An 80,829-nucleotide genomic window follows, 5' to 3' on the forward strand; every position below is an offset into this window, starting at 1 on the left:
CGGCCCGGGGGGAGGGGGAAACGGGTCGGGGGGAGGCCCGCATCGGCCCGCGACGACGGGGCGCCGAGCGACTGCATCACCAGCGGCGCCGGACCCGACGAGAACTCCACCATCCACTCCGCGGTCTCCGACCGCACCAGCTCCGTCACGTCCTCCGAGAAGCGGCGCAGCACGGTCAGACAGCGCTCCGCCGCCTCGCTCGCCGTCCCCTCCGTGGGCCCCAGGACCTCCCGTACGTTCTCCGAGGCCCAGTCGAACTGCAGCGTCTGCAAGCGGCGCTGCACGGCCTGCGCCGTGGCCACGTCCCGCATCCAGCCCGACGTCAGGCCGAAGAACCGGTCGCAGGCCAGGCACGCCGCGGCCAGCAGCAGCGCGAGGTACCCGTACGGGGCCGCGCCCGGCCCGGATCCCGTCAGCTCCAGCAGCGGAATCGAGGCTCCGGTCACCGCCCCGGCCGCCGCGCCGATCCGCAGCACCCGCGCGCCCCGGCGCTTCCACGCCCGGTCGGACAGATACCACTCCGCGGTGCGCAGTGCATCGGCCTCGACCCGCCGGTAGAGCTCGTCCAGCCGCTCGGCCGGCTCGCCCCAGTCCCCGAGGGGGAACGGTCCGCCGGTCAGATCGCCCGCCGCCATCGGTCCGCTGCCCTCCTCCCGGGAGTCCCGGGGCTCCCGGGGATCCCGGGGTGGCCCCTCGGGCTGCATCTCCGGCTGGCTCACCCGGCACTCCCTCTGCCTGCGCTGACGTGTGGTGGTGCGCGTGTGCGCAATGATGCGCATGCTCTTCCTACCTTCGAATGGCGGCCGATGGGTGACGAATCCCCGGTTTTCCGCCCGCACGGAGGTCTCCATCAGGTACGCGCACGCCCCGTCTCTCACTCGAAAGAGTTGGTCCTCACGGCGTAGGGCGCGCCGCGCGGGGAGCACGTAGGCTCGGATTGACCAAGCTGACCCAGTCTTGGACCGACGTGACGGAGTGAGTGACCTGTGATTCCCGGTGGTGGCCAGCCCAACATGCAGCAGCTGCTCCAGCAGGCCCAGAAGATGCAGCAGGACCTCGCTGCGGCCCAGGAGGCGCTCGCGCAGGCCGAGGTCGAGGGCCAGGCCGGCGGCGGCCTGGTGAAGGCGACCGTCACCGGCTCCGGTGAACTGCGCGCGCTGGTGATCGCCCCCGAGGCCGTGGACCCGGCGGACACCGAAACCCTCGCCGACCTGGTCGTCGCGGCGGTCCAGGCGGCCAACGAGAACGCCCAGGCGCTCCAGCAGGAGAAGCTCGGCCCGCTGGCCCAGGGCCTGGGCGGCGGCAGCGGCATCCCCGGCCTCCCGTTCTAGCCCTCAGTTCCGGCCCTCCATCCGAACCCCCACAGCGAAAGAAGGCAGTCCGTGTACGAAGGCGTGGTCCAGGACCTGATCGACGAACTGGGCAGGCTGCCCGGCGTCGGGCCCAAGAGCGCGCAGCGGATCGCCTTCCACATCCTGCAGGCCGAGCCCACCGACGTCCGCCGCCTCGCGCACGCGCTGCTGGAGGTCAAGGACAAGGTCCGGTTCTGCGCGGTGTGCGGGAACGTGGCGCAGGAGGAGCGGTGCAACATCTGCCGCGATCCGCGCCGCGACACCACGGTCATCTGTGTGGTGGAGGAGCCGAAGGACGTCGTCGCGATCGAGCGGACCCGTGAGTTCCGGGGCCGGTACCACGTCCTCGGCGGCGCGATCAGCCCGATCGAGGGCGTCGGCCCGGACGACCTGCGCATCCGCGAGCTGCTGGCGCGCCTCGCGGACGGGGAGGTGACCGAGCTGATCCTCGCCACCGACCCGAACCTGGAGGGTGAGGCGACCGCCACGTACCTCGCCCGCATGATCAAGCCCATGGGCCTGAAGGTCACCCGCCTGGCCAGCGGGCTCCCCGTCGGGGGAGATCTGGAGTACGCGGACGAGGTCACGCTCGGGCGGGCCTTTGAAGGAAGGCGACTTCTCGATGTCTGACGCAACGCTGCACGCCCTGGCCCAGGATCCGGACGACTTCGCCGCGTCGATCGCGGACCAGATCGGATCCTTCATCGTCGCGGTCACCGAGGTGGCCAAGGGCGAAGACCCGGACAGCGCGGTGCCCTTCCTCCTCCTGGAGGTGTCCCAGCTGCTGCTGGCGGGCGGCCGGCTGGGCGCGTACCAGGACGTCCTGCCCGACGAGCGGTACGAGCCCGACCTCGGTCCGGAGCCCGACGTGGACGACCTGCGCGAGCGGTTCGCGATCATGCTGGAGCCGGTCGACGTCTACTCCGAGGTCTTCGACCCGTACGAGCCGCGCAAGGCCCCGGTGGCCCACCGGATCTCCGACGATCTGGCCGATGTGGTCGCCGACCTGCGGCACGGGCTCATCCACCACGAGTCGGGCCGCGTCACGGAGGCGCTGTGGTGGTGGCAGTTCTCGTACTTCACCAACTGGGGCCCGACGGCCTCGGCCACCCTGCGTGCCCTCCAGTCGCTGATCGCGCACGTGCGGCTGGACCAGCCGCTGGAGGCCCTGGACGGCCTGGACACCGACGAGGACCTGGCCGAGGACGACCTCGCCGAGCAGGCCGGACGGGTGATGGCCGAGGAAATCGGTGCCCGGCTGGGCCTGCCGGGGAAATAGGGAGCGGGAACCACCACAAAACGGAACCCGAGCTCCGGTCTGTTCGTCTCATGATGCGGTACGAAGCGGTCGGATCGCGGCCGCTCGTTACACTGCACCAGCAATGAGACGGACTGAGCGAGGAGCGCACGTGGGCCTTGTCGTGCAGAAGTACGGAGGCTCCTCCGTAGCCGATGCCGAGGGCATCAAGCGCGTCGCCAAGCGGATCGTGGACGCCAAGAAGAACGGCCACCAGGTGGTCGTCGTGGTTTCCGCGATGGGCGACACGACGGACGAGCTGATCGATCTCGCCGAACAGGTATCCCCGATGCCTGCCGGGCGCGAATTCGACATGCTGCTGACCGCCGGAGAGCGTATCTCCATGGCCCTGCTGGCCATGGCGATCAAAAACCTGGGCCACGAGGCCCAGTCGTTCACCGGCAGCCAGGCAGGCGTCATCACCGACTCGGTCCACAACAAAGCGCGCATCATCGATGTCACGCCGGGCCGTATCCGCACCGCGCTGGACGAGGGCAACATCGCCATCGTCGCCGGCTTCCAGGGCGTGTCGGCGGACAGCAAGGACATCACCACCCTCGGCCGGGGCGGCTCGGACACGACCGCCGTCGCGCTCGCCGCGGCGCTGGACGCCGAGGTCTGCGAGATCTACACCGATGTCGACGGCGTCTTCACCGCGGACCCCCGCGTCGTGAAGAAGGCCCGGAAGATCGACTGGATCTCCTCCGAGGACATGCTGGAGCTCGCCGCCTCCGGTTCCAAGGTGCTGCTGCACCGCTGTGTCGAGTACGCACGCCGATACAACATCCCGATCCACGTCCGCTCGTCCTTCTCGGGACTGCCGGGCACCTGGGTCAGCAACGAGAATCCGCAAGGGGACGAGCAGGTGGAGCACGCCATCATCTCCGGAGTCGCTCACGACGTCTCCGAAGCCAAGATCACGGTCGTCGGCGTACCGGACAAGCCGGGCGAGGCCGCGGCGATCTTCCGCGCCATCGCGGACGCCGAGATCAACATCGACATGATCGTGCAGAACGTGTCCGCCGCGTCCACGGGCCTGACGGACATCTCCTTCACCCTCCCCAAGACCGAGGGCCACAAGGCCATCGACGCGCTGGAGAAGGCCAAGGGCGCCATCGGTTTCGACTCCCTGCGCTACGACGACCAGATCGGCAAGATCTCCCTGGTCGGCGCGGGCATGAAGACGAACCCGGGCGTCACCGCCTCCTTCTTCCAGGCGCTGTCCGACGCGGGCGTCAACATCGAGCTGATCTCGACCTCCGAGATCCGCATCTCGGTCGTGACCCGCCAGGACGACGTCAACGAGGCCGTCCGCGCCGTGCACACGGCCTTCGGCCTCGACTCCGACAGCGACGAGGCCGTCGTCTACGGAGGCACCGGACGATGACCGCGACCCGGTCGACCCCGGCTCCGGCGCTCGCCGTGGTCGGGGCGACCGGAGCGGTCGGCTCCGTGGTGCTCCAGATCCTGTCCCAGCGTGCGGACGTCTGGGGCGACATACGCCTGATCGCCTCCGGGCGCTCGGCCGGCCGCATGCTGGCCGTGCGCGGGCAGGAGTGCGAGGTGCTCGCCCTCACCGAGGACGCCTTCGAGGGCATCGGCCGGGGCGATGTGGTGCTGTTCCTGACCCCGGCCGAGGTCTCGGCCCGCTGGGCCCCGGTCGTCGTCACGCGCGGAGCCGTAGCCGTCGACCAGTCCGCGGCCTTCCGCGAGGACCCCGAGGTGCCGCTGGTGGTGCCCGAGGTCAACGCGCAGGCCGTACGGGCGCGCCCGCGCGGGATCGTCGCGAGCCCGGACTGCGTCACCGCCGCGATGATCGCGGCCCTGGGCGCGCTGCACGCCGAGTACGGGCTGGCCGACCTGACCGTGTCCTCGTACCAGGCCGCGAGCGCGGCCGGCCGGGCCGGCTCCGAGGCGCTGCGCCGCCAGCTGTCGCTGGTCGCCGGGACCTCCCTGGGCGAGCAGACCGGGGACGTGCGCCGCGCCGTCGGCGAGGAATCCGGTCCCTTCGCGGCCCCGCTCGCGCTGAACGTGGTGCCGTGGTCCGGCGAACTGCGGGGCGGCGGCTGGTCCTCGCACGAGCTGGCCGTACGGGCGCAGACCCGCCGGGTCCTGCACCTGGACGCGCTCCCGGTGGCGGTGACCTGCGTACAGGTGCCCGTGCTGACCGGGCATTCGCTGAGCGTACGGGCGCGGTTCGAGGCCGAGGTGGACGCCTCGCACGCCCGGGAGATCCTGGAGGCCGCGCCCGGCGTGGTCGTGGTGGACGATCCGGCGGCCGGGGAGTTCCCGACTCCGGTGGACGCCGCGGGGACGGATCCGGCGTGGGTGGGGCGGCTGCGGGCCTCGCTCGACGATCCGCGCTCCCTGGAGTTCTTCGTGTGCGCGGACAATCTCCGCAACGGGGCCGCCCTGAATGCCACTCAGATCGCGGAACTGATCGCTGGTGAATTCGCGTAATTCACTTTGTAGGATCAGTGCTGATCCCTTGATCAAGGTGATGGCCTGACTGCCGCCTGGACGGGCGGGGCAATCAGGAAGAGCGGGTGCGCATGAGGGCTATGGGGATTTTGCTGGTGAGGCGGCCTCACGCGTACAACCCTGGTGGGGGGACGCGTGTCCAACTGGCGTGGCAGAGGCACTTCTCGACTTCGCCGTCGTACCGGCGCGCAGCGCACTCGGTGCGCCGCTCCGGCCTTCCCGCGTGCCCGCGCCCGGCGGGTTCCCCGTGATCCTTCCCGTTCCGCCGGCCGCGGCCCCGCTCGCCGTGCCCTCCGCCGTACCGACCCGGGGCGGCCGCGTGCCCGCGCCCCGCGATAGCGCGGAGGCCGGGGGGAGCGGGGAGGAGGCGGCCGCCCAGTCCGCCGTCGCCGCGTCCGGGTCCGGGGCCGCGTCCGGGACCCCGTCCGCCGCTGCTGCTGCCGGGGCCGCGTCCGCGGACGCCGAGCCGGTGGTCGTCGCGGGCACCACGGTCGACCACCTCACCGAGACCTACCAGGCCCACTACCGCTCGCTGCTCGGCCTGGCCGCGCTACTCCTCGACGACACCGCCTCCTGCGAGGACGTCGTCCAGGAGGCGTTCATCCGGGTCCACTCGGCGCGCAACCGGGTTCGCGATCGGGACAAGACACTGGCGTATCTGCGCCAGACCGTCGTCAACCTCTCGCGCTCCGCGCTGCGCCGCCGCATCCTCGGCCTCAAGCTGCTCTCGAAGCCGATGCCGGACATGGCCAGTGCCGAAGAGGGCGCGTACGACCAGCTGGAACGGGACGATCTCATCAAGGCGATGCGCGGACTCCAGCGGCGTCAGCGCGAGGTGCTGGTGCTGCGGTACTTCGCGGACATGACGGAGGCCCAGGTCGCGGAGACGCTCGGCGTCTCGCTCGGCTCGGTCAAGGCGTACGGATCGCGGGGCATTGCCGCGCTGCGGGTGGCGATGGAGGCTGCGCAGTCATGATGGACGACCACACCCCGCCGGGCGGGGCGGGCGAGGAACAGGCGCTGCGGAGCCTGCTGCGCGGAGCCGTCGAGGGCCTGGAGCCGTCCGAGGGCGCGCTGGAGCGGCTGCGGCACGCCGTCCCCGTACGCAGGACCCGCAAGCGGCAGGCCCTCGTCGGGGCGGCCGCGGCCGCGCTGCTGGCCGGTACGGCCATCCCGGCGGCCCTGCACCTGCACATCACCGGCGGCGAGGGCTCCGCCGCCGACCACTCCGCCATGGCCGGCCACGGCGAGCAGCCCGGGACCACGGCCGGCGGCGGCACCTCCGATCCGCACCAGAACGGCGCGGGCGCGCAGCCCCAGCCCGGCAAGGCCGCCGGCAAGGGCGCCGAGACCGGCGGCGCCGGCGCCCGGCCCGACCCGCAGGAGGGCGGAGCCCCGGCCGGCGGCGGCACGGCCGGCCCGGACACCGCGGGAGCGACGGCGGGGGCCGGGGCCGGCACCGGCCCGCAGCCCCCGGTGGCGGCGGCGCCCGGCGTGCTCGGGTGCAGCGCCGAGCAGCTCGGGGTGCAGGGCAGCGCCAAGGCCCCCGAGGCCGACGGCAAGGTGTACGGCAGTTTCAAGGTCACCAACGTCTCGGCGCGCGGCTGCACGGTCATCGGCCCGGACACCGTGACGGCGGCCTCCGTGCCGGCCTCCGGGCCCGGGCAGTCCGCGGGGGTCACCGTGGTCGGCCACACGGCGGGGGACCCGGCGGCCGGGCTGCCCGACCCCTCGGCGGAGACGCCGCTGCTGCTGCTCCAGCCGTACACGGCGTACGAGGTCCGCTTCGCGTGGGTGCCCTCGGCGCAGTCCTGCCCGGCGGCCACGCCCGACCCGGTGACCAAGCCCCCGGTGGACGCCCCGGAGAGCGGGCAGGGCACGGCGGCCCGTGCCACGGGCCCGGAGCCGGAGAACGGCGGCAAGGTCCCGGAGCCGACCGGGGTGGAGGTGACGCACACCCCGCACACGGCGCTGCCGGGCGCGCCGACCACGCAGACGACGATCCCCGCGGCCTGCGGGGGGACGGTCTACCGGACGGGCGTCATTCCGCTGGACGCGCCGAAGCCGTAGCGGAAGCCGTGGACGCGGGCGAAGCCGAAGCCGCAGCGGGGTTCGCCGACCGGTCGGCGGTCTGCGGCAGCAGCCCCGCCTCGGCATCGCGCAGGGTCTCCACCTCGCGGCGGTAGAGCCGGAACCACATGAACAGCACGAACGCGGCGAAGACGAACCACTCGCCGGTGTAGCCGAGGTTCTGGAAGGCCTTCAGGTCCAGCCCGGTGTTGCTCGGCGCTTGCGCGGGCACCGGGGTCAGCCCGTCGGCCGGGGTCTGCACCGTCAGCCAGGCGTCGTAGAGCTCGTACGGCACGAGGTTGACCAGCGAGGCGGCACCGATCACCCCGAGCTGTCCGGCCGGCAGCCCGCCGTCGGCGTACACGCCCTTGCTGGTGGAGCTCTCCGAGGCCTGGAGCGCGCCCGTCACCTCGACCCGTCCGGTGGGTGCGGCCGGGGCCTTCGCCGTGTCGGCCGGGCCCGGCAGCCAGCCCCGGACCACCGGGACGGCCTTGCCGGAGTCGGTCTTGAGCAGGGTCAGGACGTAGAAGCCGCTCTTGCCGTCGAGCCGGCGCTCGGGCACGAGCAGCTGCTCGGCGTACTCGCCGGAGGCGGAGGCGAGGCGTCCGGAGGTCTTCTTGTCCACCGGGAGCAGCGACTCCAGCGGTGCGGCGGCCTCGGCGGCGGGCCGTCCGCCGGCCGCCTCCTTGTGGCTGTCGACGCGGTCCTCGAACCGGCCGAGCTGCCAGGTCCCCATGAACAGGCAGACGGGAACGGCGAGCGCGACGAAGACGTTGATCCCCCACCAGCGCGGGGTCAGGAGAAACCGGTGCACCCCACCACCGTACGGGGGGTGCACCGGATCACCGGGGCCGGGGCCGCCGCCGCGGCTCCGCCGGCGCCTACCGCGGCAGGTGCTTCCGTACGAACTCCAGCTCCATCCGGACCTGCTTGATCCGCTCCTCCACGACGAGCGAGCCGTGCCCGGCGTCGTACCGGTACACCTGGTGCACCGCCCCGCGCGCCGCCAGCCGCTCGACGTAGTTCTCGATCTGCCGGATCGGGCAGCGCGGGTCGTTGACGCCCGCCGCGATGTGGACGGGGGCCTTCACCGCGTCCACGTACGTGAGCGGGGAGGACGCCTCGAAGCGGTCCGGGACCTCCTCCGGCGTGCCGCCGAAGAGGGTGCGGTCCAGGGACTTCAGCGCCTCCATCTCGTCGTGGTACGCCGTGACGTAGTCGGCGACCGGTACGGCGGCCAGGCCCACGGCCCAGGCCTCTGGCTGCGTGCCGAGCCCCAGCAGGGCCAGGTAGCCGCCCCAGGAGCCGCCGGAGAGCACGAGGCGCGCCGGGTCGGCGAGGCCGGAGGCCACCGCCCACTCCCGGACGGCCGCGATGTCCTCCAGCTCGATCAGGCCGACGCGGTGCTTGAGGGCGTCGGTCCACTCGCGGCCGTACCCGGTCGAGCCCCGGTAGTTGACCCGGACCACCGCGAACCCGTGGTCCAGCCAGGCCGCCGGGGTCGCCGCGAAGGCGTCGCTGTCGTGCCAGGTCGGACCGCCGTGCACCTCGAAGATCGTGGGGAAGGGGCCGTCCCCGTGGCCCGCGGGCCGCTGCGCCAGCGCGTGGATCCGCCCGCCGGGGCCCTCCACCCACACGTCCTCCACCGGCACCGAGCCGGGCGGCCGGAACGTGGGGGTCCCCCCGGCGGTGGCCGGGGGAGGGTCCAGGACGCCCCCGCCCGCGGTGGACCGTACGGCCGAGGGCTCGGCCGCCGAGGACCACTGGTACTCCACCGTGCCGTCGGGCCGGGCCGTCGCACCGGAGACCGTGCCGGGCGGGGTCTGCACCCTGACGAGCTCCCGCGCGGCCAGGTCGTAGCGCCAGAGCTCGCTGCGCGCCGCGAAGCTGTGCGCGATCAGCAGCGCGGAGCCGTCCGGGTACCACTCGGCGCTGACGTCGCCCGGCAGCTCGATCGCGAGGTCCTGCTCGGCCCGGGTGGCGACGTCCCACACCATCGGCTCCCAGCGGCCGCGCCGCTGGTGGCCGACCAGGAGGCGGGTGTCCCCGGCGACCGGCGCGAAGCCGAGCACCTCCAGGCCCAGTTCCACCGTGCCGCCCCGGGAGTCGTCGAGCTCGGCGACGGTGGCCCCGTCGAGGGTGACCACGCGCAGCGCCGAGTGCATGGCGTCCCCGTGCTCGGTGTGCTCGATCGCGATCAGGGTCCCGTCGTGGGAGAGGTCGCCGACGCCGGCCGACTCCCGGTGCCGGTAGATCACCACGGGCTCCGCGGCGTCCGGCCGCACCACGTGGATGGTCGAGCCGTCCTCGTCGGTGGAGCGTCCGACGACCGAGGTCCCGTCGCGGCCGATGGCGAGCCCGGCGGGGTACGAGGGCTCCAGCCCGGGGGTGGCCGGCTCGTCGGGGCCGCCCCCGAAGGGCTGGCGCACCCAGGTGCCGAACTCGTCGCCGTCGGTGTCGGAGAACCACCAGATCCACTCGCCGTCGGGCGAGAGCGTCCCGTCGGTGGTCCCGTTGGGCCGGTCGGTGGCCTGCCGCTGGCTGCCGGTGGCCCGGTCCCAGGCGTAGAGCTCGTAGGTCCCGGTGGCGTTCGAGACGAAGAGCGAGCGGTCCGGAGCGTCCTCGGCCCAGTCGGGCAGCCCGACGCGCGGGGCCCGGAAGCGCTTCTCCCAGTCGGGCACGGCCGTGTTGTCAGTCATACCCCCCATGTAACCCGATTGGCGCTGCCGAATGGTCGTGGCGGACGGGAGGGGGCAGCGTGGGCGGGGTCCCACCCAGCCGTTTTCCAGTTCCAGTGAGGAGTGATCATGGCGAAGCAGCGCAAGGAACAGACTCACGAGGACCGTCGGTCGTCCGAATCCGGGATGCCGAGCAAGCCGGCGATGCTGGTCGAGGACGTGCGGGAGGCGCAGACGATGGCCATGAAGGAGGACCGGATGCGCGAGCAGCAGCGCCGCAAGGGCGGGCGCGGCTGACCCTCGATCCGGACGCGCGGTCCGTCTCCGCGAAGACGCGCTGATCCGATCCACCCGTCGTGGCCCGCGGTTTCCCCGGAAACCGCGGGCCACGGTCGTAGGGTGGCCGCATGCGGATGATCGTCCGGGGCGCCCGGCTGTTCCACTCCGAGGGTCTGTACGACGTCGAGGTCGCCGAGGACGGGCGGATCGCGCGGGTGCTCCCGTACGACGACCAGAAGGAGCCGCCGGCCACCGGCGTGCTGATCGAGGCGCACGGCGGGCTGCTCAGCGCCCCCTTCGTCGAGCCGCACATCCACCTGGACACGGCCCTGACCGCCGGGGAGCCGCGCCCGAACGCCTCCGGGACGCTGTGGGAGGGCATCGCCTGCTGGAGCGAGCGCAAGCGGACCCTGACCCGCGAGGACGTCATCGCGCGGGCCGTGCAGGTGCTGCGCTGGCAGGCGGCCCAGGGCGTGCTGCACGTGCGGACGCACTGCGACGTCACCGACCCGGCGCTCACCGCGCTGGACGCGCTGCTGGAGGTCCGCGACCGGGTCCGGGACGTCATGACCCTGCAGATCGTCGCGTTCCCGCAGGAGGGCGTCGTCTCCTTCCCGGACGGCGAGGCGCTGCTGCGCGAGGCGGTCTCCCGCGGCGCCGACGTGGTCGGGGCGATCCCGCACTTCGAGGACACCCGCGAGGACGGGGTCGCGTCGCTGGGCACCGCTTTCGCGGTGGCCGAGGAGCACGGCCTGCGCGTGGACGCCCACTGCGACGAGATCGACGACGAGCAGTCCCGGTTCGTGGAGGTGCTGGCCGCGCTCGCGCTGCGCACGGGGCTGCGGGAGCGGGCGACGGCCTCGCACACGACGGCGATGGGCTCCTACGGCGGTGCGTACAGCTTCAAACTCCAGCGGCTGCTGTCCCGCTCCGGGATCAACCTGGTCTCCAACCCCTTCGCCAACCTCAACCTCCAGGGCCGCTTCGACGGCTATCCCAAGCGGCGCGGCCTCACGCAGGTCAAGGAGATGCTGGCGGCGGGGGTCAACGTGGCCTTCGGCCACGACGACGTGATGGACCCGTGGAACGCGCTCGGCACCGCGAGCCCCCTCCAGACCGCCCTCGTCGGGCTGTACGCCGCCCAGCTCACGGGAGCGGACGAGATCCCGGTGGCGTTCGAGATGGTGACGGAGCGCGCGGCGCGGGTGCTGGGCCTGACGGACGCGGAGTACGGCATCTCGGCGGGCGCGCCCGCCTCCTTCGTGCTGCTGCCGGCCGAGACCCCCGCCGAGGCGGTCCGCCGCCAGGTCCGGCCGCGGTACGTGGTCGCGCGCGGGACCGTGCTCGCCGAGACCCCGCCGGCGCCGACCCGGCTGAACTGGCCGGGGGAACCGCCGGCGGAGGTGGACTTCCGCCGGTCGTAGGCCCGCGCCCGCTCCGGCGGTAGCCTGCGCGCATGTCGTGGGACGAGGACGGAACACCGCACCCGCTCGCGCTGCGCCGGACCGGCCGCAGCGAGCAGGAGCCGGACCGGCTGCCCGAGGTCCGGGAGCTGGAGGTGCTCGGCTGGGAGCCCGCGCCCGAGGACACGCTGTGGGTGTTCCTCCCGTACGTGTGGCCCCCGGCGGACCGGACCTGGATCCCGGACCGGTCCACCCACTGGGCGGTGGAGACCCGGCTGGACGGCCACGGGCACATCACCGACGTGGAGGCCGCCCCGCTCGCGGACCCCGATCTGCACGACCTCGACTGGGAGGCCGAGGAGGTCCTCACGGCCCTCGGGCTCCCGCGCCGGCCGCCGGGGCGCCTGTGGCTGCTGCGTCCGCCCGGCTCCCTGTCCACGCTCGGCGCGGTCCTCGACCACCTCCGGGCGCTCGCGCGGGAGCGCGGGGTGGAGGCGGCGCCCTCGGCCGCCTTCCTCGCGCTGGTCCGTGCCGAACTCGCCTCGCTGGCAGCCGAGTCCGGGACCGGTACGTAAGCAACAGGTAAGGACGGCACGGCGGTTCGCGCCCTTGCGCCGGTGAAAACGGGCGCCACCTCCGCCTCGCGAGGGGCGAGATTGCAGCCGCGACCCCGGGAAGGCAAATATTTCTTCCCCGCCGACAGCCCGCGGCACGGTCGCGTATGGCGAGAATCGGTGGTTTGTACCCGCCTCGGGCATGCCTTCCGGGCGCTCCCGTGCGCGGGAGCGCCGTCACACGGGCGCGGCCCGGTCCGCCGCGCGGGGTGGGTTTCCGCGGCTCAACTGGGCCGTACACGTATCCTGATGTGCTCTTTACGGACAGTAAGCCCCTGAATGTAAAGTCCACTTCGCGCCACCAGATTGTTCTGGACTCAACTGAAGGTTTGTCAATATGCTGGCCCGTGCCGAAGTTCAGGACTTCTGCATGGCCAGCCGATTCTTCGGGTGAGCCGGAATTGGCCCCGGGGCCGGAGATCACCTTTCCGGGGCGTGCCGCCCGTTCCGACGCCGTGGCGGCGATCCAAGGAGAACCAGAGCGCGCCGTCATCCGATGATCTCGGTCGCGGCGGGCCGAGACGGGGAAGGGCCGTGCCTCATGACGTATGACACCTCCGGGGTAATCGCCGAGCTCAAGAGCCGCAATCTGCTCCCGGACGCGTACGAGACGGTGTTCGCGAGCGGTTCCCTGATCAGGGGCTGGGGCAATCCCACCAGCGACCTCGACGTCCACGTCGTCACCCGGGACGTCTGGACCAGCACGATCGACGAGACCAACCACGTCGCGCTCGAACCCAACACGCTCCAGTACGAGGGCACGTTCGTCGACGGCCGCCGGTGGGACGTCGAGTACTGGACCGCGTCCCAGATCGAACAGGTCCTCTCGAAGGTCTCCCAGGAGCAGTTCGCCGACGGCCGGGGCACCTGGCGCACGCTGAGCTACCACGAGATCGCCCTGCTGGAGCGGCTTCCGTACGCCGCGGCCGCCGACGACGGCGCCTGGCTGGAGGGCACCCGGAAGCGGCTCGCCGCCTCGGCCCACCGCTCGGTGCTGATCGTGAACTCGCTCAAGCAGGCCGACAGCTACACGGAGGACGCGGCCGGCCAGATCGCCCGCGGCGATCTGTACAGCGCGGTCATCGCGACGAAGAACGCCTTCAACCACTCGGTGGACGCGCTCCAGGCCAGCCTGGGCCAGTTCGGCAGCCTGTGGCCGAAGTGGCGGGCCCGGCGGATGGAGATCCTCGACCCCGACGTGCTGCCGTTCGACGCGTACTGGGCCATCGAGACGATGCGCTCCTTCGATCCGGACCATCCGCGCAAGTGGGTCGAGGAGACCGTCGCCGTCTGCCAGCGGATCTCCATGGAGGTGTCGGTCTGATGCCGCTCGACGAACCGCCGCTCGGCAAGGACGTGCAGGTGGGGCCGGGTTCGGTGGCCTCGCTCCCGCTGAACGTGAAGATCCGCAACCACCGCGGCACGACGGTGGTCGGCGGGTACGAGCACTTCTTCGAGCTGACCGCGTCCGCCGCCCACATCTGGCGGCAGATCGACGGGAAGCGCACCGTGAGCGATATCGCCGCGCTGATCGCCCAGGAATACGACATCGATCAGGAATCCGTGGTGCAGGACATCGTCGAGCTCTTCACGGAACTCGCGCAGCACGATGTCGTGAACATCGACCAGGGTGATTCCCGGGGCTGAATCAGTTCGGGGGTCACCACCCCTGCGTATTTTCCCGTGGGCGAGACATTACGGGGGCCATCACATGCTGGACGATCTCCAGTTCGATGTATTCGGTCCGCTGACCGTACGGCGGAACGGAGAATTATTGGAAATTCCGCGGGCCAAGCACCGCGTCGTTCTGGCGGCCCTGCTGCTGCACGCCCCCCGCACGCTCACCGCGGAGGAGCTCATCCAGCAGCTGTGGGGCGGGGAACCCCCGCTGACCGCACGCAAGACCCTCCAGGGGTACATCGCCCGCCTGCGCAAACTGCTGGGCGCCGACGCGGTCGTCAGCCGGGCCTCCGGCTACGCGATCGCAATCGGTGCCGAGCGGCTCGACCTCGACCGGTTCAATACCTTCCTGCAGAAGGCGGAACTCACCACCGAACCCGCCGAGCGCGCCCGGCTCTTCCGGTCGGCGATGGAGCAGACCAACGGCACCCCGCTCGTCGACATCCCCTCCGAATACCTCCAACAGGGCGACGGGGCGGCCCTGCTTGAACGCTGGCTGAATGCCACGGAAAGCTGGGCCGACGCCGAAATGGCGGTGGGCCGTCACGCCGACGTGGTGCCCCGGCTCAGGGCGCTCGTATCGGAACACCCGTTCAGGGAAAGCGCGTGGGGCCGGCTCATGACGGCCCTGTACCGGGCGGGCCGCCAGGGCGAGGCCCTCGCCGCGTACCAGGAGGCCCGGCGGCTGCTGGCGGACGAGCTCGGCGTGGAACCCGGCGAGGAACTCCGCGCCGCCCACGGGCGGATACTCGCCGGTCCCACCCGGTCCGCGACGGAGCCGGCGCCCTCTCGGCCCGCCCCGGCCGGCCCCCGTCCGGAGGCCGCCGAAGCCCCTGCGCGCCGGGGCCGCCCGTACACCCTCCCGCCGCGCCTCGCCGAGTTCGCCCGCCCCGGCATCGAGACGGAGCTGATCCGGCGGCTGCGCGACGTCTCCCGGGAGGGCGCGGAGCGCACCGTCCCGCAGACGCTCAACCTGTACGGGGCCGCCGGAGTCGGCAAGACCACCATGGCGGTCCGGGTCGCCCACGCCGTCAGCCCCGCCTTCCCCGACGGCCAGCTGTACGTCGAGCTCCAGCGCGGCGACGCCTTCCGCGAGCCGGCGGACGTGCTCGGCGAGCTGCTCCGCGCGCTCGGCGTCGGCCCCGGCGCCGTGCCCGCCGACTCCGGCGAACGGGTGGCCCTGTACCGGGGGCTGCTCTCCCACCGGCGCGTGCTGATCGTGCTGGACGGGGCGCGCGACGAGGCGCAGGTACGTCCGCTGCTGCCGGCCTCGCCGACCTGCGCGGCCGTGGTGACCAGCCTGGAGATGCTGTCCACCCTGGGCGGCACCCGGCACGTGCGCCTCGGACTGCTGACCGCGGAGGAGTCCCGCGAGATCCTGGCCCGGATGCTCGGCCGCGAGCGGGTGGCGGCGGAGGAGGGGGCCGCGCAGGACCTGGTGCGGTACTGCGGCCGGCTGCCGCTGGCGATCCGGATCGTCGGGGCGCGCCTGCTGGAGCGCCCGCACTGGCGGCTGGAGACGCTCGCCCGGCGGCTGGAGTCGGAGCGCAGGAGGCTCGACGAGCTGGCGGTCGGCGACCTCGGCGTCCGCGACAGCCTGGCAGTCGGCTACGCGGCGCTGGAGGTCCCGGAGCGCAGGGCGTTCCGGCTGCTCAGCCTGCTGGAGACGGCCTCGTTCCCGGTCCGGGTGGCCGCGGCCGCGCTGGGGCTGCCGGACGACCGCACGGAGGAGACCCTGGAGCGGCTGACCGCGCAGCACCTGCTGGAGGCCGACTTCGTCAAGGGCAGCGGGGTGCGCTTCTCGTACCACCCGCTGGTCCGGCTGTACGCGCGGGAGCTCACGTTCGACGTGGACCCGATGCCGAGCCGGCACGGCGCGGTGCAGAACGCGCTGGCCGCCTGGTACGCGAGACCGGCCGGAGCGCTGGTCCCGCTGCGGGCCACTCCCTCCGCGGGCGGCCCGGCGGCCCGCACCGAAGCCGTCGCCGCCGCGGCGAGCCCGTTGCCACCGGAGCTCGGCTTCACCGCCTGAGCCCCGTGAGACCCGCAAGACCGCGAGACCCGCAATCCCGCGAGACCCGCAAGTCCCGTGAGTCCCGCAAGTCCAGTGAGACCCCCGAGCCCCATTCCCCCCCACGTCCCGTCCCCCGCCGTGCCGTCCGACGGGGAGATCCGAGGAGAACCGACCTTGATCGAACGCTATTCCACCCCGGAGCTGGCCGAGCTTTGGACCGAGGAGCACAAGTACGCCACCTGGACGCGCGTCGAGGTACTGGCGACGACCGCCCAGGCCGAACTCGGCGTCGTGGACCAGGGCAGCCTGGACGACATCCGCCGCGCCCCCGTCCCCGCCGTCGCCCGGGTCCGCGAGCTGGAACTCACCCGCGACCACGAGGTCCTCGCGTTCCTCGCGGCCTACACGGAGACGATGCCGGCCGCTTCCGCGCGCTGGGTGCACCACGGGATGACGAGCTACGACCTCGTCGACACCGCCCTCGGACACATCCTGGCGCGCTCGTGCGACCACGTGCTGAATGCCGCCCGTACGTTCGCCGAACTGCTCGTGGAGCGCGCCCTGGAGCACTGGGACACGGTGTGCATCGCCCGCACCCACGGCATCCACGCCGAGCCCACCACCTTCGGGCAGAAGCTCGCCGTGCACGCCTTCGCCCTCCACCGCAGCATCGCCCGGCTGACCGCCGCCCGGGCCGCCGTGGCCGTCGGCACCGTCTCCGGGCCGGTCGGCACGTACGCGCACATCTCCCCGTACGTCGAGCAGTGGGTCTGCGGGCAACTCGGCCTCGGCGTCGAGCCGATGCCCACCCAGGTCGTGGCCCGGGACCGGCACGCCGAGCTGCTCTCCGCGCTCGCCGTGACGGGCGCCGTCGTCGAGCAGTTCGCCCTGGAGATGCGGATGCTCCAGCGCACCGAGGTCGGGGAGGTCGACGAGCCGCGCACCAGCGCCTACCAGGGGTCGAGCGCGATGCCGCACAAGCGGAACCCGACGACCAGCGAGCGGCTGTGCGGTCTGGCCCGGATCCTGCGCTCCAATGCCGGCGCGGCCTACGAGAACGTCGCGCTGTGGCACGAGCGGGACCTCGCGCACTCCTCCGTGGAGCGGGTCATCCTGCCCGACAGCCTGACCGTGGCCCACTACCAGCTCGTCTCGGCCGCCGGACTGCTGCGCGGGCTGCGGGTGTTCCCCGAGCGCATGGCGCGCAACATCGACGCCACCCGGGGCCTGGTCTACAGCTCCGAGGTGTTCCTGGACCTCGTCGACGGGGGCCGGGACCGCGAGGAGGCCTACCGGCTGGTCCAGGCCGCGGCCACCGAGGCGTGGGAGCGCGGCACGAGCCTGGCCGAGGGCCTCGGCTCCCGCGGTGTGGACGTCACCGCCGATCACATGGACCCGCGGCGCTTCCTCGGAAACCGCGACCACCTCAAATCCCGGCTGAACGAACTGAGCAAGGAGCTGCAGCAGCATGTGGAAGTGTGAGCCCGTCGTCGGTGCCAGCCTCGACGTCGCCGAAGTCACCGCCCTGTACCGCGCGTCCACCCTCGGCGAGCGCCGTCCCGTCGAGGACGTCGAGCGGTTCACCCGGATGCTGGCCGGCGCCAACCTCGTGATCACGGCCCGCCTCGACGGGCGGCTCATCGGCATCGCGCGCTCGATCACCGACGGCTCGTACGTCACGTACCTGAGCGACATCGCCGTGGACGCCGAGTTCCAGCGCCGCGGCGTGGGCCGGGACCTGATCCGCGCCACCCGGGAGGCCGCGCCGCAGGCCAAGCTCGTGCTCCTCTCGGCCCCGGCCGCCGTCGCGTACTACCCGCACCTCGGGTTCAGCCGCCACGAGTCCGCATGGACCCTCGATGCGCTCGGCTGAACCCGGGGACCGCGGGGCGGGCCGTCCCGCCCCGATCCCGAACCGCCGTCGAATGACGTTCCGTAGGTGACGACAATGCAGCTGAAGACGCCCGGATTCGATGCCCAGGTCAAAGCGGCCGCCGAACGGGCCCGTGCCTGCGGCCTGGCCGCCGACGCGATACGGATAGCGGCCACCCTCGACGGGATGGTCCCCGAGCAGATCGGCCGAGCGGCCATGGGGCTCGGCGAGCGCGTGTACACGGAGATCGCCGAGTCCCAGGTCGCGGGCTTCGCCCCGACCGGCGGCCCCGACACCGCGGCGGACGAGGGCGGCGGGGACCTGCTGGTCCTGACCGGGACCGGGCGGCTGCGCGTCGTCCCGGCCGGCACCCGGCCGGCCGGCCCCGAGGAGGCCGAGCCGCTCGGCACCCTCAAGTGGCAGAACAGGCCGGAATCCCTGGGCCGGCTGTGGGCACTGGCCCAGGACGTCCAGCGGATCCAGTTCGAGGAGGTCCACCGCTGGCTCGCCCAGCAGGACGCCGGTTCCGTCCGGGAGCGGATCGACGCGGTGGGCCACGCGCTGCTCCACATGGCCCCCGTGCTGCTGTACGTGGGCGACCGCTTCTACAGCAACCTCGGCAAGTTCAGCAATCTGCCCGGCCGTTCGCTGGCCGCCGGGGCGGAGCGCTCCGTGCTCACCGCGCTCCGGGCAGCCCCGGCCGCCCGGTGGGCCCCCGAGGACGCCACCTTCGTGGTCTGCCTGAACGCGCTCATCAGCTCGGGCTCCCCCGTCCGGGCCGAGGAGTTCAACGGGGTACAGCTCACCCCGGACCTGCTCGCGGGCTTCCTCCGGGAACGCATCGAGACGTACGGGGCCCCGGTCCCGGACCTCGCCGGCCGGCCGACGGGCGCCGCGCTCGACGCCCTGGCCGCCGCCTGCGCCGCCGCGCGGGCGGAGCGGTTACGCGCGGGCGCCGTGTTCTACCGCGAGATCAACGGTGCCTCCCTGCACAAACGCGAGCGGATCATGGCCGAGCCGCTCGGCTGGGACGAGCTCCCGGCGCCGGTGGCGGGGCTGCTCTCCGGCGCCGCGGGCCGGCCCTTCCCCGTGGCGGCCGCGCCCGCGACGGTACGGGCGTACGCCGGGGAGGTCGTGGAACGCGTCGTACGGCTCGCCGCGCCCACCGGGTTCACCAGCGCCTACGAGGGGTTCCTCCACCGCTTCTTCGAGACGCTGGCCGGGGCACTGGACTGCGACGTCGTGATGGGCCGGGGACCCAAGAGCGTCGCCGTCCTGCACAGCGGCCACCCGGCCGAGGACCGGATCGCCCTGGCCACCCGCGATTTCTACTGCTGCGTCGCGCCCGGCGCCGCGTTCGCCGGGAAGTTCGCCGAGGACCGGGCCGCCCTCGCCCGGACCCTCTCCGCGTACAGCGCGCGGATGCGCTACAACACCTGGCACTACCTGCCGCACAGCATGTCGTGGACCGAGGAGTCCCCGGGCCGCGACGACTGGTTCTTCGCGCCGATGACGGCCGACATCACCAACTGGTCCGACCAGCACCACACCGGGCACGTCACCTTCGGCGTCCGGCACGCCCTGCGCATCCCGCTCGGCATCGTGCTGGAAGGCGCGTACCGCCCCGGCCTCTACGACCTGCGGCTGCTGCGCACCTCAGGCGCCGAGTTCGGGCAGGGCGACCTGCGGGCGGCCATGGTGGCCGGCCGGATCCAGGCGCTGCTGCACCAGGCGGCCGCCGACCGGGGCCTGGAGGTCCGCGATTTCGACAACGGCTGGTACCGGGATTTCCATGGCGCCTGACCTGCCCGCCCCACCTGCCCTGCCCGCCCCACCTGACCCGGCCGCATCGCCGTTCGCCGGCATCCGGGCTCTCCGCGCCGCCTACGGGGACGGCAGCCTGCTGCCCTCGGAGCACCTCGCCGCCACCTTCGGGCTGCTGGACCGGTGGGAGCCCCGGATCGGCGCCTTCCTCACGCTCGCCCGTGAGCGCGCCACCGCCGAGGCCGAGGCCGCGGACCGGCTGCTCCACCGGTACGGGAACGCCGTCTGGCGGGACCGGCCGCTGCTCGGCATGCCCGTCTCCGTCAAGGACCTGACCCCGACGGAGGGGATCCGGACCACCCGCGGCTCCCTCCTGAACGCCGACGCCGTGCCCGGCCGGGACGCCCCGGCCGTGGCCCGGCTGCGGGCGGCAGGCGCGATCGTCATCGGCAAGACCAACACCTCCGAGGGCGGCTGGAGCGCGGCCGGCGCCAACCGGCTCCAGGGCCCGACCCGCAATCCGTGGGACCCCGCCCGCACCCCCGGCGGCTCCAGCGCCGGTGCGGCCGCCTCGGTGGCCGTGGGCATCGGGGTCGGCGCCACCGGCACCGACGGCGCCGGGTCGATCCGCATCCCCGCCGCCTTCTGCGGGGTCGTCGGGTTCAAACCCACGCTGGGCCGGATCCCGTACGTGCCCCAGAGCCCGGACGAGCTGTCCCATCTGGGGCCGCTGACCCGGACGGTGGCCGACGCGGCCCTGCTCACCCAGGTGATGTCCGGCTACGACACCGCCGACCCGCTGTCCTTCGGGGTACCCGGCGAGCCGGCCGGGGACCTGGAGGAGGCGGCCGGGCTCCTGCCCCGCCTGCGCATCGGCTGGATCCCCTCGCTCGGCGATCCCGCCCCGCCGCCCGGCATCGCGGCCGTCGCCCGGCGGGCGGTGGAGGCGCTGGCGGACCGGGGGCACGCGGTCGAGGAGATCCCGCCGCCCTTCGAGGACCCGTACCCGGCCCTGGAGACGATCCTGGCGGGCTGGGAGGCGGCCGCCCACCCCCGGGACCTTGACGAGGTCGCGGACCGCCTCGACCCCGGCCGGCTCCGCGTCATCCGGTACGGGCGCACGCTCAGCGCCGCCCGGCTGGCCCGGGCGTACGAGGCGCGCGGCCGGCTGCGGGCCCTCAGCCAGGCCCTGATGGAGCGGTACGACCTGCTGGCCATGCCGACCGTGGCCATCGCGCCGTTCGCCGCCGACCTGCACGAGCCGCCGGACCCGGTCCGCAAGGGCGCCCTGTCCTGGCTGGCGTGGGCCCCCGAGGCCTACACCTTCAACCTGACCGGCCAGCCCGCCGTGTCCGTCCCGGCGGGGCTGTCGCCCGAGGGCCTGCCCGTCGGACTCCAACTGGTCGGCGGGCGGGGCGAAGACCTGCGGGTCCTGGCCGCCGCGTACCAGCTGGAGCAGGTGCGGCCCTGGCACCACCACTACGCGGAGCTCTCGGCCCGATCGCCGGAACCGGAAGAGGAATCGACATGACCAAGGCCACCACCGCCCGCGAGGCCGACGAGCGCCGCTACGCCCGCTTCGCCACCGGCAGCGTCGGCTTCGTCGAGCGCCACGGCCTGTGGAGCGCGGACCAGCGGGCCGCCGCGCAGGCCGTGGAGGAGACCCTGGCGGGCCTGGAGTTCGTCCGGGTCGGCTTCGGCGATCCGCACGGGCTGATGCGCTCCAAAACCCTGACGGTCGAGGCCTTCCGCACGGCGCTGCGCAACGGCATCGACATGAGCCCGGGCCCCTTCGTCTTCGACACCGGGCACGCCGTGGGCGTCGACTTCTTCGCGCCCGGCGGCGGCATCGGCGTACCCGAGCTGACCGGCGCCGGCGATTTCCTGATCGTCCCCGATCCGCTCACCTTCAAGGTGCTGCCGTACACCGAGGCGGCCACCGGCTGGGTCATCGCCGACGAATACCTGCGCGACGGCACCGCCCACCCGCTCTCCAGCCGCGCCGTGCTGCGCCGCCAGTGCGCCCGCGCCGCCGGGCGCGGCCTGAGTTTCGTCGTCGGCCTGGAGGTGGAGTGGTACGTGACCCGGCTGGCCGGCGCGGAACACGGCCCGGGGGCCGCCGCGGCGGTCGGCGGATTCGGCGTCCAGGGCGAACCGCCCGCCGTGGAACCGGTCAACAGCGGCTACCAGTTCAACCTGGACACCTTCACCGACGGCCTGATGCACCTGATCACCCCGCTCGCGCGGGCCCTGCGCGGACTCGGGCTGCCGCTGCGCACCGTCGAGCACGAATCCGGCCCGGGCCAGCTGGAGTTCACGTTCAGCCCGATGAACGGCCTCGACGCCGCCGACGCCATGCTGCTCTTCCGTACCGTCGCCAAGCAGATCTGCGCCCGCCTCGGCCACCACGCCTCCTTCATGGCGCTGCCCCGGCTGGAGCGCTTCGACCCGAGCGGCTGGCACCTGCACCAGTCGCTGTTCGACGCGGCGGCCGACCGCAACGTCTTCGTCCCGCTGCCGGGCGAGGGCGGCGCGCTGCTGTCGGACGAGGGCCTCGGCTATGTCGCCGGGCTGCTCGAACACGCCGCGGACACCGCCCTGTTCTGCATCCCGACCGTCAACGGGTACCGGCGGCTCGACGAGCAGTTCTCGCTCTCCCCGGACCGGGTCGTGTGGAGCGCCGAGAACCGGGGCGCCCTGGTCCGGATCCTCGGCGGTCCCGGCGAGGAGTCGACGCACGTGGAGAACCGCATCGGCGAGCCCTGCGCCAACCCGTACCTCTACCTCGCCGCGCAGCTCGCCGCCGGGCTGGACGGCATCGAGCGCGGGCTGCGGCCGGGCGCTCTCGCCGAGGACCCGCACGCCCCCACGGCGGCGGCGCTGCCGCGCGATCTCGCGGAGGCGGTGGCGGCGATGGAGGGCAGCGCGCTGGCCCGGGACCTGCTGGGCAAGCCGCTCCAGGACTGCCTGGCGCAGCTCAAGCGCAGCGAGGTGGCCCGGTACGGGGAGTGGCTGGCCGTCGCGGGGCCCGCCGGCCCGGGCGAGATCACCGCATGGGAGCACCGTGAGTACTTCGGCACGTACTGACGAACACGGCGACGGGGAGGGCCGGCTGACGGTCTGCGTCATCGGGTCGGGCCCGCGGGGGCTGTCCGTCCTGGAGCGGCTGGCGGCCAACGCGGACGAGCTGCTGCCGCCCGGGGTGCGGCTGCGGGTCCACCTCGTCGACCCGCGGCCGGGCAGCGGGCAGGTGTGGCGCTCCGACCAGTCGCGCCACCTGCTCATGAACACGGTCGCCTCCCAGGTGACCCTGTTCACCGATGACAGCGTGACGATGGACGGCCCGGTGCGGCCCGGCCCCAGCCTGGCCGTGTGGGCCGCCGACCCCGCCCAGCACGGCGGCGCCTCCCCGGCCGGGGACGAGGTGCCGGGGCCCGACGGCTATCCCACCCGGGCCCTGTACGGGCGCTACCTGGAGTGGGTGCTGCGCGGCGTGGTCCGGCGGAGCCCGGCGGACATCCGGACCCACCCCGCGCGGGCCGTCCGGCTCGACGCGGATCCGGCCGGTCCCGGCGCCCGCGCGCCCGGCCGCGACCGGGTGACCCTGGACGACGGCACGGTGCTGTCCGGGCTCGACGCGGTGGTCCTGGCCCAGGGGCACCTGCCGGTCTCCCCGGCCCCCGCCGAGGCCGCCCTCGCGCGCTTCGCGGCCCGCCGCGGGCTCTGCTACCTGCCCCCGGGGAACCCCGCCGAGGCCCGGCTCGACGGGATCGCGCCCGGGGAGCCGGTCCTGCTGCGCGGCCTCGGGCTCAACTTCTTCGACCACATGGCCCTGCTGACGGAGGGCCGCGGCGGGGTCTACGAAGCCAAGGACGCCGGGCTCGTCTACCACCGCTCCGGGCACGAGCCCGTGCTGTACGCGGGATCGCGCCGGGGGGTGCCGTACCAGGCGCGCGGGGAGAACCAGAAGGGCGCGCACGGCCGCCACCGCCCGCTCGTCCTCACCCCGGCGGCGGTGGCCCGGCTGCGCCGGGGGCCGCGGCGGCCCGGCTTCCGGAGCGACATCTGGCCGCTGGTCGCCCAGGAGGTCGAGACCGTCCACTACGCCGCCCTGCTGCGGGCCGGCGGCCGCCCCGAGGCCGCGGCGCACCTGCTCGAACGGAGCGCCGGCGGGCCCTGGACCGCGTACGAGCGCGACCGGCTGCTCGACGCGCTGGGCGTGCCGCCCGGGCGGCGCTGGGACTGGGACCGGGTCGCCCGGCCCTGCGCGGACCGCGTCTTCGCCGACCGCGCCGCGTTCACCGGGTGGCTGCTGGAACACCTGCGCCGGGACGTGGCCGAGGCGCACGCCGGGAACGTCGACGGCCCGTACAAGGCGGCCCTGGACGTGCTGCGCGACCTGCGCAACGAGGTGCGGCTGCTGGTCGACCACGGCGGGATATCCGGCGCCGATTACCGAGACGAACTGACCGCCCGCTACGGGCCGTTGAACGCCTACCTGTCGATCGGCCCGCCGCCGCGCCGGATCCGGGAGGCGATCGCGCTGATCGAGGCCGGTGTGCTGACCGTCCTGGGCCCGGGGGCGGAGTTCGGCGCGGACGAGGCCGCCGGCCGTTTCACCGCCCGCTCGCCCCGGGTCGGCGGGGGCGCGGTGCACGCGCGGGCGTTCATCGACGCGCGGCTGCCCGAGCCCGATGTGGTGCGCACCGAGGACCCGCTGCTGGGGTACCTGTACGCCACCGGCCAGTGCGTCCCGTACGTGATCGACGGCGAGGACGGCCCGTACCGGACCGGCGGGATCGCGGTCACCGAGCGCCCGTACCACGTCATCGACGCGGCGGGGGCGGCGCACGAGCGGCGCTTCGCGTACGGCGTGCCCACCGAGGGCGTGCACTGGGTGACCGCGGCCGGGGCCCGGCCGGGCGTCGACTCGGTGATCCTCGGCGACTCCGACGCCATGGCCCGCGCCGTCCTCGGCCTCGCCCGCGGGGCGGACCGCCGCTTCGACTCGCTGACGAGGAGCACCACCTGATGGACCGCCCCACGACACCTCCGGACACGGGTCTCCTTTCGCCGGTCCGGGCCGGTACCGCCACCGAGGCGGCCCTCACCGACACCGCCTGGGCCCAGGCGATGCTCGACGCCGAGGCCGCCCTGGCCCGGGCCCAGTCCCGGCTGGGCACCGTGCCCGCGAAGGCCGCCGAGACGATCACGGCGTGCGCCCGGGCGGGGGCGATCGACCTGCCCGCGCTGGCCGTACGGGCGCGCGGGGCCGCCAACCCGGTGGTCGCCCTGGTCGAGGAGCTGACGGCGCTGGTCGCGGCCGCGGACCCCGCGGCGGCGGAGTACGTGCACCGCGGTTCCACCAGCCAGGACGTCCTCGACACCGGCGCGATGCTGGTCACGGCCCGCGCGCTGCGCCTCGTACGCACCGAGCTCGACCGGACGGCCGAGGCGCTGGCCGGGCTGGCCGACGCGCACCGGGGGACGCCGGCGGTGGCCCGGACCCTCGGCCAGCACGCCGTCCCCACCACGTTCGGCCTCAAGGCGGCGGGCTGGCTCGTCGCCGTGGTCGACGTACGGCGCCGGGTCGGGGCCCTGCTCGACGGGGGGCTGCCGGTCCAGCTCGGCGGGGCCGCGGGCACCCTCGCGGGCTATCTGGAGTACGCGCGGCTGACGCCGGCCCGGGCGGGCGCGGCCGCCGGTACGTACGGGGACACGGACGCCGGTACGCACGCGGACACGGCCGCCGGCGCGTACGCCGGGGAGCTGATCGCCCTCTTCGCCGCCGAGACGGGACTCGCGGAGCCCGTCCTGCCCTGGCACACCCTGCGCACCCCGATCGGCGACACGGGCGCCGTCCTCGGGCACGCCGCCGCGGCGCTCGGTAAGTTCGCCACCGATGTGCAGACCCTGGCCCGCACCGAGCTCGCCGAGGTGGCCGAACCCGCCGGGGCCGGCCGCGGCGTCTCCTCCGCCATGCCGCAGAAGCGCAACCCGGTGCTCGCCGCGATGATCCGCTCCGCCGCCCTCCAGGTGCCCCCGCTGGTCCTCACGCTGACGCAGTGCGCGGCCGCCGCCGAGGACGAGCGGCCCGCCGGGGCCTGGCACGCCGAATGGCAGCCGCTGCGCGAGGCGCTGCGACTGGTGGGCGGGGCCGCCTGCACCGCGGCGGAGCTGGCCGAGGGGCTGGAGGTGCGTCCCGCGCGGATGGCGGCCGGCCTGCGGCTCACCGGCGGGGCCGTCGTCACCGAGCGGCTGGCCGCCGCGCTGGCCCCCGTACTCGGCAAGGCGGGCGCGAAGCGCCTGGTCGCCCGGGTGGCCGTGGACGCGGCGACGGCGGACCCCGCGGACTCCCTCGTCGGGCGGCTCCTCGCCGCCGCACCCGAACTGGCCGGGGAGTTCACCGCCGCGCAGCTGGAGCGGCTGCTCGACCCGGCCGAGTACACCGGCGCCGCCGGGGCGCTGATCGAGCGGGCTCTCGCCTACCACCGCGGCAGCACCGCATGACTTCCGTACGGCGATGGCCCGTGGCGGATCTTCCGAAGGGATGTGAACAGTGATCGTTGCGATGGACGGACCCGACGGCGCGGGCAAGAGCACGCAGGTCAAGCGGTTGCAGAGCTGGGCCGAGGGCCAGGGCCTGTCGTTCCGCGTCGTCGGCAAGTGGCAGGTGTTCGCGGAGTCGGAGGTACCGCAGGCCCGCTTCCTGCGCGGCACCACCCTCGACGAACTGCGGGTCTGCATCGCCGAGATGCCGAACCCGGCCCGGATGCTCTTCCTCGGCTGGCTCAACACCCTGGCCGCGGAGCGCGCCCGCGCCGCCGAGGCGGACCTCGTCGTCCTCGACGGCTACTGGGTCAAGCACGCCGCCACCGAACTGCTGGCGGGCTGCCCCCAGGAGCTCGTGGACGCGATCGTCCACGCCATGGCCCCGGTGGACAGCGTCGTCTTCTTCGACGTCACCCCCGAGGAGGCGCTGCGCCGCAAGAAGGGCGACATCACCCCGTACGAGTGCGGCCGCGACCCGGAGTGCCGGCCGGAGAGCTTCCTGTCCCACCAGGCGGCCGTCCGGGAGGTCATGCTCGACTGGGCGGCCCGGCGCGGCTGGGACGTCGTACGGGCGAACACCGCCGAGGCGGCGGCGCAGCAGCTGCGCAAACTGCTGGCGCCCAAGCTGGGGGTCGAGGTCAACCCCCGCCCCGCGGAGGCCGCTCCCCGTCCCGCAGCCGTCGACGCCCCGGCGGGCCACTGATGCCGAGCGACGGACGGAGCCTGAGACGCGGCCTGGCGGCCGCACTGTTCGTCCGCTACCTCGGGGCGGGCAGCTGGGCCCCTCTCCAAGTCCTGTTCTTCGTCCGGTCCGTGGGCCTGTCCACGGGCAACGTGGTCATGGGGCTGACGGCGGCCGGGCTCGCGGGCCTGGTCGCCGGGCCGCTCGTCGGCCGGCTCGCCGACCGGTTCGGGCCGCGCGAGGTGGGCATCGCCGGACTGGTCGCCCAGGCGGCCGCCGCCGGCGCGCTGCTGCTCGTGGAGGGCATGGCCGGGTTCCTCGTGGTGATCACCCTGATCGCCCTGGGGCGCGGCGCCTTCCCCGCGATCAGCGGCGCGCTGATCGCGTACGTCGGCGGTGAGGACCGGGTCGCCTACCGGGCACGGATCTACTCCCTCCAGAACCTCGCGATGGTCTCCGGTTCGCTGCTCGGCGGGCTGGCGCTGCAGGCCGACACCCGGACCGCGTACGTGATCGCGATCTGCGCCGACGTCGTCTCGTACCTCGTCGCCGCGGTGCTGGTGGCGCGGCTGCCGCACCTGCCGCCGATCCCCAAGGAGCCGGGCAGCGGCCGCCACTACGCGCTCGCCGACCGCCCGTTCCTCGCCGTCAGCGTGCTCGCGGGCACCCTCGTCATGTTCGACGTCTTCATGACGGTGCTGATGCCGGTGTGGATCGCCGAGTACACGAAGGCGCCGCGCTGGACGGTGTCGCTGGTCTTCGCGCTGAGCTGCGCGCTGGTGGTCCTGCTCCAGACCAAGGTGGCCAAGGGGGTCGAGACCCCGCGCGACGGTGCGCTGGCCATGCGGCGCAGCGGGCCCGTCATCGCCGTGGCCATGGCCCTCGTCTTCGCCGCCGCGCACCTCCCGATGTACGCGGCGATGGGGCTGATCCTGATCGGCACGGCGGCGCTGACCTTCGGGGAGATGCTGTTCACGGCGGGGGAGTACGCCCTGTCGTTCGGGCTGGCCCCCGAGCACGCGCAGGGCGAGTACCAGGGCGTGTTCTCCGTCGGGGTCGGCATCGGCGGTGCGGTCGCGCCGACCGTGCTGAACGCGCTGTGCCTGGGCGCGGGCCCGGTGGGGTGGGCCGTGCTCGTCACCCTCATGGTCGCGGCCGGGGCGGCGGTGCCGCCGGTGGCTGCGATCGCGGAGCGCGGGCGCGACCAGCGGGAGGGGAACCGCGAGAAGGAGCGGGAGCCCAGACCGGCCGGGTGAGCGTCGCGGCCGGCCTGGGCCGTCTTCGGGGCTACGCCCTGTCGCGGGCGCGCGCGTCCACGAGCCGCGCCACCCGCGACTCGATCCCCGGGTCGTGGGAGGCGTACTCCTGGCGCCGGGCCCGCTCCTCGGCGCGTACGCGCTCCAAGGCCGGCCCGGTCCACGGGGCGTCGAGGACGACGCCCCACAGGGGCTGGAGCCGGGCGGCCCGGGACACCTTGGCCTGAAAGGCGTCGCAGCTCAGGTCCACGCAGTGGTAGCCGTGGGCCGCCGCGTACTTCACGGCCTCGTAGTAGGTGAGGTTGAAGTAGAGCTTGGCCTCGCGGGCGATGGAGTCGTCCAGGCCGTGCGAGCGGGCGTACATGGTGTTCCCCCAGAAGAAGTACTGGGTGAAGCCCACCATCCGGTCGCCCTGGTAGGCGCCCAGGATCCGGCAGTTGTCGTCGAACAGCGAGGCCTGCTGGGCGAAGCGCTCCGACTCGCTCTCGTCGGTGACGGGGTGCCCGTAGCGGATGAGCACCTGCGCGGAGAGCGGGCCGAGCAGGTGGTGGCACTCGGAGAGGCGCTTGACCTCCGTGCGGCAGCCGGTGTCGGTGTAGCGGCGCATCTCGCGGCGGATGGAGGTGAACTGGTGCGAGGTGAAGCGCCTGCGGTAGCCCTCCAGGCCGTCGGGATCGACGGGCAGGACGGCGGTCGCGTCCATCATCACCACCTGGTCCCGGGGGCCCAGGTGCGGCAGCAGCCGCTCCACCGACTCGTCGGTGAGGTAGAGCAGGGCCGCGAGGCCGCCGTCGTCGGCGCCCAGCGCGCGGAACCGGTCCAGTACGGTCCGTACGCCCGCCGCGGCGAGCGGCTCGGCGGTGCCCGGGGCGACGATCACCTCGCTGGTGTAGCCGAGGCGGGTGCCGCCGAGGAGCAGCGGGCGCTCGGGCGTGGCCGGCTCGGCGGCGCCGGGGAACAGCACGGCGGGATCGTAGAAGTGCGGGACCTCCCCGGTGAAGCGGTGGGTGGGGAGCCCGACGGTGTACGAGCCGCCGGGGGCGGCGACCAGGTGGCGGGAGCCGGCGTCGGCCAGCTCCTCGCCGTAGAGCAGCCAGCGGTGGGTCGAGTAGAGGGCGGCGTCACCCGCGAGGGCGTTCCACCGGTCGGCTTCCGCGTCCCGTATCGAGGTGAGCTCGACGAGCTCGACGAGCTCCGGGCCCTTCGAGCCGCTGCCGCTGCCGCTGCCGCTGCCGCCGTTGCCGCTGCTGCTGCCGCCCGTGCCGTGTGCCGTGCCGCCGTTGCCCGCGCCGTCCGTCCCTGCCGTCGTCACGCTGTGCGTCCTTCCCGATCGCGATCGAGTGCGCCGGTCACGGTAGTCACCTTCACCCGCCCGCGCGGTCGAGGACACGAAAGTCGGCCATCCCGGCGTCGATCCGCAGATAGGCCAGTCGGGCGGCCGTCGCCCCGCGGCTCGCGTACGCGGCGACGGCGGCGGCGGTGAGCTCCTCGGGGTCGGCCCCCGGGTCGGTCTCCAGGTGGTCCGACACCGTCGTCTGGACGAGGTCGGAGTCGGCGTCCACCGCCATCCGCTCGGTCAGCGTGACCGTCAGGCCGTACCCGTTCGCCGCGGCCCAGGCCCGCAGTTCGCCGTCCGTGACGAGCTGTTCGTCCCCCTGGAGGAGGAGCGCGGTCAGATGGGCCGTACCGCCCGCGCCCAGGTGCCGGGGGAGCCCGGCGAGGACCCGGCGGCCCACGCCGAACCCGTCCTCGCCGCCCTCGTGGGCGGCCTCCTCGCCCGGGGTCGCGAGGGTCGGCAGGAAGGGGATGTTCGCGATGACGTGGTCGTACGGACGCGCCCCGGCCGGCAGCGGCTCGTACAGGTCGCCGACGAGGACCTCGATCCGGTCGGCCACCCCGTTGATCTCCGCGTTGAGCCGGGCCACTTCGGCGGTCTCGGGCAGCAGCTCCACCAGCGTGGCCCGGGCGCCGCCGTGTGCGGCGACCAGCCCCTGGAACCCAGGCCCGGAGCACAGGTCGAGGACCCGCTCCCCCGCCCGGAAGCCGGTGCGCCGGGCCAGCGCGATCGAGTCCCGGCCGAAGTAGTGGCGTACGGGGAAGGGGCTCGGCGGCTCCGCGAACAGCCACACCCCGGCGGAGCGGAACAGGCTGACGTCGATCAGCCGGACCTCGGCCCCGCGCTGGTGCGCGACCCCGCTCTTGACCAGGGAGGGCAGCGCCCCGGCGAGGGCGGGCGGCAGCCGGTCGGCCGCCGCGGGCTCCCCGAGCAGCAGGAACCCGGCGAGGGCGCGCAGCTCACCGTCGAGGCCGCGGGCGCCGGCGGCCCACTGGCGGCGGTCCACCGAGTCCCCGGGGAAGTCGGCGAGGAACTCGGCGAGGCCGAGTCGTTCGAGCTCGGCGACGAGCCGTGTCACCGGACGGCCCCTGCGTCGGTGCCGGCCCCTGCGCCGGTGTCCGCCCCGGCTCCGGCTCCGGCTGCGGACCCGCGCCGCTCCCGGAGACCGATCCAGGTGCGGAGCATCAGCCGCCCGCCGTCCACCGGCCGGGCCTCGTCGAACGCCGTCCGGCCGTGCACGATCGACCGGTTGTCGATGAAGATCATCTCGCCCGGTGCCAGTCGGCCGTGCGTCTGCAGATCGCGCCGCTCCAGCAGCGAGTCCAGCAGGTCCAGCGCTTTGATCTGCTCGGGCGTCAACTGCGGTACGTGCGGGTGCCGGTGCCCGATCTCGATGTAGTCCCGCAGGTAGTACATCCGCTCCCGGCCGTCCTTGAACTCCAGTACCGGCCGCTCGGTCGTGAGCGGCACCCCCGGCGTGTCGTCCCGGGTGTCGAAGTGGACCGGCAGCCGCAGCGCGGCGAGTTCCCCGGGGTGGTCCCGGAGGATCTCCAGCAGATCGCTCACGTGCACCGTGACCAGGGCCCCGCCGCTGGAGGCCTGCCGGACGCAGAACAGCGCGAAAATGTCCGGAAGCCGCCCCGGCCGGTGCGCCGCGTCGGTGTGCAGGCTGCCGCCCTGACGGCTGTCCGAGTAGCGGCCCGTCGCGCCCTCCCCGAGCCGCACCCCCCGGTCCCGTACGTCCCGCAGCAGCGCTCCCGCGCCGTCCTGCGGCAGCAGGTCCCCTGCCAGCCGGGAGACCGCGACCGTGAACCGGCGCGCCTGCTCCTCGTCCAGGTGGTCCAGGCCGCTCAGTACGAAGAAGCCGGGCCGGGCGTCGAGGTGGCGCCGTACGTGACCACCGACGGTCCGCCCGAACTCCCGGTACCAGTGCGCGCGTACGTCCTCCTCCCCGCTCTCGGCGAGGGCCGTCGCGAGCGCGCGGTCGACGGAGTGGCGGACGGTCGAGAACGGATCGTTGCTGTTCATCTCAGATCAGACTCCCAAGGCCTGGCTGCCGAGGCGTTCCGGGACCAGCCCCGAACCCCGCAGCCACACGGCTATCTCTTCCGCGCACGTTCCGACCCCCGACACCCCGCTGCCCGCGACGGCCCGCAGCACCGCCCCGGCCGCCACGGCGCGGCGCTCGCCCAGGGCCAGGACCTGCGTGACGATGTTGTCGAGGACGACCGGCCTGCGCACGTCCAGCGCGCAGTTGTACGTCACCCCCGGCTCGGGGGCCAGCTCCAGGTCGGTGATCCGGCCGGGCGCCCCGTCCGGCGCCGGCTCGATGAACAGGCGCGCCTCCAGGCAGTGCGTGTCCCGGTCGACGCGGATGCGGCCGGGGGCGGGCAGCGCGCCCTGCGCCAGCTCCATCTGGAGGGCCACCAGGTCCAGGCCGGTCTGCGCCTCGCACATCCGGTAGGCCAGCGGCAGCCGCCCGTTGACCTCCAGGAAGTAGTGACCGCGGGCTCGGGCACCTGCACCCGCACCCGCATCCGCAGCCCCGCCGGCAGCGGCACCGTCGCCCGAGCCGACGATGAACTCGACCGTCGCCACGCCCCGCAACCCCATCCCGGTGACGAGCCGGGCCGTGTCCGCCCGCATCCGCTCCACCAGCTCCGGGGCCACGCCCTGGACGGGCGAGGCCTCCAGCAGCTTCATGCTGCCGTCGACCAGCAGGCTCTCCCGCTCACCGAGCGGGTGCACGGTCCCGGCGTCGTCCACGGCGACGGTGACCCCGACCACCGCTCCGCGCTCCACGTACCGCTCGGCGTACCAGGCGTCGCCCGTGCCCGTGCCCGCGCCCGTGCCCGTGCCCGCGCCGCCACCCGCGCCGCCGGCCTCGTCGGAGGCGATCAGCGCGAGCGCCCGCTCGGCCTCCGCCCCGGTGCGCACGATGCGCACGCCGAGGCCGCCGCACCCGGTGACCGGCTTGAGGATGACCGGCAGCCCGATGTCCGCCACCAGCTTGGCGATGCGCTCGTGCCCGGTCGCGTGCGGCAGCACGGGCAGGCCCAGCCGGTCGGCGGTGGCGACCGCGTGGTCCTTGTCGCGGGCCGCCGCGAGCACCTCCGCCGTCGGCCCGATGAAGGCGATGCCCGCCGCCGCCAGCCGCTCGGGCAGCTCCGGGTCCTCCGCCAGCGCCCCGTAGCCCGGGTACACCGCGTCGGCGCCGCAGCGCCGGGCCGCCTCGACGATCCGGCCCACGTGGTCGTACGTCTGCGCGAGCCCGGTGCCTTCGAGGTACGCGCACCCGTCCGCGGCGAGCGCGTGCAGGCGCTGGGGATCCGAGGAGGCGACGACGGCGATCGGCGACCAGCCCAGCGTGCGGAAGGTGTCGACGGCCCGGGCCGCGATCGCACCGCGGTTGGCGATCAGGACTCTTCTCATGGCCTTCTCCCAGCGCTTCTCGGGGGCTCTCGGTGGCTTTCGGGGCTCGCGGGCGCTCGGTGGGCTCGCAGCGGCCCGGCCGCGGCTTCAGTGCTCGGGGTGCGGCCGGCCGAGCGCCCTGTAGTGCGTGACCAGCCGCCGCCGGTCGTCGAGTACGTGGAAGGCCAGCGCCGGGGCCAGCTCGTAGTCCACGGCAGGCCGGCCCTCGAAGGGCAGCGGGACGGTCGAGGCGACCCCGGGCGCCACGAGAAGCGGGCGCCCCGCGAACGTCGTGGCCGCGGCCACGTGCGCGTGACCGCACAGCAGGGCCACGACCTGCGGATGCCGTTCCAGCACCGCGGCGAGGCGCTCCTCGCCGAACTGCCGGACCCGGTCCACGTACGGGGTGTGCAGGTCGACCGGCGGGTGGTGGAAGCAGACGAAGACGGGCAGCTCCCCGCCCTCGGCGGTCAGTGTCTCGTCCAGCCACCCCAGGGTCAGGTCGCTGAGCAGGCCCTCGTCGCTGCCCGGCACCGTCGAATCGCACAGCAGGAAGACGGCTCCGGGCGTGCGGACGACCTGGTTCAGCTCCTCGTCCCCGGGCGCGGCGTCGAGCAGGCCCGTACGGAACGCACCCCGCCGGTCGTGGTTGCCGGGCAGCACCAGCACCGGGTAGGGCAGGTCCAACAACTTGCGGGCCTGCGCGTACTCGTCCGCCGTCGCGTGGTCGGCGATGTCCCCGGAGACCAGGACGGCGTCGACGGGTCCGGGCATGTCACGCAGGTGGTTCATGACCGTCAGCGCGCGCTGGGTGGCGCGCTCCGAGAGGTCCAGGTGCAGATCGCTGACATGGGCGATGACGGTGGTCACGGCAGGTCTTCCTTCCGGGCTTCGGTCGCCGCGGCCTGGAATCGGGCCCTGACCTCGGCGTTGGTGTGCGCCGAAGTTACCCGCGGGGGCGTGGCCCCACCCCTGTTGATGTGCAGGGCGACCAGATGCGGGCCGGGCCGCCCCTTGATCTCCCCCAGATGGGCGGTGACTTCCTCGGCCGTACGGCAGACCCTGCCCGTGCGGTATCCGGCCGCCAGCGCCAACTCGTCCCAGCGCAGGGGCGTGGCGCGGGTGCGCTGGCCGCCGGTGGAGTCGTACGCGCCGTTGTCGAGCACGAAGTGGGTCAGGTTCGGGGGCCGCCGCTCGCCGACGAGCGCGAGCCCGCCGAGGTGCATGACCGCCGCGCCGTCGCCGTCGATGACCACGACGTCCCGGTCGGGGCGGCCCAGCGCGGTGCCCAGGCCGAGGCCGATGGCGTGCCCCATGGAGCCCTGCATGTAGAAGTTGCGCGGATCGTCGACGACCCCGAACAGCTCCCGGCTGATCATGCCGGTGGTGCTGTAGACGAGCGCGTCGCCCAGGTGCCCGGCGATCACGGTCACCGCGTCGCGGCGGTCCATCCGCGCGTCCGGGACGGGTACCGGCACCGGCACCGGCACCGGCACCGGTCCCGGGACGGCGTCGACGGTCTTCGCCGGTACGAGGACGACGAAGGACCGCCTCTCGCGCCGGGCCCGCTCCGCGCGGTCGAGGAGGCCGCCCAGGCTCTCCTCGGCGGGGTCCAGGATGCCGTGCGCGACCCCGAGGGCCTCCAGTACGCCGATGGTCCCGGCGCCCATGGCCGCGTGGTGCGGCTCGTCGTCCTCGGCGTGCGGCCAGCCGCGCAGGCTGACGAACAGCAGCAGCGGGATCTCGTACGCCATGGTGAGCGAGGTCAGCGGGTCGAGGAGGTTGCCGAGCCCCGAGTTCTGGGCCAGCACCACGGCCCGGGTCCCGCCCAGCTCGGCGCCGGCGGCCATGGAGAGCGCGATGCCCTCGTTGGGCGCCGGGACATAGCTGCCGCGCTGCTCCAGCAGCGCGAACGGGCCCTTGAGGAAGGAACACGGCACCCCGCTGAAGAACCCGTACCCGCGGCGGTCCAGCTCCGCGCAGAAGAACTCGGCGCTGATCACGCGCTCCACTCCTCCCACCGGTTCACCTGGGTGAGGCCGAACAGCTCCTTCATCGGCGCGATGGTGTCCTCGACCCCGCCGGTCCCGCCCTGGAGCCGGATCTCGCCGAGCACGTCGCGCATGGCGGAGACCGAGGCGCGCAGCGCGTGGTTCGCGTAGATCACCATCGAGACGCCCGCCGCCTCGGCCTCGGCGAGGTCCCAGTGCGGATAGGTGGTCGGTACGACGACCACGGGCGTGCGGGCCTGCCAGGCCTGGAGGAACTCCAGGATCTCGATCGGCGTGGACTTCTTGGAGTGCATCAGTATGGCGTCGGCGCCGGCGTCCGCGTACAGGTGCGCGCGGCGCAGCGCCTCGGCGAGCCCGGCCCCGGCGATGAGCGCCTCGACGCGGGCGATGACGGTGAAGTCGGCGGTGGTCCGGGCCCGTACGGCGGCCTGGATCCGGCCGGCGAACTCGCCCGCGTCCTCCAGGTTCTGGCCGCCGCCGAGGAAGCTGTTCCGCTTGGGGAACACCTTGTCCTCCATGCAGATGCCGCCGATGTCGGCCGCCTCGAACTGGCGCACCGTACGGACGACGTTGATGTTGCCTCCGAAGCCGGTGTCGCAGTCCGCGAGCAGCGGCAGCCCGGTCGCCTGGTTCACGTGGGAGCAGGCTTCGAGCAGCTCGGACATGGTCAGAAGGCCCAGGTCGGGCAGGGCCCGGGAGGCGGAGATCTCGAAGCTCGACGCCCACAGGCCGTCGAACCCGGCCTCCTCGACGAGCAGGGCGGTCAGCGCGTCCCGCGAACCGACGATCCGGGCCAGCTGCCTGCGTTCCAGCAATTCGCGCAGTCGCGTCGCCTTCGACACTATTCCCCGGCCCTCTGCGCGAAACGGCCGTGGTGCGTGCCCGCCACGTCCTCCCCCGCCGACTCGAACACGCAGTGCCAGTGGAAGGAGCCGGGCGTGGCGTGCTCGGCGTCGGTGGCACTGAGCAGGCGGAACCCAGGGTGCAGGCGCAGCAGGTCGGCGGCGTCCACGTACAGGTGCGGGTGCACCTTGTCGTCGGTGGCCCCGGGCTGGCGGAAGGTGTTGGGGCTCACCTCGATGCCGCGCCCGTACTCGCCGTTGCGCTTGGAGAGCATCGTGGACTGGTAGATGCCGCCCGGGCGCAGGACGCGCCGGACCTCGTCGAGCACGCGGCCGAGGCCCGCCTCGTCGTTGTGGTAGACCACGTTGAAGGCGAGGACGTAGTCGAAGCTGGCGTCCGGGTGGGGGAGTTCGCCGAAGTCGCCGATGTCGAGGGCGACCCGCACCCCGCGCTCTTCGCTCTCCTCGCGGGCGGCGCGCACCGCCGCCTCGCTGGCGTCGGTGCCGGAGCTGGTGAACCCGGCCTCCGCGAACCAGAGGGCGTGCCGGCCCACGCCGCAGCCGAGGTCCAGTACGTCCTGCGCGCCGAGCTTCCGCAGTCGCGCGGCCTCGTCCACGACCCACGGGTGCGGCCGCGACCAGTCGCCTGTGCGCCCGCTGTCGGTGCGCCAGACCTCGTCCCAGTAGAGATGGGCTGTCATCGGATGACCTCACTCGTGATTACTTTTCAGGGGGCGTCGACGGACTCCAACAGGCCGGCTTCGAGCGATCCGTCCAGCAGCGGCCGCATCGCGTCGAGTGCGCAGCCGGTGGCGGCGAGCGCCTCCGACAGCGGCCGGCGCCCGTCGAATCCACGCAGCAGCCGCAGCCAGTCCGCGTGGGTGAGGTGGTCGATGACGAAGCGGATGCCGCCGTCGACCACGACGTACGAGGTGTTCGCGCCCTGTACGTCGTCGAGTACGAGGACGCCCTCGGCGAGGCGGAACACCGAGGTCTCCTCGATCCGTGCCTGCGGGAACAGCTCCTGGACCTCGGGGCCCTCGAAGTCCGTGACGCGCAGTTCGTACGGGGCCGGGCCGTTCGGGGCCCGGCTGCCCGGGACGTCCACGGCCATCAGGTCGAGGATGCCCAGGTTGACCACGCGCAGGAGCAGTTCGACGTGGCCGGAGCCCTGGTCCCGCTCCAGCCGGCGCAGGGCGCGGTGGATGTTCGCGCCGTCGAGGTACTGGGCGGCGCGGGGCGAGGAGAGGGCCTCCTCGACGAGCTCGTCGCCGCTTTGCGCGAGCATGCGCGTGAAGGTGCGGTGCGTGTGGCGCACGCCCTCGCCCTCGTAGAAGGCGAGCTTGGGCCGGCCGATCACCTCGGCGGGCAGGATGTCCCGTACGGCCTCGCGGATGACCTGCTTGTCCCAGAACAGCCGCTTGCGGTAGGCGCGCGGCACGGTCGCGAGCAGTTCGATGATGCGGTGGTCGAGGAAGGGGACGCGCGCCTCCACGCCGTTGCCGGAGGCGGTGCGGTCCTCGACCCAGAAGTTGTACTGCTGCATGTCCCGGAACTTCCAGGCCAGGTAGGACCCGTACGGGTCGTCCACCGCGCCGGGGGCGTACGCGCCGACGGCGTCGTCGCTGAGCAGCGGCAGGTCGGTGCCCTCCCACCAGACGGAGAGGGCGGACTGCGAGCCGAGCGCCTTGCGGCGGGCCATCGTCCGCAGGTTGCCCTCGAAGTCCTCCCAGTCGCCGCCGCCGGAGAGGGCGACGCTGTAGCCGCCGCTGAACTCGTCGGCGCCGGAGCCGAGCAGGATCGCCTTGAGCTCGGGGCGTTCGGCGCGGGCGAAGCGGTACATCTCGCTCTTGTAGAACTGCTCGGGGCCGCACAGCGGCGTCTCCATCAGCCAGAGCAGGCGCCGCCACTCGTCGGGGGAGGGGATCCGGTCGGCCCCGAAGGCGACCTGGTGGTTGGGCAGTCCGAGCAGGTCGGCGGTCTCGCGGGCGTACTGCGCGTCCTTGTTGACGATGGTGGCGCCGGTCAGGGCGGAGAAGGTGTGCAGTCCGGTGTGCGCGGCCAGGGAGGTGATGGCCGCGGAGTCCAGGCCGCCGCTGAGGAAGACGCCGATCTCGGCGTCGGCGATCAGGCACTCGCGGACGGAGGAGGCGAGCAGGTCGCCCATGCTCCGTACGAAGAACGCCTCGGGCAGCCCGCCGGCCTCGGCCGGCGCGGGCAGCTCCCAGTACCGGTGCACGCGGGTGGCTCCGCCGCGCAGGCTGATGTCGACGATCGCCCCGACCGGAACGTGGTCGATCCCCTTGAACCAGCTGACGGGCTCGTCGTCGCTCATCACCGGCGCGGAGCTGAGCCCCTGGTCGGCGAGGGCGCGCGCCCAGTCGAGCTCGCGCGGGCAGTCGGGGTGCGCGAAGAGCGCTTTGACCTCGGAGCCGAAGAGCACGGTGTCGCGGTTGCGGTGGATGAACAGCGGCTTGATGCCGAGCCGGTCGCGTGCGAGCAGCAGCCGCTGCTCGCGCAGGTCGATGACGGCGATCCCGAACATCCCCCGCACGTCGTCGAGGAAATCGATCCCCCGCTCCAAATAGAGGTGGAGAAGCACCTCGCAATCGCTCTCACTCCGAAAGCGAACCCGCCCCTCGAACCCCTTCCGCAACTCCCGGTAGTTGTAGATCTCCCCGTTCGCCGCGAGGATGACGTTCCCGTCCTCACTGATGAACGGCTGCCGCCCGCCCTCGGGGTCGATCAGCGCGAGCCGCGTGAACGACATGCACGCCGGCCCGGTGTGGTGGAACTGCATGTCATCCGGCCCGCGCGGCCGCAGCGCATGGGCCATGTCACGGAGGATCGCGTCGGCCGACCCCGCGAGGGTCCTTCCGTCCGTGTGGGCGAATCCTGCAATTCCGCACATAAGGCTTCCGATTCCCCTGTCGCTGATGTGTGGAGCGGACATGCCACGCCTCCCGAACGGGAGACGTGGCATGGGGGTCGCTACTAGCGGACAGCGGCGACGATGGTGCCCTGGTCGACCTTCTTGGCCTCGGGCTTGACGTAAACCTTCATCTGATTCACCTCCGCTCGGCGTCAGCGGTCACCTACTGCTGAACACCATCCCGCCCCCCGGTGTCCCCCCGGTGGCCCGCCAGTGGCCCCCCGGCGCCGGGCCGACCCGAGGCGAGCCGGTGGCCCGGGCAGCACGCACCGTACGCGGCGGCTGACACACAGTGCGCCCCGACCAAACGAAACAGGGCCGGTTTCCCAAAGGAAACCGGCCCTGACCTCGTACTACAGCGTCGGGGTGGCGGGATTTGAACCCACGACCTCTTCGTCCCGAACGAAGCGCGCTGCCAAGCTGCGCTACACCCCGATCGTCGCCTTGCAGCGGTTGCTGTCCTGGCGACATCGATTACTTTAGCGGACCCTCGGCCGGAGACGAAATCCGGTTTTCGCGAGGGGGCCGGCGGGGCCGCTACGCCTTCGGGGTCAGCGTCAGGAGGGTGGCTTCAGGGGGGCAGGCGAAGCGGACCGGGGTGTAGCGGTTCGTGCCGCAGCCTGCCGAGACGTGGAGGTAGGCGCGGTGCCCGTTCGCCTCGTGCGTGGAGAGCCCCTTCACCCGCTTCGTGTCCAGGTCGCAGTTGGTGACGAGCGCCCCGTAGAAGGGGATGCACAGCTGCCCGCCGTGCGTGTGCCCGGCCAGGATCAGCGGGTAGCGGTCGGCGGTGAAGGACTCCAGGACCCGCAGGTACGGGGCGTGCACGACCGCCATCGAGAAGTCGGCGTCCGCCTCCGGCCCGCCCGCGACCCGCTCGTAGCGGTCGCGCTTGATGTGCGGGTCGTCGAGCCCGGTGAAGGCGAGCTCCAGGCCGGGCAGTTTCAGGCGGCCGCGGGTGTTGGTCAGGTTGACCCAGCCCGCCGCGTCGAAGGCGTCCCGCATCTCCTCCCACGGGTTGTGCACGGCGCCGACGACCGGCTTGTTGCCGTTCAGCCCGTGCCGCCCCTGGACCTTCTCGATCAGGTAGCGCCCGGGGTTGCGCAGCCGCGGCCCGTAGTAGTCGTTCGACCCGAAGACGTACACCCCCGGGAAGGACATCAGGGGGCCCAGGGCGTCGAGCACCTCCGGAACGCCCTCCGTGTCGGAGAGGTTGTCCCCCGTGTTCACCACGAAGTCCGGCCGCAGGCCGGCCAGCGACTGCAGCCAGGCGCGCTTCTTGTGCTGCCCGCCGACCATGTGGATGTCGGAGACCTGGAGCACGCGCAGCGGGCGCATCCCGGCGGGGAGCACCGGCACGGTGATCCGGCGCAGCCGGAACGACCGCGCCTCGAAACCGGCGGCATAGGCCACACCGGCGGCCCCCACCGCCGCGATCGACGCCGTGACCTTCAGGGGTACTCCGTAACGCGCACGCATGGCCCCATCGTCGCAGACGCGGAAAACCGGCGGGCGCCACCGGCCCCGCACCTGGCAGACTCAGGTCATGACCACGCTCAAGGCCAAGCTCCAGGAAGACCTCACCACCGCCATCAGGGCGCGCGACGAGCTGCACTCGTCCACGCTGCGCCTGACCCTCGCCGCCATCACCAAGGAGGAGGTCGCGGGCAAGGAGGCGCGCGTGCTCTCCGACGACGAGGTCCTCAAGGTGATCGCCAAGGAGGCGAAGAAGCGCCGCGAGGCCGCGGAGGCCTTCGCGCAGGGCGGTCGTCCCGAGCAGTCCGCGCGCGAGACGGCGGAGGGCGAGTTCCTCGACACCTACCTGCCCAAGCAGCTCAGCGACGAGGAGCTCGGCGCGATCGTGGCGCAGGCCGTCGAGGAGGCCAAGGCCGCGGGTGCCGAGGGGCCGCGGGCCATGGGTGCCGTCATGAAGATCGTGAACCCGAAGGTGGCCGGTCTGGCGGAGGGCGGCCGCGTCGCCGCCGCCGTCAAGAAGCACCTCTCGTAGACAGGTATGGCAGAGGGCCCCGTCCGCGCGCTGCGCGGGCGGGGCCCTCTGCCATACCTTCGTGCCCTCTGGTCCTCTAGTCCTCAAGGCCGCCGATCACGCCGCCCGGGAACGGGTCGGTCGGGGTGCCGCCGCCCGTCGCGCCGCCGGTCGCCCCGCCGGTCAAGCCACCCGTCGGGCCGCCCGTGGCCCCCGCCGCCGTCTGACCGCCGGGGCGGCCGCCGGGCTTGCCGTCGCCGCCCGGCTTGCCGGGCTTCCCCGGCTTGTTCGGGTTCGGGTTCGGGGTACTGGGCCGGCCGCCGCCCGTCGGCGCGCCGCCGCTCTCCGGGATGCCGACCGTGGTGAACGTCGGCGCCTCCCGGCCCGACAGCGCGCCCGAGACCGCCTGCTTCCAGATCGGGCCGGGCAGCCCGCCGCCGTAGACCTTGTCGTAGTACTGGCCGCCGATGGTGATGTTCTCCATCGACACCTGCTTCGCGCCGCCCGAGCCGACCCACGTCGCACCGGCCATGTTCGGCGTGTACCCGACGAACCAGGCGTTGTAGCGGCTGTCGGTGGTGCCGGTCTTGCCCGCGTTCTGCCGGTCGGTCAGACCCGCCGCGGTACCCGTACCGGAGTCGATCACGCCGAGCAGCAGCGTGTTGACGGTGTCGGCGGTCTTCTCGCTCATCACGCGGTCGCACTGCGACTTCGGCACGGCCAGCGCCTTGCCGTGCGCGTCGGTGATGGACTCCAGGGCGACGGGGGTGCAGTACACGCCGCGGTTGGCGAAGGTCGCGTACGCGTTCGCCATGGTCAGCGGGGACATGCCCTCGGTGCCGAGCGCGATCGCCGGGACCTCCGGCAGCTTCGTCCCGTCGGCCGGGATCACGCCGAGCTTGGTGGTCATCTCGGTCACGGGGCAGAGCCCGTTCTCGGAGATCATCTCCACGAAGTACGTGTTGACCGACTTGGCCATCGCGTCCTGCATGCCGTACGGGCCGCGCTCGGACTCCGACTCGTTCTCGACCCGGTCGTGGGAGGTGTTGACCCACGGCTTGTCGCCGCAGGTCTCCACCGGGCTCGGGTACTCCATGTCGTGCGGGGACGGGTACGTCTTGCCCGGGGACACGCCCTTCTCCAGGGCCGCGGCCGCGACGAACGGCTTGAAGGTCGAACCGGTCGGGAAGCCGAAGTTCGATCCGCCCATCCGCTTGTCGACCGAGAAGTTGATCTGCGTCTCGTTCTTCCCGAAGCCGTACGGCTTGGACTGGCCCATGGCGAGGACCCGGCCCGTGCCCGGCTGCACCAGGGTCACGGCCGTGGCGACCTTGTCGTCCTGGTTGACGTGATCCTTGATCGACTCGTTGACGGACTCCTGCGACTGCGGGTCCAGCGTCGTCCGCACGGTCAGGCCGCCCTGGTTCCAGAGCTTGGCCCGCTCCTCGCGGGTCTTGCCGAACACCGGGTCGGTCAGGAACGTGTTGCGCACGTAGTCGCAGAAGAAGCCCGCGCCCTTGACGGCGGTGATGCAGCCGTTCTTCGGCCGCGTCACCTTCAGCGTCACCGGCTTCTTCTTCGCCTCGTCCGCCTCGGCCTGCGAGATGTCCTTCATGTCGACCATCCGCTGGAGGACGACGTTGCGGCGCTTCATCGCCTCCTGCGCGTCGTTCACCGGGTCGAACCGGCTCGGCGACTGCACCACGCCCGCCAGCAGCGCCGACTCGTCCAGGGTCAGGTCCTTGGCCGGCTTGCTGAAGTAGCGCTGGGCGGCGGATTCGATTCCGTATGCCTGCTGGCCGAAGTACGTGATGTTGAGGTAGTTCTCGAGGATCTTCTTCTTCCCGAGCTCCTCCTCGACCTGGATCGAGTACTTCAGCTCGCGGATCTTGCGGCCGAGGCTCTTCTCCTGGGCCTCTCGCACCTTGGTCTCGTCATCGCCGGCCTCTTCGACGAACACGTTCTTCACGTACTGCTGCGTCAGCGTGGAGGCGCCCTGCGCGGCCCCGCCCTCCTGCGCGTTGCGGTTGACCGCGCGCAGGATGCCCTTCGCGTCGATCGCGCCGTGCTCGTAGAAACGCGAGTCCTCGATCGCGACGATCGCCTTCTGCATGTACGGGGAGATAGCCGTGAGCGGCACCACCTGCCGGTCCCGTGAATAGACCGTGGCGATCAAGCCACCCTCGGCGTCCAGAATCGTCGTGCGCTGACTCAGCGGCGGTGTCTTGAGATTGGCCGGGATCTCGTCGAATCCCTCGACCGTTCCCTTGGCGGCGAGCCCCAGGGCGCCTGCGCCCGGGATCGCGATGCCGGCCAGCACAACTCCGGAGAGAACGGACACCCCGAGGAACTTGGCGGCCTGCTGCGGCCCCGTGAGCCCGGCGCCCGAGCGCTTCTTTCCCATGGAGGGCAGCCTACGTTCTCATTCGCCGGACACGCGCGAATGCCTTGGCCTAAGCTGTCCCCAACTGTCACAGCAGTGTGGTGCGACATCAACCCCTCGGCTTGATTTTCACCCTTCCCGAATGGGGTGGACTTATGTCCGAATCTCGCCCATCACTCTGACGGTCGCTCGTCCGTGGTCCGCCGATTCCACCCGAATTGCCGGAATGGTCGGGCATGTCGCCGGATCACTCCGTCGGGTGATCTGCCGCTTACCCATAGTCCGTTCGGACCATTCAAGATTGGGCCCGTCGGGGGTGTTGCACTGTGCTCGCCTTCCGTAACGTCCTCAACTGGCAGCGGTGAATATGCCGCTACCGCCGTGGGGGAGCCTCGATTCGGGAGAGGACGGCGCCGGGATGGGCTGGGTTACCGACTGGAGTGCGCAGGCAGCCTGCCGCACTACCGATCCGGATGAACTGTTCGTTCAAGGAGCGGCACAGAACAGGGCCAAGGCGGTGTGCACCGGATGTCCGGTGCGGACCGAGTGCCTGGCCGACGCGCTCGACAATCGTGTCGAGTTCGGAGTATGGGGCGGAATGACCGAGCGGGAGCGTCGCGCACTGCTGCGCCGGCGTCCCACCGTCACCTCGTGGCGACGGCTGCTCGAAACCGCTCGCACGGAGTACGAGCGCAGTACGGGCATCCTCACCGTGGATGTCGATGCGGACATGGCGGAGATCGACGTTCCGTACGAGACGTACGCGGCAGCGGGGTAGGCCACCGGCCCCCTCGCGCGGTCCCGCGTACGACTGCCTCCGCACCCGGAGGACCGCTCGTACGCAGGCATCCGTCGTAGGCACCTTGGTAGGCATCCGTCGTCGCCATCCGTCGTCGGCATCCGCCGTGGGCACGTGCCGTACGAACGCCTACGCTCCGGCCGGCACCCCGGCCGCGAGTCGCTCTCCGATGGCCCGTAGCCCGGCGAGGTCGTGCACATCGCCGGGCAGGGCGGCCACCTCGGCCACCGCCACCTCGGGGTGCAGCGAGGTGAAACGATCCCGTGTGCGCTGTTCTCGCGCGATCACCTGCATCCGCTCGGCGTGCAGACGCAGCAGTCCTGCGGTGATCTCGTCCACATCGGCGTCCGCCGCGTCGGCCCCCGCCACGTCGGCGTCCGCCGCTTCAGCCTCCGCGGCCGAGTCACGAAGTCCAGCATTCCCGGACTCCTGATCGACAATGCCGCCCTCTTCAAGATTCTCTGCGGCGGCCAACGCCCGCTCCGCGGACAGCTGATCGGCGCCACTGACGTGCACCCGGTTCAACACAAGCCCGGCCAGCGGCATGTTCTCCGCGGCCAGCCGCTCCACGAAGTACGCCGCCTCCCGCAGCGCGTCCGGCTCGGGCGCCGCGACCACCAGGAAGGCCGTACCCGGAGCCTGGAGCAGCCGGAACGTCGCGTCCGCGCGGGTGCGGAACCCGCCGAACATCGTGTCCATCGCCGCCACGAACGTCTGCACGTCCTTCAGCAGCGAGGCGCCCATCAGCTTGCTGAGCGTGCCGGTCATCAGGGACATGCCGACGTTGAGGAACTTCATCCCCGCCCGGCCGCCCACCTTCGCCGGAGCCATCAGCACGCGGATGAACTTCCCGTCCAGGAAGGACCCCAGCCGCTTCGGCGCGTCGAGGAAGTCCAGCGCGGACCGGCTCGGCGGGGTGTCCACGACGATCAGGTCCCAGTCGTCGCGGGCCCGCAACTGGCCCAGCTTCTCCATCGCCATGTACTCCTGCGTGCCCGCGAAGCCGGCCGACAGCGACTGGTAGAAGGGGTTGGCGAGGATGGCCTCCGCCCGCTCGGCGTCCGCGTGCCCCTCGACGATCTCGTCGAAGGTCCGCTTCATGTCGAGCATCATGGCGTGCAGTTCGCCGCCGTCCGCACCGTCGACCCCCTTGGCTCCCTGGACCCCCTTGACCCTGCGCGGGGTGTTGTCCAGCGAGTCGATCCCCATCGACTGGGCGAGCCGCCGCGCCGGGTCGATGGTCAGCACGACCACCTTCCGCCCGCGCTCCGCCGCCCGTACGCCGAGGGCCGCGGCGGTCGTGGTCTTGCCGACCCCGCCCGCGCCGCAGCAGACGATGATCCGCGTCCCGGGGTCGTCCAGCAGCCGGTCCACGGGCAGCCGCGGGGGAGCGTCCAGGCCCGCGCCGGTCTTCCTTGCCGTCATTCCCGTCGTGGCTTCGGTCATGCGTCGCCCGCCTGCTTCCGCAGCTCCGAGGCCAGCTCGTAGAGCCCGGCCAGATCCATCCCCGCGCCGAGCAGGGGGAGTTCGTACGTCGCCACGTCCAGCTCCTCCAGTACGGTGCGCTGCGCGCGCTCCAGCTCCACCCGGCTCGCGTGCTCGGCGGCCTGCGCGAGCAGCGGGTCCACCAGCCGCTCGGCGAGCCCGCCGCGCCGCGCGCCGCCCAGGCCCGCCCGGGACAGCGCCTTGGCCACGTCCGCCCGGCGCTCGCCGGCGGCGGCGCGCAGGGTGTCCTCGTCCAGGTGGTGCGGCCGCACCATGTTGACGACGACCCGCCCGACGGGCAGTCCGGCCTCCTCCAGCTCGGCGATCCCGTCGGCGGTCTCCTGGACGGGCATCTCCTCCAGCAGCGTGACCAAGTGGACGGCCGTCTCCGGGGACTTGAGCACCTTCATGACGGCCTGCGCCTGGTTGTGGATCGGCCCGAACCGGGCCAGTCCCGCCACCTCGTCGTTGACGTTCAGGAACCGGGTGATCCGCCCGGTCGGCGGCGCATCCATGATCACGTGGTCGTAGACGTAGCGCCCGGCCTTGTCCTTGCGCCGGACCGCCTCGCACGCCTTGCCGGTCAACAGGACGTCCCGCAGGCCGGGCGCGATGGTCGTCGCGAAGTCGATGGCGCCGAGCTTCTTGAGGGCGCGGCCGGCGGATCCGAGCTTGTAGAACATCTGGAGGTAGTCGAGCAGCGCCCGCTCGGCGTCGATGGCCAGGGCGAAGACCTCCCCGCCGCCCGAGGCGACGGCGATCTTCCGCTCCTCGTACGGGAGCGCCTCGGCCCCGAAGAGCTGCGCGATCCCCTGCCTGCCCTCGACCTCGACCAGCAGCGTCCGCCTGCCCTCGCGCGCGAGGGCGAGCGCGAGTGCCGCGGCGACCGTGGTCTTTCCGGTTCCGCCCTTGCCGCTGACCACCTGGAGCCTGCTCACAGCGTCTGAGCCTAACCACTCGCCCCTCGGGCTGCGCATGAGCCCTCGGTGTCACGCGTTACGCTCGCCCCCATGACCAAGAAGTTCGAATACGCGACGGTCCCGCTGCTGGTCCACGCCACCAAGCAGATCCTGGACACCTGGGGCGAGGACGGCTGGGAGCTCGTCCAGGTCGTGCCCGGGCCGAACAACCCCGAGCAGCTCGTGGCCTACCTCAAGCGGGAGAAGGCATGAGCGGCGTCGTCGAGGCGAAGCTGGCCGAGCTCGGCCTGACCCTGCCGGACGTCGTCCCGCCGCTTGCCGCTTACCAGCCGGCCGTGCGGTCGGGCGCGTACGTGTTCACCGCGGGGCAGCTCCCGATGGTCCGCGGCAGTCTGCCGACGACCGGCAAGGTCGGGGCGGAGGTCTCCGCGGAGGAGGCCAAGCAGCTGGCCGCGGTCTGCGCGCTGAACGCCCTGGCGGCGGTGAAGTCGGTGATCGGCGACCTCGACAAGATCGAGCGTGTCGTGAAGGTCGTCGGGTTCGTGGCCTCGGCCCCGGACTTCACGGGCCAGCCGGGCGTGCTGAACGGTGCGAGCGAGCTGCTGGGCGAGGTGCTCGGCGAGAAGGGCGTCCACGCCCGCAGCGCGGTCGGCGTGGCGGTCCTCCCGCTGGACGCCCCGGTCGAGGTCGAGCTCCAGGTCGAGGTTTCCGCTTCCTGACCCGCAGCACCTTCTCTTGATGCGCCGCACTCCTTTTTGACGCGCCACTCGCGCGCTTCGGCCCCGGCGGGCCTCACCGGCTTCCCCCCGGCTACTGCTGGCGGTACCTCCCAGCGGTAGCCGGGGGAGACTCCGTCCGGCGGCCCGCCGGGGCCGTTCCCGTTCCGCCGGGGCCGTTCCAGTCACCGGCGCGGACCGCTGCCGTCGCCGCCGGGGCCGTTCCCGTTCCGCCTCGCCCAGCCCCTCCGGCGTTTCGGTGACGGGGTCCGGGCGGCGCGGCCCGCCGCCCCGGGGGGCTCTCGAACATCGGGCCGGATACCCGTAGCATCCCGTCATGCCGAATGGTCAGTACGGTCAGCAGCAGCCCCCCGCCGGAGGCCAGTGGTACCCGCCGGAGTGGCCCGACCGCATCCGCGCGCTCATGGACGGCTCCCTCGTCCCGGTGGAACCCCGCCGCGCCGCCACCGTCATGCTGCTCCGCGACACCTCCGCCGGTCCCGTCGTGCACATGCTGCGCCGCAAGGCCTCCATGGCCTTCGCGGGCGGCGCGTACGCCTACCCCGGTGGCGGGGTCGACCCCCGCGACGAGGACCACCTCGTCGGCTGGGCCGGCCCGGGCCAGGACGACTGGGCCGCCCGCCTCGACACCGACCCCCGCACCGCCCAGGCGATCGTCTGCGGCGCCGTCCGCGAGACCTTCGAGGAGGCCGGCGTCCTGCTCGCCGGCGAGTCCCCCGACACCGTCGTCGGCGACACCACCGGCGAAGACTGGGAGGCCGACCGCGCGGCCCTCGTCGCCCGCGAGCTCAGCTTCGCCGAGTTCCTGGACCGCCGCGGCCTGCTGCTGCGCTCCGACCTGCTCGGCGCCTGGGCCCGCTGGATCACCCCGGAGTTCGAGCCCCGCCGCTACGACACCTGGTTCTTCGTGGCCGCCCTCCCGGAGGGCCAGCGCACCCGCAACGCCTCCACCGAGGCCGACCGGACCGTCTGGATCCGCCCCGCGGAGGCCGCGGCCGGCTACGACAAGGGCGAGCTGCTGATGATGCCGCCCACCATCTCCACGCTGCGCTCGCTGAAGCCGTACGGGAGCGCCGCCGGTGCCCTCGCCGCGGCCGCCGCCCAGGACCTGACCCCCGTACTGGCCCAGGCCACGCTGGAGAACGGCGAGCTGGTGCTCAGCTGGCCCGGCCACGACGAGTTCACCAAGCACGTCCGCCCCGGAGGCACCCCGTGACGAATGCGGCCGCTCTGCCCGGACAGCCCCGAGGAATCGTTACCTCAGGGCCCGCCACCGCCCGCGCGGTCAACATCCTGGCCCCCAACGCCTCCGCGATGACCCTGGACGGCACCAACACCTGGCTCGTCTCGGAGCCCGATTCCGCGGAAGCCGTCGTCATCGACCCCGGCCCGCTGGACGAGGCCCACCTGCGGGCCGTCGTGGCGGCCGCCGAGCAGGCCGGCAAGCGGATCGCGCTGACCCTCCTCACCCACGGCCACCCCGACCACGCCGAGGGCGCGGGCAGGTTCGCCGAGCTCACCGGTACCAAGGTCCGCGCGCTGGACCCCGCCCTGCGCCTCGGCGACGAGGGGCTCGGCGCCGGGGACGTGATCCGCACCGGCGGCCTGGAGCTGCGCGTGGTCCCCACCCCCGGCCACACCGCCGACTCGCTCTGCTTCCACCTGCCCGCCGACCGCGCCGTGCTGACCGGCGACACGATCCTCGGCCGCGGCACCACCGTCGTGGCCCACCCCGACGGGCGCCTCGGCGACTACCTGGACTCGCTGCGCCGGCTGCGCTCGCTGACGGTCGACGACGGCGTGCACACGGTGCTCCCGGGCCACGGGCCGGTCCTGGACGACGCCCAGGGCGCGGTGGAGTTCTACCTGGCCCACCGCGCGCACCGGCTCGCCCAGGTCGAGACGGCCGTGGAGGACGGGTACACGACCCCCGCGGCGGTCGTGGCCCACGTCTACGCGGACGTGGACCGCTCGCTGTGGCCGGCCGCGGAATGGTCCGTACGGGCGCAGCTGGAGTACCTTCAAGATCACGGACTGATCCCGGGGGGCCCCGAATGACCACGCTGTTCCTGCTGCTCGCGCTGATCGCCACCGCCTCGTGGATCACCTCGACGGTGACCCTGCGCATGAAGGCCCTGGAGCGGCGCTCGGAGCGGCTGGAGCGGCGTCTCGGCCTGCTCCTGGACCACTTCGGGATCGAGGAGCCGGAGCCGGCCGGGCTGGACGAGGTACGGGCGCTGGTGCGCGACGGCCGCACGGTCGAGGCCATCCGGGTCTATCGGCGGATCACCGGGGCCGGCCTGCTGGAGGCGAAGCAGGCGGTCGAGGCCCTGACTGACGTCTGAGCGCCGCACCCGGAGACGATGACCCGGAGCCGGCCACCCGGAGCCGGCCACCCGGAGACGGACACCCGGAGACGGACACCCGGAGCCGGCCGCCCGGAGACGATCGCCCGGAACCGGCCACCCGGAGTCGGCCACCCGGAGACGGGGCCAACCGCAGACGATCACCCGGAGACGCCAGAGGGGCCCCGCCCGACCAGGCAGGACCTCTCCACGCACATCCGGACCGCGGTCAGCGCGACCGCTTCGCCAGCCGCTCCACGTCCAGCAGGATCACGGCGCGGGCCTCCAGGCGGAGCCAGCCGCGGCCCGCGAAGTCCGCGAGGGCCTTGTTGACCGTCTCGCGGGAGGCGCCGACCAGCTGGGCCAGCTCTTCCTGCGTCAGGTCGTGCACGACGTGGATGCCTTCCTCGGACTGCACGCCGAAGCGGCGCGACAGGTCCAGGAGGGCGCGGGCCACGCGGCCCGGGACGTCGGAGAAGACCAGGTCGGACATCTGGTCGTTGGTCTTGCGCAGGCGCCGTGCCACCGCGCGCAGCAGCGCGGTCGCGACCTCGGGCCGGGCGTTGAGCCAGGGCTGGAGGTCGCCGTGGCCGAGGCCGAGCAGCTTGACCTCGGTCAGGGCCGTGGCGGTGGCGGTACGCGGGCCGGGGTCGAAGAGCGACAGCTCGCCGATCAGCTCGCCGGGGCCGAGGACGGCCAGCATGTTCTCGCGGCCGTCGGGGGAGGTGCGGTGGAGCTTCACCTTGCCCTCGGTCACGACATACAGCCGGTCACCGGGGTCGCCCTCGTGGAACAGGGCGTCACCGCGTGCGAGGGTCACCTCGCCCATGGAGGCGCGGAGCTCCGCGGCCTGCTCATCATCGAGCGCCGCGAAGAGCGGGGCGCGCCGCAGAACGTCGTCCACGAGTCTCTCTCCTATGTCGACCAGCTCAGGGGGACCTGGTTGCCCATTTTGCCGGACGGCTCAAACAGTGCGATCAATCACTACCAAGGATGCCGGACGTACGCGTGTGCTGTGCGGTGAGAGGCCAATCAGAGTGGTGTTACCTGAGGTCCAGGCGGGTGTCAGCGCCCGGCCTTAGGCTGGCCGGGTGTCCAACAAGCCGGTGAGAGCACAGGCCAAGGGGTCCGCAGGAGTGACGGGCGGGCCCAATTCAGCTGTGGGCGAACAAGCCCCCGAGAAGATGCCCGGGAAGCCCCGGAAGGCCCCGCCGAGCCCGCAGGGCAAAGCTTCGGCCAAGAAACCGGAATCGCATCTGGCGATGGTGCGCCGCGCCCGTCGCATCAACCGCGAGCTGGCCGAGATCTATCCGTACGCCCACCCCGAGCTCGATTTCCGGAATCCCTTCGAGCTACTGGTCGCCACGGTCCTCTCGGCGCAGACCACCGACCTGCGCGTGAACCAGACGACCCCGGCCCTGTTCGCCGCCTACCCGACCCCCGAGGACATGGCCGCGGCCGTGCCCGAGGATCTGGAGGAGATCATCCGGCCGACCGGGTTCTTCCGGGCGAAGGCGCGGTCCCTCCTCGGCCTCTCCCAGGCCCTGCGGGACAACTTCGGCGGGAACGTGCCGGGCCGGATCGAGGACCTGGTGACGCTGCCGGGAGTCGGCCGTAAGACGGCCAACGTGGTGCTCGGCAATGCGTTCGGAGTCCCGGGGATCACCGTGGACACCCACTTCGGCCGGCTGGTGCGCCGCTGGAAGTGGACCGAGCAGGAGGACCCAGAGAAGGTCGAGGCGGAGATCTGCGCGATCTTCCCGAAGAGCGAGTGGACGATGCTCTCGCACCGCGTCGTCTTCCACGGCCGCCGGATCTGTCACTCCCGCAAGCCCGCCTGCGGCGCCTGCCCGATCGCCCCGCTGTGCCCGGCGTACGGGGAGGGCGAGACGGACCCGGAGAAGGCGCGGAAGCTGCTCAAGTACGAGAAGGGCGGCCAGCCCGGCCAGCGGCTGAGCCCGCCGCCCGACTATCCGGGCCTGCCGGCGCCGCCGCTGGGCGCCGGCCGGGCGGCCTCGGCGGACGCGGCCGAGGCGACCGGCACGACCGAATCGGCCGCCTCGACCGCCTCCTGAGCACGGAACGCGGAGCGGAACGGAACGGAGCACGGCCGCCGGCCGCCGCACGGCGGCCCGCGGAGGAACCAATCCGGCCCGGGGCTGCGTTGTCCCCGTATCGGGACGGCGACGGTGTCGGCGACGGCGAGGAGCAGGGGTGCCTATGACGCGCGGAGCGCGGGACGAGAGCGGTGTGGCCCAGGCGGCCGCACCGCCGCGGCAGGGCGATCCGCAGGTCCCGTACGAGGACCGGGGCGCCGGCGCTCCGCACGTGAGCACCCAGGGCCTGCCAGGGTGGCTCGGTCCCGTCGTCGAGGCGGTGGCGACGGTCCGGCCGACCCAGCTCAGCCGGTTCCTGCCGCCCGAAGACGGCCGCGGCCGCCAGTCCGCCGTGCTGATCCTCTTCGGCGAGGGCCCCCGTGGCCCCGAGCTGCTGCTCATGGAGCGCGCCGGAACCCTGCGCTCGCACCCCGGGCAACCCTCGTTCCCCGGCGGCGCACTCGACCCGGAGGACGGCGATCCGCACACCACCGGCCCGCTGCGCGCCGCCCTGCGCGAGGCCGAGGAGGAGACCGGGCTCGACCCCTCCGGCGTCCAGCTCTTCGGCGTGCTGCCGCGCCTGTACATCCCGGTCAGCGAGTTCGTCGTGACCCCGGTGCTCGGCTGGTGGCGCGATCCCAGCCCCGTCGGCGTCGTGGACCCGGCCGAGACCGCCCGCGTCTTCACGGTTCCCGTGGCCGATCTCACGGATCCCGATCATCGGGTCATGGCCGTCCATCCGAGGGGCCATCTGGGCCCCGCTTTTACCGTCGAATCGGCTCTGGTCTGGGGTTTTACCGCCGGAGTGATCGACCGGCTCCTGCATTTCGCGGGCTGGGAGCTCCCCTGGGACCGTTCGAGGCAGGTCCCGCTCGACTGGCGCGCATGAGACGGTGACCCTCGTGAACGTGCTGGACATCCTGTTGCTGGTCGCCGCCGTGTGGTTCGCGATCGTCGGCTACCGCCAGGGGTTCGTCGTCGGCATCCTGTCGGTGATCGGCTTCCTCGGCGGTGGTCTCATCGCCGTGTCCCTGCTCCCGCTGGTCTGGGACCGGGTGACCGACAACGGCACCCAGGTCTCCACCACGGTCGTGGTGATCGCCGTCGTCGTGATCATCGTGTGCGCCTCGATCGGGCAGGCCTTCACCACCCATCTGGGCAACCGCCTGCGCCGCCACATCACGTGGTCGCCCGCGCGCGCGCTCGACGCGACGGGCGGGGCCCTGGTCAACGTCGTCGCGATGCTGCTGGTGGCGTGGCTGATCGGCTCGGCCCTCGCCGGGACGTCACTTCCCACCCTGGGCAAGGAAGTCCGCAACTCCAAGGTGCTGCTCGGCGTTTCGCGGGTGCTGCCCGCGCAAGCCAACACCTGGTTCTCGGACTTCAGCTCCACCCTCGCGCGCAGCGGCTTCCCGCAGGTCTTCAGCCCGTTCTCGAACGAGCCGATCACCGAGGTGAAGGCGCCCGACCCGGCGCTCGCCCGCAGCCCCGTCGCCGAGGTGGCCAAGCGCTCGATCGTGAAGGTCGTCGGTACCGCGCCGAGCTGCAGCAAGGTCCTGGAGGGCACCGGATTCGTCTTCGCGCCCGGCAAGGTCATGACCAACGCGCATGTCGTCGGCGGGGTCGGCGAGCCGACCGTGCAGATCGGCGGCGAGGGCAAGCTCTACGACGGCAAGGTCGTGCTCTACGACTGGGAGCGCGACATCGCCGTCCTGGACGTGCCCAAGCTGAAGGCGCCCGCGCTGGAGTTCACCGACAAGGACGCGGCGAGCGGCAGCGACGCGATCGTCGCCGGCTTCCCGGAGAACGGCGCGTACGACGTCCGCGCGGCGCGCGTCCGCGGCCGGATCAACGCCAACGGCCCGGACATCTACCACCGCGGCACCGTCCGGCGCGATGTCTACTCGCTCTACGCGACCGTCCGCCAGGGCAACTCCGGCGGCCCGCTGCTGACGCCCGACGGCAAGGTGTACGGGGTCGTCTTCGCGAAGTCGCTCGACGACCCGAACACCGGGTACGCGCTGACGGCGGACGAGGTCCGAGACGACATCCGGATCGGGAAGACCTCCGACCGGCGGGTCGACAGCCAGGGCTGCGCCCTCTGAGGTCCGTACGGATCGGCTCCGTACGCGTCCGATCCGTACGCGTCCGCTGATCCGTACGGGTCCGGCTGGGCCCGTACGGACGGGGCGCGGCCCCGGCTACGTCCGTGGATGCCGCAGGCGCGCCGAGACCCAGCGGGCCCGGCGGCGCAGGATGCGTGGAATCCCGAGTCGGGGGTCGTGGCCGTCCCGGCCCGTCCTCCCGTGCGTGCCCGGCGTCGCTGCCGGGCGGCGTTCGCGTGCGGTGTCACCGTAGTCGTGCGTCCAGCCCATACAACGAGCTGTGCCCGGGCCCCAAGGTCGGTAACCCCGTCCCGGGCGGCCAATTGGCCTATGCGCCGGGCAATTGAATGTTCGTAGGACAGTCGTACTGACGATGGGTCAGCCGGTCGGCTGACATCCCGTCGGGTCGGCGGTCCGGGTGAGCGGTCCGGGTCAGCGGTCCGGCTCGGGGTCCTTCAGCCAGTTGACCAGCTCGGTCGAGAAGGCCGCCGGATCCTCCTCGTGCGGGAAGTGCCCGAGGCCGTCGAACAGCCGCCACCGGTACGGGGCTTCGACGTACTCCCCGGAGCCGGCCGCGCTCCGGGTCCGCATCACCGGGTCGAGCGATCCGTGCAGGTGCAGCGTCGGCACGCGCACCGGCCGCTTCATCCGGCGGTTGAACTGGAGCCCGTCCGGCCGGGCCATCGACCGCATCATCCAGCGGTACGGCTCGATCGAGCAGTGCGCGGTGGACGGGATGCACATCGCTCGCCGGTACACGTCGAGGTCCTCGACCGCGGGCGGCAGCGGACCGGACCAGTCCCGGATCAGGTCGGCCACGAGCGCCCCGTCGTCGGCGACGAGCTGCCGCTCCGGGATGAACGGCCGCTGGAAGCCCCAGATGTGCGAACTCGCCCGGGTCTGGCCGAAGTCGGACAGCATCGCCGAGCGCCAGCGCCGCGGGTGCGGCATCGAGGAGACCACGAGCCGGCGCACCAGCTTGGGCCGCATCACGGCCGCGGTCCAGGCGAGGTAGCCGCCGAGGTCGTGTCCCACGAGGGCGGCGTCCGGCTCGCCGAGGGACCGTACGACCCCGGTGATGTCGAGCGCGAGGTTCGCGGGGTCGTAGCCGCGCGGGGTGCGGTCGCTGCCGCCCACCCCGCGCAGGTCCATCGCCACCGCGCGGTACCCGGCGTCGGCGAGCGCGGTCAGCTGGTGCCGCCACGTCCACCAGAACTGCGGGAAGCCGTGCAGGAGCAGCACCAGCGGCCCGTCGCCCATTTCGGCGACGTGGAACCGGGCCCCGTTGGCCGCGACGTCCCGGTGGGTCACCGCTCGCCCGCCGGGCACGTCGATCCTGACCGCCGTCGCGGCGGTGGGCGGGGTGCTGGAATCCGGTGAGGGCGCTGTCATGAGGACGAGCGTGCCACACCCACGGCCTGGTCACTCACCGGCCGCGGATGCGGCTTGACGGTCGCGACGACCGCCGCGGTCTCCTTGACCGAGGCGATGGTCTTCTCCGGCGGCTTGACCTTCTTGAACTTCGATACGGCGATCAGCGCCAGCAGGCCCGCGAGCAGCAGGAACGCCACGCCGACGATGAGGAACGACCAGGCCAGCCCGAGCCCGAGGTTGTGGATCCCGTACGCCGCGGCGAAGCTCAGCACGGGCAGGGAGAACAATGCGAACACCCCTGCGATCCCGATGGCGGTGCCGCCGATGCCCACGCGCTTGACGTCCTGGCGGATCTCCGCCTTGGCGAGGGCGATCTCGTCGTGCACCAGGGCGGACATCTCGGCGGTGGCCGAGGCGACCAGCTGGCCGAGTGTGCGCTCGGCCCCTTGCGCCCCTTGGTCCACTGCGCTCATCGCTCTCTCCCTCTGTCTTCTGCCGTCGTCTGCTGTCGACGCCCTGCGCGGCGGCTGTCCTTCGCCCGTCACGGCGTCAGTTCAGATCATGCCGGACGGTCGCGCTCGGCGCTGGACCCGGTGGCCGCTTCGAGCGCGGCGGCGGCGGCCGTCTCGGCCTTGCGGCGGTGTTCCGCGGCCTTCGCCTCGTAGATCTTCGCCATCCGCAGGTGGTACTCGGGCTTGTCCTGCTCGTAGATGTCGGGGATGCCGTCGAGGTCCTCGTCGCGCTCCTCGTCCTCGGTGAGGGCCTGGTACTTGCGGTTGCGGAGCTTGAGCATGACGCTCGCGACGACGGCGGCGATGAGGGAGCCGAACAGGACGGCGGCCTTCACCTCGTCGGTGAGGGTCTGGTCGCCGGTGAAGGCGAGTTCGCCGATGAGGAGCGAGACGGTGAAGCCGATGCCGGCGAGCGAGGCCACGGCGAGTACGTCGGGCCAGGCCAAGTCCTCGTTGAGCGAAGCGCGAGTGAAGCGGGCGGCCAGCCAGGTGCCGCCGAAGATGCCCACGGCCTTGCCGACGACCAGGCCGGATACGACGCCGAGGGTTTCGGGCCGGGTGAAGACCTGGGCGATGGCGTTGTCGGAGAGCGAGACCCCGGCGGAGAACAGCGCGAAGAGCGGGACGGCCAGGCCGGCGGAAATGGGCCGGACGAGGTGCTCGATGTGCTCGCCGGGGGAGGTGTCCTCGCCGTCCTTGCGGGAGCAGCGGAGCATCAGGCCCATGGCCACGCCGGCGATGGTGGCGTGGACGCCGCTGTTGTACATCAGGCCCCAGATGACCAGGGCGAGCGGAACGTACACGTACCAGCCGTGGACGCCCTTGCGGAGGAGGAACCAGAAGACGACCAGGCCGAGGACGGCGCCGCCGAGGGCCAGGAAGTCGATCTCGCTGGTGAAGAACACCGCGATGATCATGATGGCGAAGAGGTCGTCGACGACGGCGAGGGTCAGCAGGAAGGCGCGCAGGGCGGACGGCAGCGAGGTGCCGATGACGGCCAGGACGGCGAGGGCGAAGGCGATGTCGGTGGCGGTCGGGACCGCCCAGCCGTCCATCGAGCCGCCGCCGACCGCGTTGACCAGTACGTAGACCAGCGCGGGTACGGCCATGCCGCAGACGGCGGCGATCACCGGGAGGGCGGCCGCCTTGGGGTCGCGTAGATCGCCCGCGACGAGCTCGCGCTTGAGCTCGATGCCGGCGACGAAGAAGAAGATCGCCAGCAGCCCGTCGGCAGCCCAGTGCTGGAGCGAGAGGTCCAGGCCGAGGGAGGCGGGGCCGATGTGGAAGTCGCTGACCTCGGTGTAGCTGTCGGAGAGGGCGGGGATGTTCGCCCACAGCAGGGCGGCGATGGCGGCCACGAGCAGGAGCACGCCGCCGACGGTCTCGGCGCGCAGGGCGTCGGCCACGAAGCGCCGCTCGGGCAGGGAGAGCCTGCCGAGGAACTTGCGGCTGTGGCGGTCGGTGGGGCTGGGCGCGGCCACGGGGGGCACCTCCGGGGTGGTTGGACGGCATGGCGAAACTCGTTGCCGACCAGACTTCCCGGCGCACCCTGTGGACTTACATTCTTTACGCTTCTCATACTTTACAGGGTGGCGCGAGGACGTATCCGGCGATCTTCACTTTATGTGCGAAAGGGGCATCCGGCGCGACGCGCCGGATGCCCCTTGTCACTCGGTCGGCGCGGTTCGCGCCGAGTCCTCGCCGAGTCCTCGCTCAGTCCTCGCTGGAGGCGGATGGCAGCTTGCTCTGGATCAGATCCATGACCGAGGAGTCGGCCAGCGTCGTGACGTCGCCGACCGCGCGGTCCTCGGCGACATCGCGCAGCAGGCGCCGCATGATCTTGCCCGAGCGGGTCTTCGGCAGCTCCTGGACGGGAACGATCCGCTTCGGCTTGGCGATGGGGCCCAGCGTGGCGCCCACGTGGTTGCGCAGCTCGCCGACCAGGGTGTCGGTCTCCGAGGCGCTGCCGCGCAGGATCACGAAGGCCACGATCGCCTGGCCGGTGGTCTCGTCCTTGGCGCCGACCACGGCCGCCTCGGCGACCGACGGGTGCGAGACGAGCGCCGACTCCACCTCGGTGGTCGAGATGTTGTGTCCGGAGACCAGCATGACGTCGTCCACCCGGCCGAGCAGCCAGATGTCGCCGTCCTCGTCCTTCTTGGCACCGTCGCCCGCGAAGTACTTGCCCTCGAAGCGGGACCAGTAGGTGTCGACGAACCGCTGGTCGTCGCCCCAGATGGTGCGCAGCATCGACGGCCACGGCTCGGTGAGGACCAGGTAGCCGCCACCGCCGTTCGGTACCTCGTGGCCCTCGTCGTCCACGACCGTGGCGCCGATCCCGGGCAGCGCGCGCTGCGCCGAGCCCGGCTTGGCCTCGGTGACGCCGGGCAGCGGGGAGATCATCATGGCGCCGGTCTCGGTCTGCCACCAGGTGTCCACGATCGGGCACCGGTCGCCGCCGATGTGCTTGCGGTACCAGATCCAGGCCTCGGGGTTGATCGGCTCGCCGACCGAGCCCAGCACGCGCAGGCTCGACAGGTCGAACTTCGCGGGGATGTCGTCGCCCCACTTCATGAACGTGCGGATCGCCGTGGGCGCGGTGTACAGGATGGTGACGCCGTACTTCTGCACGACCTCCCAGAACCGGCCCTGGTGCGGGGTGTCCGGCGTGCCCTCGTACATCACCTGGGTGGCGCCGTTGGCGAGGGGCCCGTAGACGATGTACGAGTGCCCGGTCACCCAGCCGATGTCGGCGGTGCACCAGTAGACGTCGCTCTCCGGCTTGAGGTCGAAGACGGCGTGGTGGGTGTACGCGGCCTGCGTGAGGTAGCCGCCGGAGGTGTGCAGGATGCCCTTGGGCTTACCCGTGGTCCCCGAGGTGTACAGGATGAACAGCGGGTGCTCGGCGTCGAAGGCTTGCGGGGTGTGCTCGGCGGACTGGCGTCCGACGATCTCGTCCCACCAGACGTCGCGGCCCTCGGTGAACGCGGTGTCCTGGCCGGTGCGCCGTACGACGAGCACGTGCTCGACCTGCGGGCACTTGGCGACGGCCTCGTCGATGGCGGGCTTGAGAGCACTGGGCTTGCCGCGGCGGTAGCCGCCGTCGGCGGTGATGACCAGCTTGGCGTCGGCGTCCTGGATGCGGGAGGCCACGGCGTCGGCGGAGAAGCCGCCGAAGACCACCGAGTGCGCGGCGCCGACGCGGGCGCACGCGAGCATCGCGACGACGGCCTCGGGGATCATCGGCAGGTAGACCGCGACCCGGTCGCCGGCCTGGACGCCCAGCTCGGTCAGGGCGTTGGCGGCCTTGGAGACCTCGTCCTTGAGCTCGGCGTAGGTGATCGCGCGGCTGTCGCCGGGCTCGCCCTCGAAGTGGATGGCGACGCGGTCGCCGTTGCCGGCCTCGACGTGCCGGTCCACGCAGTTGTACGCGACGTTCAGCTTGCCGTCGGCGAACCACTTGGCGAAGGGCGGGTTGGTCCAGTCGAGCGTCTCGGTCGGCTCGGTGTCCCAGGTCAGGCGGCGGGCCTGCTCGGCCCAGAAGCCCAGCCGGTCCGCGTCGGCCTGTGCGTACGCAGCCCCTGTCACGTTGGCGGCGGCGGCCAGGTCGGCGGGAGGAGCGAATCGGCGCTCCTCCTTCAACAGGTTGGCCAGGCTTTCGTTGCTCACGACATCTCCCTTTCCCAGGGTGTCCGTTGTGTCCCCGGGCATAGCTCATCAGTCAGCGGCCCTGGTGACAAGGGGTAGCCGAAAATTGGTTTAGACCTATATCACGGCCGGGCGGATGCGCAGAGTGGCCCCTTCCCGCTGCAGGGTGCGGGAAGGGGCCACTCTGTGACACGGATACCGGAGGGTACCGGTTCGTTTCTATCCATGATCCGGATCTGCCGGGCACGGCGATTCGGTCATCATTCGGTCATCTTTCAGGCGGGCTGTCCGGCGGGCTGTCCGGCGGGCACCCCGACGTGTCCGACGTGGTGTCCGGCGGGCTGTTCGGCGTGCTCTCCGGCCTGGTGCCCCACGCTGTCGAAGACCCGGCAGTCGAAGAAGTCCTCGCCCTCCGACAGCAGGTACGCCTGGGCCTCACCCACGTGGAAGTACATCCCGTGCAGCTCCAGCGTGCCCTCCGCGAGCCGCCGGGCCACCGATTCGTGCGCCCGCAGGTGCTCCAGCTGCTGCACCACATTGGTCAGGCACAACTGCTCCACGGCATCCGCCGGGAGCCGGCCCGCGATCCGCGCCCAGGCGTGGTGGCGGCTGGCCATCCGCTCCAGGCTGGGCAGCCCGTGCCGCAGCCACCGGCGCAGCGGGGTCATCGGGGCCCCGGGCGTGGAGTTCAGCAGCGCCTGCATGGCCCCGCAGCCCGAGTGCCCGCACACCGTGATGCTGTCCACCTTGAGCACGTCCACCGCGTACTCGATGGCCGCCGCGACCGAGTCGTCCGTGCCCTCGGCGCCCGGCAGCGGGACCAGGTTGCCGACGTTGCGGACCGTGAACAGGTCGCCGGGGCCGCTGGCCGTGATCATGCTGGTGACCAGGCGGGAGTCCGCGCAGGTCAGGAAGAGCTGCGAGGGCCGCTGCCCCTCCCGGGCCAGCCGGGCCAGCTCCTCGCGGACGTGCGGCGCGGTGTCCCGCTGGAAGGCGCTGATCCCGCTGGCCAGTTGGCCGGCGCCGCGGCGGCGCGGGGCCGGGGCCGGAGCCGGGGCCTCCACGGCCTCCAGCGCGTCCGGAGCCGTGGCCGCACCGGGGATCGTGTGCTCGGCCGTCGGCCGGTGGTCGCAGTGGTTCATCCACGGGGTCCAGGGGCGGCAGCACTGGTGCCCGCCGCGATGGCCCCCGCGGTGGGAGCGCTGCTCGACGCGGTCGGCCCGGTCGGCCCGGTCGGCCCGGTGGGCCTGGTGCCCCTGATGGGCCTGCTGTCCCTGGTGGGCCTGGTGCGCCAGGTGGGTCCGGTTGGCGCGGTCCGCGCCGGTCATCCGGGTGGTGGAGCGGCCGGTGACCTCCAGCGAGCCCCCGTGCACCAGGTGGGCGTGCTGCCAGTCCTGGAGCGTCTCGTACGCCGCGTGGTCCATGAACGAGCCGTCCAGCTCCACCACCACCCGCCCGCCGGGCGGGATCTGGTTCAGCACCCGGCTCAGCCGCGGCACCGCGAGGAAGGTCAACTGCCCGCGCGCCCACACCCGGTGGACCCCGTCCTGCACCTCGACCGTGATCCGGGTCCGGGCCAGCCGGTGCAGGGCGATCGCGACGGCCACCGCGATGCCGATGGCGACCCCCTCCAGTACCCCGCCGAGCACCACGGCCGCGATCGTCGTCACGTACACCGCGATCTCGCGGTGCCGGGTGACCGTGCGCAGATGCGTGGCGCTGACCATTTGCACGCCCAGCGCCATCACCAGCGCGGCCAGCGCGGCGAGCGGGATCAGGTCGAGGACGGGGACGAGAAGGGCGGCCGCGAGCAGGATCCAGAGCCCGTGCAGCATCACCGACCGGCGGCTGACGGCCCCGGACTTGACGTTGGCCACGCTCCGGACGGCCCCGCCCGCGACGGGCAGCCCGCCCAGCAGTCCGGAGAGGACGTTCGCCGCACCCTGTCCGCGCAGTTCCCGGTCGAGGTCGGCGCGCGGCGGGCGGTTGCCCGTACGCCGCTGCGAGGCGATCAGCTTGTCGGTGGCGACCGCGGACAGCAGGGATTCCACGCTGCCGACCAGGGTGACCGTCAGGACGGCCGCGATGATGCCGAGGACCGGACCCTCGGGCAGCTCGGGCAGGGCGTGGCTGCGCCAGGACGGCAGGTCCACCCGGGGCACGCTCAGCCCGGTCAGCGCGGCGAACGCCGTGGCCGTGGCCACGGCGGCCAGCGCGGCCGGCACCTTGCGCAGCGCGAGCCCGATCCGCCCGGGCAGCCGCGGCCAGCCGAGCAGGACGACCAGGGTCAGGGCGCTGACGCCGAGCGCGGCCGGGTGCAGCTGGGCCAATTGACCCGGCAGGCCCAGGACGTTGGCGAGGGCGGAGCTCTGCGGGGTGCCGCCGAGGACGATGTGCAGCTGGGCCAGCGCGATCGTGACGCCGACGCCCGCGAGCATGCCGTGGACGATGGCCGGGCTGACCATGAGCGCCGAGCGGGCGGTGCGCAGCGCGGCGAGCCCGAGCTGGCAGCAGCCGGCGAGCACGGTGATGGCGCAGGTCGTGCGCCATCCGTAGTGCTGGATCAACTCGGCGGTGACGACCGTGAGTCCGGTCGCGGGTCCGCTCACCAGGAGGGGGGTGCCGCCCAGGCGCCCGGCCACCATCCCGCCGACGGCCGCGGCCACCAGGCCCGCCTGGAGCGGGGCGCCGGTGGCGAGCGCGATGCCGAGGGAGAGCGGCAGGGCGATCAGGAAGACGGTCAGCGAGGCGGACAGGTCGGCATGGAGATCGGCTCGATGCCCCTTGCGTGGCGTGCCGTGGGCCGTGGGGGAGGTGGCTGTCATAGGTCCCGTCTCCTCTGCGGAGGGGTGAAGCGGCGGGAGTCTCAACACTCAGTAAATGAAAGGTAATGGAGAGTAAAGGATCGCGATAGGGAATGGGAGCAAATGGACTAGAAATTAGCGCCCAGGGGTGATTAAGCATTTTGTACGGCTTGTCACATCATCTTCACGGCGGACCGCATGGGACGTTGCGGCGCGGAAGACCCGCGATGGAACTGCGAGGAGAGGTGGACGGATGATCGCCGCCACGAAGAAGATCGCCGGCGGCCTGGTCGCCACGGCGCTGGTGCTGGGCGTCGCCGGGTGCAGCACCTCGGGGCCCGCCAAGCCCGCCGGGGGGCCGAACGCCAAGAAGGGCCCCGCCCCGGAGGCCGCCCCCGGCAGCGTGAACCGGCTCATCGGCGACGGCTCGACGGCGTACACGGGTGCGCAGCCGAACGTGCGGAAGCCGGAGAAGCTGAAGCCCGGCGAGAAGCCGCCGCAGTTCGTGGTGTTCTCGTGGGACGGGGCCGGCGAGGACAGCCAGAAGCTCTTCTCGCACTTCCGCGAGGTCGGGAAGAAGTACAACGCCCGGATGACGTACTTCCTCAGCGGCGTGTACATGCTCCCGGAGGAGAAACGTTCCCTCTATACGGCCCCGCAGCACGAGTCCGGCCGTTCCGACATCGGCTTCGGTGATCTCCAGGGCATCAAGGACACGGCCGCGCAGGTCCGCGGGGCGTGGCTGGAGGGCAACGAGATCGGCACCCACTTCAACGGCCACTTCTGCGGCCCCGACGGCGGCGTCGGCACCTGGTCCGTCCCGGAGTGGAAGAGCGAGATCGACCAGGCCAAGTCGTTCGTCAAGAGCTGGAAGACGAACACGCCGGACCTCAAGGGCATGGAGCCGCTCCCGTTCGACTACGACAAGGAGCTCATCGGCGCCCGTACCCCCTGCCTCGAAGGCCAGAAGAACTTCATGCTGGCGGCCAAGGACATGGGCTTCCGCTACGACTCCAGCGGCATCAGCAAGCAGATCTGGCCGAAGAAGACGGACGGGCTCTGGGACGTCCCGCTCCAGCTGGTGCCCATGCCGGGCCGTGCCTTCGACACGCTGAGCATGGACTACAACTACCTGGTCAACCAGTCCGGTACGACCACGCAGGGCGACCCCTCGCAGCACGCCTACTGGGGCGAGCAGATGCGCGAGGGCCTCCAGCAGGCCTTCGACCGGGTCTACTCGGGCAACCGCGCGCCGCTGATCATCGGCAACCACTTCGAGTCCTGGAACGGCGGCACCTACATGAAGGCCGTCGAGGACTCGATCGAGTCGATGTGCACGCAGAAGGAGGTCCGCTGCGTGCCGTTCCGCGAGCTGGTCGACTGGCTGGACGCCCAGGACCCGAAGGTCCTGGAGTGGATGCGCGGCCTCGACGTCGGCGAGTCCCCCAAGGACGGCTGGACGAAGTTCCTGACGGCGGGGCCGCCGGCCAAGCCGGCCGCCCCCGCGGTCAAGCCGGCTGAGGAGCCGGCCGAAGAGGAGTCGGGCGAGGAGTAGGGAACTCCGGGCTCTCCCGCAGGACGAAATCGGGGTCGATCTGGGCAGCCAGGTCGGCCCCGGTCTTGGCGTTCCCCCAGCTCTCCGCGTTCCGCAGGTGGAAGTGGACCATCTGCGCGGTGTACCGCTCCCAGTCGCGGTCGGCGTACGAGTCGTCCGCCGCGTCCTGGAGGGCCTGGAGGGCGAGCCGGTTGCTCGCTTCGAGCAGCTCGAACGCAGCCGGGCGGCCCTTCTCCATCGCCCGGACCCAGTCGGAGTGCCCGACGGTGACGAGCAGGTCCTCCCCGACCTCGTCCTGGAGGAACTCGATGTCGTCCGTGCCCTGCACCTTGTTGCCGACGACCTTGAGCGCGACCCCGAAGTCCCGCGCGTACTCCTTGTACTGGCGGTAGACGGAGATGCCCTTGCGGGTCGGCTCCGCGACCAGGAAGGTCATGTCGAAACGGGTGAACATGCCCGAGGCGAAGGAGTCGGAGCCCGCGGTCATGTCGACGACGACGTACTCGTCGGGACCGTCGACCAGGTGGTTGAGGCAGAGCTCCACCGCCCCCACCTTGGAGTGGTAGCAGGCGACCCCGAGGTCCGACTCGGTGAACGGGCCGGTGGCCATCAGCCGTACGGGCTCCCCGTCGAACACCAGCGTGCGCGCGCAGGCCTCGTACACCGGATTGTCCTCGGCGACCCGCATCAGGCGCGATCCGGCGCCGGGCGGGGTGGTCTTGATCATCGTGTCGGCGGAGGCGATGCGCGGATTGGAGCCGCGCAGGTACTCCTTGATCAGGGGCAGGTGCGCGCCCAGGGCGGGCAGCGCGGCGGCCTCGTCCTCGCCGAGTCCGAGCGCGGCGCCCAGATGCTGGTTGATGTCGGCGTCCACCGCGACGACGGGGGCTTCATTGGCTGCGAGGTGGCGGATGAAGAGGGAGGACAGGGTCGTCTTGCCGCTGCCGCCCTTTCCCACGAAAGCGATCTTCATGTTCACCAAGAGTAGTGGCCTTGTCGCTTTGCGTGGTGTTGCTAAGTGAAGAAGACCACTCCAAGGAGGGGTCGGTGCTATGGAGGTGCAGTGCGTAGGCTCCTTACTTATGAGTAGCGCTTCTGACCCGCTGGCCGCCCTGGGTTCTCTCCCGGGCGTCGCCGAATCCGTGGATTCCGTACGCAAGGCCGTGGACCGGGTCTACGGGCACCGGGTCATGCGCCGGCGCAGCGGGGAGATCACCTCGGAGGCGGCGCTGCGCGGGGCGCGCGGCAGCGCGGCGCTGTCCGGGGCGGACTGGGCGCTGGAGGAGGTGCGCCGCCGCACCGACTTCGGCGCGGAGGCGGAGGCGCGCACGGTGGGCGCGGCGCTGCGCCTGACGGCGGAGGCCGGGCAGCTGCTGAGCATCTGGCGCCAGTCGCCCCTGCGGGTGCTGGCGCGTCTGCACCTGGTGGCGTCGGGGTCGACGGCCGACGGTGACGTGGTGGGCCGGCCGCGGCTGGCGGGCGAGCCGGTGGACGAACCTTTCGTCACGCTGCCGCTGCCGGGCGCGGACGAGGTGGCGGGCCGGCTGGACGGCCTGTCCCGGCTGATCATCGCGGGCGGTTCGGCCCCGGCGCTGATCACGTCGGCGGTGGTGCACGGCGAGCTGCTGGCGCTGCGGCCGTTCGGCTCGTACAACGGGCTGGTCGCGCGGGCGGCGGAGCGGATCGTGCTGATCAACAGCGGTCTGGACCCGAAGGCGATCTGCCCGGCGGAAGTCGGCCACGCGGAGCAGGGCCGGGACGCTTACCTGGCGGCCTTCGAGGGCTACGTCTCGGGGACGGCGGAGGGGATGGCGGCGTGGATCGCGCACTGCGGCCGCGCGATCGAACTGGGCGTCCGCGAGTCGACGGCGGTCTGCGAGGCGTTGCAGCGGGGCGCGGCGTAGTCGGACCCGGGGGCCGTGCGGGGCGGTTGGCGCACGGGGAGGCCGGAGAGGGGCCCGCGCAGGGTTGGGGCTCGCACAGGGCTGGGCTCGCACAGGGTTGCGGCGACACCGTCTAGCTCTGGTGTCGCCGCTGGCATTTGCGCCCAGTTACCAAGCGTCCTCGATGGTTGCCCATCAGGTCGGGAACTTTGCCCGTCACCTGGTGCGGCTGGCCCGTAATCGACGGGTCGACGTCGCGTGGGTGCTCGGCGCTCCTGCTTCGGTCCGTGGGCCTTACTGCGTTTAAAGATGATCCTCTCGGATGTTCTTTGGTCTCGCGGGCCGTTGACTCCTTTGTACTCCGCTTCGCTGACAAGCGGAACCCCTACCCACTTTTTTTACTTTCCAGGACACCGTGGGGCGAACCGGACAGCGGTCATCGCCGCAGCTCAGGGCGGGGCTCCCGCCCGGCGTCCGCTGACCTCCCGGGCCCCGCTGGGGTATTCGGCCCGGGGTCCAGCCCCGCGGCCGCCGCCACCGGCCGGAACCGGGGCGGCGGCGCGCAAACGGTCAGGCGGAGGCGGCGGCGGCCAGTGCGCTGGCCCGGCGCCGGCTGGCGTACCAGACGAGCCCCGCGGTGGCGGCAGCCGCGCCCACGGCGGCCGCGGCCACCAACGCCGGCCGCGCCGGCATGGACAGCGCCGGCAGCCGCTGCTTCAGCCGCACGGGCCGGTTGAACACCAGCACCGGCCACTCCCGCGCCACCGCCTCCCGCCGCAACGCCCGGTCGGGGTTGACGGCGTGCGGGTGTCCGACCGCCTCCAGCATCGGGATGTCCGTCACCGAGTCGCTGTACGCGTAGCACCGCGCGAGGTCGTACCCCTCGGACTCCGCGAGCTCCCGGACCGCTTCGGCCTTGGTCGGCCCGTAGGCGTAGTACCCGATCTCGCCCGTGAAGCAGCCGTCCTCGCCGATGACCATGCGCGTCGCGACGACCCGGTCCGCGCCGAGCATCTCGCCGATCGGCTCGACGACTTCGGCCCCGGACGTCGACACGATGACCACGTCGCGGCCGGCCGTGTGGTGGGCCTCGATCAGGGAGGCGGCCTCGTCGTAGATCAGCGGGTCGATCAGGTCGTGCAGGGTCTCGGCGACGATCTCCCGCACCTGCTGGACGTTCCACCCCTTGCAGAGGGAGGACAGGTACTCACGCATCCGCTCCATCTGGTCGTGGTCGGCGCCGCCGACCAGGTAGATGAACTGGGTGTAGGCGGTACGCAGCACGGCGCGGCGGTTGATGAGGCCGCCCTGGTAGAAGGACTTGCTGAACGTCAGAGTGCTTGACTTCGCAATGACCGTCTTGTCCAGGTCGAAGAAGGCTGCGGTGCGGGGCGACGAGTGCGGCAAGGGCTGGATTTCCACGCCCCGAGCATATGCGCCCACCATTCGGCGTAAGGTGTGGCGCGTGGGTTTGCCTGAGAAGGCTCTCGGGTACACCATGGAAGTCACGGATCGTTCGCGACCGTGCTAACCCGGTCTGGCTCCTCCCCCCCCGAGTCGGACCGTGGGGACGACCCCCGCTCTCCCCCCCGGCGGGGGTCGTCGCATGTCCGGACGCGGTTTGCGTCCCTGCCTTCGGCCCCAAGTGACCATTCCTGCAGCCCCCCTTCCGCGGCGGGCCCTGCGTGGCGAAGGCCCTCACCCCTCCAGGCTCGTGACGGAGCGTAGTGGTTCCGCCGCGCTCCGGAACTCACCTGTTGGGGTGATGAAGTTATTCACAGGGCTCTTGTTGTCCACAGTTTTTGAGCAAGATCCACTTCTTTTTCCGGATGGCCCCACGGTGATTCCAGCCGCGAAGTCCGCGGTGCTGGGATTTGCAGTGAGAAGGGGGCGGAGATCGTGGCTGGATCGAAGTCGTGTGAAGTGCCGGATCGCGTGGAAGCAGGCGGAATCAGGCCATCGGGCGCTCCGGGCGGGGCCGTGCCCGGCGGCGGGCGGCCGCTGATCATCACCGAGGACCCGCTGCTGCTCGACGATCTGCTGCGGTTGTGCGCGGCGGCGGGCGCCGAGCCGCATGTGCACCATGCGGTGCCCGAGCAAAGCGGAGGCGGTGGCGGCGGAAGCGGCGGGAGGGGTGAAAGCGGCTCCGAAGCCGCCCCGGAGGCGGCCGGGAGCGTCGGATGGGAGTCCGCGCCGCTCGTGCTCGTCGGGGACGATGCAGCCCGCCGGGTGCGCGGCGCTCCGCGCCGGGGCGGGGTGCTGCTCGTCGGCCGGGACCTGGACGACCCCCTCGTCTGGCAGCGGGCGGTGGAGATCGGCGCCGAGGAGGTGCTCCGGCTCCCCGACGCCGAGAGCCGGCTCGTCGACCGCATCGCCGATGTGGTGGAAGGGGCCGGGAAACCCGCCCTCGCCGTCGGGGTGATCGGCGGCAGCGGCGGGGCCGGAGCCTCCACCCTCGCGTGCGCCCTCGCCCTCCGGGCCGCCCGCGCCGGGGAGCGGACCATCCTCATCGACGGGGACCCGCTCGGCGGCGGTATGGACGTACTGCTCGGCGGCGAGAGCGCCGAGGGGCTCCGCTGGCCCGACTTCGCGGGCTCGCGGGGCCGGGTGGGCGCCGGTGCGCTGGAGGAGTCCCTGCCGGAGCTGCACGCGCTACGGGTGCTCAGCTGGGACCGCGGGGACCGGGTGGTGGTGCCGCCCGCGGCGATGCGCTCCGTGCTGGCCGCCGCGCGCCGCCGGGGCGGGGTGGTGGTGGTCGACCTGCCCCGGCGGGTGGACGAGGCCGTGGCCGAGGCCCTGGCCCAGCTGGACCTGGTCCTGATGGTGGTGCCGGGCGAGTTGCGGGCGGTGGCCGCCGCTGGCCGGGTCGCGGCCGGCGTGCGGATGGTGGCTCGGGACGTCCGGGTGGTCGTACGGGGCCGCTGTCCGGGCGGGCTCGACGCCGAGGCGGTGGCCGGGCTGCTGGGGGTGCCGCTCGCCGGGGAGGTGCCGGTCGAGGTGGGCCTCCCGGGGCGGGTCGCCGAGGGGGAACCACCGGGCGGGCAGGGGCGGGGCGCGCTGGCTCGCTTCTGCGACGGCTTCTGGCGGCGGGCGCTCGGCCCCGCCCAGGGGGTGGCGGCATGAGCGCCGTACTCCTGGACGCGGTGCGCCAGCGGCTCGCCGAGAGCGGGGCGGAACCGACCCCGGCCCGGGTGGCGGCGGCCCTGCGGGCGCAGGGCCGACTGCTCGGGGACGCGGAAGTGCTGGGCGTGGCCGCCGAGTTGCGGTCCGAGCTGGTCGGGGCCGGCCCGCTGGAAGCGCTGCTCTCCGACCCGGAGGTCACCGATGTCCTGGTGGCCGCCCCGGACCGGGTGTGGGTGGACCGCGGCGGCGGCCTGGAGCTGACCGGGGTGACCTTCGCCGACGCCGATGCCGTGCGCAGGCTCGCCCAGCGCCTGGCCGCCGTCGCGGGCCGGCGCCTGGACGACGCCCGGCCCTGGGCGGACGCCCGGATGCCCGACGGCACCCGGCTGCATGCCGTGCTGCCGCCGGTGGCGGTCGGCTCGGCCTGTCTGTCGCTGCGGGTGGTGCGGCCGAGGGCGTTCACGCTGGACGAGCTGGTCGAGGCGGGCACGCTGCCGCCCGGCGGGCAGCGGCTCCTGCGGGACATGGTCGAGGCCCGGCTGTCGTTCCTCGTCTCCGGCGGAACCGGCACCGGCAAGACCACGCTGCTCAGCGCCCTGCTCGGGCTGGTCGGCCCCGGCGAGCGGATCGTCCTGGCCGAGGATTCGGCCGAGCTGCGCCCCGACCATCCGCACGTGGTGCGGCTGGAGACCCGGCCGGCCAACCAGGAGGGTGCGGGTCTGGTCACCCTGGCGGACCTGGTCCGGCAGGCGCTGCGGATGCGCCCGGACCGGCTGGTCGTCGGCGAGGTCCGGGGCGCGGAAGTGGCCGATCTGCTGGCGGCTTTGAACACGGGGCACGAAGGCGGCTGCGGCACGGTCCATGCGAATGCCGCCGCGCACGTTCCGGCCCGGCTGGAGGCCCTCGGGACCTCCGCCGGGCTCGACCGGGCCGCCCTGCACAGTCAGTTGGCGGCCGCGCTGACCATGGTGGTCCATCTGGTCCGGGACCGGGCCGGGCGGCGGCGGGTGGCCGAGGTGCACGTGCTGGAGCGGGACTCCGCCGGGCTGGTGGTCACCGTACCGGCGCTGCGCTGGTCCGCCCGGGGCTTCGCCCGGGAGCGGGGCTGGGAGCGGCTGCGTCCGCTGCTGCGGGGTGCGCGGTGAGCGGGGTGGCCGCGGTACCGGTGCCGCTGTTCGCCGGGGTGCTCTGTGCGGGGACGGCCGCCTGGGCGCTGGCCGGGGGAGACCGGGTGGCCCGGCGGGCGCGGGTGGTGCTGGCCGGGGGCGGGCCCGTGGTGCCCTGTGGTCCGGTGCGCCGGGAGCGGCTGCTGGTCGCGGTGCGGGTACGGGCCGCGCGGTGGCGGGAGTGGTCCTGCCTCGGGATCGGGCTCGTGGTCGCGCTGCTGGGCGCGTCGGTGATCCCGCTGGTGGCGGGCGGGGCGGCGGTGCCGCTGGTGCGGCGGTGGCTGCGGGTCCGTCGGCGGGAGCGGGAGCGGGGCGCCCGGGCCGCCGGGGTGATCGCGCTGTGCGGCGCGGTGGTGGGCGAGCTGCGGGCGGGGGCCCAGCCCGGACAGGCGCTGACGGCGGCGCTGCGGCGGACGGCCGCGGGGCCGGGGGGTCCGGGCCCGGCGGAGGCGGCGGTGCTGGCCGCCGCGGCGTTCGGCGGTGACGTCCCCGCGGCGTTGCGGCAGGCGTCGCGGGAGCCCGGCGCGGACGGCCTGGCCGGGATGGCCGCCTGTTGGTCGATCTCGGTGGACGGTGGCGCGGGGCTCGCGGCCGGACTGGACCGGCTGGAGGGGGCGTTGCGGGCCGAGCAGGACCGGCAGGAGTCCCTGCGGGCGCAGTTGGCGGGCGCCAGGTCGACCACGGCGGTGCTGGCCCTGCTGCCGCTGGTCGGCCTGTTGATCGGCACGGGGCTCGGAGCGGACCCGCTCCGCGTGCTGCTGCACACCCCGGTCGGGTGGGGCTGTCTGCTGGCGGGCGGGGTGCTGGAGGCGCTGGGGCTGCTGTGGTGCCGGCGGATCGTACGGGCGGGGGAGCGGTGATGGGCGGTTTCGTGATCCACAGGCTGGGGACGGCGTTGTGCCTCGCGGTGTCGGTGCTGTGCACGGCTTCGGCGGTGGCGGCCCGGGTCCGGGCGCGGGCCGCCCGGCGCAGGATCTCCGCGCTGCTGTCGGCGGAACCGGAGCGTCGGGCGCCGGTGTTCGGGTCCGGGATACGGGCGGCGGTGACGGTGTGGGCGGGCCCGGCGGGGGCGCTGCTGGCGGCCTGGGTACTGGTCGGCGGGGTGCTCGGAGTGTCGGCCGGCTGCGGGGCGGCGATCGGGGTGTGGCGCTGGCAGCGTCGGGCGCGGCCGCCGGCCGGGGTGGATCCGCGGGAGGCGGAGCGCCAGCTCCCGTTCGCGGCCGATCTGTTGGCCGCGTGCCTCGCGGCCGGTGCGGCGCCCGTGGAGGCCGCCGAGGTGGTGGGCGAATCGCTGGGCGGTCCGGTCGGCGAGCGGCTGGCGCTGGCCGGGGCGGAGCTGCGGCTCGGCGGTGAACCGGGCGCCGCGTGGGGGAGGTTGGCGGAGATACCGGGCGCCCGGGTGCTCGCGGAATGCCTGGAGCGGGCCGCCCGTACGGGAGCCCCGGTCGCCGAGCCGGTCTCCCGCCTGGCGACGGCCCTGCGCGAGGACCGCGTCCGGCGGGCCGGCGCCCGGGCGCAGCGGGCGGCGGTGCTCGTCACCGCTCCGGTGGGGCTGTGTTTCCTCCCCGCGTTTCTCGCGGTCGGAGTGGCTCCGGTGGTGATCGGAATGGCCTCTGGCCTTCTCGCTGCCACCTGAAGTCCCAGCAGAAAGTCCGGTAACTCGGCTCGCGCGTAGCCGTATGCGCAGGACCTCAACTCTGCGCCTGGAAAGCCCCATCGGATCACCACTGAGATCACGTCAGGAACCGAATCAACAGGAGGTTGTCATGAGGATCATCTGGTTTCGTCTGCGGTCGGCGATGAGCGGTCGTGCGGACGACGCGGGCATGTCCACTTCTGAATACGCCATGGGCACGATCGCGGCATGTGCATTCGCGGCCGTTCTGTACAAGGTGGTGACGAGTGACGTGGTCTCCACGGCACTCCAGTCGACCATCGGGAAGGCACTCGATGTGCCGTTCTGAGGAAAGGCGCGGGGGACGGGGCGACCGGGGATATGTGACGGCGGAGGCCGCCCTGGTGATTCCCGCGCTGGTGCTCTTCGCGGCGCTGCTGGTGTGGGCGCTGATGGCGGCGGCCGCGCAGATCCGATGTGTGGACGCGGCCCGGGCCGGCGCCCGGGCCGCGGCCCGCTCGGAGCCTCCGGGTGTGGCGGAGGCGGCGGCCCGGTCGGCCGCCCCGGCGGGGGCGGAGGTGGGGCTGGAGCGGGAGGGGGACCTGTGGCGGGTCAGGGTGTCGGCGCCGGCGCCGGGCCCGCGCGGGCTCCCGGTGCGGCTCGGGGCACAGGCGGTGGCCCTGGCCGAGGACAGCGTGGGACCGCCGCCATGAGCCGGGGCCGGGGCCGGGGCCGGGACCGGGGGTCGGCGACGGTGTGGGCCGCGCTGGTGGCGACGGTGCTGGGGGCGGTGTTCGGCGGGGTGCTGCTGCTCGGCCAGGCCGTCGTGGCCCGGCACCGCGCGGCGGCGGCTGCCGACCTGGCGGCCCTGGCGGCGGCCGCGACCTGGACCCACGGCCCCGAGGCCGCCTGCGCCGCGGCCCGCCGCGTCGCCGGGGCCCAGGGCGCGGCGGTGACCGCCTGCACCGTCCGGGGCGAGGTGGCCGAGGTGGCGGCCCGCCCCGCGACCGGCCCCTTCGCCCCGGCGATCGGCGCCCGAGCGGGCCCTCCCGAGAGCAGGCCCGCCCGCGCGAGCCCCGACTGACCCGGGGTTCCTCGTACGAGGGCGCTCAGGCGGGCGGGGCCTCGGACAGGAGGCGGGTGAGGAGGCGGATCGCGCCGCGTTTGTGGAGGGGGTCGTTGCCGTTGCCGCACTTGGGGGACTGGATGCAGGACGGGCAGCCGGCCTCGCATTCGCAGGCGGCGATCGCGTCGCGGGTCGCCGTCAGCCAGGCGCGGGCCGTGTGGAACGCCCGCTCAGCGAAGCCGGCGCCGCCGGGGTGGCCGTCGTAGACGAACACGGTCGGGAGGAGGGTGTCGGGATGCAGCGGGACGGAGACCCCGCCGATGTCCCAGCGGTCGCAGGTGGCGAACAGCGGGAGCAGGCCGATGGAGGCGTGCTCGGCGGCGTGCAGGGCGCCGCCGAGGATCTCCGGGTTGATCCGGGCCTCGTCGAGCTGGTCCTCGGTCACGGTCCACCACACGGCCCTGGTGCGCAGGGTGCGCGGCGGCAGGTCCAGCTTGGCCTCGCCGAGCACCTCGCCGGTGATCAGTTTGCGGCGCAGGTACGAGACGACCTGGTTGGTCACCTCGACCGAGCCGAAGCAGAGCCGGGCCGGGCCCCACGGGATCTCGGTCTCGGTCTCCAGGACGGAGATGGAGGTGGTGTCGCGTGCGGTGGTCGAGAACGGCGGGTTGGACTCCTCGACCAGCGCCACCGAGTCCTCCAGGTCCAGCTGCTTCACCAGGTAGGTGCGGCCCTGGTGGAGGTGGACCGCCCCTTCGTGGACGGCGGTGTGGGCCGCCGACTCGTCGACGGTGCCCAGCAGGCGCCCGGTGGCCGCCTCGACGATCTGGACCGGGCGGCCGCCCCCGCCGCGGATGTCGGTCAGGTCCGAGGCCCGCTCCCTTCGGGTCCAGTGCCAGGCCGTGGCCCGGCGGCGCAGCAGCTTGGCGGCCTCCAGCTGCGGGATCAGTTCGGCGGCCGCCGGGCCGAACAGGGCGAGGTCCGGCTCCGTCAGCGGGAGCTCGGCGGCGGCCGCGCACAGGTGCGGGGCAAGGACGTACGGGTTGTCCGGATCCAGCACCGTGGCCTCCACCGGCCGGCGGAAAAGGGCCTCCGGATGGTGGACCAGATACGTGTCCAGGGGGTCGTCCCGGGCGATCAGCACGGCCAAGGCGCCCTGCCCCGAGCGCCCGGCCCGGCCCGCCTGCTGCCACAGGGAGGCCCGGGTGCCCGGGTACCCGGTGATCAGGACGGCGTCCAGCCCCGAGACGTCCACGCCCAGCTCCAGGGCGGTGGTGGCGGCCAGGCCGAGCAGCTCGCCGGAGTGCAGGGCACGCTCCAGGGCCCGGCGCTCCTCGGGCAGGTAGCCGCCCCGGTAGGCCGCGACACGCCGGGGCAGGGACCGGTCCACCTCGGCAAGACGCTCCTGGGCGATCACCGCGATCAGCTCCGCGCCGCGCCGGGAGCGGACGAAGGCGACCGTACGGACCCCCTGGACGACCAGGTCGGTCAGCAGGTCGGCGGTCTCGGCCGTGGCGGTGCGGCGCACCGGGGCGCCCTTCTCGCCCCGCAGCTCGGTCAGCGGCGGCTCCCACAGGGCGAAGACGACCTCGCCGCGGGGGGAGGCGTCGTCGGCGACCTCCAGGACCGGCACGCCCGTCAGCCGGGACGCGGCGGCCGCCGGGTCGCTCGCCGTGGCCGAGGCCAGCAGGAAGACCGGATCGGCGCCGTAGCGGGCGCACAGCCGCCGCAGGCGGCGCAGTACCTGGGCCACGTGGGAGCCGAATACGCCCCGGTAGGTGTGGCACTCGTCGATGACCACGTAGCGCAGCGCGCGCAGGAAGGAGGACCAGCGGGGGTGGGCGGGCAGGATCCCCCGGTGCAGCATGTCGGGGTTGGTGAGCACGTAATTCGCGTACTGGCGCACCCATTCGCGTTCTTCCACCGGCGTGTCGCCGTCGTAGACCGCGGGCCGGACCGCGTTGCCGAGGGGTGCGGCCAGCTCGCGTACGGCGCGCCGCTGGTCGGCCGCCAGGGCCTTGGTCGGGGCGAGGTAGAGGGCGGTCGCACCCCTGCCGTTGGGGGCCTGCGCACCGTCCGCGAGGGCGGAGAGCACGGGCGCGAGGTAGGCCAGTGACTTTCCCGAGGCGGTGCCGGTGGCGACGACCACCGACTCGCCGTCCAGGGCGTGCTCGGCGGCCGCGGCCTGGTGTTCCCACGGATGTTCGATGCCCGCCGCCTGGATCGCGGCTACGACATCCGTTCGGATGCGGTCGGGCCAGACTGCATGACGACCCTCCCGAGGGGGCAGGTGCTCCGTATGGGTGATGCGCGCAGCTCGAGAAGGCCCCCGTGAGAGCCGGTCCAGAACCGTGCCGGGGGTGGGTCGAGGGTCCTCGGGTGCCGTGGGCCGACCGGGACGGTGAGTATTGGCCATTGGAACCGAGTGTGTCACCGGCGTGCGGGACAATGGTCGGAAGGCGTCGTGCGCGCCTGCCGGTAAGTGATTGAATGCCATCGCGGCAGCCAATCCCTCCCCTGCCTACGGGTGGGGAGGCCCCTGGGGGGCGCCGCTCGATAGCAAGGTGCTGGAGGATCCGTGGACCTGTCCCTGTCGACTCGCACTGTCGGCGACCGCACGGTCGTGGAGGTCGGTGGCGAGATTGATGTGTATACCGCGCCCAAGCTGCGCGAGCAGTTGGTCGAGTTGGTGAACGACGGCAGCTACCACCTGGTTGTCGACATGGAGCGAGTGGACTTCCTCGACTCCACCGGGCTTGGTGTGCTCGTGGGAGGTCTCAAGCGCGTCCGTGCACATGAGGGCTCGCTGCGTCTGGTGTGCAACCAGGAGCGCATCCTGAAGATTTTCCGCATCACCGGCCTGACGAAGGTGTTCCCGATCCACACGACGGTGGAGGACGCCGTCGCAGCCACCGACTGACGGTTCGACCCCCCGGGGCGCCGCGAGGCGCCGCGGGGGGAGCCGAAGAGGAGCGGGGGCGCGGGCCGACAGCGGTCCGGGCCCCTGTAAGGCACGCCCGTAGTCCGAGGGGGACGCGCATGGCCACCGTTGAACTGCGCTTCAGCGCCCAGCCCGAACACGTCCGGACGGCCCGCCTCGTCGCGGCCGCCGTGGCGCGGCGGGCCGGCGTGGACGAAGCCGTGCTCGACGAGGTCCGCCTCGCCGTGGGCGAGGCCTGCTCGCGCGCCGTCGGTCTGCATCTCAGCAACGGGCTGACCGCGCCCGTCCGGGTGGTCCTGACCGAGGAGGAGAAGCTGTTCTCCATCGAGGTCGGCGACGAGGTGCCCGGACCGGCCGGCGGCCCGGAGGGCGCCGTGCCCGGCATCGACGCCGCCCTGGACCCGGACACCGAAACCGAGGACGAGATGGGCCTCGCGGTGATCAGCGGGCTCGTCGACGACGTCGAGGTGACGAGCGGGGAGGGTGGCGGGACCATCCGGATGAGCTGGCCCGTGTCCGGCGCGTCCGATCTCCCGTAGTCCCGCCCGTCCGGAGATTCTTCCGATCTTCATCAAGGCCCTGCTGAGCAGGGCCTTTTTTCATACCCCACGGCATTTCCTAGATCAATGATCGGGCGTCAATGCCTTTGCCCCATTACTTCTTTCGGGGGGTAATGGAGTGGCGCGATCTATTGCTGAGGAGCAAGAGCAGGCCAATTCCGTTTCCTGCGCACTGTTTTGATCGGGAAGAGCTCCCTACAATCCGTCCACATCTTGAGCTCATCACGTCAAGGAGGACGAATGACGGGGCTCTTCACCCCCAACGCGCCGATCGGAAACTCCGATCTGGCAGCAGCCGTACTCACCGATGACAATCGGCTCATCGTCATGGTGATCGCGGGCGTGGCACTTGCCGCACTCGTCGTCGCGCAGATCCTGGTCCGCCAGGTTCTCGCGGCCGACGAGGGAACCGACAGCATGAAGAAAATCGCCGCCGCGGTCCAGGAAGGCGCCAACGCCTACCTCGGCCGGCAGCTGCGCACCCTCGGGATCTTCGCCGTCGTCGTGTTCTTCCTGCTCTTCCTGCTCCCCGCCGACGACTGGACCCAGAGGGCGGGACGCTCCGCCTTCTTCCTCGTGGGCGCCATCTTCTCGGCGGCCACCGGCTACATCGGCATGCGCCTCGCGGTCCGCGCCAACGTGCGCGTCGCCGCCGCCGCGCGCGAGGCGACCCCCGCCGAGGGCGAGCCCGCCAAGGACCTCACCGACGTCTCGCACAAGGCCATGCGGATCGCCTTCCGCACCGGCGGCGTCGTCGGCATGTTCACCGTCGGCCTCGGCCTGCTCGGCGCCTCGTGCGTCGTCCTGGTCTACGCCGCCGACGCCCCCAAGGTCCTGGAGGGCTTCGGCCTCGGCGCCGCCCTGATCGCGATGTTCATGCGCGTCGGCGGCGGCATCTTCACCAAGGCCGCCGACGTCGGCGCCGACCTGGTCGGCAAGGTCGAGCAGGGCATTCCGGAGGACGACCCGCGCAATGCCGCGACCATCGCCGACAATGTGGGCGACAACGTCGGCGACTGCGCCGGTATGGCGGCCGACCTCTTCGAGTCGTACGCCGTCACCCTGGTGGCCGCACTGATCCTCGGCAAGGCCGCCTTCGGCGACCTCGGCCTCGCCTTCCCGCTGATCGTCCCCGCGATCGGCGTCGTCACCGCCATGATCGGCATCTTCGCGGTCTCCCCGCGCCGCTCCGACCGGAGCGGAATGACCGCCATCAACCGCGGGTTCTTCATCTCCGCCGTGATCTCGCTGGTCCTGGTCGCGATCGCCGTCTTCGTCTACCTGCCGTCCAGCTACAAGGACCTCATCGGCGTCGAGAACGCCACGATCACCAACCACTCCGGCGACCCGCGCATCCTGGCGCTCGTCGCCGTGGCGATCGGCATCCTGCTCGCGGCCCTGATCCAGCAGCTGACCGGCTACTTCACCGAGACCAGCCGCCGTCCCGTCCGGGACATCGGCAAGTCCTCCCTGACCGGCGCGGCCACCGTCGTCCTCGCCGGCATCTCCGTCGGCCTGGAGTCCGCCGTCTACACGGCGCTGCTCATCGGCCTCGGCGTGTACGGGGCGTTCCTGCTCGGCGGCACGTCGATCATGCTCGCGCTCTTCGCGGTGGCCCTGGCCGGCACCGGCCTGCTCACCACCGTCGGCGTCATCGTCGCCATGGACACCTTCGGGCCCGTCTCCGACAACGCCCAGGGCATCGCCGAGATGTCAGGCGACGTCGAGGGCGCCGGTGCGCAGGTCCTGACCGACCTGGACGCCGTCGGCAACACCACCAAGGCCATCACCAAGGGCATCGCGATCGCCACCGCCGTGCTCGCCGCGGCCGCGCTCTTCGGCTCGTACAGCGACGCCATCGCGAACGCGGTCAAGGAAGTCGGTGCCAAGGCGGGCGAGATGAACCTCAGCCTGGACATCGCCCAGCCCAACAACCTGGTCGGCCTGATCCTGGGCGCGGCGGTCGTGTTCCTGTTCTCCGGCCTCGCCATCAACGCCGTCTCCCGCTCCGCGGGCGCCGTCGTCTACGAGGTGCGCCGCCAGTTCCGCGAGCACCCCGGGATCATGGACTACACCGAGAAGCCCGAGTACGGGCGCGTCGTGGACATCTGCACCAAGGACGCGCTGCGCGAGCTCGCCACGCCCGGCCTGCTCGCGGTCCTCACCCCGATCGCCGTCGGGTTCTCGCTCGGCGTCGGCGCGCTCGGCTCGTTCCTCGCGGGTGCCATCGGCACCGGCACCCTGATGGCGGTCTTCCTCGCCAACTCCGGTGGCGCGTGGGACAACGCGAAGAAGCTCGTCGAGGACGGGCACCACGGCGGCAAGGGCAGCGAGGCGCACGCGGCCGTCGTCATCGGCGACACGGTCGGCGACCCGTTCAAGGACACCGCGGGTCCCGCGATCAACCCGCTGCTCAAGGTCATGAACCTGGTGGCGCTGCTGATCGCCCCGGCGGTCGTGCAGTTCAGCTACGGCCCCGACACGAGCGCGACCGTGCGCGCGATCGTCGCGGCCTTGGCCATCGCCGTCATCGCCGGCGCGGTGTACATCTCCAAGCGCCGCGGCATCACGGTCGGGGACGACTCCGAGGGCGAGGGCGCGCCCGCCGAGCGGGTGGCCCAGCAGGCCGATCCCGCGGTGGTTTCCTGACCCGAGGGGTGACCCTCGGAGGGACCTGTGGGCCGACCGGCCCGAGGACTCGAAGATACGCCCGAACGGCGGACGGGCGGCGCGGACTGACGCGCCGTCTGTCCGCCTTTCTGTGTGCTCGGATGGCAGGCGTGTATCTTCCGGGCCGAGAGCCTTCGAAGGGACCAATCCGGTGAACAAGAAGTTTGCGGCCGCGGTGTCCGGCGGTGCGGTGCTGATGCTCGTGCTGTCCGGCTGTGGCGGCGATGAGACGGACGACAAGGCCAACGCCTGGGCCAAGAAGGTCTGCGACAAGTGGCAGCCGGAGCTGAAGAAGATCGAGACCGCCAACGCGGACATCAAGCGGGTGGCGACCGAGAGCAGCAAGCCCGAAGAGGTGCAGACGACCGACTCCGCGGCGTTCGGCACCATGTCCGCGTCGTACAAGGCGATGGGGACCGCCCTCCAGGGGGCGGGAGTTCCTCCGGTCAAGGACGGCCAGACGACACAGGACACGGCCATCAAGGGCTTCGAGGAGTCGTCCAAGGGCTACGCCGACCTGAAGACGAAGATGGAAGGCCTGGACCCGAAGGACCAGACGAAGTTCGCCGAGGGGCTCAAGGAGGTGGCCGGTGGACTCGAATCGGCCACCAACGGCGGCAAGAACGCGCTCAGCACGCTCAAGGCCGGCGGTCTGGACAAGGCGATGAACAGCCAGAAGGGCTGCCAGGTCGCGGCGCCGTCGGCGTCGCCGAAGTGAGGTAGCCCGCGGGCGCCGTTGCCGGCGGAAGCGGAAGCGGAAGCGGTACGCGGACCGGGGCGGCCGGGGTTCCGAGGAACCCGGCCGCCCCGGCGCATGCGGAGCGGCACGCCGGGCGGTGCGCCGCGCCGCACGCCGGGCCACCGGCGGCGCGGCGCGCGCGTGTCGGGGGGAATCCGGCGCCCGGCTCGGGCCGACCCGGCACACGCATCGTCGGCATCAGCGGCCGCGCGGCATACGCATCGGCGGCGGCAGCCGACACAATGGACCGGTGAGTACCACCAGCCTTCCCTCGCCCGACCGCGCCGCCGAGCTCCGCACGGCCCTGCTCGCCGCCGGCTTCACCGCCGACGGCCTGCTCGACCTGCTCGGCGCCCCCGCCTACGCCGCGCTGGCCCGCAGCGAGACGGTCCCCGCCCTGCGCGCCACGCGCGGCTCCGGCGACGGACCGCTCGCGAGCCTGGTCCGGCTGTTCCTGCTCCAGCAGCCGGAGCCGTACGTGAACGCCGCCCGGGCGCTGCCCGTCGAAGCGGCGCTGGCCGACGGCTGGCTGCGCCGGGAAGGCGATGAGCTGCACGCCACCGTCGACGTGCGCCCGTACGGCGGACCCGACGGCGAGGACTGGTTCATCGTCTCCGACCTCGGCTGCGCCGTCGGCGGGGCCGGCGGGATCGGCAGCCGCGAGGAGGGGGTGGTCCTCGGTGTCGGCGGGGCCTCCACCACCCTGGCCGGGATCACCGTCCGCACCCCGGTCGGCAGCGCCCTCGACCTCGGCACCGGATCCGGCATCCAGGCCCTGCACGCCGCCCAGCACGCCACCCGGGTCACCGCCACCGACGTCAACCCCCGGGCCCTGGACTTCACCCGGCTGACCCTGGCGCTGTCCGGCGCGCAGGAGGCCGAGCTGCTGCGGGGGTCACTGTTCGAGCCGGTCGGCGAGGCCACGTACGACCTGATCGTGTCGAATCCGCCGTTCGTGATCTCCCCCGGCGCCCGGCTGACGTACCGCGACGGCGGGATGGGCGGCGACGACCTGTGCCGGACCCTCGTCCAGGAGGCCGGCGCGCACCTCAACCCGGGTGGGTACGCGCAGTTCCTCGGCAACTGGCAGCACGTGGAGGGCGAGGACTGGCACGAGCGGGTCCGCGCCTGGGTACCGCGCGGCTGCGACGCGTGGATCGTGCAGCGTGACGTGCAGGACGTCACGCAGTACGCGGAGCTGTGGCTGCGCGACGCGGGCGACCACCGCACCGACCCCGCCGAGTACGCGCGGCGGTACGAGGACTGGCTGGACGAGTTCGAGGCCCGCAAGACCAAGGCCGTCGGCTTCGGCTGGATCACGCTGCGCCGCAGTGACGCGGCGGAGCCCTCCATCGTGGTCGAGGAGTGGCCGCACTCGGTGGAGCAGCCGCTCGGCGACGCCGTCGTGGCCCATTTCGCCCGTCAGGACTACCTGCGGGACCACGACGACGCGGCCCTGCTGGAGGCCCGCTTCGTGCTGGCGGCGGAGGTCGTCCAGGAGCAGGTCGGCGCGCCCGGCGCGGAGGACCCGGAGCACGTGGTGCTCCGGCAGAACCGCGGGATGCGGCGGGCGACCAAGGTCGACACGGTCGGGGCGGGCTTCGCCGGAGTGTGCGACGGCTCACTCACGGCGGGCCGGATCCTGGACGCGATCGCGCACCTGGTGCAGGAGGATCCCGTCGTGCTGCGGGACCGGACTCCGGAGGCGATCCGGGTTCTGGTCGAGCAGGGATTCCTGGAGCCGGCCGAAGGCTGACCGGCCCCGGCCGCCCCCCGGCCGCCCCCCGGCCG

At 72.8% G+C, this 80,829-nt stretch carries 71 protein-coding genes and 1 tRNA gene; 46 read left to right on the forward strand and 26 right to left on the reverse strand.

What is annotated here, in order from left to right:
* On the reverse strand, positions 1-719 hold a 719-nt coding region (locus ADK52_RS18565; RefSeq protein ID WP_053691009.1), incomplete at its 3' end, for an SLATT domain-containing protein.
* A gap of 267 nt (positions 720-986) precedes the next feature.
* Here ADK52_RS18565 and ADK52_RS18570 point away from each other — a divergent pair.
* The 7 genes from ADK52_RS18570 (at position 987) to ADK52_RS18600 (ending at position 7,200) form a co-directional block, all read left to right on the forward strand.
* Positions 987-1,331: a YbaB/EbfC family nucleoid-associated protein gene (locus ADK52_RS18570; protein ID WP_078988431.1), complete on the forward strand. Its 345-nt coding sequence runs from the start codon at positions 987-989 to the stop codon at positions 1,329-1,331.
* 51 nt (positions 1,332-1,382) lie between these two features.
* Entirely contained in the window at positions 1,383-1,982 is a 600-nt protein-coding gene (gene recR, locus ADK52_RS18575; protein WP_030152816.1) for a recombination mediator RecR, read from the forward strand.
* The gene (locus ADK52_RS18580; RefSeq protein WP_030152814.1) at positions 1,975-2,631 is read left to right on the forward strand and encodes a DUF5063 domain-containing protein; all 657 of its coding nucleotides are present in this window, start codon (positions 1,975-1,977) and stop codon (positions 2,629-2,631) included. Before recR ends, ADK52_RS18580 begins: the two co-directional genes overlap by 8 nt.
* A 130-nt stretch (positions 2,632-2,761) precedes the next feature.
* Entirely contained in the window at positions 2,762-4,036 is a 1,275-nt protein-coding gene (locus tag ADK52_RS18585) for an aspartate kinase (RefSeq protein WP_030152812.1), read from the forward strand.
* Entirely contained in the window at positions 4,033-5,109 is a 1,077-nt protein-coding gene (locus tag ADK52_RS18590; RefSeq protein WP_053690961.1) for an aspartate-semialdehyde dehydrogenase, read from the forward strand. Before ADK52_RS18585 ends, ADK52_RS18590 begins: the two co-directional genes overlap by 4 nt.
* Positions 5,110-5,278: 169 nt before the next feature.
* Positions 5,279-6,106: a SigE family RNA polymerase sigma factor gene (locus ADK52_RS43745; protein WP_234343991.1), complete on the forward strand. Its 828-nt coding sequence runs from the start codon at positions 5,279-5,281 to the stop codon at positions 6,104-6,106.
* Positions 6,103-7,200, forward strand: coding sequence for a hypothetical protein (locus ADK52_RS18600; RefSeq protein WP_053690962.1), 1,098 nt, complete (start codon positions 6,103-6,105; stop codon positions 7,198-7,200). The genes ADK52_RS43745 and ADK52_RS18600 overlap by 4 nt, the downstream gene beginning before the upstream one ends.
* Here ADK52_RS18600 and ADK52_RS18605 read toward each other — a convergent pair.
* Entirely contained in the window at positions 7,172-8,014 is an 843-nt protein-coding gene (locus ADK52_RS18605; RefSeq protein ID WP_053690963.1) for an SURF1 family protein, read from the reverse strand. The two genes, ADK52_RS18600 and ADK52_RS18605, sit on opposite strands and share 29 nt — an antisense overlap.
* Positions 8,015-8,081: 67 nt before the next feature.
* Entirely contained in the window at positions 8,082-9,899 is a 1,818-nt protein-coding gene (locus ADK52_RS18610) for a prolyl oligopeptidase family serine peptidase (protein ID WP_107090106.1), read from the reverse strand.
* Between the two features lie 108 nt (positions 9,900-10,007).
* Here ADK52_RS18610 and ADK52_RS42415 point away from each other — a divergent pair, with 108 nt between their 5' ends.
* The 15 genes from ADK52_RS42415 to ADK52_RS18680 all read left to right on the forward strand — a co-directional run bounded on the left by ADK52_RS42415 (position 10,008) and on the right by ADK52_RS18680 (position 27,995).
* A complete protein-coding gene (locus ADK52_RS42415; RefSeq protein WP_158708421.1) occupies positions 10,008-10,175 on the forward strand; it encodes a hypothetical protein in 168 nt (55 codons plus the stop codon).
* Positions 10,176-10,285: 110 nt separating this feature from the next.
* Positions 10,286-11,581, forward strand: coding sequence for a cytosine deaminase (codA, locus tag ADK52_RS18615; protein WP_324615925.1), 1,296 nt, complete (start codon positions 10,286-10,288; stop codon positions 11,579-11,581).
* 32 nt (positions 11,582-11,613) lie between these two features.
* Positions 11,614-12,135, forward strand: a complete 522-nt coding sequence (locus tag ADK52_RS18620) for a DUF5956 family protein (protein ID WP_053690964.1) — start codon at positions 11,614-11,616, stop codon at positions 12,133-12,135.
* Positions 12,136-12,715: 580 nt separating this feature from the next.
* A complete protein-coding gene (locus ADK52_RS18625) occupies positions 12,716-13,498 on the forward strand; it encodes a hypothetical protein (RefSeq protein ID WP_147420027.1) in 783 nt (260 codons plus the stop codon).
* On the forward strand, positions 13,498-13,821 hold the full coding sequence (locus tag ADK52_RS18630; RefSeq protein WP_053690966.1) for a PqqD family protein: 324 nt from the start codon (positions 13,498-13,500) through the stop codon (positions 13,819-13,821). Before ADK52_RS18625 ends, ADK52_RS18630 begins: the two co-directional genes overlap by 1 nt.
* A 64-nt stretch (positions 13,822-13,885) precedes the next feature.
* Positions 13,886-15,886, forward strand: coding sequence for an AfsR/SARP family transcriptional regulator (locus ADK52_RS18635; protein WP_078988432.1), 2,001 nt, complete (start codon positions 13,886-13,888; stop codon positions 15,884-15,886).
* Positions 15,887-16,042: 156 nt separating this feature from the next.
* Complete coding sequence (gene purB, locus ADK52_RS18640; RefSeq protein WP_078988433.1) at positions 16,043-17,350, forward strand: adenylosuccinate lyase; 1,308 nt, start codon at positions 16,043-16,045, stop codon at positions 17,348-17,350.
* Complete coding sequence (locus ADK52_RS18645; RefSeq protein ID WP_030152790.1) at positions 17,337-17,741, forward strand: GNAT family N-acetyltransferase; 405 nt, start codon at positions 17,337-17,339, stop codon at positions 17,739-17,741. Before purB ends, ADK52_RS18645 begins: the two co-directional genes overlap by 14 nt.
* 66 nt (positions 17,742-17,807) lie before the next feature.
* Positions 17,808-19,544: a hypothetical protein gene (locus tag ADK52_RS18650; RefSeq protein ID WP_147420026.1), complete on the forward strand. Its 1,737-nt coding sequence runs from the start codon at positions 17,808-17,810 to the stop codon at positions 19,542-19,544.
* Positions 19,534-21,036, forward strand: a complete 1,503-nt coding sequence (locus ADK52_RS18655; RefSeq protein WP_078988434.1) for an amidase — start codon at positions 19,534-19,536, stop codon at positions 21,034-21,036. Before ADK52_RS18650 ends, ADK52_RS18655 begins: the two co-directional genes overlap by 11 nt.
* A complete protein-coding gene (locus tag ADK52_RS18660) occupies positions 21,033-22,592 on the forward strand; it encodes a glutamine synthetase family protein (protein WP_078988435.1) in 1,560 nt (519 codons plus the stop codon). The genes ADK52_RS18655 and ADK52_RS18660 overlap by 4 nt, the downstream gene beginning before the upstream one ends.
* Positions 22,570-24,537: an FAD/NAD(P)-binding protein gene (locus tag ADK52_RS18665; RefSeq protein ID WP_234343995.1), complete on the forward strand. Its 1,968-nt coding sequence runs from the start codon at positions 22,570-22,572 to the stop codon at positions 24,535-24,537. Before ADK52_RS18660 ends, ADK52_RS18665 begins: the two co-directional genes overlap by 23 nt.
* Positions 24,537-26,015 (forward strand): lyase family protein, encoded by a 1,479-nt coding sequence (locus ADK52_RS18670; protein ID WP_053690969.1) that lies wholly within the window; start codon positions 24,537-24,539, stop codon positions 26,013-26,015. The genes ADK52_RS18665 and ADK52_RS18670 overlap by 1 nt, the downstream gene beginning before the upstream one ends.
* Before the next feature lie 49 nt (positions 26,016-26,064).
* Positions 26,065-26,760 (forward strand): thymidylate kinase, encoded by a 696-nt coding sequence (locus tag ADK52_RS18675; protein ID WP_159045979.1) that lies wholly within the window; start codon positions 26,065-26,067, stop codon positions 26,758-26,760.
* The gene (locus tag ADK52_RS18680; RefSeq protein ID WP_053690971.1) at positions 26,760-27,995 is read left to right on the forward strand and encodes an MFS transporter; all 1,236 of its coding nucleotides are present in this window, start codon (positions 26,760-26,762) and stop codon (positions 27,993-27,995) included. Before ADK52_RS18675 ends, ADK52_RS18680 begins: the two co-directional genes overlap by 1 nt.
* Before the next feature lie 31 nt (positions 27,996-28,026).
* Here ADK52_RS18680 and ADK52_RS18685 read toward each other — a convergent pair whose 3' ends face one another.
* The 11 genes from ADK52_RS18685 to ADK52_RS18735 form a co-directional block, all read right to left on the reverse strand.
* The gene (locus ADK52_RS18685) at positions 28,027-29,307 is read right to left on the reverse strand and encodes a GNAT family N-acetyltransferase (RefSeq protein WP_053690972.1); all 1,281 of its coding nucleotides are present in this window, start codon (positions 29,305-29,307) and stop codon (positions 28,027-28,029) included.
* A 52-nt stretch (positions 29,308-29,359) separates the two neighbouring features.
* A complete protein-coding gene (locus ADK52_RS18690) occupies positions 29,360-30,409 on the reverse strand; it encodes a methyltransferase (RefSeq protein ID WP_053690973.1) in 1,050 nt (349 codons plus the stop codon).
* Positions 30,406-31,359: a TauD/TfdA family dioxygenase gene (locus tag ADK52_RS18695; RefSeq protein ID WP_053690974.1), complete on the reverse strand. Its 954-nt coding sequence runs from the start codon at positions 31,357-31,359 to the stop codon at positions 30,406-30,408. Before ADK52_RS18695 ends, ADK52_RS18690 begins: the two co-directional genes overlap by 4 nt.
* A 6-nt stretch (positions 31,360-31,365) precedes the next feature.
* Positions 31,366-32,763 (reverse strand): biotin carboxylase N-terminal domain-containing protein, encoded by a 1,398-nt coding sequence (locus ADK52_RS18700; protein ID WP_053690975.1) that lies wholly within the window; start codon positions 32,761-32,763, stop codon positions 31,366-31,368.
* 87 nt (positions 32,764-32,850) lie between these two features.
* Complete coding sequence (locus ADK52_RS18705; protein WP_053690976.1) at positions 32,851-33,612, reverse strand: metallophosphoesterase; 762 nt, start codon at positions 33,610-33,612, stop codon at positions 32,851-32,853.
* Positions 33,609-34,745: a phosphonopyruvate decarboxylase gene (gene aepY / locus ADK52_RS18710; protein ID WP_053690977.1), complete on the reverse strand. Its 1,137-nt coding sequence runs from the start codon at positions 34,743-34,745 to the stop codon at positions 33,609-33,611. Before aepY ends, ADK52_RS18705 begins: the two co-directional genes overlap by 4 nt.
* The gene (locus tag ADK52_RS18715) at positions 34,742-35,596 is read right to left on the reverse strand and encodes an isocitrate lyase/phosphoenolpyruvate mutase family protein (RefSeq protein ID WP_234343998.1); all 855 of its coding nucleotides are present in this window, start codon (positions 35,594-35,596) and stop codon (positions 34,742-34,744) included. Before ADK52_RS18715 ends, aepY begins: the two co-directional genes overlap by 4 nt.
* The gene (locus tag ADK52_RS18720; RefSeq protein WP_053690978.1) at positions 35,596-36,297 is read right to left on the reverse strand and encodes a class I SAM-dependent methyltransferase; all 702 of its coding nucleotides are present in this window, start codon (positions 36,295-36,297) and stop codon (positions 35,596-35,598) included. The genes ADK52_RS18715 and ADK52_RS18720 overlap by 1 nt, the downstream gene beginning before the upstream one ends.
* Before the next feature lie 26 nt (positions 36,298-36,323).
* Positions 36,324-38,579, reverse strand: a complete 2,256-nt coding sequence (gene asnB / locus ADK52_RS18725) for an asparagine synthase (glutamine-hydrolyzing) (protein WP_078988436.1) — start codon at positions 38,577-38,579, stop codon at positions 36,324-36,326.
* A gap of 310 nt (positions 38,580-38,889) precedes the next feature.
* Positions 38,890-38,963 (reverse strand) — tRNA-Pro (locus ADK52_RS18730).
* 102 nt (positions 38,964-39,065) lie between these two features.
* Entirely contained in the window at positions 39,066-40,004 is a 939-nt protein-coding gene (locus ADK52_RS18735; RefSeq protein ID WP_053690980.1) for a metallophosphoesterase, read from the reverse strand.
* Between the two features lie 67 nt (positions 40,005-40,071).
* Here ADK52_RS18735 and ADK52_RS18740 point away from each other — a divergent pair, with 67 nt between their 5' ends.
* On the forward strand, positions 40,072-40,533 hold the full coding sequence (locus ADK52_RS18740) for a GatB/YqeY domain-containing protein (protein WP_053690981.1): 462 nt from the start codon (positions 40,072-40,074) through the stop codon (positions 40,531-40,533).
* A gap of 76 nt (positions 40,534-40,609) precedes the next feature.
* On the opposite strand, the gene ADK52_RS18745 is transcribed toward ADK52_RS18740, so the two are convergent.
* Positions 40,610-42,916 (reverse strand): transglycosylase domain-containing protein, encoded by a 2,307-nt coding sequence (locus ADK52_RS18745; RefSeq protein WP_053690982.1) that lies wholly within the window; start codon positions 42,914-42,916, stop codon positions 40,610-40,612.
* A gap of 397 nt (positions 42,917-43,313) precedes the next feature.
* Here ADK52_RS18745 and ADK52_RS18750 point away from each other — a divergent pair, with 397 nt between their 5' ends.
* Positions 43,314-43,673 carry a WhiB family transcriptional regulator gene (locus ADK52_RS18750; protein WP_053690983.1) on the forward strand — a complete coding sequence of 120 codons (360 nt, stop codon included), beginning with the start codon at positions 43,314-43,316 and terminating at the stop codon, positions 43,671-43,673.
* A 150-nt stretch (positions 43,674-43,823) separates the two neighbouring features.
* Here the strand turns inward: ADK52_RS18750 and ADK52_RS18755 are convergent, their stop codons facing one another.
* Both ADK52_RS18755 and ADK52_RS18760 read right to left on the reverse strand, forming a co-directional pair.
* Positions 43,824-45,119 carry an ArsA family ATPase gene (locus ADK52_RS18755; protein ID WP_053691017.1) on the reverse strand — a complete coding sequence of 432 codons (1,296 nt, stop codon included), beginning with the start codon at positions 45,117-45,119 and terminating at the stop codon, positions 43,824-43,826.
* 17 nt (positions 45,120-45,136) lie between these two features.
* Entirely contained in the window at positions 45,137-46,117 is a 981-nt protein-coding gene (locus ADK52_RS18760; RefSeq protein ID WP_053690984.1) for an ArsA family ATPase, read from the reverse strand.
* A gap of 72 nt (positions 46,118-46,189) precedes the next feature.
* Between ADK52_RS18760 and ADK52_RS41600 the strand changes: the two genes are divergently transcribed.
* The 5 genes from ADK52_RS41600 to ADK52_RS18780 all read left to right on the forward strand — a co-directional run bounded on the left by ADK52_RS41600 (position 46,190) and on the right by ADK52_RS18780 (position 49,181).
* Complete coding sequence (locus tag ADK52_RS41600; RefSeq protein WP_007264966.1) at positions 46,190-46,351, forward strand: DUF4177 domain-containing protein; 162 nt, start codon at positions 46,190-46,192, stop codon at positions 46,349-46,351.
* A complete protein-coding gene (locus ADK52_RS18765) occupies positions 46,348-46,818 on the forward strand; it encodes a RidA family protein (RefSeq protein WP_053690985.1) in 471 nt (156 codons plus the stop codon). The genes ADK52_RS41600 and ADK52_RS18765 overlap by 4 nt, the downstream gene beginning before the upstream one ends.
* 334 nt (positions 46,819-47,152) lie before the next feature.
* Positions 47,153-48,052, forward strand: a complete 900-nt coding sequence (locus ADK52_RS18770) for an NUDIX hydrolase (protein ID WP_053690986.1) — start codon at positions 47,153-47,155, stop codon at positions 48,050-48,052.
* Positions 48,049-48,894: an MBL fold metallo-hydrolase gene (locus ADK52_RS18775; protein WP_053690987.1), complete on the forward strand. Its 846-nt coding sequence runs from the start codon at positions 48,049-48,051 to the stop codon at positions 48,892-48,894. Before ADK52_RS18770 ends, ADK52_RS18775 begins: the two co-directional genes overlap by 4 nt.
* Positions 48,891-49,181 (forward strand): hypothetical protein, encoded by a 291-nt coding sequence (locus ADK52_RS18780; protein WP_053690988.1) that lies wholly within the window; start codon positions 48,891-48,893, stop codon positions 49,179-49,181. The genes ADK52_RS18775 and ADK52_RS18780 overlap by 4 nt, the downstream gene beginning before the upstream one ends.
* A 229-nt stretch (positions 49,182-49,410) precedes the next feature.
* On the opposite strand, the gene ADK52_RS18785 is transcribed toward ADK52_RS18780, so the two are convergent.
* Complete coding sequence (locus tag ADK52_RS18785) at positions 49,411-50,085, reverse strand: Crp/Fnr family transcriptional regulator (RefSeq protein WP_003981529.1); 675 nt, start codon at positions 50,083-50,085, stop codon at positions 49,411-49,413.
* Positions 50,086-50,317: 232 nt separating this feature from the next.
* On the opposite strand from ADK52_RS18785, the gene nth reads away from it, so the two are divergent.
* The 3 genes from nth (at position 50,318) to ADK52_RS18800 (ending at position 53,382) form a co-directional block, all read left to right on the forward strand.
* The gene (gene nth, locus ADK52_RS18790; RefSeq protein ID WP_420714917.1) at positions 50,318-51,256 is read left to right on the forward strand and encodes an endonuclease III; all 939 of its coding nucleotides are present in this window, start codon (positions 50,318-50,320) and stop codon (positions 51,254-51,256) included.
* A 145-nt stretch (positions 51,257-51,401) separates the two neighbouring features.
* Positions 51,402-52,166 carry an NUDIX hydrolase gene (locus ADK52_RS18795; RefSeq protein WP_078988439.1) on the forward strand — a complete coding sequence of 255 codons (765 nt, stop codon included), beginning with the start codon at positions 51,402-51,404 and terminating at the stop codon, positions 52,164-52,166.
* A 13-nt stretch (positions 52,167-52,179) separates the two neighbouring features.
* Entirely contained in the window at positions 52,180-53,382 is a 1,203-nt protein-coding gene (locus tag ADK52_RS18800) for a MarP family serine protease (protein WP_053691019.1), read from the forward strand.
* Positions 53,383-53,814: 432 nt separating this feature from the next.
* Here the strand turns inward: ADK52_RS18800 and ADK52_RS18805 are convergent, their stop codons facing one another.
* The 5 genes from ADK52_RS18805 to ADK52_RS18825 all read right to left on the reverse strand — a co-directional run bounded on the left by ADK52_RS18805 (position 53,815) and on the right by ADK52_RS18825 (position 61,741).
* A complete protein-coding gene (locus ADK52_RS18805; protein ID WP_053690990.1) occupies positions 53,815-54,774 on the reverse strand; it encodes an alpha/beta fold hydrolase in 960 nt (319 codons plus the stop codon).
* The gene (locus ADK52_RS18810; RefSeq protein ID WP_053690991.1) at positions 54,771-55,229 is read right to left on the reverse strand and encodes a phage holin family protein; all 459 of its coding nucleotides are present in this window, start codon (positions 55,227-55,229) and stop codon (positions 54,771-54,773) included. Before ADK52_RS18810 ends, ADK52_RS18805 begins: the two co-directional genes overlap by 4 nt.
* Positions 55,230-55,315: 86 nt before the next feature.
* Positions 55,316-56,749: a Na+/H+ antiporter NhaA gene (gene nhaA / locus ADK52_RS18815; RefSeq protein ID WP_053690992.1), complete on the reverse strand. Its 1,434-nt coding sequence runs from the start codon at positions 56,747-56,749 to the stop codon at positions 55,316-55,318.
* 232 nt (positions 56,750-56,981) lie between these two features.
* A complete protein-coding gene (gene acs, locus ADK52_RS18820; RefSeq protein ID WP_078988440.1) occupies positions 56,982-58,979 on the reverse strand; it encodes an acetate--CoA ligase in 1,998 nt (665 codons plus the stop codon).
* 212 nt (positions 58,980-59,191) lie between these two features.
* Positions 59,192-61,741, reverse strand: a complete 2,550-nt coding sequence (locus tag ADK52_RS18825; RefSeq protein WP_078988441.1) for a SulP family inorganic anion transporter — start codon at positions 61,739-61,741, stop codon at positions 59,192-59,194.
* A gap of 232 nt (positions 61,742-61,973) precedes the next feature.
* Between ADK52_RS18825 and ADK52_RS18830 the strand changes: the two genes are divergently transcribed.
* Positions 61,974-63,275 (forward strand): hypothetical protein, encoded by a 1,302-nt coding sequence (locus ADK52_RS18830; protein ID WP_053690994.1) that lies wholly within the window; start codon positions 61,974-61,976, stop codon positions 63,273-63,275.
* On the opposite strand, the gene ADK52_RS18835 is transcribed toward ADK52_RS18830, so the two are convergent.
* Positions 63,229-64,248 (reverse strand): ATP-binding protein, encoded by a 1,020-nt coding sequence (locus tag ADK52_RS18835; RefSeq protein WP_053690995.1) that lies wholly within the window; start codon positions 64,246-64,248, stop codon positions 63,229-63,231. The genes ADK52_RS18830 and ADK52_RS18835 overlap by 47 nt on opposite strands.
* A gap of 109 nt (positions 64,249-64,357) precedes the next feature.
* On the opposite strand from ADK52_RS18835, the gene ADK52_RS18840 reads away from it, so the two are divergent.
* On the forward strand, positions 64,358-65,179 hold the full coding sequence (locus tag ADK52_RS18840; RefSeq protein ID WP_053690996.1) for a hypothetical protein: 822 nt from the start codon (positions 64,358-64,360) through the stop codon (positions 65,177-65,179).
* A 549-nt stretch (positions 65,180-65,728) separates the two neighbouring features.
* On the opposite strand, the gene ADK52_RS18845 is transcribed toward ADK52_RS18840, so the two are convergent.
* Entirely contained in the window at positions 65,729-66,565 is an 837-nt protein-coding gene (locus tag ADK52_RS18845) for an HAD family hydrolase (RefSeq protein ID WP_234344010.1), read from the reverse strand.
* 528 nt (positions 66,566-67,093) lie between these two features.
* On the opposite strand from ADK52_RS18845, the gene ssd reads away from it, so the two are divergent.
* From ssd to ADK52_RS43020, 7 genes are all read left to right on the forward strand, one after another.
* Positions 67,094-68,281, forward strand: coding sequence for a septum site-determining protein Ssd (gene ssd / locus ADK52_RS18850; protein WP_053690998.1), 1,188 nt, complete (start codon positions 67,094-67,096; stop codon positions 68,279-68,281).
* Positions 68,278-69,426 carry a TadA family conjugal transfer-associated ATPase gene (locus ADK52_RS18855; RefSeq protein ID WP_053690999.1) on the forward strand — a complete coding sequence of 383 codons (1,149 nt, stop codon included), beginning with the start codon at positions 68,278-68,280 and terminating at the stop codon, positions 69,424-69,426. Before ssd ends, ADK52_RS18855 begins: the two co-directional genes overlap by 4 nt.
* Positions 69,427-69,431: 5 nt before the next feature.
* Complete coding sequence (locus ADK52_RS18860) at positions 69,432-70,307, forward strand: type II secretion system F family protein (RefSeq protein ID WP_234344002.1); 876 nt, start codon at positions 69,432-69,434, stop codon at positions 70,305-70,307.
* The gene (locus tag ADK52_RS18865) at positions 70,307-71,083 is read left to right on the forward strand and encodes a type II secretion system F family protein (RefSeq protein WP_053691000.1); all 777 of its coding nucleotides are present in this window, start codon (positions 70,307-70,309) and stop codon (positions 71,081-71,083) included. The genes ADK52_RS18860 and ADK52_RS18865 overlap by 1 nt, the downstream gene beginning before the upstream one ends.
* 130 nt (positions 71,084-71,213) lie before the next feature.
* Complete coding sequence (locus ADK52_RS18870) at positions 71,214-71,411, forward strand: DUF4244 domain-containing protein (RefSeq protein ID WP_053691001.1); 198 nt, start codon at positions 71,214-71,216, stop codon at positions 71,409-71,411.
* Positions 71,398-71,775 carry a TadE family type IV pilus minor pilin gene (locus tag ADK52_RS18875; RefSeq protein ID WP_078988442.1) on the forward strand — a complete coding sequence of 126 codons (378 nt, stop codon included), beginning with the start codon at positions 71,398-71,400 and terminating at the stop codon, positions 71,773-71,775. Before ADK52_RS18870 ends, ADK52_RS18875 begins: the two co-directional genes overlap by 14 nt.
* On the forward strand, positions 71,772-72,146 hold the full coding sequence (locus tag ADK52_RS43020; RefSeq protein WP_053691003.1) for an Rv3654c family TadE-like protein: 375 nt from the start codon (positions 71,772-71,774) through the stop codon (positions 72,144-72,146). Before ADK52_RS18875 ends, ADK52_RS43020 begins: the two co-directional genes overlap by 4 nt.
* A 25-nt stretch (positions 72,147-72,171) precedes the next feature.
* Here the strand turns inward: ADK52_RS43020 and ADK52_RS18885 are convergent, their stop codons facing one another.
* Entirely contained in the window at positions 72,172-74,625 is a 2,454-nt protein-coding gene (locus ADK52_RS18885) for a DEAD/DEAH box helicase (RefSeq protein ID WP_053691004.1), read from the reverse strand.
* Between the two features lie 81 nt (positions 74,626-74,706).
* Between ADK52_RS18885 and bldG the strand changes: the two genes are divergently transcribed.
* From bldG to ADK52_RS18910, 5 genes are all read left to right on the forward strand, one after another.
* Positions 74,707-75,048, forward strand: a complete 342-nt coding sequence (gene bldG, locus ADK52_RS18890; RefSeq protein ID WP_030152678.1) for an anti-sigma factor antagonist BldG — start codon at positions 74,707-74,709, stop codon at positions 75,046-75,048.
* 119 nt (positions 75,049-75,167) lie between these two features.
* Positions 75,168-75,608: an ATP-binding protein gene (locus tag ADK52_RS18895; RefSeq protein ID WP_053691005.1), complete on the forward strand. Its 441-nt coding sequence runs from the start codon at positions 75,168-75,170 to the stop codon at positions 75,606-75,608.
* A 261-nt stretch (positions 75,609-75,869) separates the two neighbouring features.
* Positions 75,870-78,278 carry a sodium-translocating pyrophosphatase gene (locus ADK52_RS18900; protein WP_053691006.1) on the forward strand — a complete coding sequence of 803 codons (2,409 nt, stop codon included), beginning with the start codon at positions 75,870-75,872 and terminating at the stop codon, positions 78,276-78,278.
* 172 nt (positions 78,279-78,450) lie between these two features.
* Positions 78,451-79,017: a hypothetical protein gene (locus ADK52_RS18905; protein WP_053691007.1), complete on the forward strand. Its 567-nt coding sequence runs from the start codon at positions 78,451-78,453 to the stop codon at positions 79,015-79,017.
* 271 nt (positions 79,018-79,288) lie between these two features.
* Positions 79,289-80,794, forward strand: coding sequence for a N5-glutamine methyltransferase family protein (locus tag ADK52_RS18910; RefSeq protein ID WP_053691008.1), 1,506 nt, complete (start codon positions 79,289-79,291; stop codon positions 80,792-80,794).
* Positions 80,795-80,829 lie beyond the last annotated feature (35 nt).

Origin of the sequence: Streptomyces sp. WM6372 (assembly GCF_001279655.1) — a bacterium.
In the GTDB taxonomy this organism is placed as follows: domain Bacteria; phylum Actinomycetota; class Actinomycetes; order Streptomycetales; family Streptomycetaceae; genus Streptomyces.

Bases quoted from the DNA above. Each gene is read 5' to 3' on its own strand.
- ADK52_RS18660 (WP_078988435.1), top strand. From the start codon at position 21,033: ATGACCAAGGCCACCACCGCCCGCGAGGCCGACGAGCGCCGCTACGCC.
- ADK52_RS18870 (WP_053691001.1), top strand. From the start codon at position 71,214: ATGAGGATCATCTGGTTTCGTCTGCGGTCGGCGATGAGCGGTCGTGCG.
- ADK52_RS18745 (WP_053690982.1), bottom strand. From the start codon at position 42,916: ATGGGAAAGAAGCGCTCGGGCGCCGGGCTCACGGGGCCGCAGCAGGCC.
- acs (WP_078988440.1), bottom strand. From the start codon at position 58,979: ATGCCCGGGGACACAACGGACACCCTGGGAAAGGGAGATGTCGTGAGC.
- ADK52_RS18735 (WP_053690980.1), bottom strand. From the start codon at position 40,004: ATGCGTGCGCGTTACGGAGTACCCCTGAAGGTCACGGCGTCGATCGCG.
- codA (WP_324615925.1), top strand. From the start codon at position 10,286: ATGCGGATGATCGTCCGGGGCGCCCGGCTGTTCCACTCCGAGGGTCTG.
- ADK52_RS18900 (WP_053691006.1), top strand. From the start codon at position 75,870: ATGACGGGGCTCTTCACCCCCAACGCGCCGATCGGAAACTCCGATCTG.
- ADK52_RS18770 (WP_053690986.1), top strand. From the start codon at position 47,153: ATGCCGAATGGTCAGTACGGTCAGCAGCAGCCCCCCGCCGGAGGCCAG.
- ADK52_RS18580 (WP_030152814.1), top strand. From the start codon at position 1,975: ATGTCTGACGCAACGCTGCACGCCCTGGCCCAGGATCCGGACGACTTC.
- ADK52_RS41600 (WP_007264966.1), top strand. From the start codon at position 46,190: ATGACCAAGAAGTTCGAATACGCGACGGTCCCGCTGCTGGTCCACGCC.
- ADK52_RS18645 (WP_030152790.1), top strand. From the start codon at position 17,337: ATGTGGAAGTGTGAGCCCGTCGTCGGTGCCAGCCTCGACGTCGCCGAA.
- asnB (WP_078988436.1), bottom strand. From the start codon at position 38,579: ATGCCACGTCTCCCGTTCGGGAGGCGTGGCATGTCCGCTCCACACATC.
- ADK52_RS18805 (WP_053690990.1), bottom strand. From the start codon at position 54,774: ATGACAGCGCCCTCACCGGATTCCAGCACCCCGCCCACCGCCGCGACG.
- ADK52_RS18895 (WP_053691005.1), top strand. From the start codon at position 75,168: ATGGCCACCGTTGAACTGCGCTTCAGCGCCCAGCCCGAACACGTCCGG.
- ADK52_RS18740 (WP_053690981.1), top strand. From the start codon at position 40,072: ATGACCACGCTCAAGGCCAAGCTCCAGGAAGACCTCACCACCGCCATC.
- ADK52_RS18695 (WP_053690974.1), bottom strand. From the start codon at position 31,359: ATGAACAGCAACGATCCGTTCTCGACCGTCCGCCACTCCGTCGACCGC.
- ADK52_RS18840 (WP_053690996.1), top strand. From the start codon at position 64,358: ATGAGTAGCGCTTCTGACCCGCTGGCCGCCCTGGGTTCTCTCCCGGGC.
- ADK52_RS18590 (WP_053690961.1), top strand. From the start codon at position 4,033: ATGACCGCGACCCGGTCGACCCCGGCTCCGGCGCTCGCCGTGGTCGGG.
- ADK52_RS18865 (WP_053691000.1), top strand. From the start codon at position 70,307: ATGGGCGGTTTCGTGATCCACAGGCTGGGGACGGCGTTGTGCCTCGCG.
- ADK52_RS18680 (WP_053690971.1), top strand. From the start codon at position 26,760: ATGCCGAGCGACGGACGGAGCCTGAGACGCGGCCTGGCGGCCGCACTG.
- ADK52_RS42415 (WP_158708421.1), top strand. From the start codon at position 10,008: ATGGCGAAGCAGCGCAAGGAACAGACTCACGAGGACCGTCGGTCGTCC.
- ADK52_RS18630 (WP_053690966.1), top strand. From the start codon at position 13,498: ATGCCGCTCGACGAACCGCCGCTCGGCAAGGACGTGCAGGTGGGGCCG.
- ADK52_RS18750 (WP_053690983.1), top strand. From the start codon at position 43,314: ATGGGCTGGGTTACCGACTGGAGTGCGCAGGCAGCCTGCCGCACTACC.
- ADK52_RS18780 (WP_053690988.1), top strand. From the start codon at position 48,891: ATGACCACGCTGTTCCTGCTGCTCGCGCTGATCGCCACCGCCTCGTGG.
- ADK52_RS18825 (WP_078988441.1), bottom strand. From the start codon at position 61,741: ATGACAGCCACCTCCCCCACGGCCCACGGCACGCCACGCAAGGGGCAT.
- ADK52_RS18635 (WP_078988432.1), top strand. From the start codon at position 13,886: ATGCTGGACGATCTCCAGTTCGATGTATTCGGTCCGCTGACCGTACGG.
- ADK52_RS18810 (WP_053690991.1), bottom strand. From the start codon at position 55,229: ATGAGCGCAGTGGACCAAGGGGCGCAAGGGGCCGAGCGCACACTCGGC.
- ADK52_RS18830 (WP_053690994.1), top strand. From the start codon at position 61,974: ATGATCGCCGCCACGAAGAAGATCGCCGGCGGCCTGGTCGCCACGGCG.
- ADK52_RS18765 (WP_053690985.1), top strand. From the start codon at position 46,348: ATGAGCGGCGTCGTCGAGGCGAAGCTGGCCGAGCTCGGCCTGACCCTG.
- ADK52_RS18885 (WP_053691004.1), bottom strand. From the start codon at position 74,625: ATGGCATTCAATCACTTACCGGCAGGCGCGCACGACGCCTTCCGACCA.
- ADK52_RS18670 (WP_053690969.1), top strand. From the start codon at position 24,537: ATGGACCGCCCCACGACACCTCCGGACACGGGTCTCCTTTCGCCGGTC.
- ADK52_RS18700 (WP_053690975.1), bottom strand. From the start codon at position 32,763: ATGAGAAGAGTCCTGATCGCCAACCGCGGTGCGATCGCGGCCCGGGCC.
- ADK52_RS18835 (WP_053690995.1), bottom strand. From the start codon at position 64,248: ATGAAGATCGCTTTCGTGGGAAAGGGCGGCAGCGGCAAGACGACCCTG.
- ADK52_RS18855 (WP_053690999.1), top strand. From the start codon at position 68,278: ATGAGCGCCGTACTCCTGGACGCGGTGCGCCAGCGGCTCGCCGAGAGC.
- ADK52_RS18620 (WP_053690964.1), top strand. From the start codon at position 11,614: ATGTCGTGGGACGAGGACGGAACACCGCACCCGCTCGCGCTGCGCCGG.
- ADK52_RS18610 (WP_107090106.1), bottom strand. From the start codon at position 9,899: ATGACTGACAACACGGCCGTGCCCGACTGGGAGAAGCGCTTCCGGGCC.
- ADK52_RS18875 (WP_078988442.1), top strand. From the start codon at position 71,398: ATGTGCCGTTCTGAGGAAAGGCGCGGGGGACGGGGCGACCGGGGATAT.
- ADK52_RS43020 (WP_053691003.1), top strand. From the start codon at position 71,772: ATGAGCCGGGGCCGGGGCCGGGGCCGGGACCGGGGGTCGGCGACGGTG.
- ADK52_RS18720 (WP_053690978.1), bottom strand. From the start codon at position 36,297: ATGACAGCCCATCTCTACTGGGACGAGGTCTGGCGCACCGACAGCGGG.
- ADK52_RS18795 (WP_078988439.1), top strand. From the start codon at position 51,402: ATGACGCGCGGAGCGCGGGACGAGAGCGGTGTGGCCCAGGCGGCCGCA.
- ADK52_RS18655 (WP_078988434.1), top strand. From the start codon at position 19,534: ATGGCGCCTGACCTGCCCGCCCCACCTGCCCTGCCCGCCCCACCTGAC.
- ADK52_RS18625 (WP_147420027.1), top strand. From the start codon at position 12,716: ATGACGTATGACACCTCCGGGGTAATCGCCGAGCTCAAGAGCCGCAAT.
- ADK52_RS18600 (WP_053690962.1), top strand. From the start codon at position 6,103: ATGATGGACGACCACACCCCGCCGGGCGGGGCGGGCGAGGAACAGGCG.
- ADK52_RS18755 (WP_053691017.1), bottom strand. From the start codon at position 45,119: ATGACGGCAAGGAAGACCGGCGCGGGCCTGGACGCTCCCCCGCGGCTG.